Annotated in this window: 91 protein-coding genes, 1 pseudogene and 1 riboswitch (1 of these 93 only partly in view); of the genes and pseudogenes, 31 read left to right on the top strand and 61 right to left on the bottom strand. The window is 41.3% G+C overall.

Translation table 11 applies throughout. The annotated features are described in order from the left end of the window. The 3 genes in view from BAA9072_RS08200 to BAA9072_RS08190 are tightly spaced (at most 17 nt apart) and all read left to right on the top strand, a layout consistent with a single transcriptional unit that may run on beyond the window. Positions 1-1,200: the 3' portion of a spore germination protein gene (locus BAA9072_RS08200; protein ID WP_201714192.1), read on the top strand. Its footprint begins 306 nt before the window's first position; the window shows 1,200 of its 1,506 coding nt (coding positions 307-1,506); its start codon lies beyond the left edge, outside the window; the stop codon is at positions 1,198-1,200. A gap of 17 nt (positions 1,201-1,217) precedes the next feature. After that, positions 1,218-2,306 carry a GerAB/ArcD/ProY family transporter gene (locus BAA9072_RS08195; RefSeq protein ID WP_201714191.1) on the top strand — a complete coding sequence of 363 codons (1,089 nt, stop codon included), beginning with the start codon at positions 1,218-1,220 and terminating at the stop codon, positions 2,304-2,306. Next, positions 2,303-3,409, top strand: a complete 1,107-nt coding sequence (locus BAA9072_RS08190; protein ID WP_201714190.1) for a Ger(x)C family spore germination protein — start codon at positions 2,303-2,305, stop codon at positions 3,407-3,409. The genes BAA9072_RS08195 and BAA9072_RS08190 overlap by 4 nt, the downstream gene beginning before the upstream one ends. 40 nt (positions 3,410-3,449) lie before the next feature. Here the strand turns inward: BAA9072_RS08190 and BAA9072_RS08185 are convergent, their stop codons facing one another. Then, positions 3,450-4,490 (bottom strand): oxidoreductase, encoded by a 1,041-nt coding sequence (locus BAA9072_RS08185; RefSeq protein WP_201714189.1) that lies wholly within the window; start codon positions 4,488-4,490, stop codon positions 3,450-3,452. Between the two features lie 121 nt (positions 4,491-4,611). Here BAA9072_RS08185 and BAA9072_RS08180 point away from each other — a divergent pair, with 121 nt between their 5' ends. Next, positions 4,612-4,929, top strand: coding sequence for a thioredoxin family protein (locus BAA9072_RS08180; RefSeq protein ID WP_408015221.1), 318 nt, complete (start codon positions 4,612-4,614; stop codon positions 4,927-4,929). A 53-nt stretch (positions 4,930-4,982) separates the two neighbouring features. Here the strand turns inward: BAA9072_RS08180 and BAA9072_RS08175 are convergent, their stop codons facing one another. After that, positions 4,983-6,383 carry an esterase/lipase family protein gene (locus BAA9072_RS08175; RefSeq protein ID WP_201714187.1) on the bottom strand — a complete coding sequence of 467 codons (1,401 nt, stop codon included), beginning with the start codon at positions 6,381-6,383 and terminating at the stop codon, positions 4,983-4,985. Positions 6,384-6,553: 170 nt separating this feature from the next. On the opposite strand from BAA9072_RS08175, the gene BAA9072_RS08170 reads away from it, so the two are divergent. Beyond that, a complete protein-coding gene (locus BAA9072_RS08170) occupies positions 6,554-6,694 on the top strand; it encodes a hypothetical protein (protein WP_201714186.1) in 141 nt (46 codons plus the stop codon). Between the two features lie 37 nt (positions 6,695-6,731). After that, on the top strand, positions 6,732-6,911 hold the full coding sequence (locus tag BAA9072_RS08165; protein WP_201714185.1) for an H-type small acid-soluble spore protein: 180 nt from the start codon (positions 6,732-6,734) through the stop codon (positions 6,909-6,911). Positions 6,912-6,961: 50 nt separating this feature from the next. Here BAA9072_RS08165 and BAA9072_RS08160 read toward each other — a convergent pair whose 3' ends face one another. From BAA9072_RS08160 to BAA9072_RS08150, 3 genes are all read right to left on the bottom strand, one after another. Continuing rightward, a complete protein-coding gene (locus BAA9072_RS08160) occupies positions 6,962-8,341 on the bottom strand; it encodes an alkaline phosphatase (RefSeq protein ID WP_201714184.1) in 1,380 nt (459 codons plus the stop codon). A 137-nt stretch (positions 8,342-8,478) separates the two neighbouring features. Then, positions 8,479-9,336: a dimethylarginine dimethylaminohydrolase family protein gene (locus BAA9072_RS08155; protein WP_201714183.1), complete on the bottom strand. Its 858-nt coding sequence runs from the start codon at positions 9,334-9,336 to the stop codon at positions 8,479-8,481. A 328-nt stretch (positions 9,337-9,664) separates the two neighbouring features. After that, positions 9,665-11,101: a DEAD/DEAH box helicase gene (locus BAA9072_RS08150; protein ID WP_201714320.1), complete on the bottom strand. Its 1,437-nt coding sequence runs from the start codon at positions 11,099-11,101 to the stop codon at positions 9,665-9,667. A gap of 91 nt (positions 11,102-11,192) precedes the next feature. On the opposite strand from BAA9072_RS08150, the gene BAA9072_RS08145 reads away from it, so the two are divergent. The 3 genes from BAA9072_RS08145 (at position 11,193) to BAA9072_RS08135 (ending at position 12,996) form a co-directional block, all read left to right on the top strand. After that, positions 11,193-11,648, top strand: a complete 456-nt coding sequence (locus BAA9072_RS08145; RefSeq protein WP_201714182.1) for a hypothetical protein — start codon at positions 11,193-11,195, stop codon at positions 11,646-11,648. A gap of 237 nt (positions 11,649-11,885) precedes the next feature. Beyond that, positions 11,886-12,425, top strand: a complete 540-nt coding sequence (locus BAA9072_RS08140) for a flavodoxin family protein (protein ID WP_201714181.1) — start codon at positions 11,886-11,888, stop codon at positions 12,423-12,425. Between the two features lie 283 nt (positions 12,426-12,708). Continuing rightward, positions 12,709-12,996 (top strand): hypothetical protein, encoded by a 288-nt coding sequence (locus BAA9072_RS08135; protein ID WP_201714180.1) that lies wholly within the window; start codon positions 12,709-12,711, stop codon positions 12,994-12,996. A 239-nt stretch (positions 12,997-13,235) separates the two neighbouring features. Here the strand turns inward: BAA9072_RS08135 and BAA9072_RS08130 are convergent, their stop codons facing one another. Beyond that, positions 13,236-13,664, bottom strand: a complete 429-nt coding sequence (locus BAA9072_RS08130) for a MarR family winged helix-turn-helix transcriptional regulator (RefSeq protein ID WP_201714179.1) — start codon at positions 13,662-13,664, stop codon at positions 13,236-13,238. Positions 13,665-13,836: 172 nt separating this feature from the next. On the opposite strand from BAA9072_RS08130, the gene BAA9072_RS08125 reads away from it, so the two are divergent. The 3 genes from BAA9072_RS08125 to BAA9072_RS08115 all read left to right on the top strand — a co-directional run bounded on the left by BAA9072_RS08125 (position 13,837) and on the right by BAA9072_RS08115 (position 16,211). Then, positions 13,837-14,259: an organic hydroperoxide resistance protein gene (locus tag BAA9072_RS08125; protein ID WP_201714178.1), complete on the top strand. Its 423-nt coding sequence runs from the start codon at positions 13,837-13,839 to the stop codon at positions 14,257-14,259. 134 nt (positions 14,260-14,393) lie between these two features. After that, positions 14,394-14,804, top strand: coding sequence for a VOC family protein (locus tag BAA9072_RS08120; RefSeq protein WP_201714177.1), 411 nt, complete (start codon positions 14,394-14,396; stop codon positions 14,802-14,804). Between the two features lie 213 nt (positions 14,805-15,017). Further along, positions 15,018-16,211, top strand: a complete 1,194-nt coding sequence (locus BAA9072_RS08115) for an NAD(P)/FAD-dependent oxidoreductase (RefSeq protein WP_201714176.1) — start codon at positions 15,018-15,020, stop codon at positions 16,209-16,211. Between the two features lie 13 nt (positions 16,212-16,224). Here BAA9072_RS08115 and BAA9072_RS08110 read toward each other — a convergent pair whose 3' ends face one another. The 4 genes from BAA9072_RS08110 to BAA9072_RS08095 all read right to left on the bottom strand — a co-directional run bounded on the left by BAA9072_RS08110 (position 16,225) and on the right by BAA9072_RS08095 (position 19,742). Next, the gene (locus BAA9072_RS08110) at positions 16,225-16,863 is read right to left on the bottom strand and encodes a Crp/Fnr family transcriptional regulator (RefSeq protein ID WP_201714175.1); all 639 of its coding nucleotides are present in this window, start codon (positions 16,861-16,863) and stop codon (positions 16,225-16,227) included. After that, positions 16,860-17,879 (bottom strand): peptide-methionine (R)-S-oxide reductase MsrB, encoded by a 1,020-nt coding sequence (msrB, locus tag BAA9072_RS08105; RefSeq protein ID WP_230980805.1) that lies wholly within the window; start codon positions 17,877-17,879, stop codon positions 16,860-16,862. The genes BAA9072_RS08110 and msrB overlap by 4 nt, the downstream gene beginning before the upstream one ends. A gap of 119 nt (positions 17,880-17,998) precedes the next feature. Further along, positions 17,999-19,051 (bottom strand): HAMP domain-containing sensor histidine kinase, encoded by a 1,053-nt coding sequence (locus BAA9072_RS08100; protein ID WP_201714173.1) that lies wholly within the window; start codon positions 19,049-19,051, stop codon positions 17,999-18,001. Beyond that, on the bottom strand, positions 19,041-19,742 hold the full coding sequence (locus tag BAA9072_RS08095; RefSeq protein ID WP_201714172.1) for a response regulator transcription factor: 702 nt from the start codon (positions 19,740-19,742) through the stop codon (positions 19,041-19,043). The genes BAA9072_RS08100 and BAA9072_RS08095 overlap by 11 nt, the downstream gene beginning before the upstream one ends. A 344-nt stretch (positions 19,743-20,086) precedes the next feature. Between BAA9072_RS08095 and BAA9072_RS08090 the strand changes: the two genes are divergently transcribed. The 3 genes from BAA9072_RS08090 to BAA9072_RS08080 all read left to right on the top strand — a co-directional run bounded on the left by BAA9072_RS08090 (position 20,087) and on the right by BAA9072_RS08080 (position 22,223). Then, complete coding sequence (locus BAA9072_RS08090; RefSeq protein ID WP_201714171.1) at positions 20,087-21,169, top strand: MBL fold metallo-hydrolase; 1,083 nt, start codon at positions 20,087-20,089, stop codon at positions 21,167-21,169. Between the two features lie 59 nt (positions 21,170-21,228). Beyond that, complete coding sequence (locus BAA9072_RS08085; RefSeq protein ID WP_201714170.1) at positions 21,229-21,771, top strand: DUF6944 family repetitive protein; 543 nt, start codon at positions 21,229-21,231, stop codon at positions 21,769-21,771. 182 nt (positions 21,772-21,953) lie between these two features. Further along, on the top strand, positions 21,954-22,223 hold the full coding sequence (locus tag BAA9072_RS08080; RefSeq protein ID WP_408015220.1) for a spore coat protein: 270 nt from the start codon (positions 21,954-21,956) through the stop codon (positions 22,221-22,223). A 94-nt stretch (positions 22,224-22,317) separates the two neighbouring features. Here BAA9072_RS08080 and BAA9072_RS08075 read toward each other — a convergent pair whose 3' ends face one another. Further along, positions 22,318-23,166, bottom strand: a complete 849-nt coding sequence (locus BAA9072_RS08075; RefSeq protein WP_201714169.1) for a VOC family protein — start codon at positions 23,164-23,166, stop codon at positions 22,318-22,320. Between the two features lie 186 nt (positions 23,167-23,352). Here BAA9072_RS08075 and BAA9072_RS08070 point away from each other — a divergent pair, with 186 nt between their 5' ends. After that, positions 23,353-23,667: a winged helix-turn-helix transcriptional regulator gene (locus BAA9072_RS08070; RefSeq protein WP_201714168.1), complete on the top strand. Its 315-nt coding sequence runs from the start codon at positions 23,353-23,355 to the stop codon at positions 23,665-23,667. Positions 23,668-23,675: 8 nt separating this feature from the next. Here BAA9072_RS08070 and BAA9072_RS08065 read toward each other — a convergent pair whose 3' ends face one another. Then, positions 23,676-24,671 carry a nuclease-related domain-containing protein gene (locus BAA9072_RS08065; protein ID WP_201714167.1) on the bottom strand — a complete coding sequence of 332 codons (996 nt, stop codon included), beginning with the start codon at positions 24,669-24,671 and terminating at the stop codon, positions 23,676-23,678. Positions 24,672-24,931: 260 nt separating this feature from the next. Here BAA9072_RS08065 and BAA9072_RS08060 point away from each other — a divergent pair, with 260 nt between their 5' ends. Continuing rightward, complete coding sequence (locus BAA9072_RS08060) at positions 24,932-26,140, top strand: MFS transporter (RefSeq protein ID WP_201714166.1); 1,209 nt, start codon at positions 24,932-24,934, stop codon at positions 26,138-26,140. 97 nt (positions 26,141-26,237) lie between these two features. Here the strand turns inward: BAA9072_RS08060 and BAA9072_RS08055 are convergent, their stop codons facing one another. Continuing rightward, positions 26,238-26,393 (bottom strand): DUF1540 domain-containing protein, encoded by a 156-nt coding sequence (locus tag BAA9072_RS08055; protein WP_201714165.1) that lies wholly within the window; start codon positions 26,391-26,393, stop codon positions 26,238-26,240. 132 nt (positions 26,394-26,525) lie between these two features. Here BAA9072_RS08055 and BAA9072_RS08050 point away from each other — a divergent pair, with 132 nt between their 5' ends. Continuing rightward, the gene (locus BAA9072_RS08050; protein WP_201714164.1) at positions 26,526-26,801 is read left to right on the top strand and encodes a hypothetical protein; all 276 of its coding nucleotides are present in this window, start codon (positions 26,526-26,528) and stop codon (positions 26,799-26,801) included. Between the two features lie 41 nt (positions 26,802-26,842). On the opposite strand, the gene BAA9072_RS08045 is transcribed toward BAA9072_RS08050, so the two are convergent. From BAA9072_RS08045 to BAA9072_RS08035, 3 genes and pseudogenes are all read right to left on the bottom strand, one after another. Then, positions 26,843-27,604 carry a hypothetical protein gene (locus BAA9072_RS08045; RefSeq protein WP_201714163.1) on the bottom strand — a complete coding sequence of 254 codons (762 nt, stop codon included), beginning with the start codon at positions 27,602-27,604 and terminating at the stop codon, positions 26,843-26,845. 17 nt (positions 27,605-27,621) lie between these two features. Continuing rightward, positions 27,622-28,071, bottom strand: a pseudogene (locus tag BAA9072_RS08040) (flavodoxin). Positions 28,072-28,253: 182 nt separating this feature from the next. After that, positions 28,254-29,414, bottom strand: a complete 1,161-nt coding sequence (locus BAA9072_RS08035; protein ID WP_201714318.1) for an MFS transporter — start codon at positions 29,412-29,414, stop codon at positions 28,254-28,256. Positions 29,415-29,627: 213 nt separating this feature from the next. Here BAA9072_RS08035 and BAA9072_RS08030 point away from each other — a divergent pair, with 213 nt between their 5' ends. Beyond that, entirely contained in the window at positions 29,628-30,062 is a 435-nt protein-coding gene (locus tag BAA9072_RS08030) for a MarR family winged helix-turn-helix transcriptional regulator (protein ID WP_230980796.1), read from the top strand. A 10-nt stretch (positions 30,063-30,072) separates the two neighbouring features. Then, entirely contained in the window at positions 30,073-30,828 is a 756-nt protein-coding gene (locus BAA9072_RS08025; protein WP_201714162.1) for a sugar phosphate isomerase/epimerase family protein, read from the top strand. A 74-nt stretch (positions 30,829-30,902) separates the two neighbouring features. Here BAA9072_RS08025 and BAA9072_RS08020 read toward each other — a convergent pair whose 3' ends face one another. Then, positions 30,903-31,793, bottom strand: a complete 891-nt coding sequence (locus BAA9072_RS08020) for a TIGR01777 family oxidoreductase (protein ID WP_201714161.1) — start codon at positions 31,791-31,793, stop codon at positions 30,903-30,905. A gap of 344 nt (positions 31,794-32,137) precedes the next feature. Between BAA9072_RS08020 and BAA9072_RS08015 the strand changes: the two genes are divergently transcribed. Beyond that, positions 32,138-33,781, top strand: a complete 1,644-nt coding sequence (locus tag BAA9072_RS08015; protein WP_201714160.1) for a M4 family metallopeptidase — start codon at positions 32,138-32,140, stop codon at positions 33,779-33,781. 246 nt (positions 33,782-34,027) lie between these two features. Here BAA9072_RS08015 and BAA9072_RS08010 read toward each other — a convergent pair whose 3' ends face one another. From BAA9072_RS08010 to BAA9072_RS07975, 8 genes are all read right to left on the bottom strand, one after another. After that, positions 34,028-35,254 (bottom strand): aspartate kinase, encoded by a 1,227-nt coding sequence (locus BAA9072_RS08010; RefSeq protein WP_201714159.1) that lies wholly within the window; start codon positions 35,252-35,254, stop codon positions 34,028-34,030. A 109-nt stretch (positions 35,255-35,363) separates the two neighbouring features. Then, complete coding sequence (locus BAA9072_RS08005) at positions 35,364-37,172, bottom strand: IucA/IucC family protein (protein WP_201714158.1); 1,809 nt, start codon at positions 37,170-37,172, stop codon at positions 35,364-35,366. Between the two features lie 38 nt (positions 37,173-37,210). Further along, complete coding sequence (locus BAA9072_RS08000) at positions 37,211-38,560, bottom strand: lysine N(6)-hydroxylase/L-ornithine N(5)-oxygenase family protein (RefSeq protein ID WP_201714157.1); 1,350 nt, start codon at positions 38,558-38,560, stop codon at positions 37,211-37,213. Further along, positions 38,532-39,086: a GNAT family N-acetyltransferase gene (locus tag BAA9072_RS07995; protein ID WP_201714316.1), complete on the bottom strand. Its 555-nt coding sequence runs from the start codon at positions 39,084-39,086 to the stop codon at positions 38,532-38,534. Before BAA9072_RS07995 ends, BAA9072_RS08000 begins: the two co-directional genes overlap by 29 nt. Positions 39,087-39,108: 22 nt before the next feature. Next, positions 39,109-40,902, bottom strand: a complete 1,794-nt coding sequence (locus BAA9072_RS07990) for an IucA/IucC family protein (protein WP_201714156.1) — start codon at positions 40,900-40,902, stop codon at positions 39,109-39,111. Next, positions 40,889-42,427, bottom strand: coding sequence for a pyridoxal phosphate-dependent decarboxylase family protein (locus BAA9072_RS07985; protein WP_201714155.1), 1,539 nt, complete (start codon positions 42,425-42,427; stop codon positions 40,889-40,891). The genes BAA9072_RS07990 and BAA9072_RS07985 overlap by 14 nt, the downstream gene beginning before the upstream one ends. Positions 42,428-42,431: 4 nt before the next feature. After that, the gene (locus tag BAA9072_RS07980) at positions 42,432-43,781 is read right to left on the bottom strand and encodes an aspartate aminotransferase family protein (protein ID WP_201714315.1); all 1,350 of its coding nucleotides are present in this window, start codon (positions 43,779-43,781) and stop codon (positions 42,432-42,434) included. Positions 43,782-44,334: 553 nt separating this feature from the next. Continuing rightward, positions 44,335-45,306 (bottom strand): arginine deiminase family protein, encoded by a 972-nt coding sequence (locus BAA9072_RS07975; protein ID WP_330999276.1) that lies wholly within the window; start codon positions 45,304-45,306, stop codon positions 44,335-44,337. A 99-nt stretch (positions 45,307-45,405) separates the two neighbouring features. On the opposite strand from BAA9072_RS07975, the gene BAA9072_RS07970 reads away from it, so the two are divergent. Continuing rightward, a complete protein-coding gene (locus BAA9072_RS07970; RefSeq protein ID WP_201714154.1) occupies positions 45,406-46,716 on the top strand; it encodes an amino acid permease in 1,311 nt (436 codons plus the stop codon). A gap of 4 nt (positions 46,717-46,720) precedes the next feature. Here the strand turns inward: BAA9072_RS07970 and BAA9072_RS07965 are convergent, their stop codons facing one another. Both BAA9072_RS07965 and BAA9072_RS07960 read right to left on the bottom strand, forming a co-directional pair. Continuing rightward, positions 46,721-47,467, bottom strand: coding sequence for a YqcI/YcgG family protein (locus BAA9072_RS07965; RefSeq protein WP_201714153.1), 747 nt, complete (start codon positions 47,465-47,467; stop codon positions 46,721-46,723). Between the two features lie 64 nt (positions 47,468-47,531). Further along, entirely contained in the window at positions 47,532-48,161 is a 630-nt protein-coding gene (locus BAA9072_RS07960; RefSeq protein ID WP_201714152.1) for a LysE family transporter, read from the bottom strand. 144 nt (positions 48,162-48,305) lie between these two features. On the opposite strand from BAA9072_RS07960, the gene BAA9072_RS07955 reads away from it, so the two are divergent. Together BAA9072_RS07955 and BAA9072_RS07950 are read left to right on the top strand one after the other, a co-directional pair. Then, complete coding sequence (locus BAA9072_RS07955) at positions 48,306-48,944, top strand: spore coat protein (protein WP_201714151.1); 639 nt, start codon at positions 48,306-48,308, stop codon at positions 48,942-48,944. A 119-nt stretch (positions 48,945-49,063) separates the two neighbouring features. Next, positions 49,064-49,558, top strand: coding sequence for a L,D-transpeptidase family protein (locus tag BAA9072_RS07950; protein WP_201714150.1), 495 nt, complete (start codon positions 49,064-49,066; stop codon positions 49,556-49,558). A gap of 37 nt (positions 49,559-49,595) precedes the next feature. Here BAA9072_RS07950 and BAA9072_RS07945 read toward each other — a convergent pair whose 3' ends face one another. Together BAA9072_RS07945 and BAA9072_RS07940 are read right to left on the bottom strand one after the other, a co-directional pair. After that, a complete protein-coding gene (locus BAA9072_RS07945; RefSeq protein WP_201714149.1) occupies positions 49,596-50,792 on the bottom strand; it encodes an aspartate kinase in 1,197 nt (398 codons plus the stop codon). Between the two features lie 46 nt (positions 50,793-50,838). Next, a complete protein-coding gene (locus BAA9072_RS07940) occupies positions 50,839-52,089 on the bottom strand; it encodes a homoserine dehydrogenase (RefSeq protein WP_230980795.1) in 1,251 nt (416 codons plus the stop codon). A 144-nt stretch (positions 52,090-52,233) separates the two neighbouring features. Continuing rightward, positions 52,234-52,344: riboswitch (SAM riboswitch) on the bottom strand. A 258-nt stretch (positions 52,345-52,602) separates the two neighbouring features. On the opposite strand from BAA9072_RS07940, the gene BAA9072_RS07935 reads away from it, so the two are divergent. Then, positions 52,603-53,988 carry a DUF2254 domain-containing protein gene (locus tag BAA9072_RS07935; RefSeq protein ID WP_201714148.1) on the top strand — a complete coding sequence of 462 codons (1,386 nt, stop codon included), beginning with the start codon at positions 52,603-52,605 and terminating at the stop codon, positions 53,986-53,988. Positions 53,989-54,062: 74 nt separating this feature from the next. Here BAA9072_RS07935 and BAA9072_RS07930 read toward each other — a convergent pair whose 3' ends face one another. From BAA9072_RS07930 to BAA9072_RS24585, 8 genes are all read right to left on the bottom strand, one after another. Then, entirely contained in the window at positions 54,063-54,323 is a 261-nt protein-coding gene (locus tag BAA9072_RS07930; protein WP_201714147.1) for a hypothetical protein, read from the bottom strand. 26 nt (positions 54,324-54,349) lie between these two features. Beyond that, the gene (locus BAA9072_RS07925) at positions 54,350-55,579 is read right to left on the bottom strand and encodes a helix-turn-helix transcriptional regulator (protein WP_201714146.1); all 1,230 of its coding nucleotides are present in this window, start codon (positions 55,577-55,579) and stop codon (positions 54,350-54,352) included. A 444-nt stretch (positions 55,580-56,023) separates the two neighbouring features. Continuing rightward, a complete protein-coding gene (locus BAA9072_RS07920; protein WP_230980794.1) occupies positions 56,024-56,419 on the bottom strand; it encodes a protease inhibitor I9 family protein in 396 nt (131 codons plus the stop codon). Positions 56,420-56,636: 217 nt separating this feature from the next. Next, positions 56,637-57,347: a hypothetical protein gene (locus tag BAA9072_RS07915; RefSeq protein ID WP_201714145.1), complete on the bottom strand. Its 711-nt coding sequence runs from the start codon at positions 57,345-57,347 to the stop codon at positions 56,637-56,639. A gap of 19 nt (positions 57,348-57,366) precedes the next feature. Beyond that, the gene (locus BAA9072_RS07910) at positions 57,367-57,909 is read right to left on the bottom strand and encodes a signal peptidase I (RefSeq protein WP_201714144.1); all 543 of its coding nucleotides are present in this window, start codon (positions 57,907-57,909) and stop codon (positions 57,367-57,369) included. Positions 57,910-58,399: 490 nt separating this feature from the next. Next, on the bottom strand, positions 58,400-59,107 hold the full coding sequence (gene sleB, locus BAA9072_RS07905; protein WP_201714143.1) for a spore cortex-lytic enzyme: 708 nt from the start codon (positions 59,105-59,107) through the stop codon (positions 58,400-58,402). A 127-nt stretch (positions 59,108-59,234) separates the two neighbouring features. Continuing rightward, positions 59,235-60,473, bottom strand: coding sequence for a helix-turn-helix domain-containing protein (locus tag BAA9072_RS07900; protein ID WP_201714142.1), 1,239 nt, complete (start codon positions 60,471-60,473; stop codon positions 59,235-59,237). A 133-nt stretch (positions 60,474-60,606) separates the two neighbouring features. Beyond that, on the bottom strand, positions 60,607-64,707 hold the full coding sequence (locus tag BAA9072_RS24585; protein WP_201714141.1) for a S8 family serine peptidase: 4,101 nt from the start codon (positions 64,705-64,707) through the stop codon (positions 60,607-60,609). A gap of 701 nt (positions 64,708-65,408) precedes the next feature. On the opposite strand from BAA9072_RS24585, the gene BAA9072_RS07890 reads away from it, so the two are divergent. Then, positions 65,409-69,473 (top strand): S8 family serine peptidase, encoded by a 4,065-nt coding sequence (locus tag BAA9072_RS07890; RefSeq protein ID WP_230980803.1) that lies wholly within the window; start codon positions 65,409-65,411, stop codon positions 69,471-69,473. 236 nt (positions 69,474-69,709) lie between these two features. On the opposite strand, the gene BAA9072_RS07885 is transcribed toward BAA9072_RS07890, so the two are convergent. Further along, entirely contained in the window at positions 69,710-73,135 is a 3,426-nt protein-coding gene (locus BAA9072_RS07885; RefSeq protein ID WP_201714139.1) for a S8 family serine peptidase, read from the bottom strand. 90 nt (positions 73,136-73,225) lie between these two features. On the opposite strand from BAA9072_RS07885, the gene BAA9072_RS07880 reads away from it, so the two are divergent. Next, positions 73,226-73,468, top strand: coding sequence for a hypothetical protein (locus BAA9072_RS07880; RefSeq protein WP_201714138.1), 243 nt, complete (start codon positions 73,226-73,228; stop codon positions 73,466-73,468). 167 nt (positions 73,469-73,635) lie between these two features. Here the strand turns inward: BAA9072_RS07880 and BAA9072_RS07875 are convergent, their stop codons facing one another. From BAA9072_RS07875 to BAA9072_RS07860, 4 genes are all read right to left on the bottom strand, one after another. Next, positions 73,636-74,730 (bottom strand): Ger(x)C family spore germination protein, encoded by a 1,095-nt coding sequence (locus BAA9072_RS07875; protein ID WP_201714137.1) that lies wholly within the window; start codon positions 74,728-74,730, stop codon positions 73,636-73,638. Then, complete coding sequence (locus tag BAA9072_RS07870; RefSeq protein WP_201714136.1) at positions 74,727-75,821, bottom strand: GerAB/ArcD/ProY family transporter; 1,095 nt, start codon at positions 75,819-75,821, stop codon at positions 74,727-74,729. The genes BAA9072_RS07875 and BAA9072_RS07870 overlap by 4 nt, the downstream gene beginning before the upstream one ends. A gap of 31 nt (positions 75,822-75,852) precedes the next feature. Next, entirely contained in the window at positions 75,853-77,259 is a 1,407-nt protein-coding gene (locus BAA9072_RS07865; RefSeq protein ID WP_201714135.1) for a spore germination protein, read from the bottom strand. 165 nt (positions 77,260-77,424) lie between these two features. Then, positions 77,425-78,669, bottom strand: a complete 1,245-nt coding sequence (locus BAA9072_RS07860) for a helix-turn-helix domain-containing protein (protein WP_230980802.1) — start codon at positions 78,667-78,669, stop codon at positions 77,425-77,427. A gap of 233 nt (positions 78,670-78,902) precedes the next feature. Between BAA9072_RS07860 and BAA9072_RS07855 the strand changes: the two genes are divergently transcribed. Continuing rightward, positions 78,903-80,129 carry a helix-turn-helix domain-containing protein gene (locus BAA9072_RS07855; RefSeq protein ID WP_201714133.1) on the top strand — a complete coding sequence of 409 codons (1,227 nt, stop codon included), beginning with the start codon at positions 78,903-78,905 and terminating at the stop codon, positions 80,127-80,129. A 54-nt stretch (positions 80,130-80,183) separates the two neighbouring features. Here BAA9072_RS07855 and BAA9072_RS07850 read toward each other — a convergent pair whose 3' ends face one another. The 7 genes from BAA9072_RS07850 to aspA all read right to left on the bottom strand — a co-directional run bounded on the left by BAA9072_RS07850 (position 80,184) and on the right by aspA (position 99,405). Further along, positions 80,184-84,359 (bottom strand): S8 family serine peptidase, encoded by a 4,176-nt coding sequence (locus BAA9072_RS07850; RefSeq protein WP_201714132.1) that lies wholly within the window; start codon positions 84,357-84,359, stop codon positions 80,184-80,186. Positions 84,360-85,087: 728 nt separating this feature from the next. After that, positions 85,088-85,312 (bottom strand): hypothetical protein, encoded by a 225-nt coding sequence (locus tag BAA9072_RS07845; RefSeq protein ID WP_201714131.1) that lies wholly within the window; start codon positions 85,310-85,312, stop codon positions 85,088-85,090. A gap of 187 nt (positions 85,313-85,499) precedes the next feature. Next, positions 85,500-89,648, bottom strand: coding sequence for a S8 family serine peptidase (locus tag BAA9072_RS24580; protein ID WP_201714130.1), 4,149 nt, complete (start codon positions 89,646-89,648; stop codon positions 85,500-85,502). A gap of 158 nt (positions 89,649-89,806) precedes the next feature. Continuing rightward, positions 89,807-91,114, bottom strand: coding sequence for a helix-turn-helix domain-containing protein (locus BAA9072_RS07835; RefSeq protein WP_201714129.1), 1,308 nt, complete (start codon positions 91,112-91,114; stop codon positions 89,807-89,809). Between the two features lie 370 nt (positions 91,115-91,484). Next, positions 91,485-95,654: a S8 family serine peptidase gene (locus BAA9072_RS24450; protein WP_201714128.1), complete on the bottom strand. Its 4,170-nt coding sequence runs from the start codon at positions 95,652-95,654 to the stop codon at positions 91,485-91,487. A 338-nt stretch (positions 95,655-95,992) separates the two neighbouring features. Next, positions 95,993-97,252 carry a helix-turn-helix transcriptional regulator gene (locus BAA9072_RS07825; protein WP_201714127.1) on the bottom strand — a complete coding sequence of 420 codons (1,260 nt, stop codon included), beginning with the start codon at positions 97,250-97,252 and terminating at the stop codon, positions 95,993-95,995. Between the two features lie 722 nt (positions 97,253-97,974). Then, positions 97,975-99,405 carry an aspartate ammonia-lyase gene (aspA, locus tag BAA9072_RS07820; RefSeq protein ID WP_201714126.1) on the bottom strand — a complete coding sequence of 477 codons (1,431 nt, stop codon included), beginning with the start codon at positions 99,403-99,405 and terminating at the stop codon, positions 97,975-97,977. A gap of 334 nt (positions 99,406-99,739) precedes the next feature. Between aspA and BAA9072_RS07815 the strand changes: the two genes are divergently transcribed. Further along, positions 99,740-100,162: a VOC family protein gene (locus tag BAA9072_RS07815; protein ID WP_201714125.1), complete on the top strand. Its 423-nt coding sequence runs from the start codon at positions 99,740-99,742 to the stop codon at positions 100,160-100,162. Between the two features lie 85 nt (positions 100,163-100,247). Here the strand turns inward: BAA9072_RS07815 and BAA9072_RS07810 are convergent, their stop codons facing one another. From BAA9072_RS07810 to BAA9072_RS07765, 10 genes are all read right to left on the bottom strand, one after another. Further along, a complete protein-coding gene (locus BAA9072_RS07810) occupies positions 100,248-101,213 on the bottom strand; it encodes an alpha/beta hydrolase (protein WP_201714124.1) in 966 nt (321 codons plus the stop codon). Further along, entirely contained in the window at positions 101,210-101,842 is a 633-nt protein-coding gene (locus BAA9072_RS07805; protein WP_201714123.1) for a GNAT family N-acetyltransferase, read from the bottom strand. Before BAA9072_RS07805 ends, BAA9072_RS07810 begins: the two co-directional genes overlap by 4 nt. Positions 101,843-102,028: 186 nt before the next feature. After that, positions 102,029-102,325 (bottom strand): cytochrome aa3 quinol oxidase subunit IV, encoded by a 297-nt coding sequence (qoxD, locus tag BAA9072_RS07800; RefSeq protein ID WP_201714122.1) that lies wholly within the window; start codon positions 102,323-102,325, stop codon positions 102,029-102,031. After that, complete coding sequence (qoxC, locus tag BAA9072_RS07795) at positions 102,325-102,936, bottom strand: cytochrome aa3 quinol oxidase subunit III (RefSeq protein ID WP_201714121.1); 612 nt, start codon at positions 102,934-102,936, stop codon at positions 102,325-102,327. Before qoxC ends, qoxD begins: the two co-directional genes overlap by 1 nt. A 2-nt stretch (positions 102,937-102,938) precedes the next feature. Then, complete coding sequence (qoxB, locus tag BAA9072_RS07790) at positions 102,939-104,900, bottom strand: cytochrome aa3 quinol oxidase subunit I (protein ID WP_201714120.1); 1,962 nt, start codon at positions 104,898-104,900, stop codon at positions 102,939-102,941. Between the two features lie 16 nt (positions 104,901-104,916). Next, a complete protein-coding gene (qoxA, locus tag BAA9072_RS07785) occupies positions 104,917-105,957 on the bottom strand; it encodes a cytochrome aa3 quinol oxidase subunit II (protein WP_201714119.1) in 1,041 nt (346 codons plus the stop codon). A 501-nt stretch (positions 105,958-106,458) separates the two neighbouring features. Continuing rightward, on the bottom strand, positions 106,459-108,915 hold the full coding sequence (locus tag BAA9072_RS07780) for a heavy metal translocating P-type ATPase (RefSeq protein ID WP_201714118.1): 2,457 nt from the start codon (positions 108,913-108,915) through the stop codon (positions 106,459-106,461). 18 nt (positions 108,916-108,933) lie between these two features. After that, on the bottom strand, positions 108,934-109,149 hold the full coding sequence (locus BAA9072_RS07775; RefSeq protein WP_201714117.1) for a heavy-metal-associated domain-containing protein: 216 nt from the start codon (positions 109,147-109,149) through the stop codon (positions 108,934-108,936). Between the two features lie 16 nt (positions 109,150-109,165). Continuing rightward, positions 109,166-109,627 (bottom strand): CopY/TcrY family copper transport repressor, encoded by a 462-nt coding sequence (locus BAA9072_RS07770; RefSeq protein WP_201714116.1) that lies wholly within the window; start codon positions 109,625-109,627, stop codon positions 109,166-109,168. A 238-nt stretch (positions 109,628-109,865) separates the two neighbouring features. Continuing rightward, the gene (locus BAA9072_RS07765) at positions 109,866-110,462 is read right to left on the bottom strand and encodes a YdhK family protein (RefSeq protein WP_201714115.1); all 597 of its coding nucleotides are present in this window, start codon (positions 110,460-110,462) and stop codon (positions 109,866-109,868) included. A 216-nt stretch (positions 110,463-110,678) separates the two neighbouring features. Between BAA9072_RS07765 and BAA9072_RS07760 the strand changes: the two genes are divergently transcribed. Both BAA9072_RS07760 and BAA9072_RS07755 read left to right on the top strand, forming a co-directional pair. After that, positions 110,679-112,040 (top strand): sensor histidine kinase, encoded by a 1,362-nt coding sequence (locus BAA9072_RS07760; protein ID WP_201714114.1) that lies wholly within the window; start codon positions 110,679-110,681, stop codon positions 112,038-112,040. Positions 112,041-112,058: 18 nt separating this feature from the next. Then, positions 112,059-112,745 (top strand): response regulator transcription factor, encoded by a 687-nt coding sequence (locus BAA9072_RS07755; RefSeq protein ID WP_201714113.1) that lies wholly within the window; start codon positions 112,059-112,061, stop codon positions 112,743-112,745. 52 nt (positions 112,746-112,797) lie between these two features. Here the strand turns inward: BAA9072_RS07755 and BAA9072_RS07750 are convergent, their stop codons facing one another. Together BAA9072_RS07750 and BAA9072_RS07745 are read right to left on the bottom strand one after the other, a co-directional pair. Continuing rightward, positions 112,798-113,124 carry a four-helix bundle copper-binding protein gene (locus tag BAA9072_RS07750; protein WP_201714112.1) on the bottom strand — a complete coding sequence of 109 codons (327 nt, stop codon included), beginning with the start codon at positions 113,122-113,124 and terminating at the stop codon, positions 112,798-112,800. A gap of 219 nt (positions 113,125-113,343) precedes the next feature. Beyond that, a complete protein-coding gene (locus BAA9072_RS07745) occupies positions 113,344-114,525 on the bottom strand; it encodes a permease (RefSeq protein ID WP_201714111.1) in 1,182 nt (393 codons plus the stop codon). Positions 114,526-115,343: the final 818 nt, after the last annotated feature.

Here is a 115,343-nt window from a genome sequence, read left to right as displayed (position 1 = left end):
TATAACGGATATACCTTATTGACAATGGACGCGACCAATCGGAAATTCGCCTTCATCGCTACTAAGAATGAAATGGGGAGGAAAGTTTCTCAACCGGAAGTAGAGTTCAGCGTTGTGGGACCAAAAGAGGCATTTGTAGAATCAATCAGTGATAACCTTAACCTGCTTCGAAAACGCCTGCCGATAAAAGAATTGCTAGTGGAAGAATTCAACATAGGAAAACTCACGCACACCCGGGTGGCTTTACTCTATATTGATGGATTGGCTGATGAGGCCAATGTGAATACAGTCCGCCAGAGATTACGAGATCTGGATTTCGATCAAATCATGGACAGTTCGTTCATTGAACAACTAATCGCCGATAATAGTAAATCCCCTTTCCCACAATTATTGGATTCCGAACGGCCTGATCGGGTCGCTTCCGTCTTGGTGGAAGGGAAAGTCGCGCTCTTAGTGGATGGATCTCCTCATGCATTAATAGGACCAACCACTCTCGTAGAATTTTTTAATGCATATGAGGATTATTTCTTGAATTTCTCAATATCCTCATTTCTGCGTCTCGTTCGTGTATTCGCCGTGGGATTTTCCATCTTAATTACACCTATCTATGTAGCTGCATTAACTTATCATTATGAGCTCATACCGAAAGATTTAATGGCCACGCTTATTACGTCCAGACAAGAGATTCCCCTGCCTCCTATACTCGAGGCATTATTTCTTGAGTTAACGATTGAACTGCTCCGGGAAGCAGGGGCACGCCTGCCGACCAAGGTCGGTCAAACGATCGGTATCGTTGGCGGGATCGTAATCGGAACGGCATCCGTTGAAGCTGGAATCACAAGTAACGTCCTGCTTATATTGGTGGCGCTTGCTGCTCTGGCTTCCTTTACCACACCTGTCTATCGCATGGGTAATACGATCCGTCTACTACGGTTTCCATTTATTTTGTTTGCTCAACTATGGGGATTATTAGGAATCGTATACTGTTTCTGTTTACTTATGGGGCATCTGTTGCAATTGACTTCTTTAGGCAGGCCATTTTTAGAGCCTCTTTTCCCCCCAAGGTTAAAGGACCTGAAAGATGCTCTCATTCGATTCCCATTTAATAAACAAGCAGGCCGTCCGGAATTTTTACGAACAAAGAAGCCGTTCAGATTCCGTCCGTCTGAAGGCAAGAAGAAGCTTGATATCGACGAATAACGGTTGGAGGTGATCAGATGCAAACTATCCCGGAAAGAAGAAAAATATCTCCGTTTCTTGTATTCTTTCTCATTCACTCTATTCAAGTGGGAGCTGGGGTACTTGGTTTTCAGCGGGTCATTTCAATGAATGCCGGATACGATGGGTGGATCTCTGTGATTCTTGCAGGTATTTTCACTCATATTATCATGTTCATGATGTATCAGATTTTAAATAAAGTAGATGGAGACCTTGTATCTGCTCACACCCTGGCATTCGGGAAGTGGATCGGAAAGATCTTCAATCTTTTCTTCGTCATCTATTTCAGTCTGCTTGTGATCACAATTATCCGGACGTATATCGAAGTAATACAGGTTTGGATGTATCCAAGATTAAGCACATTCTTCTTTTCCTTGTTCTTCCTCATACTTGTTTATTATATTGTAAACGGGGGAGTACGGACGATTACCGGTACAGCCTTCTTTGGTATCGTCCTTCCAAGTTATCTCGTATTAACGTTTGCCTTTACCTTTAAATATGCAGACTTACGCAACATCTTACCTGTCTTTGATCATTCGGTGAAGGATCTATTGATTTCTACAAAGAATATGTCCCTGACGTATTTGGGCTATGAATCCATATTAATTCTTTATCCCTTTGTAAAAGACGCAAGGAAATCCCAAAAGTATGCCCACTGGGCTCTTTTCACCACCACCACTCTATACACGGTGTTAGCTATTACTTCATTCGCATTTTTCAGTCAGAAGCAGCTGGAAAAGACTGTATGGGCCACCCTTTCCATGTGGAAGATCGTTGAAATGCCATTCGTGGAGCGATTTGAGTATATCGGGATTGCCAATTGGTGTTTGATCATTCTTCCAAATGTCTGTATTGCCATTTGGTGTGCAAGTCGGATTTTAAAGCGGATGACTCCTTTAAAGCACAGGCATACATTATTGATCATCTGCATCCTTTGCTTATGCACCCTCACATTTTTCACAGATCGTGAACAAGTGAATTTCCTGAATAATATGTCAGGGCAAATTGGATTTTACATTAATTACTTTTATGTACCTGCCCTTCTTTTACTTGTGACTATCATGAAGAAAGTGAGGCATAAACAATGAACCTGCGATACTTGATCATAACTCTTCTCATGTGTTCCTTATTTCTCTCAGGATGTGTCGAGAAGGAAATACTTGACGATCTATATATCGAAACAGGGAAAGCCTACGACTATGTAGGGGAGAATAGAATCAAGGGCACTGCCCTTTTCCCCATCTATGTTGCGGATAAATCGATTCAAAATGGGACCCTTTCTGCGGAAGCATCCTCTACCAGGGAAGTATTAGAGAAACTTGAAAGAAGGTCCCAGCAGCCCCTTGTACGTGGGAGCCTTGATGTCGTGCTTATCGGAGAGAAGTTGGCAAAGAAGGGAGTCATTGATATCGGTGACTCTCTGCAAAGGGATGCCAGTGTCGGTGCCCGGCTCTATTTGACCGTGACGGAAGGGGAAGCCGGGGAGCTGCTGAAAGGAAATTATGGGATAAGAGGAAATGGGACATACCTCTCCAATCTGATAGAGCATAATATCGACCGGCGGGAATTACCCAAAACCAACCTTCATATGTTCATATATGATTATTTTCAGGAAGGCCAGACACCTTATCTTCCGGTATTGAAACAGCTTTCCAATGAAAGTGTTGCAATTACAGGGGTCGCCCTATTTGATAATGATAAGATGATTAAGAAAATCCCTGCCAAAGATATGTTTTTCTTCAAGCTGCTTGTGGACAGGTTTGCCGAAGGAAGTCATGTCATCAAAATGGGGAATGAAAAGAACAGCGGACATGTAGAAAAGTCCGTCGAGGCTTCGGTGACAAGTCTTATTTCCAAGAACAAAATCATCGTCAAGCATCATTCCGACCCAGTGGAAGTGACGATACGAGTGAATTTAAAAGGGATCATCCGAGAGTATACCGGGAAGAAATTGACTCCTGATAAAGTGATTAAAGTGGAAAAACAGATGAAAAGTGATATTGAAGAAAATTGTATGAAAATGCTGAAAGAATTTCAGGAATTAGGGATCGATCCTGTGGGCATTGGACAAATTCAAAAGCATGGTATACGCGGATTTGATTTCAAGGAATGGGAAGACAGTATTTATCCTCGAGTGAAATTTCATGTTGATGCAAAGGTTCAAGTTTTGGAAGCAGGTACGGTGGAATAACTATGGGAAAGGCTCCCCGCAGGGCAGGGAGCCATATTCTTTATTTCAGCGTTATGACCCGTCCACTTTCTGCACTTTCTTTACATGCTTCAATTAATGTTATCACGTGCAAGGCATCACGTGGATCAACCGGGAGAGGCTTATTTTCTCTTAGAGCCCCATACACACCAAGGTAAAATTGAGTGTAATCCCCTTTCTCAGATGGAATGATTTCAGATGTGATATCATCACCAGAGATGGTCGTAAGGGTACCCCAGTTTTCTTCGTCTTCCATTCCCCATTCTTCAGAAAGAGGATTTCTACCTGCCTTTAAATCCTCCTCCTGACGGTCCATTCCATGTTTCACGTAGCTGCCTTTGAGTCCGTGTACCTGATAGCGGGGCCCGGGATCCAGTACGATGGAGCGTGAATACAACTGCACTCTTAATACGTCATATCCAAGAGTGATGTGGAAATAATCCTCCGCTTTTTCGGGATTTCGTTGCGGAAAGACGTCTGCCTGCACCCATTCTGGTGTCCCGAACAGGGTCAGGGCTTGATCCAACAAGTGAGAACCGAGATCAAACAGCACCCCTGCTCCCTCCATCTTGTTTTCCTTCCACCTGTCTTTGATGGCAGGACGGAAGCGGTCAAAATGGGCTGCATATGTATAAATCTGCCCAAGGGTCTCTTCTTTTAGCAATTGCTGGATTGTTAAGAAGTCGGCATCCCAGCGTCGATTATGGAAAACAGAGAGATGCAGTCCCCTTTCTTTCGCTAGAGCCAACAGCTCCTTCCCTTCACTGCTACTCGTTACAAATGGCTTCTCTACAATAACATGCTTATCGGCTAATAATGATTGTTTAATCATACTATAGTGGAGGTGATTGGGTGTTGTGATCACCACTAACTCGATATCTTCCTGAAGCAAGTCATCAAGAGATGACACGACGGTCGTCCCTTCAACGTCTTTCAACACTTTTTCTTTATTGGAAGACAGAACCGCTTCAATGTGAAATTCCTTTAAGTGAGATAGAAAAGGACGATGAAAGCTTTGTCCTGAAAAACCGTATCCTGCTAAACCAACTTTAATGGGCTGCATAATGTCACCTTTTTCTTTGAAAATGTACTCTCATATTATCATGTACAAGATCACACGAAAAATGATTCGTTTTACAACCATGCAGGGTTTTGTATAAAATAAGTGGAAAAGGGAGGTTAGCATCATGCAATCAATCAAAAACAAAGAAACCTTTGACGATCTTATCTCATCAACAGAGCCAGTCATCGTAAAATTCCATGCAGACTGGTGTCCGGACTGCCGGCGTATGGACATGTTCATTGATGAAATCATGGAAGAATTCAACCAATATAAATGGTACGACATCAATAAGGATGAGCTCCCGGAAATCGCTGAAAAATATGACGTCATGGGCATACCAAGCCTGCTGGTCTACAAAAACGGCGAAAAAATCGCTCATCTGCACAGCGCCAACGCCAAATCACCAGAACAAGTGACAGAGTTCCTAAACACATTATAATCCAAAGGTCCGTCCCTCTGAATACAGAGGGACGGACCTTTGAACTTCTTCTATTAATAAATATTACCCTTTCCATCTACATACAGTGTTTGAACCACCGTTCGTTGGAAGTCGTTTCCCTGCACCGTCTTCCCTTCCAGGTCAGTGGTGATGTTGTGAATTCCTTCTTCAAAGTCGGCCAGCGGCAGAGATGACAGATCTTCGGTCGTTATGAGGGTTGAAGGCTTTTTCCCAATCTTCACCGGGATATGGTAGATCGTATTTGTCTTCTTCATGGAAGGGTCACTCCCATCCAAAGTGCTCTCGACATAACCCCCATCACTCATTCCTTTTTTATGAAATAGAACGCTTAACATATAATGTTCTCTTTGACTCGATATGGCCTTCACTTCCCAGCGTCCTGAAATTGGATGTGTAAGAAGGATGGTGTGATGATAGGCACCAGGGAAAAAGCCTGTAGCATCTTCCGTCATGTTCCATTGCTTATATACTTGACCGTCTGGAGCCACAAGCTCATAAACCGTAACGTTCTGGTCACTGATCCAGTCGACCGTGATACTCTCAACCCCTTCCTCAACGGAAAAACTCTCACCTTTAATTCCTTCAAAGTCTCCTCCCCTATGAAGAACCGACATTGCCCCATCCAAAGCCATTTCGTTCACCTTTGCATACGGAACATCCGTCACCACTTCTGTGAAAAGATTCTTCAAATAAGGAAAAACCTCGCTGCCCTTTTTTATCGTTGTATGATTCCAGTCTTCGATCGCTGCTTCTCTGGCATAAGGCAGCCGAGAGCTTTTCACCAGCACAGCCCCGTCACTTTGGCCGAACCGGCTTAAATACAAGCCTCCCCAAAACAATTCAGAGTGGGCACCTCCCCAGCCAGTACCGCCCAAGGTAAAGAAGGGGATCTTTTCCGCCAGATCATCTCCGTCTGTTTCTGCCCGGAAACCTTTCATATACCCCGTCTGCAATGAAAAGACGGCCTGTGTCTTACTTTTCAACGCATCCGTTAGCCACCCTGCCCATTTACTGAAGGCAAGGTCTGCAAGCTCTGATCCATGATGGGGAGTCGAGAGTGTGATGACCCTTTTAACATAGTCAGAAGCACCGTAATGAATCAGCGCAGATTGGGTATCGATCCCCCCTTTACTATGACTTACAACCACAATCTTCTCATTAAAGTATTCGTGCATCTCACGGAGCTTCTCAGCTAATATCTCACCATTTCTCTTCATATCTTCGTCTGGATGCAAGTCGATGAACACCGATTGATAACCGGCTCCACGCATGATTTGCAGCATATCATTCTCCTGGATCCACGTATCTGAAGATGTATTGATTCCATGAACAAATAATATAGGAAAGCCACCAGTATTCGATACCTCTTCATCTATGAACCATCTGCCGGGTAGTCCAATACCTTTCTGATTTACTGCCATTTTTTTATCCATCAACCTTCCCCCCTTTTAAGAAACATTCCTATCTTCATTATCCTTTAGGAGAGAAAAAAATTCATCCTTGTTGTTACATACAGGAAGAAAGACATATTCCTTAAAAGCTGCATAGTATTACCTTCCTAATCAAAAACTAAAAGGGATTTTACTGAAATGGAGGATTTCGAATGACAAAGAAAAACAACAAAGGCAGCGAAAACCAAAATTCACCTAAACGTGGTACGACAGAATTTGCAACGGAAATCACAAGCGGAGACAATAGTAAGGGAAATAAGCATAATAAAGACCAGAATAATAAAACGAACTAACATAAGTCCTGCCAGTAGGCTCTAGGAGGAAATATTCATGGATCAAAATCGAGTCAAACAAATACTATCTTCTTCTGCCGACATCGAAGTCAAATATCGAGATGCGTCCGTCTGGATCGACTCTGTCAATGAAGACGGGAAAGCGGCCGTTGTGCACCTTCGTGGACCACTGGAAGAACGGTCCGAAGTCAGTATTTCTGATTTAGAAGAAGTATAACGAAAGAAAAGACCCTGCCGAGTTCAAGGCAGGGTCTAAATTATAAAACATTATTTTTGATCTTTGATCTTCCCTTTATTCTTCAATAATTCAAAAATCATTTTTGCTTGATCCGTGTTATCGATCAGCCCGGCAAATTTCTCTTTCTGAGGACCGAAAGCGTAAACTGGAACTTCGTCACCTGTATGACCACCAGTTGTCCAGCCAGTACCTGAACGTTTGTCAAAAATCTTCTCGATGGCATTATCGATCTCTGTTATATCTCCTTTTTCGGCTGCGGTTTTGACAGAAGCGATTTCTTTATTTGATAAGTCAAGATCGATATTGTTCCCTAACGTTTCTTCAACTGAAGCACCTTTCACGATTTGCTCTGCCATAAAATCAGGAGTGTGCTTTGCCGCTTGGATTGGTGTTGGATCCCACTTGTACTCACCATCAGAACCAATTGAGATACCGCCGGTTGAATGGTCTGCCGTCACAATCACAAGGGTTTCTCCATTTGTTTTCGCAAACTCTCTTACTTTCTCAAAAGCTTGTTCAAAATCTTTCATTTCACTCATGGCACCGACAACATCATTATCATGTCCAGCCCAATCAATTTGGCTTCCCTCCACCATCAGGAAGAAACCATCTTTATCACGCTTCAAACGATCAAGTGCTGCTGTCGTCATATCCGCGAGGCTTGGTTGTTTCTCATCGCGATCAATCATCTTGTCCATTCCGACTTCAGAGAATAAGCCCAGAACTCGTTCATTGTCATCTTTTTTTAGTTCTTCAGCAGATTTTACATAACTGTATCCATCTTTTTGGAACTGTTGAGCAAGATTTCTGTCTTCACGCTCAAAGAAATCGGTTCCACCTCCAAGCATGACGTCAATTTTATGTTTCCCATTAATCATTTCATCATAATAGTCATCTGCAATTGCATCTTCACTTTTACGTTGTTCTTCATGTGCTCCGTAAGAAGCAGGGGTAGCATGTGTAATTTCAGATGTTGCCACTATTCCTGTAGACATACCGTTTTCTTTCGCCTGCTCCAATACCGTTTTCACATCTGATTTATCGTTGTCTACTGCAATTGCATTATTATATGTTTTCACTCCACCGCTCATCGCGGTTGCTGCAGCAGCTGAATCTGTTACGTTCTCTTTTTCATCTTCTGGATATGTAGTCTGTAATCCGACAAGGTAAGGATCAAACGCGGTTTTTTCCATTTCTACCGTATCCGGATTGTCATTCATATAACGAAGACCCGTTGTATATGGGACGCCCATTCCATCCCCAATCATAAAAATGACGTTCTTGGCTTTTCCATTTTTTGATTCTTTGGCTTTCGCTTCTGTGTTGTCCTGATTCATTCCTATCACACTTCCAAGAGCTAATGTGGAAACGACTGCAAACGGAAGAATCTTCTTCATTGATTTTTTCATTTTCCCTACCTCCTATTATTCTTGATACATGTAGAAGACTAAAGGGATAATATGAAGAAACATTTTCAAAACGAAGACAAGAGTGTAAAACTTATGTAAAATTGAAAAAAACAGGTATAAAGTCACCTGTTTTTTCCTTACTCCCTAATTAGGGGAAGTGTACAGCAACGGAATGAACCGCCTGATTTAATAATTTCCGATAAATCCAGTTCAATCACCTCAAAACCCTTCGCTTTCATCCGCTTATTTAAGGATGTGTGTTGGATGAGACTGATGATCTTTTCATCTCCAATCGCCAATACATTGGGTCCCATTTGAAACTGTTCCTTATCCGTCACTGTTATGATATTGTAATGACTCTTAATGGTCTTAAGATCCTCTTTTGAAAATGCCGGAGGATACACAATCGCCCACTCACTTGAAATGATGGTGAATACGCAATCCAAGTGAAGGATGTCTTCTCTCAATGGTAATTCATGAACGGTATACGGTGTGAGCTGATTTCGTAACGATTGAATCGCCAGCTGATTCGTTCGTCCACTCACCCCAATCCAAATATCATCCCCATCGACCAGGACATCCCCACCTTCAATTGAATGAAGAAACTCGCTATATGGTACACCATTCTCATCCAGCCATTTTTTCAGTGTCTCCACCTCACCACGCCTGACATCAGTATTCATCGATGAAACAAAAAACTGATCATGAATCGTGAAACCAATGTCTCTCGTGAACACTTGTTCATTGAATTCAAGAGATGGTTGAAGGTGAATGACCTCTGCACCATTTTTCTCTAACGTGTCTACAAATTTTTCATGTTGCAAAACAGCTTTATCGATATTGATATTGTCGTCTAAAAAGTGCTTTTGAGTCTCATTTATGATTTCATTAATTTGCATATTTTCAGGTGAAACGACAACAACCTTCTTTAACTTTCCATACTCATTGGAACAATAAGTTTTAGAATTTGGAACCATCGGGGAATTTAAACTCATCTTTACGCCCTCCAATTGTCTACTCTATAAAAACTGCTTTTCCCTGTTATTATGAAGATAAAACGTCCTTTTTATAAGTTATGCTATAGAGGTCCTAACAGAGACGATGAGCCGCCTGAATCGATGAAATAATGGCGTTTAACCACTCAACTCTTCCGGATCATTGGTTTGAGGTACATCCAATACTCCTAAAAAACAATAAAAATTCAAACGATTTCGAGTGATCGTTCGGATTTCTCTTTGACTAATACACTTTTGTCTTTAGTCTCTTTTTCATTTCTCCAAAAGGAAAGAAGCATGATGACCTAATTGTCACCATGCTTCCTGGTTAGCGCCCTCTTCTGTTGGAAGTAGACCTGTTCCCACTATTGCGGCGATTGCCTTGGTTACTTCTTCCGGCAGTCTTTGATTGTCTTCCCCGGGGGGTGCGGGATGATTCATCGCTTCGCCGGGATGGAGAGTCCTCGTTCCGAGCCTTACCGGAGCGGGAAGAACCGCTGGTGTCACCAGTTCGTGACCGGCTTCCTCTAGGGGACCTTGCTTTTCTCTCTTTATTAGCCTGAATATTCTTTTCGCGTCGATCCTTCGCACTTTCATTGGATCCTTTGGAGCTATTAGGAATTTCTTTAGCAGAAACCACCTTTACCATTCGACGGGGTAACGAACGGTCGATGCCTTTTTCAATCGTTTCCAGGTCTTGCTTATCCTTCAGTGCAACAAAGGTGATGGCAAGCCCGTCTTGCCCTGCACGGCCCGTACGCCCAATTCTATGAATGTAGCTTTCCACATCTTGAGGGATATCATAGTTAAACACATGGGTGACGCCTTCAACGTCGAGACCCCGGGCTGCCACATCCGTAGCGATAAGAAGTTGGAGCTTCGCATCCCTGAATTTCTTCATCACGTTTTCACGTTTTGCCTGAGACAAGTCACCGTGGAGCTCATCTACTAAAAAGCCTCTCGCTTTTAGGTCTCCAAGCAGCTTGCTGACCCTTCTCTTCGTCCGGCAGAAAATGATCCCCAGGAACGGTTGGACATCGTGGATCGTCTGACTGAGGGCATCCAGTTTCAGACGATCCGTCGTTTCCACGATTTCCTGATGGATTTCCTGTACAATTTTTTCTTTTTCACGGATTTGCACATTATGAGGATTATTCATATAGCGCTTCCCGATCTTGCGGATATCCTTAGACATCGTTGCTGAAAACAGGGCGGTCTGACGGGTGAAAGGTGTCTCACGGATGATCGATTCCACTTCATCAAAAAATCCGATATGCAGCATCTGATCCGCTTCATCTAATACGAGAAATGATACATTCGAAAAGTCGACCGTTTCACGTCGCACATGATCGAGGATACGACCCGGTGTTCCGATCACGATATGAATGGCTTTATTCTTCAAACGTTTAATCTGTTTCTCCACATCCTGACCACCGTACACGGCTAATACATGTATGTCATCTTCCGTAGAAGAAAGTATTTGATTTAATTCAGCGGTCACTTGAATCGCAAGCTCCCTCGTCGGAGTCACGATAAGAGACTGGATCTCATCTTTTCCAGGATCTATCTTGGCAAGCATGGGCAGAAGAAACGCCATCGTTTTCCCCGTCCCGGTTTGGGCTTGTCCAATCACGTCTTCACCATTTAATAATACAGGGATGGTTTCACTCTGAATCGGCGTTGGCTCTATGATGGATTGTTCTTTTAATGCATGGACGTACTTAGGTTGAATTCCTAAGGAAGTAAAATCATTCAATGGGGTCACCTCTTTGATACTCATTATACCTTTAATCCTCTTTAGAAAATAGGGCACTGTGTTATAATGGGAAAATCGTAAAATGAAATGAGGGATCACATTGCTGACTTTTGAAGATAAATTAGCCATCATAGAGGAGTTTCCTGAGCTTTCACGAAAGGATGTTTCGTTGAACAGGGTGAACTTCCACTTTGAGGACAGTCTCTATGAGAAGACTACTGTCGTGTATCACCTGCATCCGAACGGGAACGGCTTTGTTTACACCGGCAGCCTTCCTGAATATGAACCAAATCAAAAAGGACTCGTAAATATCCGTGATTTTTCAGGTACTGACCTGCGCCAGATCATTCGTGTATCCATCAATCATTTGGCAACGGAAGTAGAAATCGTGCCACCGGTCGAACAGTTATGGAAAGATGCTGAAGGGCATACACTCACGTTAATGGAAGAGGATGACCGTTGGAATATTTATGCCGGCGATAACTTGGAGGACAGTTTTGGCGGATATGATGAAGCAGCGTTGTATCTGCGTGAGGAAGGGTTCCGCAGACGGTAATAAGAGTAGTGATCCCCCAAAAAAGGACTAAACCGCTGGCGATTACCCCTTCCTTAGGGATTCATAAGTTCAAGTCATCATTGGTAACTTTGCTCCTTCAATCAATGATATACTCATAGTCGTTCCAACACTTATGAGAGGATCTGCTTCCCATCATAGCAGTGAAGTGGTTCGGTCCTTTACACTCTTCATACGGAATCCTTTTAAAAAAATGAATTCATAAAGGAGTGTTGATAAATGAAAGTATTAGCCCTTTTAGGAAGTACACGAAAAAACGGCAACTCAGAATACCTTGCGAAAAAAATCGTCGAAGGGACCGACCATACCATCGCCTCCCTTGCCGATATGCATATTGAACCGATTGAAGACTTACGCCACTCTGAAGGCGGCTTTCTGCCCGTTGAGGATGACTACGAACAACTTGTCCGATTGATGGAAGAGCATGACGTATTATTATTTGCTACACCCCTATACTGGTATGGTATGAGCGGCCCGATGAAGAACTTCTTCGATCGCTGGAGTCAATATTTACGCGATGAACGCTTTAATCTAAAAGAAGAGCTTACAAAGAAAAAAGCGTATGTTGTGATTACCGGAGGAAGCTCAGCTAAAATTAAAGGACTTCCTCTGATACAACAGTTCGATTACATTTTCCAATTCGTCAATATGGAATTCGCAGATTATATAATCGGTGCTGGCGTCAAGCCTGGTGAGATCGTCAACGACATTGCTGCACTCGAAAAGGCAGAACGCTGGAACGAACGATTTAAATCATGAAGCCGTGTTTTAACTAAAACGTCATTCTAAAAGGCAAGCCTCCTCCTGTCATCAAGATGTCCAACTCAAGCCTTAGGGGCTAGAGGTCAAAGACCTTTTTCTTTTTTACTTTCCCGCAGGAGTCTTCGTCTTGCATACCAATCAAAAATAATAAAAATCCGAACGATTTCGAATGATCGTTCGGATTTTCTTTTGACTAAACCTCTACTGTCTCGGCCTCTATTTTGTTAAATCTCACTCAATAAGGAAATAGTATGAACAGAACCTTTATTGGAGGCATTATATGGATTTCCCTACTATTCACACGAACTTTTGGGATGCTGTCATCGCTATTCCGATCATCATCCTGCTAACACAGCTTATTAAAATCCTCTTTAAACCTCGGGCTTATTTAGTGCCTAATATCGCCGTCATACTTGGATTATTCATATCTATTTTCATCAGTCACAGGGGTCAGATTGCCACGGGCATTTTCATGGGTTTTTTTTATGGATATGCGGCGATTGGAAATTTCGCCTCCTTGAAGACTTCGGTGCTGACTTTTCGAGGGGAGAAGCAGAATTCTCCATGAGGGAAGATACCTTTCATTGAACCAGTTGACGGAGGCTCAGCTTATTGCAGGATCCTGTTAGAAAAAGGGTGACGCTTGGCATTTTGTGAGGGGGATTAACTTCCTTACTGAAATAATCCGGTCAATATTCCCGAGAATTAAGCCGTTCTGGGAGAAAACCGACCAAAACGGCAAAACATCAGACGATATCTAAATTATCACCATATCTAATTCGAAATGGCAAAATAAATTGACTGTTATTATTGCTGCAGTCTATCAAGGATTGTTGTAAGGGTCTGATCCAACTTCGCTAACTCGTCACCGTCCATTTCCAGCCGCTCCAATAAACGGGTCGGGACACACTCTGCTTTTTCTTTCATATCTCTCCCCTTACCTGTAAGGCTGATGATAACACTTCTCTCATCCTCTGCTGATCGTGTGCGTTCCACTAGACCGTTCACTTCCATCCTTTTCAGCATGGGAGTCAGCGTACCGGAATCCAGGAATAACTTCCTCCCCAGTTCCTTTACTGAAACCGTTTCTATTTCCCATAACACCAAAAGGGCCAGGTATTGAGGATACGTGACACCAATTTCCTCCAGGAGGCTCCGGTAAACCTTTGTTATCTCCCGCTCAGCTGTGTAGATTTTAAAACAGATTTGGTTCTCTAATAATAATGGATCCATCATACATGTCTATTCCCTTCTTGAACATACTAATTGAGATTATCATACAAAAAAAATTATCAGTTATCAAATTAAATTGCGCAAAATTAAATAGTTGACAATAAAAATCAGAGGAGTTATATTTAGTTTTGTAATATTGAATTGCGCACAATTAAAATGAAGAGGAGTGACAGAAATGGAAGCATTATATACAGCAAAAGCAACGGCAACAGGTGGACGTGCAGGAAAGGTAACAAGCAGTGACGGAGTATTGGATGTGGGTCTCGCCATGCCGAAGTCACTTGGTGGAAATGGGGCTGAAGGATCAACAAACCCTGAACAACTATTTGCAGCAGGATATGCCGCTTGTTTCGACAGTGCTCTTAATTTAGTCGCCCGCCAGGAAAAGAAAAAAATCGAATCCAATGTAACGGCTGAAGTCTCAATTGGAAAGGATACAGACGGTGGATTCAAATTAGGCGTTGTCCTTTCAGTCGCCGTGAATGGTGTAGAACTGGATGAAGCCAAACAACTAGTGGAAAAAGCTCATGGCGTTTGCCCATATTCAAAAGCGACAAATGGAAATATCTCTGTAGAATTGCATACTGAATTATTTTAACGGATCGGGATAGGCACATATATGCCTATCCTTTTATTTGATGTAAAAAACGAACATTTGTTCTTGTTTTTATTCCAGCATTCGGTCTATAATAAAAGAGTACAAAAATTCATGAATATTGGAGTGGGGAAAAGATGAAACATCAGGCTACACCTTATTTTAGTTTTGATGGCCAAGCGAGAAATGCATTAGAGTACTACAAAGAGGTATTCGAAGGGGAAGTGCTGGGAGTACAGACATTTGGCGAAGCAGATTTTCCGAGTCCACCTGAAATTGCAGACCACATCATGCATGCTCAATTTAAAAAAAGAGAGCTCTTCTTTATGATGTCGGACAGCTTTCCGGGTCAAGCACCGACTGCGGGAAATCAAGTTTCACTTGTACTTGAACTGGAGAGTGAAGAGGACATCAATATGTATTATGAACGCTTGTCTGAAAAAGGAACGGTTATAATGGAGCTTCAGGACACATTTTGGGGAGCTATCTACGCGAAGGTGAAAGATCCTTACGGGATCAATTGGGATTTAAATTTCACAAAACCATAACCTCTTTACGGCTACTGTATTTGTCCTTAGTTCAGTAGCCCTCTTTCACCTCTTGTGAGCTACTTTCTTATTACATTTAACCTAATACGGATACGGTTTCTCATCTCCTTATTTCCAAAAACAGAACTATCCCCTTTGAAAATTTATGTTTTATTCCTCCCCCTCTAAGGGAATGGAATATGAACAAAAACATTTCTCATTGGGGGCACCAGAATGGAATTACATAACGGGCAATTGTTTTGGCCCACGACATTAAGTAATAAAAAAGAGGATTTCAGAAAAAAATATGATGTAGCCATTATCGGTGGTGGTATGTCCGGAGCTTTATGTGCCTATTCACTCGTCCAGGCAGGATTGAAAGTAGCCATCATTGAGAAACGGACTGTAGCTGCAGGCAGTTCATCCGCCAATACAGGACTGCTTCAGTTTTCTAATGACGTCATGCTTCATAACATGATGCAGCAGATTGGAAAAGAGAAAGCTGTGCGTTTTTATACATTATGTTTAAAGGCAATAGAGAATCTGGAACAAATCGCGAAGAATCTGCCGTGCTCTCCAGAATTCATTCGCAGAAAAAGCATTTATTATGCGAGCACATCACGCCATGTCCCCAAATTAAAACTAGAGTATAAAACTTTGCAAGAGCATGGTTTCCCTGTGGAATATTGGTCTCGAAAAGAGATGAAGACACGTTTGCCTTTTTCCAAGCCCGGTGCCTTAATCACCCATGGAGATGCAGAGGTGAATCCATACAAATTCGTGAATGGGATATTTGACTATTTAAAGGATGGAGGGCAAACAACGATCTTTGAGAATCTCGAAGCAACAAACATACAAGAACATTCTAAAGGTGTAAACATCCATACACCAGAAGGGATCATCCAAACAACGCACTTGATTCATGCAACAGGCTATGAAACACCTCCCTTGAGTAAGAAAATCCGGTCGGATATTAATCGTTCTTATGCCATCGCCACTGAGCCAATCGAAGACCTATCACAATGGGATGATAGAGCTCTCATTTGGGAGACAAATAGACCTTATTTATATATGCGCACCACGGTTGATAATCGCATCATAGCCGGTGGATTGGACGAAGATCCTCCTGAAGCACCTCAAAGTAAGAAAAAAATTGAGAAACGCGGAAAACGGATTGAAGAAAAAGTTCAGAAACTGTTTCCCGACTTGAAGATTAAGATGGACTACGCATGGGGAGCAAGCTTTGGGGAGTCTCTTGACAACCTTCCTTATATCGGAAAACACCCAGAGAAGGAAAAAGTTTATTATCTGCTTGGTTACGGAGGAAATGGTACAGTATATAGCATGCTCGGATCCCATATCTTGCGTGACCTCATCCTCAAGCGTCCCAACCCGGATGCAGATATTGTCAAATTAGATAGAGAATGAAAGGGACAAACCTTCAGAGAAGGTCCGTCCCTTTCACCAAATGATAATGCTTATTGATTTTTTGGATACGGCCTTCTGTGATCAGTTCTTTTGTGAGGCTGGTGACGGTCTCCCTGGTCGAGCCTATGAAGCTTGCGATGTCCTGGTGAGTAAGGTGTACATTGATTTTGATGAGTTTTCCCTGCCCCTCTCCAAAACGTTTCATAAGATAGGACATGAGACAAAGAATTCTTTCTTTGACAGGGGCATACATGATACGTTCGAGGAACAGATTCCTCTGTTTCATTTGCTGGTTGAGGGATGAAAATAATTCAGTCACGACCGGGTGATGAACGGCCTTCAAGCTATCCACTTGTTTATGAGAGAGTACGTGGACCACTGTCGTTTCAATTGTTTCTGCATACACGCCTTTATCATCTAAACTAAAAAGTGGAATATTACTGAAAAAATCCCCCTCTCTGAGAACGGTAAGGGTGGTTTTACGTCCATCCTCACTGTTCTTATAGAGTTTTATTTTTCCCGATTGAATCATATATAAATTCTTACTCAATGAAAAAGGCTGGAAGACAACTTCTCTTTTGGGGTAGTTCACGATTCTCCCTGAAAGCTCTTCCAAAACAGAAGCCGGCCGCCATAAAGATGCTGATTTCATGACGCACCCTCCTCATTCATTTTAAACTGTGACACAAATTCACCATAACCCTCATCCTCCAGTTCATCCTTCGGCACAAAACGAAGGGCAGAAGAATTCAGGCAATATCTTAATCCTGTTGGCTTAGGGCCATCATTAAACACATGACCCAAATGGGAGTCTGCGTGTTTACTTCTGACCTCTTTCCGTACCATGAATAGTGTCCTGTCCTCTACTTCCACAATATTATCTTCCACGAGGGGCTTCGTGAAACTTGGCCAGCCTGTTCCACTTTTGTATTTATCCGTCGAACTGAACAGTGGTTCTCCTGAGACTACATCCACATAGATACCTTCTTCCTTGTTATCCCAATATTCATTCTTGAACGCTTCCTCAGTGGCACCTTCCCGGGTGACATTGTATTGAATATCCGACAGCTTTTCTTTTAATTCCTCATCCGAAAATGAAGGATAAAGAGAATTGGTGTTGAGTTTAATATGGCGTTCATCTCCCCACGCCTCATTCAGAAAATCGTCCCTGCCTGAATTACTTCGATAGAACTTGTAGCTTAATTTATTTTTCTTATAGTAATCCTGGTGATACTCTTCAGCTTTGTAAAAAGTTTTGGACGGTTGGATCTCTGTCACAAGACTTTCATCAAAGCGCCCTGAGTCTGCCAATTCCTGCTTTGATTCCTGAGCGGTCTTCCTTTGTTCCTCATTGTGATAGAAAATTCCGCTCACATACTGAGGTCCTCGATCGACAAATTGTCCACCCGCATCAGTCGGATCAATTTGTCTCCAGAAAATCATTAATAGTTGTTCATACGTAATCACAGCAGGATCATATTCAATTTGAACAGCTTCCATGTGTCCCGTCTGTTTGGAGGATACTTCGTCATAGGTCGGATTTTTTTCTTCCCCGCCTGTGTATCCTGAAATAACCGAGTATACGCCATCCAGTTTTTCAAAGGGGGGTTCCATGCACCAGAAGCATCCCCCCGCAAAGGTAGCAAGTGCATGATCATCATCAATCATATCCGTTTTCACTGGTTCACTCCCCAAAGATTTCTGGGTCACGCTTGCATACAGTTTCGGTCCGAAAAATGCACCAAGGCCGACTACGAGTATCAACCCGATTCCAATCATTATCTTTTTCATCGTCTCTCCTCCCCGCTCTTTTCTAAAGGTAATTGAAACCAAAAAGTGCTGCCCGATTGTCCATCGCTTTCAACACCTATTGATCCACCGTGGATTTCTATGATTTCCTTACTGATGGAGAGTCCGAGGCCGGACCCTCCTCCCGCTTTATTACGGGACTTCTCTACCCGGTAAAATCGCTCAAATATGGAATCCTGTTCTTCAATCGGTATCCCCTTGCCTTGATCTGTCACCGAAAATTCCACCTGCTCTTCTTTTTTTACAGCCCGTATGTCCAAAGAAGTATGATCAGGCGAAAACGAAAGAGCATTTTGGATAAAGTTCGTCATGACCCTTTTGATGTGAAGAGGCATTAATGGAACCAGAGGCAAGCTGTCATCGTACTCGACCTTCACGTGTATTTCTTTCTCCTGTATCCTGGGCTCGAATTGCCCGAGCGTATCAATCAGTAGCTGGTCGATTGGAGTGGGATGCGGATTCCATGACAGCTTTCTGTTTTCCAGTTGGGAAAACTCTAACACTTCTTCGATCAACAGACTTAATTTTCCAGTTTCAGATAATATGGTTTCGAAGTATCGTTTCCGGTCTTTCGGATCTTCGATGATGTCATCATTCAAAGCCGAGACAAAGGAGTGGATGGATGACAGTGGTGTCCTTAGATCATGTGATACATTGGCAATCAGCTCACTCTTGAACTTTTCTGATTCCTTTAATTCTCCAAACATCTCTTCTATCCTTGAAGACATATGATTAAAGTTTGCAGCGAGCTCTTTGATTTCCAGAGGTCCCGCTTCCGTCACCTTCACATCAAAGTCACCACTCGCCATTTTCCCTGCTTCCTTGCTCATTTGCTTAACGGATTTTAATAAGGGGCTGGTAATCGTCAAATGAATACCAAAAGATAAAAGCCCCGCCCCCAATGTTATAAGGGAGAGAAGAATGATGATATCAGGTGAAATAAACATTTTGACATATGAAATAGAAAGGAAGACCAATATTACTACCAAGGAAATCGTGTTAGCTAAAATAAGGAGGCTCCTAATCTTCATCCTGCTGTCCCCCTTCAAACTTATACCCTATTCCCCACACTGTTTTAATCCAATGGGGGTTGGATGGATCCACTTCAATTTTCTCCCTTAATCTGCGAATATGGACATTGATTGTATTTGCATCACCTAGGAACTCATATCCCCAAAGTGTTTCGATCAGTTGTGATTTCGAGAACACTTGAGAAGGATGCTGTGCCAGTAAGGACAACAGTTCAAACTCTTTTACCGTCATTTCGACTTCGTTACCTCCCGCGACCACTTTCCTTTTTGTACGATCAACGAGCAATCCCTTCCACTTGAGAACCTCTTCTTTCCTATCTGATGCAGAATTGGTTCTTCTTAACACATTTTTGACCCGAAGCAATAGCTCACGTGGACTAAATGGCTTCGTGATATAATCGTCCGCTCCTAAGGTAAGTCCATATATACGGTCCTTCTCTTGTCCGAGTGCCGTCAGCATGATAATGGGAGTGTCATGGTCTTCCCTTATCATCTCGGCTACCTGCCACCCATCCATTTCAGGCATCATGATGTCGAGAATCACAATGTCCGGATGGAACGCCTTATATCGCTGAAGGGCTTGTTTACCGTTATAGGCAATACTCACTTCAAACCCTTCACGAACAAGATAGCGTGAACATACATCCACAATATTTTCCTCATCATCTACTAACAGCACCTTATTTGCCATTGTGAACCCTCCTCTACTCTTAGAACCTAATGTTCCCATCCACTCTTTTATTTTCATTGTATCGTTAGTCCTATCGTCTGGCGAAGATGAATCGGTTTCCTTCATAGTATTCTCTTCATTCTCTTTCCTAGTTGTTTCTACAAAAGAGCCAGGCTCTTATACAACGGGAACCCGAGTCCCACTGCCACCCGCTCTTTTTCCCGATTAACAGTAGTATAAAAAACAAACCTTATAGAATCTTAACGTAATTCTTAACTAATTCTTAAATGTGGTTCGTGCTTCGTTTTGGACAGGTTCTTACGAATTTGAGATAGTTAAAGATATCTAACGAAAAGGAGAATCTCATGCTTATTACTCTTATATTGCTTTTTGCCATAGTTTTGACTGGGTTCCTGATCGTGAGGTTTTATCCGGCATTAGGGAAAAAGCCTTCATGTGAGCAAGTCGACTCATCTCCACAGTATTCTCAAGGAGCCTTTCAGAATTCGACCCCTACTTCCATGGATGCCAGCTTTTCTTCATCCGTTTCAATGATCCGAGACCTCATCAAGCGAAACGCCAATCGCAAGCCAGACAATGATATTCCCAGAGTAGCTTTTCCTTCCTTAAGTCATCCCCATCATCTCACCAATGTTACCTGGTTCGGACATTCTGCATCCATGCTTGAAATCGGTGGGAAGAGAATTCTCCTTGATCCCATGTTTGGACGGGCTCCTTCCCCCTTCCCGTGGATAGGTGGGAAACGGTATAGCAAAGAGCTTCCATTTCAACTCGATGGACTTCCTTCCATTGATGCTGTGATATTTTCTCATGATCATTATGATCATCTGGATTATGGGACAATTCGAAGACTGCGAAATAACGTAGAAAAATTCTTCGTCCCCCTTGGGGTGGGGAGTCATTTGCAGCGTTGGGGCATCCATCCCGATCACATTACAGAGCTTGATTGGTGGGATAAGGTGGAGTGGAATGAATTGATATTAGCCTGCACTCCTGCCAGGCATTTCTCCGGCAGGAGCCTGAATGATCGGAACGCTTCCTTATGGTGCTCATGGTGCATCATCGGGAAGTCTAGCAAAATCTTTTTTAGTGGGGACAGTGGGTACGGACCCCATTTTAAAGAAATTGGATCAGTTTATGGTCCTTTTGATCTGACGATGATGGAATGTGGTCAATATGATCCAAGATGGGCACCGATTCATATGCTTCCTGAAGAGACGGTCCAAGCCCATCTTGATGTGAAGGGTAAATGGCTCTTGCCCATCCATTGGGGGGCTTTTACGTTATCTTTCCACGAATGGACAGATCCGGTGGAACGCGTGACGAAAGCAGGGAATGAACGTAATGTTCCCGTTGCAACCCCTAGAATAGGTGAAACATTTTTTGTGAATGAAGATTCATTCCCCACATCGAAATGGTGGGTATGAACAAACAATCGCCTAGTTGTATACACTATCTAAGGAACTGTAAAGTAGGCGATTATACTATGAGCAATGAGCTGAAAGCCACATTCGGAGCCTGGATTGCGGCCATCGGGACCGTCCTTGCCGCAATCGGCAGTACCCCCATTAAGAGGATTCCTGAAGATACACTGGGATCATTCAATCTCATAGGAAATGAACTGCAGGCAACGGGGAATGCCCTGGAAGCTGATGCCATTGACGAATTCAACCTGACGAAAGCCGGGAATGAAATTCAAGCCATCGGAAACGTCACGGTCATTGCCGGCATTGTCATTGATTTTAATGACATAATCAAACAGGAGCTTAATATTAAAGGAAATCTCCTGCAGGCTTTGGGGGGAGCGGCTGCTCTCGCCGACTCTTTCGATGAAGAACACACATTGGAAGAACTGTATTCGATTTATGGAAACCTTCTTCAGGTTATTGGAAATTCCCTTCAAGCCATTTCAGGTATATTGGAATTAAATAAACAGGACAGTGGGAATATCAATGTAGTGGGCAGTTGGATTCAAGCGATTGGTTCGATTATTTCCGCCTTGGAACAATCAAGAGAATCCTCCACTTAATCGTTGCTTTACATACTATTTGTAAACATGCAGAGCAACTGTACAGACTGCACTACATGACAATTCCTCCTGCATTTTCAGCTGCGTACCTTTTCATAAAATCTCTCTTTCTAGTTATTCGCCCATACCATTTCACCCAATATCGAATACTCATAACCTAGATAGAGAGGAGGTTTTATGCTTTGAATGATTTTCAGACAGCAGGCAGCGAACAATTTATAAATTATGGTGATTTCCGTCGCCCGATCGGACGCGTTGGATTTGGGAGGCCGGGATTTGGATATGGCGGATTCGGGAGACGTCCATTTGGATTCGGCTTTAGCCCATTTGTAGGCGGCCTTGCCGGAGGTTTATTAGGTGCGGCTTTATTGAGTCCTGGTTACGGGTATGGGTATGGTTACGGATATCCGCCACCTTATTATGGTTATCCTTCTTATCCTTATTATTATTGACATTCAAAAGGAGACACCCTTCGATCAAGGGGGCGTACTCCTTTTGATTTACATTTTTAGGGACGGACCTCAACATGAGGTCCGTCCCTCTTCTTTACAGACTCAAATAGATTTGGTTTCCTGATGGATCATGGGTGAGGAATTTTCCGTTTTGTTTTTGGATAATTGCCCCTAAGGATTCAAGCCGCCGAATGGTGGTGCTTCGTTTTTCTTCGTTTGGAAAGTGAAGAGTAAACCAGTTGAGACCAGCACTGTTTACATTAGGTCTTGGTGCGCCGATTCCATTCCAAGTATTCAATCCAATATGATGATGGTATCCTCCTGTAGAAATGAAAAGCGCCTGATTTCCAAACCTGCTGACTGCATCGAAGCCAAGTCCTTTCACATAGAACTCTTCCGTGGAGTTCAAATCTGATACGTGCAAGTGAATGTGGCCCATCACCGTATCGGCAGGCAATTCATGCCATGATTCCCCATCCGCCTCCGCTACTATTCCCCGTGCATCGAGAGAATCAACAGCCATCTGGACTTGATCTCCATTCCATGTCCAGTCGGACAATGGACGGTCCCTATAAATCTCAATCCCATTACCGTCCGGATCTGATAAATAAAGAGCCTCACTGACGAGGTGATCAGCTGATCCGAGCTGAATATTCAGCTTAATGAAATGAGCCAGAATCTTCCCAAGTTCCTCCCTACTTGGGAGCAACAAGGCAAAGTGATACAGCCCGGTCGTTCGAGGCTCTTTAGGTAAAGGCTCCTCCAGCTCTTCCAGGGATAACAGGGGATGGATACCATCCGCTGTTAAAGTGGCCCGTTTCCCTGTACGCTCCATCACGTTAAATCCGATTACTTCCTGATAAAAGGATAGGGATCGCTGTAAATCTTGTACTTTTAGATTCACTTCTCCAACAAAGGTATTTGGTACCTTATGAAAGTTCATCGTCATTCCTCCGATTCTTTTCAACTCCCTTTGACATATAGGGAAATGATATTTATATCAGTTAGTTACTTTATGTAACTTATTTTAATTTAATAACTTTTATCCGTCAAGTAATTAAATTACCATATCACCCGTATTGTGGTATACTACTTATTAGATTTTTCACGAGTGAAAGGGGCATTGAGAATGAACCAATCTGACATTTGTCCAAGGTTTGAAAAAGCAATAGGCATCTTAAGCCAGCGGTGGACGGGACTCATCATTTATCAATTGCTCTCCGGTCCCCAACGGAACTGCACCATTAAAGACGCAATTGGCATAAGCGGCAGACTCCTTTCAGAGAGATTAAAGGATCTTGAACAAGAAGGAATCGTCAAACGGGATGTCTATCCCGAAACACCGGTGAGAATTGAATATTCCCTGACAAAGAAGGGGTATTCACTTGAGCCATTAATGAAAGATATAGAGAAATGGTCCCAGGAGTGGATTGAGAAGGAATAATAAACCCGTCATTTATTGGTGGGTTTATTGGAATGGTTTTTGTTAAAAGAGAGGATGTATGTTGTTCCTTTTTTGGTGCCTGTTGTAGGGAGGTTTAGGGATTGGAGGAGTCTTTTAGCAACGTAGGACGAATGAATCTCTAAGAAACTTCTTAGTTCAGCATTTTTAATTGTTGGGCCAATTAAAAGTTTATAATCTTTGAGGGTATGTATATGAGAGAAACGATCTTTATGGTCACACTTTGAGCAAATCCAAGTACCATGTTTCCTTGTTAAAGGACGAAAGTTGCAACATTCACATATCACTCCTTTCAAAATATCTCTTTCCGAAATATTATATCTCTCCTTTACAGATGGGTTGAATTCAGTATGTTGTTTTTTAAATGTACGTATCAATTTTTTTATATCTTTTTGAGAAGTCGATTCTTTAAGAATAGCTTCCTCAATTTCCACTATCTTGTTCAATAAAGAATGGCGATGGATGACGATTCTGTTTAAGGTTTTGTTTTCTGGGGAAGTCTTAATTATCATGCGGTCATTACTCATGACTACGTAAGTATAGATGGGGATATTGGGGAATCCATTCTTTATTAACCAGTCTTCAAGCTGTCCTTTCTGTCTTTTGACTTGTAGCGTCGGATCTGGTAAAGCAAGTTCTTTGCCGTTTTTTGTTTGTATTAATTGATTAAATATGGGGTCAAAAAAAGCAGTTCCAGAAAGATACTTCACTTCAATAATGAGGATGAATTTTGTTGTGATGAGAAGGGTGTCAATTTGAAAGAAGTTAGTTTTGTATGGAATTCTTAGATCGTTGAGAATAGAGTATTTCTTAGGGTCTAAAAAGCTTAATGTGAAATCTAACGCCTCCTCCCCTTTAAAACCTGCCATTCTTTTACCAAGTTCTTCGGAAATGACAGTTCGTTTAGAGTGTTGAGAGGATAGTCTTCGCAGTAAAGCTTGCAAAATGAGGATGATTCGGGGAATTGTTCGTTCCTTTTCGATCATTTGATCACTCCAATCTGTTTTGTACTATTCCTATTCTCTATAATCCAGTAAAAACCCTTCCTGAACTTGTCAGGAGATTTTTTATCGGCGAAATTCTGGATTTAACGGCGAAATTTTCATTTTAACGGCGAAATCTCAATTTTAACGGCGAAACACCTATTTCTCCTCCATCCACCCCAACCAAAAAACCATTCCCTTCCCACCCCCCACATAGTATATTTAGAGTAACGAAATAAATCGACTGCGAGGGACGGACCTATATGTGGAAAAATAAGAATGTGTGGATATTATTGATTGGGGAATTCATAGCCGGACTGGGATTATGGCTTGGGATTATTGGAAATCTGGAGTTTATGCAGGAGAAGGTGCCATCTGACTTTCTGAAATCGGTCATCCTTGCTTCCGGGCTACTCGCCGGGCTTGCTGTTGGCCCCTTAGCAGGAAGGATCACGGATCAGGCAAATAAAAAAACCGTGATGCTCATATCCGGCTTCACACGGTCCGTAAGTGTGGTTTTCATGCTTGTTGCTATATATACAGGATCAGTACTATGGATGGTCGTTTTTTTAGTCAGTATTCAAGTCTCTGCCGCTTTCTACTTTCCGGCTCTCCAGGCTGCGATACCGATGGTGGTGAAAGAGAAGGAACTGCTGCAGATGAATGGGGTCCATATGAACGTGGCCACCCTTTCAAGGATCCTCGGTACAGCATTGGCTGGTATTCTATTGGTCATCATCTCCTTATCAATGGTATATGTCCTTTCTCTGGCAGCGTATCTTGCCCTGTTCATCATGACCTGGTTCCTGACAATCGACGAAGAAGAAACGCCACATGCCAAACAGAAGGGAACCAAACCAAAAGGGGCAAGTTTCAACGAAGTCTTCCCTGTCATCAAGGGGCTTCCCATTGTATTTATGACCCTCGTGATGACTCTCATCCCACTATTATTTATAGGTGGATTCAACTTGATGGTCATTAACATCAGTGAGCTGCAAGACAGTTCGGTCATTAAAGGCTGGATCTATACGGCGGAAGGGATTGCCTTTATGTCAGGTGCCTTTACCGTAAAGAAAATCGGTGAGAAGGTGTCGCCATATACAATCTTATTCTTCTTCAGCTTTGTCATTGGAATCGCCCAAATGCTCCTTTATTTTGCCACAAGCCCTGTGATGTCGGTGCTTGCGTTTACAGTATTCGGTTTTGCCGTTGGTTGCTTCTTCCCGACAGCTGCCACTATCTTTCAAACTCGAATCCCGAAAGAATTCCACGGTCGCTTCTTTTCGTTTAGAAATATGCTTGACAGGTTGATTTTCCAAATCGTACTCCTCTTAACGGGATTGTTATTGGATCTGGTCGGGTTGCAGATCATGACCGTATTATTCGGAATTCTCTCCCTCGTACTGACCGGGCTTTTCTTCATGAGGTACAGGCAACTCCGAACCACTGCTTTATCTGAACAAGCAAGTTAGCACATAATTAATTGTGTGTTTTCTGTATAACATTGAGAACTATTATCAATACTAGATGAAAAGAAGACAACCACGGCTATGGTTGCCTTCTCTTCGATTACTTACCAGGATCGAATGTTTTACAATCTGTTTCTTCACTGTTATGGGCTTTGTCTCCTTTATGACTGACCACGAAAATCTGGTCTGCAGAGCACTTCTTGCCTTCACGGTTATATTTGCAGTTGCTTACTTCACATAATACGTCTTGTGCCATTTTCAAACACCTCCCTTATGTTCTTTAGAGTGTACTTTCCCACCCTGTTTCATTCGTGATTTGTCATCATATATCTGATGCCTTCACCATATAATCAAGAGACATGTTTGATCAGAAGGGAGAATCTGCAGAATGGAACAAAGACGTCTGTATCACGTTCAAAACCTCGCATTTGAAATCATGGATCAAATGAACTCTGATAACGAATGGAAGAGGACAGATCATTTAAAGCATGTGATTGATCATTTATCCCGTGCAATTGGGAGTCTGACAGATCCATCAGGGACTTTCTCTATTGATTATGTTGAAGAAAAAATCGCCACCGCTCATTATATATTGTTTAAAAACGAGAAAAAAGTTGCCCGGATAAATTTTGATAAACAATCCGCTTCCACCTTAATGGAATGAGAAGAGGACTTACCGAATTTCGGTAAGTCCTCTTCTAATGTCTAATGTTTTTTTTGAAAAAGAAACTCTATTTCATTATTGGCACAAACCTCAACAAATGGACAGCTTAAACATACTTCCCCGTTCGGCTTAGAATTTGATGACAGAGGGGCTGACAGCATATCTTTTAACTTTTCTATGTAATCCAACCCTTTCTTCATCTCAACCGGTGACGGAGAATGAGCGAATTCTTCCCCATTTAACAAGGAAACGATTCTTATCGTTGAAGGAAGGCTTCCAAAGGACCTTTCACAGAAAACCACTGTCAAATAATAATACAAGGTAATCATTTCGTGATTTGTATCGACAAGATACTTGGTGACGGAGAACGATTCTTGTTCCCATTCTGCCACTTCTATCGTGAGGGATAAGTGAGTTTCAAGCTCTTCAAAGTATTGTCGAAACTTTTCATTTATAAAAATAGGTGGTAATGTCCCGTAGTTCTGTGTCAGGTCCTGCATTAGGTAGTCCGTCACTTTCGCCACCACTAAATAATAATCAATCTTCGATTCAAAGACAGTTGTATTGATAGAGGCCAGATGATTCTCGATGATTTCCAGTGCGTGGATGGGAGTCCTCATTTTGACGGGGAGCATAAAGAAGTCCTTCACTACCTGGTTCACAATGAACTGCATGACCTTTTTCCATTCAACTTTGCTTGCTGCTTCCCGCTGGATGTAGTGATAGTAAAACTTGTGGGGACAATTAATGAATTCTTTTAGATGTATGTCTGATAATGTTTTAATCGAAAGCGAATAGTTCACGAGTCCCTCTCCTTTCCCTAGCTCTCTTGTTTATTGAGCAAGAGCTCACTAGCAAATGTACGTCCAAAATCTTTACACGACTCTACATCTTCCTCCTCTGGCGTTAATTCCACCTTCAATCCATCATGAATCAAACGGGCTCCTCTTTCTTGCAATTTCTCATTCATTAAATCCACCGCTGCCCCGTACTTAGGATAAAAGGAGTCACAAGATCCGAAGCTTGAGGCCATCTTAGACGTTAATTCCACGTCATCCATATCATCGTAAAAGTCCTCAAATTCATATGGAAGTTCTCCATCCCCCAGGTATACGCACCTAACAGGACACCAGCATATTCTTCAAGAACCTGGACATTTGAACAGTCATTTATATCAATTACATCGATTTCAGCTCCGGCTTCCTTTACCCCCTGTTTCGATAGCCGTCGCCATTTCTTCTGTATTTCCACTCATGTTTGCATAGATCATCACAATTTTTTCAGTCATGATAAAACCTCCATGGTGCACCTAATTGATAATAATTATCATTATCACTGTAAGTAAACCATACAAACTTTCCTTCTATTTGTCAACAATTAATTGAAAATCATTCTCAATTAAACCGTAAAAAAGCATCCCTCTTATGAGAGATGCCTTCATACCTATTTTAGTTACAACTCCAATACGCCGGCATTTTGATGTTCAACATGCTTTACACGTTTGGTCACCAGATGATAAACCACAATCGTTACAAGGATCACTCCACTGCATATGAGATACAAAGCGGAAAATCCAAACTGGGAGGAAACGACCCCCAATACAAACGATCCGACCGCAATCCCAAGGTCATAAAAAATAAAAAACGTAGCTGTCGCATGTCCGGTTCTCCTTTTAGGTGCCACCTGAATGGACATGGTTTGAAAACTTGGAAGCAAAGCACCATAACCGAGTCCGATAAGCGTTCCTGCAACCAATAATAGAAGCACAGAGTGAGTGATACTCAAAAGAATCAGTCCAATGGCAAAAATAAGAAGGGATGGGTAGATGACTGTATTCGGTCCTGAGCGGTCAAATAATCGCCCCGTATAAGGGCGGGACAGCAGCATAGCAGCTGCGAAGACGACGAAGAATAAGCTGACCGACTCAAATAAGCCTACAGACTTTGCATAGACGGAAATAAATGACATGATTCCGGAGTAACCAAATGAAGTCAAGAAACCAACCAAGGCAATCGGGATGGCTTTCACCTCCATTAGATCCTTAAGGGCTAAGCGCCTGGACACACCCTCGTCCATCCCCTCGTCCTCTGTCACCTGAATACCGAATGAGCAAAGAAGTCCAAGTACGATGACCCATGCAAGCCCCATAAATAAAGACGTATACGGGATCCAGCGAATGAGAGCCAGGGAAAGAAACGGTCCTACGACAACTGCCAGGTTCATCGACATGGCGAAGTAACCAAGACCCTCTCCCTTCCTTTGGTGAGGGATCATATCTGCAGCAATCGCCACTAAGACTGTTGACCCGATACTGAACCAGATTCCATGAAAAAAGCGAAGCCCCATTAAAAGATAAAAATCATTTACCCAGAAGTAAATGAATGAGGAGATGCCAAAAAGCAGCACACTTATGATAAGCGTCTTTTTCTTGCCCAAGTGTTCAATGATCTTCCCTGAAAATGGCCGCACTATAATGGCCGATATTAAGAATACTGTCGTAGCAAGGCCTGCCTGCCCTTCTGTTCCATGAAGTTCATCGATCACATAGAGGGGCAGAACGGTTAACAATGAGTAAAAAACAAGAAAGATAAAAAAATTATTCAATAACGCCATAAAAAACGGTCGCGTCCAAATTGTTTGGTTCGTTGAATGATCCACTATAATTCTCCTTCGCCTAATTAATTGTTATACTAATTATATCTACAACATGTATATTTGTAAATATAGTTGTTGTGACAATTATTTTGAATTACTTTCGTCATAATTTCTCAAAAAAGAATGAATATCATGTATGATAAAAGAAAATGAATGAGTAGGTGAATAATAGTGACCATTTCCCGAGATGAAACCATCGGCTTGTACACGAGCCACACAGTGAAAAACATCATACGATTCCTCACTTTCCATCTGAAAGAATTCGATGTGACACCTGAGCAGTGGACCGTTCTGAAGAGACTCGCAGAGCAGGACGGGATCAGTCAAAAACAGCTTGCCATAAGATCCGATAAAGATCAGCCGACAGTGACCAGAATTTTGGATATATTAGAAAGGAAGGAACTTATTTATAAACAGAAGAACGCTGAGGATAGAAGATCCTTCCTCATCTTTATTACAGAGAAAGGAATGACAGCAAAAGCCGAGCTGTCCCCTTTTATAGAAAGATTATATGAAGACACGATTCTTAAAGGAATTTCAGAGGAGGAATTAGAAGTATATAAAAGCGTTCTTTCTCAAATCAACGCGAATATGATCAAAGGATAGGAGTGTGGGTATGAAACAAATTCCTGTCGCCCTCCAAATGTATACATTGCGAAATGAGGCGGAAAAGGATTTCACCGGTACACTTCAAAGAGTGGCTGAGTTGGGCTATGAAGGGGTGGAACTGGCCGGGTATGGAGGTTTTTCCCCAAAAGAGTTAAGAGAAGTACTCAATAATCTGAACCTTCAGGCGGTATCCAGTCATATTCCCCTGTCTGAGTTAAGAAGCAGTGGGGATGATGTGATTCATGATCAGCTCGAGCTTGGCAGCGACTACATCGTATGTCCATATTTGTCTCCTGAAGAACGGGCCGAGGAAGATTATATCCGATTGATCGATGACCTGAATTCGATCGGGGAGAAGTGTTTTAAAGAAGGGGTCACCCTCTGCTATCACCATCATGATTTTGAATTATCAAAGCGTCCCAATGGGAAAACGGATCTTGAAACAATTCTTTCTGAAACCAACCCCCTTTGGGTCAAAGCTGAGTTTGATATTTATTGGCTGACGTATGCAGGTGAAAATCCTGTGGAGTGGCTGAAACGTTACCAAGGTCGGACACCTCTTGTACATCTCAAGGATATGACGACAGATGGAAAACGATTTTTTGCTGAGTTAGGTTCGGGTGGTGTAGACCTTGACGCTGTCCTGGACTTTGGCATGCATCATGATGTGGACTGGTGGATTGTCGAACAGGACGAGTGCAGGATCCCTCCCATCGATAGTGTCCGGATGAGCCTTGAATACTTACGACATCATAAGAGTTGATGAAAAGGGGAGAGCCACATCCAGGGCTCTCCTCTTTTCAGCCCAATATATCACGATACTCATTCATTTCGTCATTACTTGGATAGGACCTGCCCGAATGCCTTTTCCAATGTGTCATATTGAAAGACGAACCCGGCTCGTTCCAATCGTTCAGGAATAACCCATCTGCTTTTCAGGACAAGTTCCGTTTCTGTTTGAATAAACAGGGCGCCTGCTTCAAGTATCCATTTCGGAGTCGGGAGACCTATCCTTTTATTCATCACGGTCCTTAACTGCGCCATGAATTCACGATTGGTGACCGGGTTTGGAGATGAACAATTGAACACTCCCCTTAGCTCTTTCTCCTCATTCAGAAATAGAATACTCCGGAACACGTCTTCAACATGAATCCAGCTGAATCTCTGATTCCCGGGTCCCTGCACTCCTCCGAGACCAAACTTGACCAGATTTTTGTACGGTGTCATTACTCCGCCATCAGGTCCTAAAACGATGGCAATTCTTAAAGCCGCTTGCCTGGTTTTCGGTAATGAAAAAGAGAAGAATGCTTTCTCCCATACTTTTGCTACTTCAACTGAAAATCCCGTACCAATTTCGCCTCCTTCCTCTGTCATAGGGCGATCCTCTGCATGACGATAGATCGTTGCTGTGCTGGAATTGATCCATAAGGCAGGTGGATTCTCACATTGTAAAAGGGCATTCCCCAATATGTTCGTTGTTTCTGTCCTGGAACGGAAAATATCCGCTTTATTTTTTTCATTGTAACGGCAGTCCACTGACTTCCCCGCAAGATTGATGAGCATATCCGCACATTCTAACGACTGAACAATCGTATTGGGGCAATCCCACGAAACATGGGGAGATTGTCTGGAAATGATGGTAACGTTATAGCCCCTCTCCTGAAATCGCTTTTGAAGATATCTGCCAATAAAACCTGTACCCCCAGCTATGACGATTTTCTTTTCCACAGTATCCACTCATTTCGGTGTATAAGTTTGTGAATTGCTTCACATTAATTATATCAAATCCTGTAATGAATTCAAACGAGAAATTTCCTGTTTCCCCCATGCACAAAAAATAGTGGAATATTCCTAGAAAAATATTTTTCCATGAACGGAATAGATAATGGCAGAAATTCCCGTATTATTTGTTATATATCGACATTGTAGAACACTAAATATTTAAAATTTACTGAAAATTACCATTTTTTACATTGTCAAATCTCCCATTTTTTACTAGACTTCTAATTAGCCGCCGGGGCCAAAAGAAATAGCTATTTCCAAAATCTATGATCAAAAGGGGAATTTGTAATATGTCGAAAAAAAAATTAGTTAGTTTAGCACTAGGAACTTCTCTTGTATTCAGCGCCTCCTTTACGGGTGCTTCCGCATTCGCTCAGTCTTCAGATTCTATTACTTCAAAAATGGACATTCATCAAAAGGTCATGAACATAGATAAAAAAGGACCTAGCTTCTTATCTGGAAAACTATCAAAAGGCATTGTAAAGAACGATAAAGATGTAAAAAAATTCTTGAAAGATAATAAGGAACTCTTCGCTGTCGATCCTCATTCGGAATTGACATTGCTAGAAAAAACGACAGACGATCTGGGAATGTCCCATTACAAATTCACACAGTCAGTGGACGGAGTCCCTGTTGATGGAGCGATCTTCATTGTTCATACAAATAAAAAGAATGAAGTGACGGCTACAACTGGTCAACTTTATAAAGATGCTTCTAAAAAGGTAACCAAGACAAAATCAAAAATCAATCAGAAATCAGCTACGGACCTTGCTTGGAAGCATATCGGTCTATCCAAAGCTGATACAGTGACTGGGACTCAAAACGAGTTTTCCATTGATGCGAAGAAAGACAGTCATGTTGAAAACACGACCGAGAAAAATGATCTTGTGATTCATGAAAAAGACGGAAAGTTCACTCTTGCTTATAAGGTACAGCTTCAATTCATCGAGCCTTATGGAGCAAACTGGCAGATCTTTGTTGATGCGAATGACGGATCCATTGTCGAAGCGTTTAATGCTGTAACCGATGCAGCAACGACAGGAAGCGGCTATGGAGTTTTAGATGACTATAAAACTCTTAATACTTATTCTTCAAACGGAACTTATTACTTATATGATGTGACGAAACCTATGAACGGTGTCATTGAAACCTTTACGGCTCAAAATGGTTCAAGCCTTCCAGGATACTATTCCACTGACAGCAATAACTCCTGGACTGCTTATTCCCAAGCAGCTGATGTAGATGCCCATGCATATGCCGGTAAAGTTTATGATTATTATAAGAATACACATAACCGCAACAGTTTCGACAATAACGGAGCTACCATCCGCTCTACCGTCCATTACGGATCCAATTATAACAACGCATTCTGGAATGGTTCTCAAATGGTTTATGGGGACGGGGACGGATCAACCTTCACTTCCCTATCAGGTGCACTCGATGTCGTTGCTCATGAGCTGACTCATGCCGTGACGGAACGTACTGCAGGATTACAGTATCAGTATCAATCCGGGGCTTTAAATGAATCATTCTCCGATGTATTCGGTTATTTCTTAGATCCGGGCGATTATTTAATGGGTGAAGATGTCTACACTCCGGGTATTTCAGGAGATGCTCTCCGCAGTATGTCGAACCCGACTAAATACGGGCAACCGGCTCATATGAATAACTATGTGAACACTTCTTCCGATAACGGAGGCGTTCATACAAACTCCGGTATTCCGAATAAAGCGGCTTACAATACGATCACAAGTATCGGTAAAGCCAAAGCAGAAAAAATCTACTACCGTGCACTGACTGTTTACTTAACACCAACAAGTAACTTCAGTTATGCCCGTGCGGCTCTTCTTCAATCCGCTGCTGATCTTTATGGCAACGGAAGTGCTACCTACAATTCCGTTAAAGCAGCATGGGATGCTGTCGGGGTGTATTAATTCCTAAGAAAGATTCATAACAAAGAGCCGTCCTGTATGGACGGCTCTTTGCTATACTGAGCACTGAATATGTCCATTCATTCTCAGGATAACCGTTAGAATGAATGCCTCCCTCATCAAAGAGGACTGTTTATGCAATAACCCATATAATAAATACCTTTTGTATTTATTATATGGGTTCTTTTCGCTGTTGAAAAATAGTATGAATTGGTTTTAGTGGTGGCTCCATTGATCTTTGACTGTGTTTTATACTGTAGCCTTCATCATGTTCTCATAATCCAATCCAAATCCAGTATGCAAGCATTCTACAGCGGTTTGAATATGACTTTTCTCAATAACTGCCGTTACGCTTATGGAAGATTCGCCTATCAGTTTCACTCTTACGGCATTTTCCAATAGCATTTTGCACATTCCTATCTTAATCTCTGGGTGGGCTTTCATATTTCGTCCGATTGCCGACACCTTTGACAAGTTGCTTCTTTGTTCGATGCGGGAGTATTTCCACCTGTCTCTTTCTTTCTCTAAAACGAATAATACCTCTTGCAGATCTTGTTCCTTGATTAATAAGGACAAGATGTTCCGACAACTTTGTGTATAGACATCTGCCTGAATATGGCGAGATGCCAGTTCACACATCATTCCTTCCCGGAACCCTTCAACATCTTCACAATCAAACATTTCTATTCTAGATATATCCTTTTCAAATGTGACTCCGATCACAGTACTTGATCCATTCTGTTTTGCCATTCCATGAATAAAGGTTCCCCTGACATTTTCAAAACTTGATTTTATATAAAGCGGGATTCCGAATTTCTTTGCATGTTTAACCGCTCTTGGATGAAGAACACCCGCTCCCATGACTGCTAAATTCTGCATATCGTCATACGAGAGGGAATTGATTTTAGATGCTTTCGGAACAAATCTGGGATCAGAGGTGTATACTCCATCGACATCCGTATAGATATCACATCGGTCTGCCTTTATTGCTGAAGCAAGAGCAGCTGCCGTGATATCGGAACCCCCTCTTCCCAAAGTAGAAATGTTCCCATCTTCTGTTACTCCTTGAAAACCGGCCACTACCACCACTTTCCCATGACCCAGTTCTTCCCTGATTCGCCTCGTTTCAATCGATTGAATATGGGCATTTCCAAGGACGGAATCCGTTTGAATGCCTGCCTGCCATCCAGTGAAAGAAATCGCCTCCGTCCCTTGCTGTTGAAGAGCCATGGAAAGGAGGGAAATCGTTACTTGTTCTCCTGTTGAAAGGAGCATATCCATCTCTCTCTTACTAGGTTTGGTGGTGATGTCACTCACTAATTTTACAAGAGTATCAGTCGTTTTGCCCATTGCAGATACGACAACGACGACGTCATGACCTTTTTTCTTTTCCTGGATGACCCTGTCTGCCATTCGTTTTATTTTCTCGGTGGAACCAACAGAGGTTCCACCAAATTTCTGAACAATTATACTCAAGTGATGATCCCTCTTTCTATCTTGGGAATTAAGTGTGTTATCCTCCACATCCTGGAGGGGAAATCAACTGCTATTCTCTCCTTTTAAAGTTTTGGGATAGCAATACACTTCACGAATAGAGCCTATTATATAAAGCCAACGCGTTTGTTACTTTACCGAATTCGGAAGCGTGGGGGCGGTCGTCGTCGTCAGAGTAACCGTAGTCCACCATGCGGTTCCGGTTCAGACAAAGTTTCGTGAGCTCCGGTTTAAAGAAGTCAAAGAGCTTGAAACGTTCTTCTAATTGCGGGAATCGATCCTGATAACTGAGTATCGAGTCGGCTAGAAGACCCCAGAACGTTTCTTCTTCCATCAATCCATTGTTTTTCAACAAATTACTCAAGTATCTCAAGTGACAGATAAAGAGTCCCGTGAAGATGAACTGCGTCAGCCCTTCAGGCGGTTCTGTCCGAAGGACCGCTTTAAATTCTGAAGACAGTCCTTGCAGCTCAGGGAAATCCTGGTCTGAAATATTGACGTCATCAACAAAGTCTTTAATCGCTAATCGCTGAGGCTTTGCCTCCTTCAACACGACAATCGTATTTTGTCCATGGGGAGAGAATACCGTACCGTATTGGTAAAGATAATGCAGAAGGGGCTCCATTATGACTTTGAAAAATTGTTTCATCCATTCTTCTGAGGTGAGGCCTGACTGCTCGATCAAACTCTCAACATATGGTTTATGGTTATGATCTTCATATAATAAGGCGGCCAGTGTAATCGCTTGCTCCCCGTCTTCTAAATACGTATAGATGCTTTCTCTCCATATGGTTCCAAGCATCTCCAAGTATTGATAAGGTGCCTGCTTTAATTGGGTATAGTAATGATGGTTTACATTCATACTGGCATTTTCCCCAGGGAGGATGACCCGGCATTCCTCTTTTAAAAATGGATCCTTTTCAGCCATTCCTTTAATGAACTCTGTCACCTTAGGAGCAATCACGGTTCGTTCAGATGGCAGCCCCCGGTAAACCAGCGTGTTCAAAATACTCATCGGAAGCTTCACATGATGCTTATCTTTGTTCGTTCGATTCACAAATGTGCGGATCGACTGCTGGGGAAGGTAGCGGTCTTCTCCCTCTCCTAAAGGAATGATGCGACCCATGGCGAGCTCCTCAGGGAAATTCTGAATCAGTGTGTTTTTCCATTGCCACTCGTGCACTGGCAGGTAATAATATTCTGATGATTCGCTTCCATTTTGTTTGACGATCTTGTCAAAGCGGATTCGGTCTTCTTCACTCAGTTCATCGGCAATCAACGTTTCATAATCCAATCCTTCCACAGATTGGAACGATGCAATGTCCTTATGTACGGCAATCCAGGAAAGCTGGACCTCCTTCTGTTGTTCAGGAGCAAAGGCAAGGTAATCGTCATATCCGAACCCGATTCTCCCTTTGTTATAAGTAATCCATGGATGACCTGTCATATATCCTTCAAGAGTGGCGTAGTCTTCATAAATCAGATCGTCCGATGTTTTCGTTTCTTTCTCGAGAAGATGGGCATCCGCTATTAACGTACTGTTCATTTCCTTCATTAAATGCCCAGCCGTTTCAGATGACATCCCGATGATCCCTTGAAGATCAACCAATAGCTCTATTGCACTATCCGCTTCCTTCCTTCCTCCATTTTCAACAATATATACAGTCGTCCATTTCACATCGAAACTATCAAACAGTCGTTTTTGCGCGATATAGTGATAGTGCTTAGAATCTGAGACCTGAAGGGTGTATTCGATATTCTCCCCTTCCTCTGAAAGGATTTCAGGCTGGATCATATCCTCATACATATACTCAGACAGCATTTTGCCTATCAATTTCTTGTTAACCTTTTTCCAATTATCACTCTTAAAAACACGTTGAATTTCTTCACTGAATAACATATTTTCCCTTCTTTCACTTAGTCTATGCCTTCTTTTCATCAGATAGGAACCGGAATGGTCTCAGCTTTCGTTCCAAAGGTCTGAAACACATTTTTGCTTTGAACCGGGTATACGTCTCTTCCTGTAATGGTATTAATGATGATCGCATTACGGTGTGCACCGAGTCCAAGATCAGGTGCCCCGACTCCATGAGTATGCATTTCACCATTCTGTACAAAGATTTCACCCGGACCTTCTACATAGGTTTCTAATCGATAATCTTCTTTCACTTTGTATCTGTCATACTCATCCCAGGCAATCCACTCTTTCATTTTCGAAAGGAATCCGGGGAATGCAGGCTTGTAGCCGGTGCCAAGTATGATGATATCTGCTTTATCTACGAAATGTTCATCCTTGATCCGGTGATAGCCATGCAGTTCAAACCCTGTTTCATTTTTTTCGATTCCGACGATCTCTGTCATGGCCTGTAAGCAGATGTCCGGCTCCTCGTTTCCTACGGATCTTTCATATAAATAATCATATATATCGGCGATCGTCTCTGAACTGATGCCTTTATAAAGAAGATCTTGTTCCTTTAGAAGCTGATCCTTCTTTTCCTGTGGAAGCTGATAAAAGAATCGGGTGTAATCGGGTGAAAAATACTCAAGGCCCAGTTTTGAATACTCCATTGGGAAGAATCCCTTTGAACGTGTATACCATTGTAGTGAAAATCCTTGATTCTCCTGTTCTTTGGCTACATCGAGAAACACTTCGGCTGCACTCTGGCCGGATCCGATCACGGCAACAGATTCAGCATTGGCACATGTCTCCTTATTGGATAAATAATCGGCACTGTGAAATACAGTTTTTCCAATCATTTCCTGAAATACCTCAGGTACAGAAGGAACAGAACCAATTCCAAGTACGAGATGTTTCGTAAACATAGTCTCAGTATGTTGAAGGGCATCGTTCCACACGGTGACTTCATATATGCTGTCCCCAGTTCCCAATTGGACAGGCACGATACTTTGGACATCCATCCCGAATCGGCACGTAGTGAGCTGCTCGCTCACCCACTGGCAGTAATGGTTATATTCTTTTCGAGGGATATGAAATTTTTCCAGAAAATAAAAGTGATATAAACGGTTATGAGCTTCCAGGTAACGAAGGAAACTGTAATCACTCCGTACATCCGCCATACTGACTAAATCAGCAAAGAACGGCACTTGTAAGGTCGTTCCGTCAATCAGCATGCCCGGATGCCAATTGAAGGCTTTCTTTTTCTCCAAAAATACACTTTTCACTTCAGATACCGAATCCAATAAGGCGGCTAGCCCCAGATTAAACGGTCCTAATCCGATACCGATGATGTCATACAAATCATTTGATGTGATCGTAGAGTCCTTCATTCTGCCACCTCTTTTCAAATTCGCTTCTCTCACAAAACATGAGCAGTCCGGTTTTGTCTGGGAGAGTAATCGATTTAACGGGTTTAAAACCGCATTTCTCAAAAACATGGATCATTTTGTCATTTCGAATATCCGGCTCTGCTACGACTTTAGTCGTCTTCTTTTCTTGGAACTGATACGAAACCATCGCTCGTAATAATGGCAGGGAAAGTCCTTTACCAAGATACTCTCTCTCTCCAATTAACAGATGTACTCCCTGATCGAAAGGTGCAGGAGTATACGTTTCTTCCACCACGTCGCCTTTTACCCAATAGGCCTCCCAGTAACTCATTGCCACACCGTCAAGATACCCTGCGTACAGGGTTTGATGTGAATCGGACAAAGATTTTTTCAAATGGTCTTGAAACTTTTCAATTGGAATATTCAAATTCCAGAATGGATGGACATGTTCCTCCATCATCCATTTATGAATTAGCTCCGTGTCCCGGCTAAAGTCTATCTTCTTAAATTGAATCGACTTCTGGATTTCTTTATCAAACACTTCGAAGTCATAGGACATGATGGATTTCCACCTCTTTGGCAAGGGGATTCTTCACCATCGTATAGACTGATTGAGCTTCCATCGGACCGACCAATTCATCCATGTCATAAAAACGGGTCAATAGATTCCCTTTACACGGAAGGACCGGTTGATATAATAAACTGCTCAGTAAATTGGAATCTTCCCCCCACTGCTGTTCATGGTTCTCCAGACGTTCTTTTACAATATTCATAAGTCTATCTTCTTCTATGAGACCATTTGCCCCGAAACCATTGATCAGTCCAAATAAATGGTTAAAGAAGAAGTAATAGCGCAAACGCTCCTCTGCCACTTCATCTGAACAAATGGTATCACTTTCTTGATTTAAATCCGGCAAGAGTTCTTTGAGTTTTTCCACTTTCGATTCACTATAGTAGTAACCTTGGTTATCTCTGTAGTAGAAGGTTTCAGGATAGCCGTTTTTTAGTTGGACCACCGAGTTCTGCTGATGGGCTTCCAGGGCAATGCCGTATGTGTGGAACAACCAGATCATCGGATCCAGCGTCAGGGATAAGTATCGATCGAACCAATCCAGGCTCACTTCTTCCAGACTTCTATTCTCTCTTTGCGCTATCCCTTTAATGATGGAATGTATTCTGGCTTTTCCTCCATAAGCGTGGTCCTGACATAAAGCTGCGATCAAGCTGGTTCCGCGACTGTTTTCATAGAAAGGATTTTCCCTGATGACAAGCTCAAACCCTGAAACTTCTTCATTCAGGTCCAAGTTTAAATAGGCAGGGTCCTTGATGACCTTAAATCGTGGGAACTCTTTGTTAAGGCTTTTTCCCACTTCCGTTTCTAGTAATCTCGAAACCTCTACTCCCCTTGCCAGTTCCTTCTTTTGGTTGATGCGAAGAGAGTTTGTGATTTTGACAGGTACGGAGAATTTATACATGTATCGCGATTCTTTGCTATAGACCGTTCGAAATGATGACGTTGCCGTGAAACATTTCCCTAGCGGACCGATATATTCCAGTCTTCCTTCTGCCATCAGCTCTTGTACGTTCACTTTCTCCAATACTGTTTTCACTTGAAGAGGATGTACAGGAAGCAAGACACGTCCATTCTCTTCCTGCACCTGCTGTAGCCAGTTCTGATCAACACCGGAGTCGGCTTTTAATTGATCGAAAATGATGGAAGATGCGGCTTGGGTTGTACTTGAATCCTGTTCTACCAATGATGGATCTGCACTAAAGTAGTGAAGCTGAAATTCTCCTTTGTATTCAGGGGAATATGTACGATCCTCTTGATCGGTCAAGCCCTGCTTACTTTTTGGAGTCGGATGAAGCAGATGACCGAATAGGAGAGATTGCTCTGCATCAATATAATCAAACTCTTCATCCATGAGGGCATCATTGTCATGTAGCCGACTTTCAACATAGCTTTTTATACTGCGACAGCTCAGAATCACTCTTAGTAGAAGTTCATCTTCTGACCCATGTTGATGTTTATCCAGTAAGAACTCTTTCACAACAAGGGTTGTAAGAGTAATGTAGTCGAGTGGTTTCAATTCGCTTTCCCCTACCCGGTAATAAAGCGGGAAGCTGAATAGATGACGATCCGTAAGAGACCAATATTTCACTGGTATAATCAATTCAATCTGCTGCAGGACCAAATGAGAGACGATGACTTTCTCATACTGCCCAAGTGACAGATCATTGTCGCAGCGGCTCTCGTCAGTGTAGTTCCCTGTTTCTCTTAAATAGCAATTCAGAAAGCTTTGCATCGTTGCATGTTCAGCCATTTCCTTATAGTTTCTCAATGTATAACCCTCCATTTACTAATTCAGTGCCGATTTCTTCAATCTCGTGTAGAAGGGAATGAATATCTTCCGGCTTTGTTCTTGGATTTAATAACGTCAATTTCAAGAAGGTTTGACCTTTTATCACTGTTTTCGCGATAACCCCTTTCCCCTTATAAAGCAGGGTTTGTTGAATCGTCCGGTTCAAATGATTGAGATCAAGATTCTTTTCGTCCATCCTTTTTGGCTGATAGCGAAAGATGACTGTGTTGATTTCCGGCTCAGGGTTTTGAATCACAATGTCCTGTAATTCTTTCATATAAGAAGCTGTGTACCTGGCGAGCTTTAACGTTTCATCAATCATGTCGCCAAAAAGACCGGTCCCTACTGTCTTTAACGACAGATACAGTTTTAACGCATCGAATCTTCTCGTTGTTTGCACCGACTTATTTACCAGGTTCAAGATGCCCTCTTCATCGTCTTTGACGGGATTCAAATAATCAGCGTGATAAGAAAGATATCGGAAATTGACCTCATCTCTCACAAGAAACGCTCCGCAACTGATGGGCTGGTAGAATAACTTATGGAAATCCACCGTAATAGAATCGGCATCTGCCAACCCTTTTATTTTGTCCGCATGAGAATGACTAAGCATCAACCCACCGCCGTATGCGGCATCGATATGAAACCATAACCCCTGTTGACGTGCTATTTCTGCCAGTTCCTCCATTGGGTCTATACTTCCAAAGTCTGTAGTCCCACAGGTTGCAACAAGGGCAAAAGGCAATAGGTTCTCCTGATCAAGCTTCTGTAGTGTTTCAATCACTTCCCGAATGCTCATTCGATGATATTCATCGGTCTTAACTGTCACAACCGCTTGTTCTCCTAAACCAAGTTGGGAAGCAGCTTTCTTCACAGTAAAATGGGCTTCTTCTGAACATAGAATTCTTAATCGGTTAAAGCCTACGGGTAAACCTTCCCGTTGTACGTTATGATTCCATTTCGAATGACAGAAGGCATCGCGTGCTAACAGGAGTCCCATATAGTTGGACTGGGTTCCACCACTAGTAAAGACTCCGCCTGATGATGCAGGGAGACTTATTTTTTCCGTCAACCACTTAATCATTTCCGCTTCCACGTAGGTGGCCGCTGTACTCTGATCCCAGGAGTCCATCGATTGATTTAGCGCTGCGATGATCAGTTCTGCCGCCACCCCTGGAAGAAGGGGTGGGCAATGTAAATGGGCCATACTCTTTCGATGGGAAATGTGAAGACTGTTTTTCAATATCGGTTCATCAATTTCATCAAGAACGTCTTCAAAGGGTTTCCCTTCAGGAGTAAACGTCATGATCGGTTTGATTTCTTCTTTTATTGCATCGGGCATTTTCCCGATAAAAGGAGTCCCTGTACCTTCATATAGCATTTGCAGTTTCCTGCTTACTCCATTTATCAGTTCATTAAATGCACGGACTCCTTCTTCCCCTTGATGTAGAAAGAAGGAGTCCATATTCTGGTTGGTTTCTCTTTCGATTGTATTTATTTTCATGATTTCACTCCGTAAGAGAGGCTGCTAAAGCATCTCTGAATATCGTCACCACCTCATCCACTTGCTCTTTTGTGATGATCAATGGCGGAAGGAAACGGACCACCGCCCCATGCCTTCCCCCTACCTCAAGGATTAAACCCCGTTTGAAGCATTCACGTTGGATCCCGCTTGCAACACCCGGATTAGCCGGCTGACTTCCGCTCGCTGAATGGGGTTTAGTGGGATCAATGATTTCCACACCTACCATCAGTCCTCTTCCTCTTACATCCCCTATCACAGGAAATTCTTGTTGAATCTCTTTTAATGAAAGAAGAAGTCTCTCTCCCATTTCCCCGGCATGGGCAACCAAGTGATTTTCCTTAATGAACTTTAATGTTGCAGTCCCTGCTGCCATGGCCATTTGATTTCCTCTGAAGGTGCCGATATGTGCCCCGGGTTCCCATGCATCCAGATCACGGTCGTATATCACGACGGATAAGGGAAGACTTCCACCGATTGCTTTTGAAAGGACAAACACATCGGGTACAATTCCTGCATGCTCAAAGGAAAATAGTTCTCCAGTGCGTCCGATCCCCGTCTGTACTTCATCGATGATGAGCGGGATTCCCCGCTCCTCAGTGATTCTTCTCATTTCCCGGATCCACTCGATCGCTGCAGGTATGGAACCGCCTTCTCCTTGAACCGTTTCAAAAATCATGGCAGCAGGCGGCAAGATTCCACTCTCCGGATCATCAAGGAGATTCTCGATGTATTGACTGCTGATGCGGTGACTTTCCTCTCCGCCTATCCCAAATGGGCAGCGATACGAATATGGGTAAGGTAAGAAGTGAGTATCAGGTATCAGTCCTTGCACGTTCTTTTTTGGACCCAGGTTTCCACTGATCGACATCGTTCCATGAGTAGCACCGTGGTATCCGCCTTGAAACGTAAGAATACTTTGTCTCCCCGTTGCCGTCTTCACTAATTTCAACGCTGCTTCTATCGCATCGCCGCCTGTCGGTCCACAAAATTGGATCTTCGCACGATCACGAAACCCTTCCGGGAGAGAAGAGAATAATTCATTTACAAATTCCTCTTTCACCGGTGTCGTAATATCTAACGTATGTAATGGTCGTTTATCACGGATCACTTGCTCCATGGCCTCAATGACCACCGGATGATTGTGTCCCAGCGCTAATGTTCCCGCTCCCGCTAAGCAATCCAAGTACTTGTTCCCTTCCATGTCCGTTACGTAAATACCCTCAGCTTCACTGATAGCGAGTGGAATTCTTCTCGGATAGGACCTCGCATTAGACTCCCGTCTCTCTTGTTGGTCCAATAGTTCTCTATTTGAAATTGCATTTTGTATCGTCATCATCAAATCTTCCTTTCATGATTGATTGGCTTTTGCTTCAACGTCATCTTAATTGATAATGATTATCAATGTCAATAGTAGTTGATAACTATTCTCAATTATTTTTAACCATTACTAGACAATTTGTATGAGTACCTACATTCAGATAGTCGTCCCCGTAACTTTGTAAAATGAAAGCTTTCAATTTTTGCATCTGTTAAAGCGAGTAGTGGTTGATTTTCGTTCCAGGTGTTCGCTTTCCGCGGGGCGTGAGTTGAGCCTCCTCGGGCTATGCCCTGCGGGGTCTCAACTTTCCCGCAACTCCCGCAGGAGTCGAGCACCTTCCACTCCAATCAACTTACTAAGCATGAATTTCTAATAATCAATAAGCACCAAAAAGGTGTCTTTGAGAAAATATCCATAAAATTTAAAATATGATTATATAGTCTCGTTTCTAAAACCAGGAAAATAGTGGTGAAAATTCATTTTAAATGAGAACTCACTTTACCCCTGATTGATTGCATTAAAAAACCGGAGAATTAGTCTCCGGTTTTTCTTTCCATTCCAATGATGGTCATCCTCTTTCAAATGGAAGTGTCATACACCTTATCCCTCCTCCACCTTTTTCAAGTTCATTCACATCGACTTCTATTAAGTTCTTCCCTTTTAATTTCGGATGATCCTTCACTATCTTTTTATTGGCTTTTGTGCTGACCAACAGGGTCTCCGGATCCAGGTTCAGAAAATTGATATCAGCCACAGTGTGTTTGATATCATCAGTCCAAAAAACATCAAACCCCTGATGGTTGATAAACTCCTCCATCATTACATACCGTCCTCTTTTTTCAGAGATGACTTGTACAGGGAAGAGTCTCATATAACTTTTGGCAATGAGGAGATCTGCTCCTGCTACATTGCAGTTCATGTCTAAATGCATGGTTTCCCCTGTTCGAGGCAGGTCAATGATACCGATTTCCGAAAAGCCTGCTTGAAAGATTCTCTGCTTCAGTTCTTCAACACTTTCTATGCTGGATCTCATTCCCGAATTAATGAAGACGGCATCCTTATTCAATACGAATACATCTCCATTTTCCAAAGCCTTCAATCCATTATTATCCTCAATCGAAAACGTCTTCTTATCGAACCAGCTTTGAAACAATTCATGACTATGAACATATTCCGGTGCTCTCATCGTAGTACCGGAATCACCCGGAATCACTTTATTCCCATATACACAGGCAAGATCTCTTACGAAAACACGGTTGATCAGCTGGTGATTCAACTCCCTCGCCTCGTCGGTAAGGTATTGGGAGTAATCAATCACCTTTACACCGGCGGTCTCCATTGCTCTAATCATTTCTTCGTGGTTCTCCTTCGCTTTTTCCTGATTAACCGGCTTCTCCCAACCTACGTAATCCGCCGTTCTTTGATCAGGAACATCCACTGAAGAAGGCGAACATACCATGACCGTCTTTAATTCGCCATGTTCATTCCAACAATTCGCATTGATCTTTATCATCAGACTGCCTCCTTGATCATCATCCACCTTACTTTCTCCTTTCCGTGGGAAATCATTCCGCGTTCACTCACATAATTCATGAAGTGGAACCGCACACTATGAAGGATAAAGGTCAGGTGAATTGGTATGAGCAAATGTACAAATCAGACAAATCTATCTTGGTGGCAGCTCTCTTTCATAGGTGTGGGATGCATCATTGGAACCGGGTATTTCCTCGGCTCTGCCATACCGATTCAAAAAGCAGGTTCATCGGTTCTCATTGCTTACCTGGTTGCTGGTATCGGAACATGGATGGTGTTTCAGGCACTGGCTAAACTAACGGCAAATCACCCGGAAAAAGGCTCATTCCGGACATATGCAAAACAAGCCTACGGATCCTGGGCAGGGTTCAGTAACGGATGGGTGTACTGGTCTGCAGAGATGTTGATCATGGGGAGCCAATTAACCGCTCTCGCCCTCTTCGCCCAATTTTGGTTTCCCCAAATCCCGCTTTGGATATTTACGGCCGGATTTGCCTGTCTGGGTTTAGTGATCATCCTGATGGGGGTCCAGAAAGTGGAGCAAATGGAGAATGTGTTTGGAGTGATGAAAGCGGCAGCCATCGTTATGTTCATCATTATTGCCGGAGCCGCCATGTTTGGGTGGCTTGGGGATGGGGCTTCGGAACGGGTTCTTCAAGCTCCTATAAGAGAAGTACTCCCACATGATGGGAAAGGCTTATGGCTCGCCCTTCTATTTGCCTTCTATGGGTTCGGGGGAATTGAAGTGATGGGGTTGATGGCGCAAGAACTGAAAGACCCGAAAGAAGCTCCTAAATCAGGGAACATCATGCTTATGATTTTGACAATTCTCTATATTCTTTCCTTTTATCTCGTTTTAAAGCTGGTATCGGTGAGCTGGATCAGTCCAAATGAAAGTCCATTTCTGACAGCTCTTAACCAATACAACATTCCCTGGGTACCACACGTATTTAATTCCATTTTGATCATTGCAGGTTTTTCTACCATGGTCGCTTCTTTATACGCCGTTACGACTATGCTTGTAGCACTGGCCGAAGAAGGAGATGCTCCCCGAATTTTCGCCAAAAAGGGGAAAAGGAAAGTCCCGCTGCCCGCTTTTGGATTGACCACATTGGTTGTTGTATTTTCCATCGCCATTGCCATGTTACTTCCGGATAAACTCTTTGAGTATGTAACAACCGCTGCAGGACTGATGCTTCTGTATACCTGGATTTTCATTCTGGCTTCCTTTCACAAGCTTATAAGCAAATCAGCCTTGGATTTGACTCAATCCATCATTGCCCTGCTTCTTATTCTGTTCGCAATCAGCGGTACTCTTCTCGATCAAGTGAGCCGTGTCGGGTTCTTTGTCAGTCTCATATTCATCCTGTTCATTGCAGGGGCTGCGTTCATAAAAGAAAAAAGAGTTAAAGTCTGATACTTTAACTCTTAATTTTGTTATGCATATGTGAAAAGGGGCATTTGTTCATGGAAGAATCATCGTCGCTGAGATAATACTGCTTCCACTCATAGTTATCTTCCTGTCCATACCATTTCAGGCTGGGATGGGGCTCAATTTCATCATACTCAACGAGCCGCTTCCGGATGACTTTTTTTAGTTTCTGACCAAATGCCGTCGAAGAATTGATTTCATCAAAAACCCATCTTGGCTGGAAAGCTAATAAAAAATAAGGAAAGTAACGGCTCTTTCGGACACTATGGGAAGGTGTCGCACAGAATGCAAAATATGGTTCACCATCAAAACAAAACTCCCATGTGTGATCGTGGGGATCCGTTGCGATATCATCCGGCCAAGACATATCATCCGACCTGTGTACACGATTTAACAAATTCCAGAATATTGTTTGATACGATTCCACGGAATGATCGTATCCTGTCATTTCGCCGGTATTAAAAAACACAACAAGAGATGCGTATTTCCCTGTCCCCCTTGAAATACACCCGTATTGTTTTAATAAAGAAACCAGTTTTTCCGATGCCGCATCCTTTCTGGGATCTTCTGCAAAGCCGAAACGCAATGTATCTTCCTGAAAGCCTTGTTTACCTGGTACGCATGGATACGGATGCTCTTCATCACACATCAATGCCGAGAATTGAGTAAAAGCTGTTTGCTGCCAGGGAGTAAGTTCTTCCAAATGTTGATCGATCCAACTTCTTGTATATAACATGAAAACGATTCCTCCTAAAGATTACACACCTATCCTATTAGGAGGACGCCCATTGGGTGTCTGTCTAGCCAAACAATAAACGGCAGGCTTCTATCCCGAAATAAATGCCAAATCCCATCAGAACCATACCGGAAACGATGGAAATAATACAGAGGATAAGGGGACTCAAAAGCTTCCTTGCACCCGTCGCAACACCGGCCATCGTCAAATCCCAAAGGGTGATGCCGAGAAATATCCCCATGCTATACAAAAAAAGCTGCCCCATTTCGTAAGAACTGGACGTTTGAGCGAGGATCGAACCATAAATCCCAAGCCAGAATAATATACTCAAAGGATTCGAGATTGCCATTAAGAAGCCCGTACGGAACGCTTTCCCTTTCGTTTCATCTGGACTTTGATGAGAGGATGAAACGGTAGACCCAGCCTTTTGAATGCTGTCAATCCCTGTATAGGTTAAAACAAAAAAACCAAAGATCCATAAAAATAATTTAATGACCGGCGTGTCGATGAATTGGGCAATCCCGAAATATATGAGGAGCATAAAGATCCCGTCCGCCGCCATCCCCCCAACTCCAACCAGCCACGCATGGAAGAATCCGAAGCGGATACCCTTGTCCAGCTGGGCAGCATTGATCGGCCCCATGGGTGCAGAAAGAGATAGGCCTAAAACGATATAACTAATAAATGTACTCATGATCGACCACCTTCGAAAGAACTTCTCCCTATTGTATTCGGACATGCCAAGAAGTATTAGGCCTATCCCCTTGAGTCATACATATTTTTATTTTAATGAGGTTACTCTAATCATCGAAACCATTATCTACGAGGAGGAATATGTATGCAAAACCAAGGTCAACCAAATATGATGCCACAATCCGGGGCTCAAATGCCACCGAATATGATGAATACTCAAAGTAAAGATCACGGTGGTCATGAGTTATTCGATGCCCATGAAATCATCGCAGGGATCATCAGCATGCTGGACCAATATCAAATGTACGATCAACACATTCAGGATCCGGAGTTAAAAGATATTGTAAAGCGTCAATCTGCATTTGTGACGACTATGTATAATACAATCGTTGGAAGTTTCTCCACCGGGCATGACCCAGTAGTCCCAACTCAGCAATACAAAATGAAACAAAACCATACGACCACTTACGGTATAAAACCTGGTGCACCCAAAAAACCGAATCAATCTGTTAATGAGCTTTCAGATAAAGGCTTGTCTGCCTATATGCTCGGCCAAACGAAATCTCTTTCCACACTTCTTGCCATGACGGCTCTCGAGATGACGAACCCCGTGTTGCGCAGGGTGGTTGCAGACAGTGTACCGAATTTCATTGAAATGAGTTATGAAGTTTTCCTTTATCAAAATAAACACGGTTATTATCAGGTTCCCCAGTTGAATGAACAGGATATGACCCTCATGCTGCAAAGTTATACGACTGTCCTGCAGCAGAACCTTCCACAATAATATCTGTAGCCGCGCCTGCACCTTCATTGATGCAGGCTTTTTTATATCGTAAGCTTTTCGAACCACTTTTCCCCTTGCACATAGAATGAAAAGAAAGTGTAATTGGGAGGTGTGGTTCATTGATTCACACAGTAAAGACAGGCGAGACCCTTGGCCAGATATCAAGGGATTACAGAACTCCTCTGCCTGCCATCATCAGCGCTAATCCCGGTATCGATCCGGATCAACTATACCCGGGACAAACGGTCAACATTCCGGGCATTCCCGATACTGCCGGAAATCCCTATCGAATTCAAGTGTCTGTTAACAACCGTACTCTCCAATTATTCAAAGATGGGGTCCAAGTAAAGCAATACCCCATTGCAGTGGGCAGGGTACTTTTCGAAACGCCTATCGGAGAATTCATCGTCATTAACAAAGCACCGAATCCAGGTGGACCCTTTGGAACGATGTGGATGAGTTTATCCAAAGAAAGCTATGGGATCCACGGCACCAATAACCCGAGTTCCATAGGAAAAGCCGTATCCAGAGGATGTATACGAATGAACAACCAAGATGTAGAAGAATTGGCGGGGATCATTCCAATCGGTACACCTGTCTTAATCAGTCCATAAACGAAAAAAAGCGTATAGGGCACTATACGCTTTCCTCTTACAGAATCGCTCGTTTAGATTCTACATAATCCAATCCAAAGTGCATATGAAGAATTCTCGCGGCCTTTAGAACGTCAGAGCGATCGACAATGGCGCTCAGGCCCACTGACGATTCCCACACTGACACCTTGCTGATATGATAATCATGAAAAACATTGGTTACCTTTTCTTTTACTTCTCCTGAAGAATGGATACTTCCAATCACACATACCTTCGATAAATCATCCCTTATTTCTACATGAGAGTATGCCTGATTATACTGGCTCACGATTTTTTTCACTGCTGGAGCATCGTGGTCTTTAATGATCAAGGTAAGCTCCTGTCGATGCTTAATTCTCTCTGTTTCAATATGGTGAGAATCAAGATCATAGAGGATCAAGGATTCCCCGCCATCACATCCATGAATTGTCAGGACGGAGATATCTTCCTGGAAGGCTACGCCTACTATGGCCTCATTCCTTTCAACCTTATCGCTTATAAGGGTCCCCCGCCCCTCCCTTAAACTTGAGCGGACGATTATGGGTACATTGTGTTCCCTGGCATGTTTAATCGCTCTTGGATGCAGGACATTGGCTCCCATCGTTGAAAATCTGAGCATATCATTATAAGATAATCCCTCGATTTTGGCAGCCCGTGGGACCATTCTCGGATCTGAGGTATACACCCCATCCACATCTGTATAAATGTCACATCGTTCCGCGTTCAGGGCTGAAGCCAGTGCAGCAGCCGAAGTATCTGACCCCCCTCTGCCTAAAGTAGTAAGTTCACCTTCATCGGTGACCCCTTGAAAGCCGGCCACAACGACGATACGTCCGTTGGATAACTCCTCTTTTACCCTTCCCGTATCAATGGAAGTGATCTTGGCATTTCCAAATACTGCATCGGTTTGGATCCCCGCCTGCCGACCTGTCAGGGACACTGCTTCCAATCCCTTATTCCTGAGAGCCATCGTGAGAAGGGAAATCGTGACCTGCTCTCCCGTTGCCAAGAGCATATCCATCTCTCTTTTACTAGGTACATCAGAAAGTTCTTCTGCCAGTTTCACAAGGGTATCCGTCGTATTGGCCATCGCCGACACGACCACCACAACATCATTTCCCTTTTCTTTTTCCTTCACGATATAACCTGCCACCCGTTTCATCCGATCTGTAGAACCTACAGAGGTTCCACCAAATTTCTGTACTATGATACTCAAGTGATCCCCTACTTTCTATCAGATCTATATGCTCCTGCTAATGCCGTCAGGAAACAGCAACGCCTTCTTTCACTTCATTTTCAAGAGGAATTTCGTTTAAAATCGATACAGCCTGAATATGTTCATGTGATTGAAGGAGGGATCTAAGGTCCTCTTTTCTTCCTTCAACAAACACATACAGGTCACCGCCAAGCTGAATACGGTCCTTTAACGTAAACAGCGTGAGCCAGCTTTGATATTCTTCATTTTCACGAATTCTCAATACCCATTGCCGGCGGCTATCTTCTTGTACATCCTCACGATTCACCGTGCTTTCAGGAGAAATCGTATATTTCCCTTGAATAAGCGATAGAAAGTCCTCCACCATGGCACTTCCCGTCGGACATTTACCTGCTCCGGGGCCGAGCAATGTGATTCGCCCCACAAGACTTCCTTTTAGTGAAATCGCATTTTCCACATTCTCCACCCCGTAAAATGGATGGGTATCGTGGACGAGGATCGGTTCTACTTCTCCCTTGATGTCATTGGATCCGTCACGTTCCAAAGAACCTACATGCTTAAATCGCAGCCGGAAGGACTCGGCTGCCTGCAGCCATTCTGAAGTAAGATGAGAAATCCCCTTCCTTCTGATATCCTTCCAGTCAGGCTGCCTTCCAAAGGCAGTCTGACTCAAAATCAGCAGCTTATAAAATGCATCATATCCTTCAATGTCGTTCGTCGGATCTGCTTCGGCATACCCCTTTTCTTGAGACTCCTGTAGAGCGGTTGCAAAGGAGAGTTCCCGCGTCCTCATTTGGGATAAAATGAAGTTGGATGTCCCATTTAATATACCTTGAATACTTTGAATTTCATTTACCTTCAGAAGCTGACGGATGGTTCCAATTACCGGAATCCCACCTGCTGTAGTGGCTTCGAAACCAACAGATACCCGATTTTTTGAAGCCTTCTCCAAAAGGTCGGGACCGTATTTCGCAAACATGGCTTTATTGGCCGTAATGATATGGATCCCCTTTTTGATCGCTTTCGATAAATACGTATAACTCGGTTCTTCGCCTACTATAGCTTCAAAAATCACATGAAGGTCGGGGATGTCGAGAATGTCCTTATATTCTGTCGTGACCCTAATAGACGGATCAATCTCCCTTTGTTTAGCCGGATCCTTGATGAGGATGGCCTTTATCTTCACCTCTTTACCGAGTACTTCCTTCAATCTGTCCTGATGAGTATCAATGGCTTCACAGACCCCTTGACCAACTGTTCCAAAGCCCAGAAGCGCTACATTTATCGTTGACATCATTCATCCTCCTTCTATCGGGTTTATACGTAAGGTTGATCATTCCTGCCTGAAGATCCACGGGGCGTATCGGGTAAGTGGTGGAAAGAAGAGGGTATAAAGAAAAGCCCTCTTCTTTAAGAAGAGGGCTAATTAGTCATGCTCCTCCCCTTATCTTCCAGATCCAAATGGAATCTGTAGGAATTGGCACCTTTACAGTCTGATCCTGTAGGTTGCCGGGCTTCATCGGGCCTATCCCTCCGCCGCTCTTGATAAGAGATATAACGTTTCATTTTTTACCTGCAATTTGAGTATGAATTGGATTATATAGGGGATTCATCCCTTCGTCAATACCATTTTTGTTATTTTTAAAAAATTCTTTCTAATAAAAATACTGAACCATTTCCGATAGGTTTACTTGAGAAAATTCTTTAAAAAACACTGCTTCTATCAATCTTTTTAATGGAGGACGTTTTAACCCTGATAGAGAGGGAAAACTAACTCATATCCATTTACTAGAAAGGAACCGTATCCATCATGTTGAAAAAGTTGCTTCCATTTTCCATACGAAAATATATGCTCATGTCAAAACGTCAGCGTATGCACGAAATCCGCCTGACCATCTGGTATATGCCTTTTTTGTACATATGTGTTTCTTTAATACTGGTAGCCATCACACTTTATTTTGATCTCTACCTTGAAATATCACAGTTTACTCCTGATTTAATAAGTATGGACGCCTCAGTCACCCGAATATTGGTGAGTACACTCATCGGCGGCGTTCTCACACTCAGCGCCTTCACGCTCAACTCCCTGCTCGTCGTATTGACGATGTTCAGTGGACAATTTTCACCAAGGATGCTGTTGGATTTCATCTCGGACAAACAAACGCAGCACGCCCTTGGGATTTTCAACGGCAGTTTTGTTTATGTCCTTCTCTTGTTCCTGTTTATCGGAAATTCTAAGAAAGAGATGTTTGTTGCTGCACCTGTCATGACAATTTTATTGGCGTTCCTTTCAGCCCTCACCTTTATTTTTTTCATTAACCACGCATCAACGTGGATGCAGGTTCATAATATCACGTACAACATGAAGCGGGTATCTGAAGTAATGATCAACCAAACACTTAGACAAGACTTGGAAACTCACCGAACAACAGAGCATGGCGACACGATGGATCAGTTTAAACATACTATCATTCATGTGAGTGCCAGAAACTCCGGGTACGTTCAACTAATCGACTTTCAAGGAATGATTCAACGGGCAAAGGCTGAGAATCTCGTCATCCAGATTCATTACAAAGTGGGGGACTACATTTTAGCCGGTAATGAAATTGTAAGCATTTGGGGACCTGACACAAAGGATATTGCAACAAATGATTACCTCGACTTCATTGAAATGGGGCATAAAGAAACAGAAATTCAAGACTTGCAGATGGGGATTCATAAGCTGGCCGAAGTGGCCATTAAATCACTCGGGAATGATGATCCTAAAACCGCCTCCAATACAATTGATCAGATGGCTGATCTAATGCTGACAATAGAGGATCATTTATCCTTCACGCCTTACTTAATCGATGAGGAAGGGAGGATCCGGGTCATCCTCCAATCTGAACCGTTTGATTATTATCTGTATCGCGGATTTGGCTACATTCGCCATTATGCAAAAGACAATCATCTTGTTATCACGGACATTGTGCGGGCACTCGCTCTTATTGCAGAATCCATTCAACCATCCAAACATAAAGATCTTTGGGACTTCGCCTGCAATACGATAGATCATATAGAAAGAGAAGTCATCTATGAATTGGATAAGACCTTCCTCCTGCAAGAAGTCCATAAGCTGGCACGGTTCACCAAAAAACTTGAGGAGTATAAGAAAATCGAAAGTAAATTCTATCCATCCGCCAATGAAAACACGTAAAACATACTAACATGAGTAGCACAAACCAAGGCCATGGTTTGTGCTACTCATGTTAGTATGTTTTTTTCTATAAATTATATCCAAGTTTCAACAATAGTGGAATCTTCTCCTTTTGCTTTCGGTACTAAGGAGAAACGTCCGGGAATTTCATTTCTGATCGTTTCTAATGATGGCCTCATTAAAATAGTATGGGTAGGTTGATTCAAATCGAATAGCCTAGCTACAAACATACCCTGATAATCTCTCGGACTGGAATAGATACAGATGATTGGCATTTTATAATCACTGAATGACACCTCATCAAATGAGGAAATCAGACGATCCGGGTTTTCCATCTAACCGCTCCTTTACTGGTTATTGATTAATTCAAAACACACTCTTTTCCCTTTACCTCTTTCCCATCCATTTGATTATGGGTGTAGAGCTTTTGAATGTAATAGTTGCACTGAGGGTATTGCCCTTCTTCCTTTAATAGAGGTATGATGACATGATCCATATATTGATAGTACGCTCCCTCTCCCTCTTTGACCCTGATTTCAAGTAGTGTAAAGAAAGCATTCAAAACCGAATTTCCCCTATCTCCCACCAATGTTTTTCCGATTTCTACTAAACTTGCATATTTTTCATTATTTGCAGAATCGTCTACATTCATGGAACAGTCAATATACCCAAATAGGCTTTTTACATACATTTCTTTATCGGCCTCATGCTTTAATAATCCATATGCTACTTGAAAAGCATCTCTTGCCTTTCTATCGTTCATTACGTCTCGATATAAATTTCCTAAGTTCAGAAGAAGAATGGCTTTTCTTCTATGATCATGCAGATTATCACAATGTTGGATCAACTCGTCATACTTTTCTACCAATGATACTAGATTCCATTCTTCTCTTCTGGCTTCCGCTGCCAACTGAATCGTAGCAGCGTCTATACACCTTGTAAAATTAAACGTTTCCTTGAAATAGTTCAGAGCCAGCTGACTATTAGTGAAGGACTTGTCATGCTGCCCCAGGTCGTGATAGGCAACTGACATATGGTAGTAAGATTCAGGGTTGGAATAAATATCACGATCTATTTTCTCCAGGGACACTATTGCTTTTTGGGGATTTCCTATCTCTAACTCATACATGCCTCTTATATGGTAGTATAACTGAAAGTCATAATCGAACATATGAAAGGACAGACGTTTGTTAGAAAACTGATTCAAATAAAATGCAGCTTTTTTCATATCACCTTTCATAATAAAGTATCTCGCTATCAAGAGCTTATAGGTGCCATTCAGAGTTTCTATCTTGATTAATGGATTTTGTTCAATCGTCTCTTTCAATAACTCGACCTTTCCATTTACCTGTTTGATCATGACATCGTGCCATAATTCCAAATCTAATCGACATTTTTTAAACGCCTTTAACTCTTTTTCAACGTTAATTCCTAACCGTTGATTGAACAACTCGATTTTATCTTTTGTAATCTGTAGATGTCCGCTTTCAATCTTACTGATATGGCCAGGTGTACAAATCCCATCACCTACCTGTTTCTGGGTCATCCCCTTAAAGATTCGATAATATTTAATAAATGTCCCAATGTGCATGATACAACCTCCAGGATGATGTAGATTAGTTGGTTCATTTCATCCAAACAACCGTTCCAACGCTTTATATTTTTTATATTGATATAAGTTCTACACCTATTATACTAATAATTGATCATGAGAAAATTGGGGTTTTCAAGGGTGTCCTAACCATTTGTTACAGAACTATTTACCTAGTTCCTTCATATCAAATCTATAACATTTCCACTCCACGAAGTACTTTTCAATCAAATATACATGTTATTTCTTAATTTAATTGAAATTTTTTCAATTAATTAGCAATATAAAGAAATCGGATGTAGTTCTTAATACTCAATCTATTTTCCCGATTTCTCTTACATTTTTATACTATCTTCCAAAAATGATTGAGCCTATGTAAAATGACTAAAAAAGCTAGCTTCCACACATCTCTTATACATGGAGGGGTGGAGGCTAGCTTTATATTTACATTTGATCTGAAGGCTGGATAGGGGGATCCAGTTGGACTTCCTCATTTGGATAGATCCTGGAAATAACAGAGGATCCCATAAATCTCTTGATTTCGGATGCAGGCAATTCCATGGAAACTCCATTAAAGGCTGTCTTATACCTATGTTTGATGCGATAATCCACTTTATTATCATCCAGAAAGGTATGAAGTTCTTGTTCGAAAGCCTGATGACTTTGTTCAACGTGTTCTTTGGCTTTGTCCAAGGTCATATCCATACCTTGAGCTTCAGCTTCTAAAACGGCTATTTTGGCAGGTTTTGTCTTAAATTCAACAATAACGGAAATAACCTTCTCACTTGAAAGATTAATCGATGGATCCACTTTGACTGGCGAATTCATTGTCTCTTTCACCGCCTCCTCCTTGTTTTGATAGGCATTCTCCCCTGTGTTCTCCTGACATCCTCCCATGTACATTATGAAGAGTAGACAAAGGACACTCCAGTAGCACTTCTTCATCACCTTTCAATCTCCTTTATTTAAGAGTAAAAAAAAGACAATCTATCAGGATTGTCTCCCATCGATTGTCTTTTCAAACGTTATTCACGAAGTATTTATTTTTAGGGATACCTTAGTTTTTTGCTCCATCATCCATCTGCTTGGCTGTTACATTCAAATTTGATGTATAGGAAACTCCTTGATATTCATTGCCAGCCTTTTCGTCCAGTTTAATTGCGAAAGAAAGATCAATATATTGGTCATCATTCAATTGCCAGAATTCATGCTTCTCTCCTTCTTTAGAACCATCCCCAAGTACCATCTTGGTTTTCCCGCTCATACCTTTAGCCGCAGGTTGAACTTCTTCCTCTACAAATCCAACAACCATTTCAACCCCTGGAGCGATCGCTTTGGACACAGATTTCACTTCATTGGTTGTCCCATTGAATAACTCATCTAAGTAGATTCTTGATTCTTCCAGGATGTCATCTGTCATTTCTTGTCCTTCAGAGAACTTATAAGCAATATAACCTACTTTATAAGCATCTAAAGGAACATCTGCACTTAAAGACTGGTTATAGGTAGCTTTAAGGTAAGCATCCATATCACCTGTGTTTTCAATCTTTAACCATTCACCGTACTTTAATTGGGAAGGTGCAAACCCAGTAGCTTCGACGATCTTTGTATCCATATCTTGACCATTGTTGATTTCAAGTGTACCGTTCGTAATCTCTCCTGCGGCATTCGTCTCGGATGTGAACCAAGAATATGTACCAAAGCTCCCTGACACAACGATTGCACCAACTAAAGCGCTTCCCAAAAAGGCATTCTTCAACTTAAACATGTCAATCCCCCATTGTTATTTATGATTTGGTAAACTCCTCTTCCTTCTTCTTCTGTTTGATTCTTTCATAAACCGTTAAACACACATACCCCGCTAATGGAACTATGATGAATAGTAAGAAACCCATCGGGCCCTTCGTATACTGAGAAAGGAAACCAAGGTTGGGAATGTGAAAAAGTTCCTTTCCTACGATTTCATTTGGAGTGGTGACATCTTCATCTTCCGTATTATTGTTATCACCTTGTGTATAGAAGTGCTTTTCTCCAGCTTCCTCAACAATCGAAGTGATTCTGTGAGTAATCAGGTTACCCTCCTGGTTGTAAAAGGAGATAATATCTCCCTCTTTAAGATCTTCTGCATCCATCTCTCGGGTGATGATCACGTCGCCAGCCTCAAAGGTGGGAACCATACTATTCGACAATACAGTCAGCGGCTTGTACCCAAATAAGGATAGCGGTTTACTGTTGCTCAGGCTTATGAAGATGGAAACGATGATCATCATGATGAGTAAAAAGATTGTGATTGATATTACTCTTTTTGCAATTGTTCCAATCTTCTCCATTTCTCACCCTCTATTCTCGTTGTATTATGTTTCATTTTGCCCGAAGTAAAGAAGTTTTCTTCTAATCAGAATTTCATTAAGATTCTGATTTCTAATTATATTATTACACAGCTCGCAGGCATGGGGTATTGGGGTTTCCAGGAGCAGAGACTCATTAGCGCATAGGTACTATTACTCAATTAATCAATAGCATTATACTTGAATCATTCTACATTCTCATAAGAAGTATCTTGATGCATGACAGAATGACCGGTCTATTATCACTATATCAACTACCCAAATTTTCCGGTTGGAAGCATTTTTTGTACCTATTCTGTTGATATAGTCCAATGAATAGAATTATGAACTTAATGAGAGTTTGATGATGCTGTTTTTAGAGGAGTTAGTAGAGGCTTGCTTTTTGAGATAAAAAAAACCAAGGTACACTTTTCCCGTACTCTTGGTCTAAAAACGATATTTTCCATTACAAATGTCCTTTTCAAATTTGATTCTATTTGCAAAATATATGTCTTCCGATTTGCTTAATTTGGGGACGACTCCAGATCCAGCTGCTTGTTGCCGTGTCAGGGTTGAAATAATAGATGGCTCCTTCACTGGGGTCCCAACCATTAATAGCATCCAGCACTGCTTTTTTCGCTGTTTCATTGGGTGTCAAATTAATTTGCCCATCAGCCACTGCAGTAAATGCCCCAGGCTCGTAGATCACTCCAGCTATGGTGTTGGGAAATGAGGTGCTCTGCACCCGGTTTATGATTACTGCAGCGACAGCCACTTGACCGGTGTAGGGCTCTCCTCTTGATTCTCCGTATACGGCATTAGCCATTAATTGTATTTCATTTTGTGAGTAGCCATTCGGAACATTTGTACTGCCTCCTGATGAACCTGACTTATTATAAACAGTGGCTTTGACCAGTTTTTCTTTAGTCTTGGGCCCAACCACACCATCTATGGGCATTCCGAATTCTTTCTGGAATATCCGTACCGCCCAATATGTATTATATCCAAATACACCATCTACTTCGCTTGTGTAGAATCCAATGTACTTTAACCTCGATTGTAATTCAATAACATCTTCTCCTGTTGCTCCTCTTTGAAGAATTTGAGTAGAAAATGCACTTACTTCTTCTTGTTGGCCACTCCCGATCAAGACTAAAAGAGAGATGGCGAAGATGTTTATCAGTATCTTGAATTTTGACATAAAGACCTCCATAGAAAGATATGTATTCCATAATGTCTACTTTAGAGGGTTATATTATGTATATACTTAAAGGATTACTCCTTATTAACCATGGGAAATTTAGCTTCAACTCCAAAGTAAATATCATTTAACCATTTTGAACCAATCTACTCGCATACTGGAGAGCTTTTTCTTGATTTCCCAGGTCTAAATAATACTGATACATGGTTTTTTCATATGTTTCTAATTGTTGATGTTTTCCTTTTTCCTCAAGCATAGGAATGATTTTTTCTTCAATAAATTGATAATATTGCTTTTTCTTATTCTCATGTAATAAATGAAGCATTTTGAAGAATAGATAGCTGCTTTGGTCGTGGATCTCCTTTGCGATTTGACTTCCTTTTTCTATTAACTTCTCGAGTTGCCCTTCGTTTTGGTTTCCTTCAATATGCAAACAGCAATAAACGTACCCAATCAGATTATTAAGATAAATAGGCGTGTGTTTATTTTTGTTCAATAATGATAATGTCTTCTCATAGTATTTTTTTGCATGATCATTGTCTCCTGCATAGGAGTGTTCATACGCCAAATTGCTTAATAATGCCGCCTTTTTAGAGGGTTCATTGAGAATATCACATTGTGCTATTAATCGATTATATCGATCAACGAGATCTTTAAAATTCCAAAGTTCGTTTCTTCCTTCGCTTATCAACTTGATCGTTTCTGCATCAATGACTTTTTTAAAATTATTTGTTTTCCTGAAATAATCCAGGGCAAGTTCACTATAGTAATAAGCCTTCACTTTAAAATGAAGGTTATGATAGGCAATGGCGATTTGATAGAAGAATTCATGATTTAAATATTCTTTTTCATTGATTTTAAGCAGGTGCTCCAGCGCTTGCCTGAAATCCCCTTTCAGTACTTCTGTCATTCCCAAAAGGTGATGAAGCAAGTGAATTTCATATGTGTTTAACTCTTTTCGATGTTTTTTCATTTTATCCAGAAGATTTTCTGCTTGGGTTATGTTTCCTTGCATAAGATAGTATCTTGATTGCAATAAGAAATACTTATTTTTTACAGATTGGATAAGAAATAGTGAATTCTCTTCTACCTCATTCTTCAATCTCTCAATTTCACTTTTTTGCTGTAGCACCATACTATCAAGCCATTGATCAAGCAAGCGTTCATATTGCTGAAGCGATTGCAATTCTTCTTCAAGGTCAATCCCCAGTTTCTTACTGAGCAAATGTGTGATTTCAGGGGAATATTGGGTGGTTCCACGTTCAATTTTGCTAATATGTGTAACTGAGCATATCCCTTTTCCCAGTTCTTCTTGTGTTAGCTTTTTTTTCTCTCTATAAAATTTTATAAGAATCCCTGAACCCATCGTTACCACTCCCACTGATTTTATTTATTATGATTCATTGAAATAATAGGGTATTTTTGCTAATTAAGAAGGGTAGTCCTTTAATGGACTACCCTTTGGTAAGATGAATACCAAGATGTTGTAAAAAAAACTGTTAAGGATTAATTTTCAATTCAGCTTTTATCGTGTCGATCGTTTTGCCATTCACTTCAGATTGAGGATCTGGTGTATCCAGAACAAAATCGTTTTCTGATAAGTAATACTTTTCAAGAAGTGTAAAGTCTTGTTCATCCGTCGTACCATCAAAGTTTATATCCGTATTTCGATAGTCTGTTCCCCAATGCTCTTGGAGTAGAAGTGCATCATGGATATCAATGGCATTATCTTTATTGATATCACCCGGCTTTGATACAGCTGTCCTATAAGAAATCCATTCTCCGATATCGATACCATTCTCGTTGCGGCCAACCTCAAGGGGGGTATATGTCGTATAGTGTCCCGGAATATCGATGACCATAGTATATTTCTTCTTTGTTATTGGGAGTTTATCGAAATAAATGACTCCATTTGGTTCTAATCTCGCTGGATAAATGGTCCCTTTCGTATCTTTTAATTGAACAGTTGCTCCCACAGTCGAGTAATCTCTACTGTGATCTATTCCACCTTTGTCAGTAAGCAGTCCTTCTGCACCTAAATATCCTGCATCCACTTTTGAAAACGCTGGATAAATAGGGTGAAGTCCGATCTTCGTTTGTATTCTGGGACCTTGATTCACCTGCATTGTAGAGTTACTGAACAGGGGAGAATAAACATTTATGAACTCATCTGCACTCGTATCTGCTACAACTTCAAATAACACTACATCTCCAGAGACTCCTTCGTCAGGAATAGTAATATCAATGATCGTCTTGGTAGTTCCCGGTGTAGTCGTAGTCTCTACTAATTTTGAACCTTCTGGCATATCAGCCCCTAATTGGAAATCAACAATATCATCAAAGTATTTATTTTGATAATAGAAGGTCATAGATAAATGCCGGGCTTTTTTTAAATTTTTTGCATAGAAGGTATACTTAATTTTGTCACCCATTTGATACGACTCTTTATCTGGTTGTGCATAGACAAATTGTGATCCTTCGTTCACATAATAAACAACCTTTGGAATTGCCGTATTTCCTGCATAATCAGCTCCCAGATATTGCATTTCTCTTATGGAGGTTGTTCCAACATTTAATTCTTTTGAAAACTTCCCATTTTCATCCACTTCAAGTTGAAAATTTGCTCCAGTTTGACCATACCATATGTTGCTATTTGCCGGAGTTAGGGACATACCTGCTTTTTGGGTTTCACTCATTTCAGGATCTACCAAGGTACCCGATAATGTTACTGTATCTTGGCCTTCTGGCAGTTCTACAATTGGAAGTTCTCCTGTCGGTAGTGCATTTGTCTCATCAAAGGTAATCTTCGGCGCGGCATTATCAAGGCTAATAGTCGACGTTTTAGCAAACTGTTTCCCATCTTTCGTCGTACCGATCATTTTGACTTCATATATGCCATCTTCTGCCCTTATTTTTGTATAGCTGATCGGTTTTTTCTCATCTCCAGTAAATGGAAAATAGTAACCTGCAAATCCATCATCAATGAAATAATCATAGTCAATTGCGGCTCCTGTTGCATTCACTCCAGTAATCCAGCCCAATTCTGCTTTCGTTTCAGGGTCAACCAATACCCAGTCCAGTCTTTCCATTGGCGAGTTTAATCTGAAATCAAGGTCGGTCGCCTTTCTGCTGTAAGGATTTTTCACACGGTTTGTCGAAATACTCGGTGTATAGACTTCAAAGTGGCCAATTCCTTCTTCCACTACCTTTGCTCCAAATGGAATACGGTAGATTTCTTCCGGATTTTTTTGACTCTTGAGCACAATATATCCTTCGTATGTCCCTTTTTGTGCTGATTTCGGAATCGTAAGGAATGCATTGAACCGTTCCTCTTTATTTTTCTTTACTTTAATCGAGTCGGGAACATTCAGCCTTACACCATTTTTCTCTGCATCCAGTGATCCTGATGCTTTCGCTCCGATATTATACTCAACGGAAATGTCATATTTATTGTTTTTATCACTATTATTTGTAATTGAGAGCTTCGTAGTTTTAGTGATGTGTTCATCCCCCATCGGTATGAAGCCGTAGCTTAGGGCACCAGTTTGTTCCGGGATGATGATTTCTTCTTCATTTTCAATATATGGCGTTTCATCCAGAACAGAAATCAATGTATCAGAGTGGATTGCCTGCATTGGATCTACTCTACCTGCACCCACTTCAAATACGCTATATTGATTTTTCAATGGATCGGCGGTATTCATTAACACAGATTTAATATCACTTGGAGTGTATTCGGGATGAGCCTGAAGTAACAGTGCCGCAATACCAGCCACTTGAGGTGAGGCCATTGATGTACCGGATAGTCGTTGGTAGGCATGGGAATAATCCGTAGTATCTTCTTTATTTTGAATATAAGCGGGAACGGTTGATAAAATATTGACTCCTGGTGCAGTCACCTCTGGCTTGATATCATATAACGTTCCTGACGGCCCCTTCGAACTAAAAGAAGCCAGTTCGTCTCCACTGATTTCTGCTTTCCCTACTTCACCAAGAGTGATCATAGGTGTACCTTCCTTAAATAGCTCTTTCACTTCTAATCCGGGATGAGTTGATAACGAAAAAACAGGGATATTGTCGTTACTTTCACCTAGATAATGAGGAATATGGCCTTCGTCTGGATTATTATTATAAATCACAACGCCTACAGCACCATTTTGTTTTGCATAGTTCATTTTTTCAATGAGAGCATATGTACCCCTGGCAACAAAGGCTACTTTCCCATTGACATCTACTCCGTTGTAATCAGCTGGTCCGCCTTCTCCCACTTCGACCATTTCAAAGCTTTGTCCTTGGAGCTTACTAAACTCATCCGTCCATTTGTTGGTCATTAATTGAAGGTTCCCGTCCAGCTCCTTGCCTGCTGCTGAGAACGTACCACCATACGATGTGACAAATGATGGAGCAGAACTTGCGCCCACTGTCAAAGCAAGTGCGGCAGCTCCAGGTGAACCTAATGTACTATTCCCAAGCTCCCCTGAGTTCCCTGCAGCCACGACTGCTGTTACACCACTTAAAACAGCATTATCCACCGCTAGGCTTGAAGCATCTAATGGATTGTTCGTTTGTGCTCCAAGTGATAGATTAATGACATCCATCCCGTCTGCGACAGCACGGTCGATTCCGGCAATAATGGCGCTGTTCGATCCACTTCCATAAGGTCCAAGGACACGATAGACGTTCAATTCTGCATCGGGAGCCACACCTATGACGTTATAATCAGAATCATTCTCAGCTTGGCCAACAATTGTCCCTGATACATGGGTTCCATGCTCTGTGTAGTATGTGCTGCCCTGGTTGACTTCCGGATATCCAGCAGCTGCTTCCCAGTCCTCATACGTTGTTTCCATGGGATCGTTATCATTATCAACAAAGTCATACCCGCCTTTATAGGCATCTCTTAAATCCGGGTGATGATAATCAATGCCTGTGTCAATAACTCCAACTTTTACACCTTTACCTGTAAACCCTTCTCTATGTAACTTGTCGATATTCATGAAGGGAATACTATCCACTTTGGTTGTTGAGCCTTCTTCCTCCGTTGTTTCAGGTGGTGGAGTCAGCTTAACTTCTAATTCACTGTATACTGCTTTTACAACGTCTGAGTCTAATAGATTTTCAACCTTATTGGCTGGTAAAGTGATCGCCACTCCATTGAACACATTCTTATAGGAGTGCTTAAGTTTGTAGTTGCCTTTTCCGGATTTTGTCTTTTTTACGACCTTCTCATCTAAGTCTTTTTTGAATTTTTCATGGGACTCTTCCACCTTTTTCTTTGCCTTTTCAAGGGAAACTTCTTCACCCATGAGGGACTTTTGAATTTGCTCTGTCTTTGCAGGTAGCTGTTCAAATTCGACAATAACGGTTACATCTTTTTCACTTTTCAAATCAATATTCCTCGATAATTGAAGTCCTCTCAACGATCGGTTGACCTCTAATTTATCAAGTGCTTCACGCTGTTCTTTCGAAAGATCCGCAAGTACGTTCATGGCATTAGATCCTGATTCTGCGTGTACAACTGGGTCAAAGCTAATTGGTCCCGTTGCTCCTAACAGAAGTCCCATGCTTAGAGCAACCATAGGAATTTTTCTTTTTTTCATCTTTTATCCCCCCTTGTCTAGATTACTTCTAATTATATTGTCGAATCTTCATGGTGTCATTTGGGGGAATTTAGTCTATTTTTCAAGTGAGAGTATTCCTTGTTTTACTATATAGTGAGCAGATTATTACCTAACATTAAATATTTTAAAGAGTATACTTCATTTATTTTTACGTTAATTAAACCTTTTTTACCGGTATCTTATAATTTGGCTCTTTTCTCAGATGTTTTAAGTAAAGAACTTGCCAAAGCTCCGCTAACTTGTGTGTATAGTGGATGGTGAGGAGACTGCCCGAGTAGGCTCCACTCACACCCCGCTGAAAGCGAGCACCAAAAGCGGCCCCCCCCCCTGAACTTTCTTTTAAAAGCAACAAAGTATGCGAAAACAGCTTTAATTATGAAGACGATTCACATAGAAATTCCATTAACCTATTACTCTCTTTATATTGGGTAATATACATTTACATTTGGGAAAAACCAGTCGATCAAATGAACTACACCATTTTTAAAATTTTCAGCTAAAACATAAAAATATACAAAATAATAAATCGAATTACCCAGAATCAAGTCACATTCGTTGCTCATCGTTCTCTAAATTTCCCCAATACATCCCCCATTATATTTATGAGATGATTTTTTTAATAGTAAGAAAATTCAATCGACTTACTAAATACCTATCAAGGAGGAGTATATTATTTGGACATGAACAAGTTAGGAAAAAAAACAGCCACAGTTGGACTGTCATTGGGAATGATATTCAGCACAATATCCTTTTCCCCTGAAAGAACATTGGGGGAGACAGTAGAAAGAACGCCCGTTTCTCATACGGAAATGCTCAGTAAACTGACTGATATCCAAAGAAAGGCATTAAAGAACTTAGAAATAAACGACAAAACAGGGCTGCAGTTTTCCTCTGCTGTGAACCTTGATACCGATGAAGAGATCTCCATTATTGTGGAGTTGCATCAGAAGCCGGTCAAAGCAGCTCAACTTCAGGCAAGCTCAGAAGGAAAGAAACTGACAAAAACAGACGCTAAAAACGCCATTGACCAAGAGCAAAAGAAGTTTAAGGAAGAACTTGGGGAACTATTCACAAAGGAAAAGACCAAAGAAAAGTTATACAACATTAACTATCATTATACTGAGGCGTTTAATGGAGTTGCGGTCACCTTACCAGCGAATAAAGTAAAATCATTATTACAAACTCAAACTGTAAAGACGATTTGGGGGAATGAAACATTTAGAATTGATCCACCTTCTTCAACTGAAGTAGCAAGTCTCGGTATTTCTACTAGAATGGCAGACAGCAATCCATACCTGGGTATTGATCGATTGCATGAAGAAGGATTGACCGGTAAAGGACTTAAAATTGGTGTCATAGATACTGGAATAGATTATCATCACCCTGATTTAAGAGATGCCTACAAAGGTGGATATGACTTTGTAGATAATGATGAAGATCCAATGGAAACAACCTACCAGGACTGGAAAAACGCTAAAATCAAACCGGAATTTTCAATGGGGCATTCTTATTATACTGAACACGGTACCCATGTATCCGGAATCATTGCCGGTCAAGGGACAAATGATAGTGTCTATGCCACGAAAGGCGTAGCTCCTGGCGCAGACATTTATGGGTATAGAGTGCTGGGGCCATATGGCAGCGGGACCACAGAAAATGTGCTAAAAGGAATCGATCAAGCAGTAGAGGATGGCATGGACATCATTAACCTATCCTTAGGTGCTTCCATCAATGATCCCTATTTTCCGACCAGTGTCGCGGTTAACAATGCCGTCCTTAGTGGAGTAACTACAGTTGTAGCTGCAGGAAACACAGGTGATGAAGCCTATACTCTTGGATCACCAGGATCTTCTGCACTGGCATTAACGGTTGGTGCAAGTGATACTTCACTTGATATCATGACATACGAAGGGCATCTTTCATCGCAGTCCGTTACCCTACAGTTATTGGGAAAACACTATAGTGATAAGATAGAAGATTTTGAAGATCAGGCACTGCCAATCGTAGAAGTGGGATTAGGAAGGTCTGATGATTATTCCGGGAAAGATGTTCATGACAAAATCGCTCTTGTAAGTCGCGGGGAAATTACATTGAATGACAAGATCAAATATGCAAAGCTAAACGGGGCTAAAGCGATCATGATCTACAACAATAACGAAGATGAAGGGCATATCCCTTACTTCCTGGGTGAAAATAAGGATTTCATCCCAACATTCAGTTTAACAAAAAGCGACGGAGAAGCATTACTTGATAACCTGTCAAATTCTGACGACTTCATGTTTAATAAAATCGGCACCGTTCAAACAGAGGGTGATCATTTAGCCGATTTCAGTTCTAGAGGACCCTCTAAATTTAATTATGATATCAAACCTGAAGTGACAGCTCCTGGAGTAGGGGTTCAATCCACTGTTCCATCTTACATGATAAATCCTGAGGATGTAGACAACTATGAATATGCGTATGAGCGATTATCTGGGACATCCATGGCTGCTCCTCAAGTAGCCGGGATTGCTGCCCTCCTATTAGAATCCAATCCGGATCTACAGCCAGAAGACATAAAAACAATCCTGATGAATACGGCTGATCCGTTAAACGGGGATTATAGCGTCTTTGAAGTGGGTGCAGGAAGAGTCGACCCATATGAAGCGATTCATTCATCCATGCAATTCCAGGTAGTCGATGAAACAACCAACATTGCAAATGGAGAAGAAGTCATCATTGATGAGAAAACAGGCTCCATCAGCTTTGGCCTCCAATACAACGATGGGAAACATATTCGTGACCAGCGCACCATACAAGTTAGCAATCAAGGAAAGGAAAAGAAAACCTTCAAAGGAAAGGTTGTATTTACAAGTCATTCCCTGGATGCAAACAAAAACGGTGTTCAGGTTGTATTTGATAAGAAGATCTCGGTTAAACCCGGAAAGTCCAAAAAAACCAATGCCTTTGTCATAATTCCCAAAACAGCAGATCAAGGGTTTTACGAAGGATACATCACCTATGAAAATGAAAACGATTCAGATGAAATCTATCAAATTCCGTTTTCGATCCGTGTTGCTGGAGAAGGATTTGATTTCTTAGTATTTGATAAACAAGTATTAACCACCAATCCAGGAAGCTATTTTGGATTTTTCCCTGTTGCTGCCTTTGGTTTCCAGTTAAATTCCAACGTGGAGCAAGTGGATGTTGTGTTGGCTGATGGAAAAACAGGTGAAGATATTGGATATGTCGGAAATTTCGATGGAAGTGACTTACAAATCGGTGTCCCATATGGAATGTACGGATATGGTGGGAATTATTATCCGTTTACAGGAGATGAGGATTATCCCGTCCACCTAAAGGAAATGTTCGCCAAACAAGGACACTATAAATTGAAATTTATTGCAACGAATGAAAACGGCAGAACCTTTACAGAAACAGAAGATATTTTTGTCGATAATACAAAACCAGAATTTAAAACGAATATTGATGATAAGCTTGTTTATGAATTCTCAGAAGGTCAAGAATCCTATCCAATAAACGGAACTTTAATTGACAAAGAAGTAAAGGATATTCAAGCGGCTGGTATTGATGTTCGCCAATCAGATAATTTCATTTATGAATATTTGTACATGAACGCTCCGGATTACCGAATTTTCCCAGATGAAAAAGGTGCGTTTGAAATGGACATCCCTCTTGTCCGACCGACAAATAATATAGCTGGGTTGGATGCCCTGGACGCTGCGACGAATAAAACCGTAAAGAAGACGTATCATTTTGTTCCAGAAGGTACTTCTTACATGACAGGAACCTACGATAAGAAGTCAGCTAAACCTGGAGACACTGTTACATTTACGATGACGGCCAACAATGTAAAGCAATTAAAAGAAGCAAAGTTCACTTTGTACTATACTGATTCGATGGAAATTCTCGATATTAAAGAAAATGATGCGTTAGCCGGTTACGATGTAGACGTACAAACTGACGTGTCTAACGGTTCAGTTTCTAATGCAAAGGTAAACCTTACCCTTAACGGAGATCAAGAGATTACAGGAAAACTTCCACTGTTGGATGTTACCTTTAAAGTGACCGATAAGAATTGGACTGACTTTGCAGGGTTCAACTTTACCAGTAATCGATACATTGACACGAATGGGGACACTATCCAAGCACAAGGATATATTGAAGGTTTGAAGCTAATCAAACAAACGGGTATCATCAGTGGGGGATTTGTCGGCCAAGGTTTCTTAAACCCTGACACTTCCGTTGATTTTTCCAGAGACTATTCGAAAGTCGGTGCTTCCGTTGCGTTGATTAGTCCAGACGGAAAAGAATACACAACTAACATCACTAAAAGAGCAGGCTTCGGTTTCGATAACATACCGGTGGATCCTGAACCATATACACTAAAAGTGAATATCCCTGGTCACTTCCCATATTTAAAAGAAATCATGGTGAATAAAGAGGAAGATGGAGAAATGACCGGGACATTGACATCCATCACTGCGTTTACGTATGCAGGTGACGTGAATCAAGACGATGTCATTGATATATTTGATGCGCTATACCTGAAAGAAAAATGGCAGACGGATGATCGTTCTGCGGACATCAATTTAGATGGCATTGTCGATCAGAAGGATTGGAGTTATGTAGAAACGAATTATCTGACGAGAAACCATACTTTGAATGAATTAAAGGATGCTGTTAAAAGTCATCAAGGTATGACACTGGAGAAAGTGAAAAAGGAATTAGGGATTACAAACTAATGTAAGAAATGTTGTACCGCTGCCCGATTCCGTGCAAGCGTTCCTGTGGGGTCTCACCTATTCCGATTTTCCCGCTGGAGTCTCCATCTTGCACTCCAATCAACATCAGAACCTGCTTAATACATGGATTAAGCTTTAGCACCAAAAATTCAAAATCCGAACGAGTTAGATTTTTATCAAATCACTCGTTCGGATTTTTCTTTATCTGAAACCCTTTTGTCCCAGCCTCTTCTTAATTAATGTTTAACTGTTATTTTCTTCGGCTCGGACGTTAACGATAATCCCGTTTCATCTGTACCCGTCACGGTCACAAAATAGTCCCCGTCTGGGTATTCAGAACCAGGATACCATTTCAATCCATAGATTGAATGTTCGTTTTCTATATCTGCATACTCTATTACATCGCCTTTTGCATCCGCGATTTCAAAATGCCAATCCAATCGTTTGTAACCGAAGACCAGTATGGATGCAGGTTTGTCTTCATTGATGTTAGATCCAGATACACTGAAAAAATTGATAAATGGATCTGCATGCAGCAGGTCTTCATTACCTGAATATCCAACGCCTACATTACGGAAATGATCCATTGCTGATACCATCACAATTTCAGGCTTTTCTTCGGAAATATACTGTTTGGAACCAGCAGCCACACTCTTACGTTTGCCATTAACCCAAATGAAGCTGCCGATATAACCGCTTCCTTCTTCTATGACGTCCCATGAAATTTTATACTTTCCATCTGGTTGATCAGTTATTTTTATATTTTCAACTTCAGGTGAGACGGAATCAAGACTAAAAGGAATTTTCGTTTGTTGAGGCTCTGCTCCTTCATAATTCAACGTACTTTCATACACATAATAATAGTTTCCATCAGGAAGAAGATTTCCTTCCTCATCTTTACCGCTCCATACGATTCCATCAAATTTGTAATAGTAATCCCGATAGCTCATGATATTCTTTCTAAAGGTATAAGGACTTCCATCTTCCGTATACTCACTAAAATCAGTTATGTTCGAAACTGTATTTCCCTCTTCATCTTGGACACTCAGGGACATTTCTTTTAAATTACGAAATGCAGTGAATGAAGGATGTATCCCCGAAGCAATTGATCTGAACGAATAACCAACCGCGTTTTGATCAAATGTACCTGTCTGTTGATCATAACCCAATGGTAGTTCAAACATGTCATTCCATAAAACTGTATAAGGTAAATAAGCATCTCCATTCACTGGACTCTCGTCGATGTTGTTGAGTGAATCCCAATCACCATAGAAACCCATGAAAGGCATCGTTAAAGTCGTTAAATCTTTAACAGAGCTGCCTTTAGGTACGAAGCGAACGAATCCTTCCACAAATCGCCCATCACTTAACTCTTCTGGTAGTGTCACAGAGATATTCACTTCATCATCTCGACGAGGCTTGTACTGGAATTTGCTTTTATCCGTTACTTGTTTCCCGTTGATTTTCACAACGGCATCTTTTATAGGAACAGAGTTCAACGTCAGATATTCTCTATCTACTCCGCCATATGTTCTCTCTTCTGTTTCATCCATTAACACATCTACTACAATTTCATACTGATGATTCGCTTTTTCTAGATTTTCAGCTATTGGCTCTACATCTAGTGTGAAACCAAACGTGCGATTTACTTCTTTCAATGCTACTGATGAGGACTTCTCTAATGGGGCTCCTGTATGTTGGAGCAAATAAGGTGTTTTGATCGCTTGTTCAATTTTCATCAAGCCTGAACCTTGGCGTCTAGGCGAATAAGGTGTATTCTCATGATCCGGGTTTGTTAAAATTTTTGATGTATTCATCAAAGCATTCTTCGCTTTTAAAACAGTTTCTTCATTTTTAGGTAATTGAAGCTCATCATAGTACTTTTGAAGAAGTAAAGCTCCACCGGCTGCTACGTGTGGAGCGGCCATTGATGTTCCACTCATTGTTTCATACTGGTTGTTAAGAACGGTTGAACTAATTTTCCCACCTGGCGCCGTAATTTCCGGTTTGAAGCTTAAATCGGTCGGTGAGCCGTAGGAAGAAAAATGCGACATTGGTTCGGTTTCAGGATTTTGCACCCAAAGTCCTTCATCTGACAATTGAGCGGTCACCTTCTCTCCACTTTTCAACCTTTCCACCAATTGGATAGAAGTATCTTGGTCAGTTGTTACGGCTGGAATGGAGTTAGCAGAAAATATTAGTGTAGAATATGGTGTAAAGTCACTTGGTGGTATAACCATTAGGGCTACAGCACCCTTTTTCTTTAAATCGTGTTGAAGGGTTGAATAAGTGGAATATCTTGCTGGTTTGGCAATAACCATTTTCCCTTCCAGGTCCAAACCTTCTAGATGTTTCCCAAATCCTTCACCAGCGTAAATGAGCTCATACTCCTTATCAGTATCTAACGTACCAATGAATTTTTTCGCATATGGCGATATCTGGTATCCTAACAAGCTTCCATCACTTAGACGAAGAGTATCGACTTTCATCTGATCGTTCTCTGATGAAGCAACCTGCAATGCCTCTGGTGCAATCCCTGGATCACCTACAAGTCCGATATCAGGATTTTTCGCCAATGGTAATTGAGAACGTTCAAGTATGTTCTGCTTCGTACTATAGGAAGCATTTCCTGCAGCAGCTACGACCAGCACTCCTTGTTCAGTAGCATATTGGATCGCTCGTTGGACTGGGTCATTCGGATCCACCACTCCTGCATCGGATCCCAAGCTTAAATTGATGACATCCGCTCCGAACTCTACGGCATGATAAATACCTGCGACAATATCGTCATCATACGCACCGCCGCTAGCATCGGAGAACACTTTTTCAGCTAATAGCTGTACATCCGGGGCTACTCCGATCGCCTTTTTCTGGGATTCTTCATAAGCTCCGACAATCCCAGCAACGTGTGTACCATGGGAGCTGCTAGTCGGTATAACATTGGTATCTTTATCTGCCCAGTCGTAACCTGTCGGTACTTTGTCCGTATACCAAATATCGTTTACTTCTGTTTCATCCAGTTTCGATTGAATATTCTCTTTATTATACTTTGCGTTCTTCTTCCCTTTTGCAGAAAGTTTCAGAGCCTCATGCTTATAATCAATTCCTGAATCAACAATCGCAACGAGCATTCCGTCTCCACTGTAATTGTATTTTGACCATACATTCATCGCTTCCACTAGTTCATTGCTCTTTACATCCATGTGTTCGTACGTTTTCGCGATACGGATATCCTTTACGCCCTCTGCCTCTTTGATTTTATGAGCTTCTCTCATCGTCGTTTCCATACTGAATCCATAAAACCCTGTTGAATACGTATGTATGACATTAGAGGAACTATCTCTTTTTTTCATAAACGTATTTTTCACTTGTTCTACCTGTTTTGCAGGGTTCGATTTTGCCTTTTCATTTACATCGACTTCAATGATCAATCGAACTTTTTCCTTTGGATCAACCGAAGTCCCTTCCTGTCCGTATAATGGATGGTTTCCCTTATCTTCAGGGGAGTCAGCCATAGGCAGTTCAAATGTATGTGATTTAGGAATAGCTGATTGTCCTCCTTTAGACAATTGGAATTTCGCTCCAGCAGGTGTAACAAAGCTACTTAAAAGTAAGACGAACATAAATACAATCGATAGTGTTCTTATCAAAGATCTCTTCATCTTCTCACCCTTTTCATCATAATAAATTCATACCATTCCAGTAGCTTCATAGAATATTCTTCTATGATTTTTTAAATCAGGAATCTGCTTATGAGAACTCCCATTTCCACCCTCCTATCCAAGACTTTTGCAGACATCCTTTATACTCATTTCTTTAAAGGAGACACATTTCCTATTGGGGGAATGAAAGAGGAAAATAGTAGATTAACAGCTCTTATTTACCCGGAATCCCTTGTAACTTCTGGAAATCCAAGGGTAAAAATAACTAGAAATACAGGTATGTGTGGGGGTAATTCATTATCAATAGGTGTTTTGGGGTTGAGCATACATTAAAATCAGGTCATATGATACTTCGAATTTCCGGATTCACCCTGTAAAAAAACGCACAAAAAAGACAGGCTGCCCGCAAAGGAACCTGTCTTTTTATGACTATGGATCATCTTTATTCATCACCTTTTTATGGACAAAAAATTAAACCTTTCTTCCGGGCAATAGGTATTTCACTGCATATTGTTAGTTCCCATGATTTTAACGTTTACCTTAGGCTTTATTTCTACTTGTTGATACTCCCGCTTCCATTTTTCAGGGTCCCATGATTCATGGTAGTTTACAGATACCTCTTTGGCGATTCCTAAGGCGTCACTGTTGGCTTTGATTAACAGATCGGTAAGTTCCTTAGCTTGTTTCGTGATTTTCTTTGAAGCTAGCTGATTTAGATGTTTGATACTATCTGAAGGATTTTCTTCATAATAGCTTAGAATCCTTCCCTCTAAATCAGCGGTAATCGTACATGTCACTTTTCCATTTTGTTTTTTAACATCCATTTTTGTCTTAGCACTTTCGATCGCCAGGGTTATTGGCTGGCTAAATTCTTCTGTATCTATGCTAAGCTTTGCTCTTTTCCCCATCTCATTCCGTAATAGGAGAAGCAGCGAGGTTTGAGTGGTTGTAAGGGTATCACCAGTGAACCTATCACCGTTGAATAATGCTGACCCCGCCAGCAGCAGATTGTCTTGGTCATCTTTTTTTATATAGGGAAGAATTACGTCTTTTGTTTTGTCGGATATATCATTCCAGACCGTAAAAATTGTTTCTTCAGGAATATACGTTCCCTTTGTGCCACCGATCAGAAGGTTGTCGACTTCAAATACTATAGGACTATCACTATGCTTCAATGACAAGATTTCATTCCCCTTTCCTTCACTTATAACAATCCGCGAGGAAATATATCCATTGGTTGACCTAAGAATAGGCTCTATCAATGAATTGATGCCTTTTTTCTGCGCCAAATCTCCCCCAATAATCATGATGAATGCTTTTCCCACATCCATATTACCTGATACTTTATTTTGAAGGTCCGTTTCAAGCTGGGAAACGGATTCCTTCTCAGAAACATAAACTTCATCACTTACTTCGAATTTCCCTCCACCAGCACCTCGAATATCAATGGCCCTGACTGTACCCAGAATATGATCTGACTCTTCTGCCGTGTCAAAACTTATCCCATTTACAATTCTGTTGTCTTTTAGTTGGTTTTGATCCCAACACCCTGTCAGAAGGAATATAGCAAAGAATAAAACCGGCATTTTCTTCATTGGGAAACCTCCTTCCCCCTCTTCTTTAATAGGTAAGAAAACAATAGCAACATGCATGGGATTGCAAATACAACGGTATAACTCAAGTATTCTACATAGCTGGAATAGAGCTGCTGAGATTCGGGATCCTTTTTTACTATGGTAAACAGGATGAAAACCCATGTACTATTCATCAAAACAAGTTTAGAGGATTTGCCTTTGAAAAAACAAAGGCTTTTACTGCCCAAGTATAAATAAATGACGATCGATGCTGCCAGGGGAACAATCCATATTGATACAAATAGTAAATCAAGACGGTCTACCATTTGAAAATGAAGCGGCCTCAAAAAGTAGATCACCGGATATTTAATATGTTGCAGGGACGGTTCGCTAAAAACCATGATGCAAAGGATCACAAAATAGGTAGTTAATCCCGTTACAAAAATATTGGCCCATGTGATCGTTCTTAGGAATTTCGTTCCCTTCTTAGAGGCAAGGGGATATAAAAACAAGATCACTTCAAATCCTAAAATAGCTAACAAGCAATCTTTACTCCCTCTGATCACATCCTTTACACCGCTTTTTCCCAAGGGAAGAATATGATGCAGGTCCACAGGCAAAAGAAAGGAAAAGAAAGAGAGTCCCATTAATATAAGGAAAAGAATCGATATGATTCCAAAGAATCTGGCGATAATACGAATATCACCGATAGCTAAATACGTACAGGTAAGCATCATCAGCATCCCGATTACCCAATAAGGGGTGGTCACCAACAGATGTTCCTTTATGATGGAGGTGAATTGCAGTAAAACAAACGAAGCAGTCACCATAAAATAAACGTAAGTGATTATATTGACCAAGCTTCCTACATGTTTTCCCAGTAAAAAAGTGGTGATCTCTGAGTAGATTAAGTCAGGAAACCGTCTCAATAACAGCCAGATAATCAACAGAAACAACTGGAGAAATACTCCTGCCACAAGCACTGACAACCAGCCGTCTCCTTTACTTGTGTTTTGTAGAATATTGGGCAATCGGAGAATTCCAAATCCGACCTGAGTTTGAATCATAAGAAAGAATATTTGCCAGCTCGTTAAAGATCCTGTCTGTGACATTGACGGAATCACACTCTCCTTTCAGGATTACCTACGTTTGTTTTGATGTGTTATTTTTCTTTTTCGTTTTGATTAGTGAATCCTTCAGCCCTTTAAAATGGAGGGGGGCTACAGGTGCTAAATAAGGTTTTCCAAATGACTCCAATCTGCAAAGGTGGATTAATAATGTTCCAAGAGCGAGGACAATTCCTAAAAATCCAAATAAAGTAGCAGCGATCATAATAGGAAAAGCTACGATTCTTGCCCCCGTGCCCATTTGGTTAACTGGGGCTACAAAAGAGGCGATTGCCGTGAGTGCAATGACTACGATCATCGTATTGGAAATAAACCCCGCTTCTACTACTGCCGACCCGATGACCAAACCACCTACAATTCCGATTGTTTGTGCGATCGGTGAGGGGAGACGAATTGCCGCTTCCTTCAAAAGTTCCAGCACAAGCTGCATCGCAATCGCCTCAAAAAAAGGAGGCAGGGGGATGTATTCAATTTGAACCCTGATAGCATAAAGAATTCCAAGTGGGAGAACCTCTGAATGAAAAGAAACGACCGCGATATAGATGGCGGGTAAACATATTGCCACCAGAAAACTGAATATACGGATGAGGCGAAAGAATGAGCCGATCAGCCACCTGCTATTATAATCATCCGGTGATTGATAAAAACTGAAAAATGTAATCGGAGAAACCAACACATGTGGACTTCCATCCACAATGACAACTGATTTTCCTTCTAATAAGTAGGATGCCGCCCGATCAGGTCTTTCGGTTGACAACATTTGTGGAAAAAGAGTGTAACTGTTGTCCTCAATCAATTCCTCGAGCTCCCCTGCCGATTGGAGTTCCTGAACATCTACCGCTTCTACCCTTTCAATTAACACATCTAATGGTCCATGATCCACTAATTCATCAATATACAGGATCGATACTTTCGTATTTGTAAGAGAGCCCAGTGTAGTGTTTTTTATACAGAGCGTGGGGTTTTTCACTCTTCGTCTGACTAAGAAGATGTTCTTATTGATGTCCTCAGTAAACCCATCATGGGCGCCTTTAATAATATGTTCGTTTTCAGGTTCCTGAATGGCTCTTTCATCAGCGGCTGCTACGGGCATCAGGAGAACAGAATTTTCCCCTTCTGCAAACAAGGCGCAGCTTCCCTCCAGCAAGCTATTCACCGTGCCTTCCAAGTCAATCCTTCGACTATATTCGGCGTTTTTTATAACGGATTCAAGTACAGCTTCATCTTTACAATCCAAGATTGGCTCAATGATATTTTTTTCTATTATTTTTTTATCCACTAGCGTGTCTAGATAAATCAGCTTACAGTCGACATTCAGAAAGGAGATTTCTCTAATTTTCAAATCTTCGGTTTCACGAAAGGAATTCTTGACTGCTTCAATATTTTCGTCGAGGATATTGGATAATTTATAGGTAAGTTTCACAATTTTTCACCTGCAGCTATCATTAATGGTTTCTATTATGCTTACCTATAATGGAATTTTTATGTTTTTTTGACCAGGAACTCACTTTGTATAAACATTCAAAAAACTCCCCAATTTTGGGGAGTTAATAGTATTTTCAATATAAAATTTTAAAGATGTCCGATATCATGTACTTAATATTTTATAGTATTTCTCATCATGTTGTGGTGTGGCGTAGGCTCTGAATAACCAAAATGCCACCAGACATTTTTTCAACCTTTCAATATTTCCAATTTTCATTGATGAGTCTGCCACTTCCAATAGTTCATTCAGACCTTCATCATATTTACTGTTTTTACATTGAAATAAAGCATGGGCGTAGCGAAAGTCTAAATACCTTTTTTCTTTTAACCACGGTTCCTTACTGACGGACATATCCCGGATGACGTGTTTGAACCTGTCAATTAATTTTTTGGCGTCCTCTAATCGATTTAATTGAATGTACGTTTCGAAAATCCTGGGTAAGCCGGCATATATATCGTCCCTGTTTTCCAACCAAGAGAGATACTCATCCACATATTCCAATTGTCCAAAATCCAAGAGTGCAACATAACGGTTTCCAACAGCCATTTCCGCGTAAAAATGATTTACTTGTGCATATTTCTTTATAATTCCCAGCACTTCTTCAAGACTTCCGCCCAATCTTGAAAGAGCAAAACCCTTGTACATGAGCGCCCGGCCATAATACTCACCTACATCCTCCATTTTTTCCAGTTTTTCTGCATAATTCAGAACCTGTCCCCATTCCTCACGCCGATAGTAGTCTGCCATGATCCACATGCAGGCTTCCTGTCTTATCTCAGTCGGCATGTAGGCTAATTGGTCTAACACATAAGATAGTGCATGCTGTCCTTTGTCTGTTCCTCTTACAATATAAAACCTCCTGAAGTAGCTTATTGCAACTTGTTCTGAAAAACGATCCAAATCGCTTTCAATCACCACTTCGTAGAGAGGAAGAGCCTTCTCCCCCTTTCCTTCCCGAAAGACCCTTTCAGCAACGGAAAAGATATAAAATAAATTTTTTTTTCTAATCGTTTTTGATTTTTCCTCCAACATTACATTTACTAGGTCTTTGGAATGCTTCTTGTACCCCTCTGCTACACACTTATACAAGAACTTTATACTCCTGCGTTTGTCCGCCCGGTTTCCTTCATTTAAGCACTCCTCAATATAGTAGGGATAGAACGTCCCTTCAGAGAGTCCTAATGCGTGCGTAAGGGCATCCAAATATTGCAATGAAAGAGGCTGTTTATGATTGAGAATACGGCTGATCTCACTGACATGAATACCAGATTCCCTGGAAAGTTCTGTTTTATTCCAATTTTTCATTTGCATATACTTTTGAATTTCTTGATAGAGAGCAGCATTCATTTGATTCACCTGTTCCTTTTCATTAAACGAATTGAGCTGTTGCCATGAACAAACTCTCTGAATTGTTGTAAATTTGATAGAATTTTTCAAAAATATTATCCCATCAAATTTAATTATAATCAAAGGAAAATGATAGAAAATGGGCAAGAAGAGATACGTAACAGGCTTTGTTGATACCTTGAATGGAAGGTATTTATTCATTACTATTCTTTCAATTATGGAGTGGATTTGGCATGGATAAAGGAAAAATCATTAAATTTTACCGTCAGAAAGCCAAACTAACACAAGAACAGCTTGGAAACGGGATTTGTTCAAATACACATGTTAGTAAAATCGAACAGGGGAAAACGGACTATTCTTCAGAAATCACCGCTTTGTTTTCTAAACGGCTCGGGATTAATATTGAAGAGGAGTTAACGCGGTACCAAAGTATCAAGAGGCTCCTTCACTGTTGGCATGATGCGATGATCAGAGAACGCGATGAAGAAATCGAATCGATAAAAAATAAATTGGAGGAAGAACCATTATTAACAATCAGTGACTATCAAGTTCTTTATGAACTCCTGAATGCAAGATACCATCTACAGCACCATGAACTAAAGCAAGCTGATCAAATCATAAAAACGGTTAAAAAAAATCATAAACAATTGCCTCCGTACGAAAGAAATTTACTCAAGCACTTATCCGGTATGTATTACCTGTCCAAAAAAGATGTAGTACAAGCACTCTCTGCCTTAGGAACAATTAACATTGAAGAGTATAATAATGAAGAGTACTTCTTAACCTTAGCGACCTCCTACCTTGCCTCAGGTTCAAAGGTAATGGCTTATTACTATGCAGAAAAATCATTACGATTTTTTATCAATAGTAATAATCTGCTTAAGATGATCGATTCCGAAATAATTATGTTGATGACGCGTGAGTGTGACGGGTACAGCGATTTTCAACAGAAAGTCGAACAATATGATGCGTTAATTCAAACATGCGATTTATGTCATGCTTTTGACAAGAAAGCACGGGTGCTTCATAACTTAGCTTATGAATACTATAATCGAAGCGAATATGAATCAGCAAAAAGACTATACCAACAATCCATGAGCCTGAAAGAAAAAAACTCCACATGTTATTTAACCTCTCTTGAAGGTTTCATCCGGAGCAGCCATTACGGTCATTTATTAACAAGTAATGAACTAGAAAAGCTTGTATACGAAGGGATTTCCATTGCAAGGGACCTCCATGAATATTTATATACTATCAGTTTTAAACTTCTCCATCTTCTACTAAGTAACCAACATACTAACTATTATCACTACCTCATCACTAACGCCTTACCCTACATGAAGAAACGTGGTTATGTATCGTTGGTCCAACAATATGAAAAGGAACTTTTTCATTATTACATAGAAACAGAAGAAACCCATAAGGCTCTTGAGCTTGCGACAAAAGTTTTTTCTGATTAATTAATAATGGAAAATAAATGCCAGGGATGCACCCCTGGCATTTATTTGTGTTCACTAATTTAGTGTCTCAAGACCAATAGAACGGAATAATTTTTCTAACGTAACCTTGCCATGTTTTTCTTTTGGTTTTTTATTCTCTTTGGCATCAGGTCCTTTTTCCAAGAAATTTTTCTCGATGAAGCGAAGATCCGTTTCATCTACTTTTCCGTCTTGGTTTATGTCTCCCTTGTTAACCCCTACATTTTCTTTTCCGTATGAGAAAACGGAGATGATCGCGTCTTGGATATCAACCATCTTGTCACGATTCACATCACCAGCCTGAGCTTTGTCCATATCAACGTACTCTCGTACACCGGCTAGTTCTCCATCGAACTCTTTTACTAGTTTCGTCGATAACTTGCTCGAGAGATGACCTGGTACCTCCACATAGATATCATACTCCTTATCTGATAACGGAAGGTTATCGATTGTAAAGCGTCCATTATCAAAAATTTCAGATGCTTCATAGGTTTCACCATCCGCCGCTTTTGCATATACTTTCGCACCAAGCTTAGAATAGTCGATTGAATGATCCAATTGTCCATTTTCTTTATAGAAAGCTTCAGGCTCAATCATTCCACTCACTTCAGAATGTCCAGCTAGAATCCTAAATGACTTGTCTTTTAATACTCGGATAATGGAAGGATCAGAATCTGATGTTTTCTTATACTTAAAAGAACGCGTTTCAAATGTCATGTCCTGCGGGGCGTAGGATTCGTCACCAATGACTTTGAACGTGACATCTAAGAATGGCAGATCTTGATCGAGTTTCAACTCATTTTGGTCAATCGAAGCCCCTACTTTGACTTTCATTCCAGAGTAATCTTCAGTGACTGTTGGTTCAGATAAGTTAACTGATGCCCCTTTTTGCTCAGCGTATTGCTTAAATTCCTCATTGACTTTGACATTTTCAAATTCAAACAAACTTTTATAAAAAGGAATGCTGAATTCCCCGGAGGCTAGCTGCTGAACATTGTTCAAATTCAATGTCATCGTAATTTCGTCACCCAGACGGAGCTTATCTTTATCATAATTTGGAACCACATATTCTGTTCCTTCTTTTATGAACATGTAGTTCTTAATGCCTCCTGGATATTCTTCGGATGCTGTAGCATTATTAAAGGCAAAAACGTTGGTATCTAAATAGGTCATGCTGTCAATTCTTTCCTTCATAGCAGGGAGTCTAAAGTTTCCTTCACTATCCAGGTTAAGAAATAAATGCTCATAGAAGCTATATTCCCACCAAAGTACACCATGGATTGATTGATCAATATTGATACCTTTTTCTTTGAGCTTGTCGACGTCATCATCGTATACATTTCCATGTACCCATATTGCTTGGCCATCATATCCATCTTCTGTCGTATACATTGAATCATTTACTTCATACAGACCAGGTTCCATGGATAATTCTACTTTTGGAGGCGTATTGTCAATCATAACAATGTCGTCCTTACTATATGCTTTACCCTGCTCATCATACCCGATCATTTCAAACGTATAAATACCCTGCGGCAATTTCACCTTTTCCTCAGAAACTGGCTGGGAAGGATCATTGGTGAATGGGTATACCAGTCCAGTAAACATTTTATCTCCCCAATAATCAATACCAGTCAATAAATGGCTTGCATCAATGGTTCCCATAAATCCAATTGCTTCTCCAGATTTTCCATCTCTCACCAACATATCAATCGTCTTTAATGGGCTTGATAAATTGATGATTGCATTGGTATATGGCGTCGTATACGGATGAATATTGACGGGATCATTCGTAATCATCGGTCTTGTCAATTCCATCTTCTCAAATCCTTTATCTGTTACACGGATGGCAAAAGGGATTTGGTAGTTCTCTTCTTCATTTTTCGAATTGACAAGGTGAATGTATCCTTCATAACGTCCTAATTCCGCAACTTCTGAAACACGAATAACCGGCTCAATTTCTGCAGATTTTCCTGCTTCTACAGAAATCGTATCGGGCATCGTTACTTCTACCCCATTTTTGCCGGCATCTTGAATCTGTCCCTTAGCCGGTAGAAATTCAACATTTGTGATAAATTCCTTCGTATCTTTTTCATTTAAATTTTGTATTACAACTTTTCTGCTGTCTTCAATATGTCCTTCTTCCTCTTTAAAGTGAGTGCCAAAAGCAATGGAACCTGTTTCTTCATCGATTTCGACAAGGCTGCCATCTTGTTCATGCATCGTTTTGTCCAGAACCTTCACCAATGTATCCGCATGGGCTGCCTCATGAACATCAATCCGGCCAGCGCCAACTTCATTAACAGAATAGTCACCATTCATTTCATCAGCAGTATTCATCAACGCTTCCTTCACTTCAAAAGGTGTGTATTCGGGATGAGCTTGCATGATGAGTGCTGCAGCACCTGCTACATGAGGAGAAGCCATTGATGTTCCACTTAGAAGGCCATATGCAGCATCATAACTTTCTCCCTCTTCGGGATGATTGATAAACTCAGGAAAAGTTGAGGATATCGCCACACCTGGTCCTACGACATCTGGTTTAATGTCATCATTCCCGTGAGCTGGCCCTCTCGAACTGAATTCCGCTAAGTGATCTCCCCCTGTCTTGACGCTTCCTAACGACTCAAAGGTAATTTCTGCTTGTGATTTCAGTTGTTCCCCTTCAGCCTTTGATAGGCGGAAAGCAGGTATATAATTAGTCCCTTTGCCTATAAAAGCTTCTATTTCACCATCCACATTGTTATAAATTATCGCCGCTTTAGCACCTGCATCTTTTGCGTTTTGCACTTTTTCATCGAAAGTAATGAGTCCGCGTTCTATGAACGCTACCTTACCAGCTACATCAACATCTTTAAAATCGCTTTGTGTCCCGATCCCCACTTCCACAATTGGAAGGGTCATATTCTGGAGGTCTTCCAAGTTATCTGTGAAATTTTGTGCTAACAGCTTCATATCCTTAATTTCTTGATCTCCCGAATTGGCAGTAATGGTCGGGATCGTTACTGACACATCGCTGGCACCAACTGTTATTCCTAATGCAGACGATCCTGGAGATCCCAGTGTTTTTTCATTAGGGCCTGTGTTACCTGCCGCAACGACCGTAACCACACCAGAGAGCATGGCATTGTTAACCGCTATAGACGACGGATTAAGAGGGTCATTAATATTCGACCCTAGAGACAGGTTGATAACATCCATACCATCTGTTACCGACTTGTCAATCCCTGCCATTACAGCAGCGGTCGATCCACTTCCATATGGACCCAACACTCTGTACACATAAAGATCGACATCAGGGGCTACCCCCTTTACGGCCGCTGGAGAATTGTTTTCCTTGGATGCCGCGATGGACCCGGAAACGTGTGTTCCATGGTATGTATAATAACTGGAACCATTGAATTCAGGCTTCCCGGAATCCTTCCACTCTTGATAAGTCGCCTCCATCGGATCTGAATCATTATCGACAAAATCGTATCCGCCTTTATAAGAGTCTTTTAAATCCGGATGGTTATAGTCAATACCTGTATCAATAACCCCTACTTTAATCCCTTCACCTGTAATATTCTCTTGATGAAGCTTGTCCGCACCAATTTGTGAAAGACTGTCATCTGCATGGGATGGAGTCCCTGAATTCATTTCTTTTGCCTCTTGTGGGAGATCAAGCTTAACTTCATTATCCTTCCATACTCGTTTCACGACTCCTGTACTGAGCAGTTCTTGAACTGCCCTTGCCGGCAACGTCATCGCTACCCCATTGAATGCTGCGTGGAATTCTTTCGTTATCTTGCCATCTTCCATTTTTTCATCATCTGGCCTGTTTAATTTTTTGACCTTTTTCCACTCTTTTTTAAACGTATCATGCTCGCTTTCTGCTTTTTCTTTTGCAGAAGATAAAGACATTTTTTTCCCTTTGACAGCTTGCTTTGCAACTTCTACTTTTGCAGGAGCCTGATTAAATTCGACGATTACGTCAACCATTTCAGAGCTGTTTTGGTTTATCTCGGGTGATATGGTGAAACCAGGCGAGATTTCCAGCTCTTTCAATGCCTTCCTTTGCTGATCCGTTAAGTTCATCAACATCTGCTCTACATTTTTCTGTTTATTCTGAAAATTTTGCTCAGCAATTGCTCCTGATGGCAAACCTGCAGAAACTAGCAAACTAGCAATTAACGTGCCCTTAAATATGGGTTTAAGCCTTTCTGTCTTCATACTATTCCCCCTGATTGTCTTTAATGTTTAACACTACTAATTAACGGGTGACAAAAGAGACATACAACCAACTAGTAAATAGATCTATTCAAAGTAATGGGTACCCTAGTTAAAATTTTATATAACCATCCATATCGGGACAATGGGGGGAATTGTTTGATAATATCCGTTTTTTTACAATTGAACCTGACTTGACTATAGGGAAAATGAACCACTTCTAATTCTTGATCAATAGGATTAGATTGGTTTTGACGTTTGTGTCAATAACTGTCTCCCTGCCATATTGAGTAGGGAACATGGAAAGAATACTATATATTAGTCTATTATCCTATGAACCTGATACTATCAATACATTACAATGGCAATAGGCTTCAGGGCCTGAAAATTCAAAATAAAATTCCCCCAAAAGGAACTATCATGTAGGCTAAGCGGGGTGTGACGAGACTTGAGCATACGAAAAAAACTTGGAATAATAGGATATTCCAAGTTGCGTTTATTCCTGATATCAGTATCAGCCAACTAAAACCTAATTTACTATTCGTCCGTTCTAATGCAAGAGCTATTATCCCCCACGTTTCTTTCTGGATTAGCGAGAAGTAAGAAACCGACTCCAAAGATGGGTAATAGGGCTGAGGATATTATGAATGCAAGATTTGCACTAAGAATTTCCTGCCGGTTGAACAAAGTTCCCCAAGAATATTTAAAAAGAAACCACGGAAGGAAGATTGTTAATAAAGCGGCTGATTGTTCTGGCAAGGTGGAAAACCATTAATATCTTGAATCATATAATAATCATACTGTTTTAGGGCGAATTGCGTTTGATACAAATATTCAATAACAAGAACCTTGGATCCCGAAACACCGCACAGGACCCCTGATGTTCCCTGCCCATTTGATAAAGAAATTCCTACAGGCTGACCCGTTAAATATCTGATTTTTTGTTGCCAAGGCATAATCATCACTCCTTTATGTTAATCCTATTACGTTGGGAATGATTAGTGCCTGTTTCGCCTTATCTTCATGATGAATTTATTGAAAGCTGTGATTGGTTACCTCATGTTTGATCAGTTGTCCATTATACCTACCGGAAGCTTTTCTCCATAAAAAAAAGCAACGACCATTGGCCGTTGCTCTCTATCCTTACTGAATATTTAATTCCTCCAACACACTTTCCAATGTTTGTCCATTTTGTGTTTTCAGAGGTTCTGGAGAGTTATCCATCCAAGGATTTTGCATCATGTAATTATTGATGACAAATTGCATATCCTTTCCGTCTACTACTCCATCAAAGTTAATATCTGCTTCGCGTTTGTCTGTGTCCCAGTTTGATTGAATGGAAAGCGCGTCTTTCACATCAATCACATTATCTTGGTTCACATCTCCAGCAGGTGCAGGTTCAGGAAAGATTGCTTTCCCATAAGGTTTCACTTCACCATTTTCTATCAACCCGACTGTAAATGTTTTCTTCACCTTGAAATGTCCCGGCGTCTCCACCTCGAAAGTGAATGGTTTGTCCGTTAGTGGTAATTTAGCTGAGAAGAAAGCAGTAGTCGTATAGTTTTCTATTCCAAAACCGTTTGGATATTCTTTTCCTGCTTCATCTGTCACTTTTACTTTTGTGCCTGCTTTTACATAATCAAATTGTGTTAATGGCTCCTCTGGTACCCAAGGATTCTTAAATGCTTCAGGAAATACATGCGATTTCAAAACCGAGTACGTCCGCTCTACATGGTAAGGGATACTAATACCAGTGACGGATTTCATCGTATCATCTATGTTGGTATATGATACATCGAATTGATTGAAAGTTGTATCCAACGCGTTAGAATCCTCGTTTACTTTGTATGTGATGTCTACCATTGGAACCTTTCCTGATACCCCTGTTTGTCCAGCATCACCTGTTACAGTTGCGGTAATGGTCGTTTTCACCATCGTCTTTCCGTCGATGGTTACATCCGAATTTACTGTTTGAATATCCAGTTTTCCATTCAATGTTGCGTGGGGGTTAATGCTTGTTACATCTACGTTCGATGGATTCACAAAGGAATACACCGCTTGCTTCATGTTTGTCATATTGTTCATCGAAAGAGTAACGGTCACCGAATCCCCCGCAGTTACCTTCTTTTCGTCTGGAATAGCTGTTCCATACTGAGTCCCTTGTTTCACATAATATACCTGTTTATAACTAGAATAGTTCCTGACTGTTGCCATATTTTCTGCATACATTTTCACTGGCAGCACTGAAACACCCGGGATCAGTGAAAGTTCTGTCGTAAAATTTCCGTCAGCGTCTAATGGAACTTCGGTGCTGTATCTACCAAACTCGTAAACAAACTTATTATTAGCTTGAGACACATCCATACCGCCGGCTTTCATTTCTTCTACACCTGGATCGTAAACAGAACCGTTTAATGGTAACGTTGTTTGATCCGGACTATATTCTACTACACCAGAGTCTACGTTGAGATCGAGGGCTGGCTGGGTAACGCTATAGTAAACCGGGGCATCTGAGGTAAAGGTTTTCCCTTGATCATTTGTCCCTACCATTCTGATATTGTATAGTCCCGGATCGGTTTGTTCCTTATCATACGCGATTGGCTGATCCGGATTTCCTGTTAACGGATGGTAATAACCTTCGTTCAGCACACCTCTTAGATAGTATTCAATATTTTCATCGGCACCCATTCCGTCAAATGAACCAAGAAAACCGATTTCTTTGTTCGTTTTTGGATCGACAAGGAAGAGATCCATTGAACGCATATGAGATTTCAATTGGAAATTAAGGCCGACTGACCATCGGATGCCATTATAACCAGCCTCGACAGCGGTCGTAAAAGCAGGCGGATTTACCTCAATATGATCAATGCCTTCTTCTGCAGTATGAATGCCAAATGGAACACGATACGTTTCATCCGGATTTTCTTTATTTGTATACACCACATAGCCTTCATAGTTTCCTATATCAGCCGTTTTCGGAACTAACATGGTAACCGCAGTTTTCTTTTTCTTACCTGCCTTCACTTTCAGCGTGTCCTTTGTCTCCACGGTGACACCGTTGGCCTTCGCATCGTTTGCCACACGGGAATAATCGTTATCAAACCTTTTTCCAAGAGTTTGGAATTCGACCTTCACGTCGAACGTTTTCGCTTCTTCGCTGCTGTTGTACAGTGTGACCGAACGTGTCTCTCTTATATGCTTTCCATTGACAGTCTTAGCACCAAAGCTAAGGGCACCTGTCGTCTCTTTAATCGTTTGGATTCCCTCATCTGAAAGAGTCGACGCTCCTCCATCACTCGTTTTTGTCTCGTCACTTACTTGAATATTTGCTTGTGCATGAATCGCTTTATACGGATCCACACGACCTGCGCCAACTTCAAATACGCTGTAATCTCCATTTAATGGAGCTGCCGTATTCATGAGCCTTGTTTTGATCTCGGCAGGCGTCATGTCAGGGTCAGTTTGTTTTAATAGTGCCGCTACCCCTGCAACATTTGGCGATGCCATGGATGTACCGGATAAACGTTCATAAGCATTTTTGTAGTTCCCGATTTGGTCTTCTCCATGCACATAGGATGGTACCGTAGATAAGACTGACACCCCGGGTGCAGTTACTTCAGGCTTTATATCATATAAGACACGGGATGGGCCTCGAGAGCTGAAGTCAGCTAGAACGTCCCCTCCGGTCACCACTGGATCACCTAACTCATCAAAGGAGAACGTTGCACTCCCAGAAGCCAGCGCTTCCTTCATTTCTGCTCCTTTTTCATCGCTTATAGAGAATACAGGAAGAGAGTCAAAACCTTCTCCCAAATACACATCTTCCAGCGGATAGGCATTGTATAATAGAAGAGCTTTCGCCCCTTCTTTTTTCGCATTTTTTATCATAGAGCGAAGATCAATATATCCACGTGTGTCAAGAATCACTTTCCCTTTCACATCTTTGTCAGAATAAGAACCGTTTTCTCCATCTACAACCTGTAAATTTTGTCCTTTTAGTTCTTCTATATTATCGTCAAATCCTCTGGCAATTAGCTTTAAATCCGCTGATACATTTTCATCTGCATGGAGCGTACCTGTAAATGTCGGAATCGTGACAGAAGTATCGTTTGCCCCGACAGTAAGCGCAAGTGGAGAGGTACCAGGTGAACCAAGTGTATACATTCCATTTCCTGAGTTTCCTGCTGACACTACTGCCGTTACACCTGCAAGGACAGCATTGTTAACGGCAATACTTGTCACATAAAGCGGGTCGTTGTAATTTGCACCAAGGGACATGTTAATAACATCCATATCGTCTTCCACTGCTTGATCAATCCCGGCTAAAATCGCCCCCGTACTGCCTGTGCCTTGAGGCCCTAATACACGGTACGCATAAATATCAGCATCCGGCGCTACACCGGTTACTGCATAGTCTGATTCGTTCTTACCTTGTCCGGCAATGATTCCCGCTACATGCGTTCCATGCTCCGTGAAATACGGTGTTCCTGTTGCCGGCTTTCCTGCTTTCACCCAATCATCAAAGGTTGTTTCCATTGGATCATTATCGTTATCCACAAAGTCATATCCGCCTTTATAGGCGTCTTGTAGGTCAGGGTGATCATAGTCGATTCCAGTATCTAAAATCCCTACCTTCACACCTTCTCCGGTAAAGCCTTCATGATGGAGTTTTTCAATACCTGGAAAAGTGGTATTCGTATGCGTTACTTCCTTCTGCTTCGATTCTTCTTCTGTGACAGGCGGCTCGATGTGAACTTCCTTATCACTCCAGACAGCCTTCACCGCCTCAGAATCAAGCAGTGCTTTTGCTTTATTGGCTGGGATCGTCATTGCCACCCCATTAAAGGCATGCTTGTAGGCCTGCTTGATTTTGAAAGGGGATTTCTTTTGTTTCAAATCATTCTTGAAAATCGTTTGAAGATCTTTCTGGAAGGTTTCATGTGCTGCGTCTACTTTTTCTTTTGCTTTCGTCTTAGACAGTTTTTTCCCTTCTAACTCCGCTTCCAGCACCGCTGTCTTTTCCGGCTTATCCTGAAATTCTACAATGACAGAAATAGTATCGTTACTCTTTTGATCTACCTCTGGAGAGAGCTGCAGTCCTCCCTGGTCATTCGTTTGTAATTGTTTAATCGCTTGACGCTGTTCTGGAGTAAGCTTTGACAGTACTTGATCAATGTTTGAAGATGGCTTTGCATGAACGTGGTGAGTTAGTGAAGCTGGTGCAATACTGCTGCCTACTAGACCAGCACTGAGTGCCAACAAAGTGACATTTTTAGTCATTCTCTTTTTCATCCGCCTTTTCCCTTCTTTCTTCATTTGTTATATTCATACTATTTAAATTTGATAGAATATAACTTTTGCAAAATTTCATCAAATTCAGTTTTTTTGTTAAGAGAGTTTCAGTTTGTCATTTTTCTAAATCACCTATTCTTACTTAATTACTAGGAATATTAAGTAGAAATAGAATGGTTACGTCGCTGTGTATAACTATATTCATTTATTTCTTCGTGTTCATTTATACCTAAGAGTTGTATGTATTTGTTTCTTTGGTCATCTGTCGCATGGTGCCTGTATCTCCAATAAATGAGAAGACATTTTTTAAATCTCTCTATATTACCTATTTGGTTTGCTGTATTCGCCACATTTAATAGTTCATCCAATCCTTCCGGCAATAAAAGGGTTTCACACTGGTACAGAGCATAGGCATATCGAAAATCTAAATTCACCTTCTGTTTTAGCCACAGTTCTCCACCAATTGGCATGTCATCAAGGATATGTTGATACCAATCCAAGAGCCGTTTCGCATCTTCTATACGTTTCAATTGAACATATGCCTCTAGCACTTTTGGTAAACCAACATATAGATCATCTCTATCTTCTAACCAGGTAAGATACTCATCTGCATACTCCAAGTGGCCAAAATCTAAATAAGCAGCAAACCGGTTCCCAGCAGCTATTTCAGCGAAATATTCGTTTTCCTGAGCGTATCGGGCAATAAGAGCCAATACTTCTTCAAGTGAACCACCCAGGCGTACCAATGCAAAACTTTTATACATAAGGGCTCTTGCATAATACTCACCCTCCTTGTTCATGCTTTCCAATCTCTCCGCGTAATAGAGAACTTCTTTCCATTGCTCACGTCGATAGTAATAAGCTGTAATCCATAAATACGCTTCCATTCTAACTTCTCTCGGTAAACACATCAGGTGCTCTAACACATGCGTTAGGGCTATTTGTGCATTCTCAGTCATTCTCACGATATAAAACCGCCTAAAATAACTAGTTGCCAGTTGTTCTGAAAAATCATTCGGTTCTTTTTCAACAATCAACTCATATAGAGGTAATGCTTTCTCTTCTTTGTTGGTATTAAACAGCTTTTCCGCGACGGAAAAAATGTAGGTCAAATAGGTTGAACGGACCGTATCTGACGATTCTGCCCCCATGGCAAGCAACAGAGCACGTTTCTGCTCCTCGTAACCAAGCGTTATACACTTATACAGGAACTGGATACTTCTGCGTTTATCCAATAGTTGGTGCTCATTAAAGCATTCCTCTACATAAAACGGATAAAGAGAACCTTCCACTTGCCCGAGAGCAGCTGTAATGGCATCCAGATGTTTTAGTGAAAGTGGTTGCTTGTGATTAAAAATCCGACTGATGTCACTCATATGAATCCCCGATCGTTGTGCTAAGTCTATCTTTCTCCACCCCACCTTTTCCATCGAGTGCTGAATCTTCTGAAACAACGTTGCATTCATTTTTCTCACCTGCTATTCGCATTCTGATTCTTTCTTATTTTGTGCACGCTATACGACGATAAAACTTCATTCTTCACTATCCAGATCGTTTCCATTTCATTCTATTATGATTTGATATGATTTTATTTCTGAGGAATTTCATCAAATTGATTGGTCACTTATTTAAAAAAACTCCATTCTTCAGGACTGGCTGTTGTTCTGAAGAGAAAACGTGAAATATCAAATCGAGAGGATAAGGTCATACCCTCACCGGAAACAACTGCTCTTACATAAGTTGAGGATAATTTGTTGGAGAAGTCTAGTGGACTGCCGGAGGGGATTACTTAACACAAAAAGGAGATGCCCTATAAGGCACCTCCTTCATTTCTTGTTATTCTTCTAATTCAAGTCCAATTGAACGGAATAATTTTTCCAAAGTCACCTTACCATGCTTTTCTTTTGGCTTTTTATTCTTTTTGGCATCTGGACTTTTTTCTAAGAAGTTTTTCTCGATGAATCGAAGATCTGTTTCATCGACCTTTCCGTCTTGGTTAATGTCTCCTTTATTGACGCCGATACCTTCTTTTCCATAAGAGAATACGGAAATAATGGCATCTTCAATATCAATCATACTATTTCCATCAACATCACCAGCAAGGTTTATCTTGTAACCTGTTGATATAAACTTCCCATAATGATTTCCTTTTAATGAATATCCGGATATAAAACTTGTGCTTGTTTTTAAGTGTCCTGGAACGTCCACTATTACATTGTACGTCCTACCATCCGCAGGTACACCTGAAATGGAATATTTCCCACGCGAATCAATCGTTCCTTCGTACTTTTCACCATCCGGAGATAAAGCATATACTTCCGCTCCGATTTCTAAAGCGACTCCATATGGTAAAGTTGTTGAGCCTGGTTTAAGGAAGGCTTCCGGCTTCAAATACCCTTCTATTTCTGAATGTTCAGAAATGAAATCAAAGTAAGATGTACTATAGTATGGTAGAGACACCGGCTGGGAACCCCCCGCTTTTGTGTAGTTAGAAGTTGTTACATTCAATTTGTCATTTCCATAGAACCACCTATCCTTAATGACCTTAAATGTAACCTCCAAGAACGGCATATCTTCATTCAGCCCGGTAAATTCATCCCCATTTATCTCTGCCCCCACCTTTACAGTAGAGTAAAAACTGCCTTCTTTCACTTCGGCTACTTGAAGGGAGGCTTCAAGACCATTTTCTTTTGCATATTTCTTCACTGCCTCATTCAACTTAACTGATTCAAACGAATATTGTTCCCCTTTGAATTCGACAGTGTACTCTCCAGAAACCAGATTCTTTACGTTATTCAGGCTCAGTGTCATCGTAACCGTATCGCCTAATTTTACTTCTTTCTTGTTGTAATCGGAAGTCAGGTATTCAGTACCTTCTTGCAGGAAAATATATCGTTGGTAATTCACATTCGCTGCAATGTCAGTTGCTGCCAAACTTAACCTCAATGGTCCGTCAGCGATATCAGAAGGTTCAATACCAAATTCAGTATCCCCTTCTGAATCTGCAGGAGGGAAACAGCAATTAAAGTATTCTCGTGTGCCTGTTGCGATCAAGAATTTGTTCGAAGATTGATCATAGTCCATACCTTTTGATTGTAAGTCTTCCACTGTTTCATCCTGCACATTTCCGTGAAGCCAGAATGCTGTCTTTCCAAACTCTTCTGTGTACATATCTTCATTGATTTCATACACACCAGGAGCTTTATCAAATGTCACTTGCGGTTTTGTATTGTCAATGATGACAGGAGTGTCGATCGAATACATTTTTCCTTCTTCATCATACCCTATGAACTCTAATTCATAGTCCCCTTCAGGCAAATCAACGGATTGTTCTGATATCGGATTTTGTTTGTCATTTGTAAATGGATAAACGACTCCAGCGAAAACAGCAGGAATGTAATATCGGTAGTCAGGCTTTACATTCGCTTGTTGAAGGGAAGCAATGAATCCAATAGCTTCACCTGATTGTCCATCTTTCACCACAATGTCTATCCTCGTCAGCGGGTTTTTCATTTGAAATGCTGCTGTGATGAACGGGTTATAGTACTGCCACTTTGGTGTATTATTTGCTAGTGTTGGCCTGTCTGTTTCAAGATAGTCGAACCCTTTTCCCGTGACTCGAATAGCAAACGGAACCTGGTACGTTTCACTCGCGTCACTTGCATTCGTCAAATGAATATACCCTTCATAACGGCCTTCTTCTGCGTTTTCCGGAACCGTGATCGTTGGTGAAATTTCTTTCGAATTCCCACTCGGGACCACTACACTGGTCGGAACGTCTAAAACAATACCGTTTTTAGCTGAATCCTTGATGCCGGTACGTTCACCATGGTATTCGACTTCTACTTTGAAGGACTTTTCTACTCCACCATTGTTCTCTAGGATCATCTTGCTGTCAGCTTTAATTCCATTATCATTTTTGTAGTGACTTCCGAAAGAGATGGAAGCCGTCTCATCATCAACCTCTACTTCTTCACCATTCTCATTTAGATTTTTGGTTGTATCCATCACTTTGATGGATACATCGGCATGTACCGCATCATAGGCATCAACTCGTCCAGCTCCTTGTTCGAATACGGATACGTCACCATTCAAGTCTTCTGCTGTATTCATTAATGCTTCTTTTACATCAAAAGGAGAATACTCAGGGTGTTCTGAAAGAATTAGTGCTGCTACACCCGCTACATGAGGCGTTGCCATTGATGTTCCCTGAAGGCGGGCATATGCTGCAGAGTAGTCTTTCCCTTCTTCCGGACTATTGATATATTCTGGAATGGTTGAGAAAATCGCTACCCCAGGTGCCACAACATCCGGTTTAATATCATAGCTTCCAGCCACAGGTCCCCTTGAGCTGAAGCTAGCCAGGTTATCCCCCTCGGTTTGAACAGTTGCTAAATCCCCAAACGTAATGAATGCGTTATCTCCTAACTCTTTCAATCGCTCTCCATCCGCTTTTGTCATACGTAAGGTCGGGATATATTCTGACCCTTCTCCCAGATAAGCCTGAATCTCTCCGTCTATATTATTGTAGATGATGACAGCTTCTGCCCCTGCTTCTTTCGCATGTTTCATTTTCTCCACAAAGGCAATTTCACCACGTTGAATCAAGGCGATTTTACCCGTTAAATCTTTCCCTTCGAAATCAGCAGCATACCCAAGCCCAGCAAAAACCACTGATTTGGACTGATTTTGAAGAGCTGTCAAATCATCTGAAAAATTCTTCCCTAGTAATAAAACATTCTCAAATGTTTCACCATTGACACTCATGGATTGGAAGGTAGGGATATCCATGTCAAAATCACTTGCCCCAACCGTAATGCCGAGGGCCGCTGCACCTGGAGCTCCAAGTGTTCCTTCTTCCGGCCCACTGTTTCCTGAAGCCACTACGGCTACCACTCCAGAGAGCATCGCGTTGTTAACTGCAACCGAAGTCGGATATAGCGGATCGTTTGTTGAAGCACCCAAAGATAAGTTCATGACGTCCATGTCATCGATGACAGCCTGCTCAATCCCTGATAGTACACTTGTGGCTGTTCCCGAACCGTACGGACCAAGAACTCGATAGCCATATAAATCGACATTAGGGGCTACCCCTTTTACCGCATAGTCGACTGTATTCTTCTGTTCGCCGCCAATCGTTCCGGAGACATGAGTACCATGTTCCGTATAGTAGACTGTTCCAGAAGTAGGATTGACCTCAGGTTTACCTGAATTCTGCCAATCTTCATAGGTTGTTTCCATAGGGTCATTATCGTTATCAATGAAATCATAACCACCCTTATAGGCATCCTGCAAATCAGGGTGTTTATAGTCAATTCCTGTATCAAGGACTCCGACCTTAATACCTTCACCCGTTATTTCTTCATCATGGAGCTTGTCTACATTGATTTGAGGGATACTATCCATCATTTTGGATTCGGAAGCATCTCCTTCGACTTCCGGAAAATCTAGCTGAACGACTTCATCTTTCCATACACGTTTCACAACTCCAGAGTCCAGTAAACTCTTAATCTCATTTCCTGGGATGGACATCGCTACACCATTAATGGCTGAACGGTATTCTTTTGTGATTTTCGCTTCCTGTAAATGAGGGCTGGCACTTTTTTTATTTTTCATAGAATTGAATTTTTGTTTGAATTCACTGTGAGATTTCTCTACCTTTTCAGCCGCTGCTTTAGTAGTAGTACGGACTCCCTTAGCCACCTGCTTCATGACTTCAACTTTTGCCGGTGCCTGTTTGAATTCAACGATTACATCAACGAGCCCTTCATTTTCGGTATTGATATTCGGAGCGATTTCAAAATTCGGTTTCGCTTCGATCTGTTTGAGAGCACTTCTTTGCTCATCCGATAAATTCATCATCGTTTTTTCTACATCTTTTATCTGTGTGAACTTAGACGTACTAGGCGCACTTTCTGCCATAACGTTAAATGGAATTCCTGATGTGCCTAGTAGACTTGTAGCCAGTGCAACCGTCAAGATTTTGGCTGAACGCTTCTTATTCATACTCTTCCCCCTATAATATTCATCCGTAATGCAGATTTGTTTACACCCTTAATACTAATCTTCTTTTACAATTCTGTTAATTGGGAAAATTCTATACACATTCAGACATACCTCTCCCATTCCTGCCCGTTTTTTGGCATCATTCGACCTGTCAATACGTAAGGATAGATTGAAAGTTGGGAAAGTTTCTATTAAAGAAGTAATTATACCTATATATATAATCCCATATCATTTAATAGGTGTATTTTACTATCAAAGAAGTGTATATAATCCCTATTAAAATTCATAAATAATCAAAAAACAAGCAACTATTAACAGTTGCTTGTTAAACATTTTATTCAAATTTGCCCATCATGGTTAAAGAGCAATTTTTTTAATAGTTCATTGGATAAAAGAAGATATTGATTGGCAGAAGTTAAATCACCCTTTTGCTTGAAAAATCCCGCTAATCGCTCTGAATATGTTACTGCCTTATAAAGATCATGTTGTTTCATAGCAGGCAAACCACGGTCAGTCAAGTAATAAATGAGCCGTTTTTCATCTTTTATCGCCTCTAAATACAGCACCATTAACTCAACATATTCACTGGATTGCTGATCTTTAAAGTCCTTTAGAACATCCTGCATGATGTTTACTGCCTGCTCATTCTCGTTCAAATCCAGCAGTACTTGAACTACTTCAACCAATGTTCCATAATAACCGATTGTGTGCTTTTTTTTAAATTTCAGCGACTGGGTGAAATATTCTAACGACTCTTGAAGCCTTCCTTTTTTTCTATTTAACAAACCGAAATTATGAAGAGCGGTAATTTTCGTGTCGTAATCCTTTAACATCTCTGCATCGTTTAAGGCTGTATGCAGCATGTCTTCTGCCCGTTCCAGATCGTTTATGTATATTAAATTGGCGGATAGTCCTATTTTCACATGAAGGATCCGTAATATATTCCCTGTATTCTGAAAGATCCGCAATGCCTTATGGGAGTAATGGAGAGACAACGTAAAATGCTTTAATAGTCCATGATTGGCCGCTTTATAATAGTAGTAATCTGTCACTTTTTCACTGTAAAGATCAGCTCTATCCTCTATTTTGTCAAAGGTGGAAATCGCCTGTCTATATTGCCTTTTTTGTCCAAAATAAATTCCCTGAAAGAATTGCCACAGGTATTTTTCAAACGAAGAAAATTTGCTCATATTCTTTTTTAATCCATGAGATACCTGTTCATACTTGGTCGTGTTATTTGTGAATAATAGATATCGAAGCATGTAAAGTTCATATAAGTAAACCATTTCTGTACATTGAATATAGTCTCTATGCTTTTCTAACTCATGATACAGTCTTTCGGCATGATCTCGATGAAGTCTTTCTATCGCTTCATAGAATTGTGCCAACTGACGTTTTAAATCTTGGGTTATTTTCGTTTCCTCTTCGATTGAGACACCGAGTCGTTTACAAAGTAATTCTAATGTTTCCAGGTTCCCCTCTTTAGAACTATTCTCAATCTTACTTAAATGAGTGGTGGAACATATCCCTCTGCAAAGTTGCTCTTGGGTTTTATTTTGTTTTTTTCGATGGTAGTAGATAATCCTGCCGATAGACATGGTTTCATTTCCCCCTTGTATATATCTATCATTATACATAGGACAGAGGTATCTTATAAGCTATTAACTATAGATATTTAATCTTATAAATATGAATAAAAAAGGAAAAATATAAATAAATATCCTACTTTACCTTTTCAAGGGAATAGAGGCTGACTCATATCTACAATCTAATGAGCCAGTCATTTCCTTTATTTATTCACTTCTCAATTCAGCTTTTATATCTTCTAGGTCTGACCTTGATATTTATCCTTTGACTTTGGATCATCTTTCACCCCTGGATCAGTTTCAAGGAAGTTGATTTCTACTAATTCAATGGCCTTTTCATTTATATTTTCGTAAAGTTTAGATCCACTTCTTATTTACGTTCCCCAGTTTTCTTTTAGTTCAAGGGTGTCGGCCTACTAAACCTGCATCCACAAGCTTTAGGCTAGTACCTTCTAATTCTGCAAGATTATCATCATATCTTTTATACCTAGGTTAATAGAATACCATCTCCCATTTACTACATGACAAATACTCCAAAATAACGATAAAAAGTGGAATTCATATGGGAAAACTACGAACTTAGACATTTTTGTAGAGTAAAAGGAGGCCGAATAGTAAAGTGGTTTTTAGATTTATCGTTAAGTAAAAAAAGCTTCCAGAGAATTTTTACGCTCTCTGCAAGCTTTTATTTATTTTGGTTCCCCTAATTATTCGAATTGGTGAATATTGTTCCTTCATTCACGTTCAAAAAGCACACGCCCTGCTATTCCAGGATTCGTCATTTCATAAGGATTCAAGATCAAATCAAGCTCTTCCTCAGTCAAAACATCATATTCCAGGCAAAGCTCTCTTACGGATTTCCCTTTTAGAATGGCTTCCCTGGCAATACGTGACACGACCTCATATCCTAAGTGAGGATTCACAGCTGTAATGATCCCCACACTATTTTCCACATACTCTTTCATACGTGTCTCATTCGCTTCGATCCCAACAAGGCAATTATCTGTAAAGCTTCTGAACGCATTGTTCATGATGCTGATGGATTGAAGGAGATTGAATACAAGTACTGGTTCCATCACGTTCAGTTCAAGCTGGCCGGCTTCCGATGCCAAGGAGATGGTCTGATCATTGCCCATCACCTGAAAGGCTACCTGATTGATCAGTTCCGGCATGACCGGATTCACTTTACCAGGCATGATGGAAGAACCAGGCTGCCTGGATGGCAGTGAAATTTCACCCAGACCGGCGCGTGGGCCTGAAGCCATCATACGCAGATCATTGGCGATCTTGGACATATTAACCATACATACCTTCAATGCAGCCGAAACTTCAGTGTAGGCATCGGTATTTTGCGTAGCATCGACAAGGTGCTCAGCTCCGGTTAATGGCAAACCACTGATATCAGCCAGATGTTTCACGACACTCTTGATATAAACAGGATCCGCGTTCAATCCAGTTCCTACTGCAGTAGCCCCCATGTTTACTTCATAGAGATGTTCACGTGTTCGTCCGATCCGTTTTATATCGCGCTCTACCACCCTGCTATACGCTTCAAATTCCTGGCCAAGGCGAATCGGAACAGCATCCTGCAGATGAGTACGCCCCATTTTAATAACGTGATCAAATTCCTGGGCTTTCTTCTTAAAGGCGTTCAGCATATGTTCCATCGTAGCAAGAAGTTTCTCCAATAATTTAAGCGTGGAAATATGGATGACCGTCGGGAATACGTCATTGGTTGACTGTGACATATTCACGTGACTGTTCGGGCTAATCTTTCCGTATTCTCCTTTTCCATGGGACATGAGCTCCAGGGCACGATTAGCAATGACTTCATTGGCGTTCATGTTGATGGAAGTCCCTGCTCCTCCCTGGATGGGATCAACGATGAAGAATTCATGAAGCTTCCCTTCAAGGATTTCATCAGATGCCTGTACAATGGCTTGACCGATCCCGTCATAAAGACGCGTGGTTTCCATGTTCGCCAGCGCTGCTGCCTTCTTTACGACGGCTAAGGCATCAATCATCTCTTTATGAATTTTATAGCCGGTAACCGGGAAGTTTTCCACTGCCCGTAACGTTTGTATTCCATAGTACACATCTTCAGGTACTTCTTTTTCTCCAAGGAAATCTTTTTCTATTCTAAATCCAGTCATGACGTTTATCATTATTCTACTCCCCGTTTTCGATTTACAGTTGCTCAATTGATGATTCTATCAATTACTTGGTCAGTAGGCAACGATTTTGAGAGAAACACCAATAATTTCATTTTCTTCATTTTTTCATATGATTCAAATGCCCGAAGGATAAACTTCCCTCAATAAGAAAAAGGGGAGTAAAATGCAGAAGGATATCCATACAATCAACCCCCACTCTCGGTTTAGAGGGATGAGGTTCTTTAAGATTATTATTTTTTGATTTTTCTAATTTCTATTGCTAAAACTGTATATAAAAATGATACAATACAATAGAATGCCCATATCAAATTTAGGAGTGATGTACATGTCGGTCAATGTTTACCTGAACTTTAATGGCAATTGCCGGGAAGCAGTTGAGTATTATGCAGAAGTATTCGGAACGGAAGCACCACAGTTCATGACATTTGCAGAGGCACCACCCCATCCTGATTACCCTCTACCTGAAGAAGCAAAAAATCTAGTCCTACATACAAGACTTTCCATCGATGGCAGTAACGTCATGTTTTCAGATGTTTTTCCAAATATGCCTTTTGTAGAAGGTAACAATATCACCCTGGCCCTCGTAAGCGAGGATGCGGAGGAATTGACATCCCGCTTCCATAAGTTAAAAGAAGGCGGGAAGGTTGACATGGAGCTTCAAGAAACCTTCTGGAGCAAATTATATGGTCAGGTAACCGATAAATTTGGTATTCAGTGGCAGTTTAATTACGAAGCTAAAGAAGAATAAATTTCAGAAGTGGAGTAAAAGGTTATAGAAACATTTTTCTATAACCTTTTTTAACATTTCAGTATGTCGTTTATATGCATTAATTCTATTTCTCAGTGTGCAGCAAGTCCTTAAGCTTTCCGGTCATCTCCTTTAATGCACGCCGGGCTTCTTCAACACTGCCTATCATATTAACGAAACTATGGACCATATCCTCATAATGCAGATGTTCAACGGTAATCCCGGCTTTTTTCAGCCGTGCCACATATGCTATGCCTTCCTCCCTAAGTGGATCAAATTCAGCCGTAATAAGGAATGTATCCGGCAATTTTTCACAGGTTGACAGTCTTAAAGGAGAAACATATACTTCTGAACCTTCATAAGGATCATTCAAATAATGCCCCCAAAACCATCTCATTTTTTCATTTGTAAGGTTATATTGGTGATTTTCCCTATAAGAGAGTGTGTCGAAGTTATAGTCCAACACAGGTGTAATAAGAAATTGCAGGGACAGTTGATAATCTTCACTTCCGCTGAAATAGATGGAAGCCGCTGCTGCCAAGTTCCCGCCTGAGCTCTCACCGCCAACGGCTACCCTTGTCTCGTCACCCTTTAATCGAAACATGTTCCTGAAGGACCATGTTATAGCTTCAATCACATCGTGAAAAGCTGCAGGGTATTTATATTCAGGGGCCAGTCGGTAGCCAATCGATACGACAGTGATGGAGGCATGTCTTGCGAAATACCTGCAAAGGTTGTCTGAACTATCCAAATCTCCAAAGACCCATCCTCCACCGTGGGCATAAATGAGAACAGGAAATGGACCCTGTCCACTTGGTGAATAGATTCGAACCGGAATGGAATGCCCCTCTTCTGAAGGAATAAATGTATCTTCAACTTCTATTCCCTCAACAGGTATCGGGATAAAGAATTCTCTGGCTATCGTATAGTACTCTCTGGATTGCACCGGGGTCAGGATATCCAATGGGGGGTGGTTAAGTTCTTTCATTTTCTTACTAATTGTATGTAATAGTTCGCCTATTTGATGGTTTAAAGACGTTTTCACTTTCATCTGACAGGTTCTTCCCTATGAGTATTCATGGATTTCAACCATTCCACCCGTACATCAGACAATATTCTATCCATGACTGGTCCTCTTTCACCCATGATCAAGGAGGCATTTTTATTGTGCAGATTAATTTCACTAACTACCTCCCCTCCTAATTTCTTCAAGATTGGAATCACGATTCTATTACGAATATCAGGTTCTCCAACAATTCTGCCCGTATCCTTATATTGGTCAAACAGAAAGGTAATCATCGACCTGATGATAGAAAGCCCATCTTCTCTATTCAAGTAAGCTTTGGGCCCAATGAGCAAGTGCATCCCTAAATCGCCATTTTGATATTCGTAAAATTCCCTGATTGGATCATTTTCAATGGAATATGCGATTAAATAACACACTTGTTCTCCGTTCATCGTTCCGATATATATATCTTTATGCTCTGTTGCAATAGACTTCCGTAACCATTGCTTAAACTCCGGCAACGGCAGGTTCAATTTCCAGAATGGGGCAATATGTGGTTGATGCATCCACCCATACAAAGTGGCCAAATCCCTGTCAAAATCAACGGGGCGGAATAAAAAATTATCTGCTTTGTTCTCTTTTAAGATAAAAAATTCTGTTTCATTGACTTTCATCTTGAACTAACCTCCTGGACTATAATGATAATGATAATGATTATCATTATCATATGTACTGATATTATATGAATATGGAACTGCGCTTGTCAATCAACCTTTTGTCCTATCCAGGTCCTTTAATAGAGTATAGAAAAAAGGCTGTTGAATATGAATTCAACAGCCCGTGCAACTATTACTCTTTCCTTAATGCATATTGCTCAATACCCAGACAGATCCTGCCACGATGACAATCGCGATGAATGCGGCTGACATCATCTTACCTACCTGCCATCTGCCTTCACCTTCCGTTACGTGCATGAACATGAAGAGCTGAATGGCTGCCTGTATGAAGGCCAGGACGAATACGATGGCTATGATCAGTTCATATGCCATATTCGTATAAAGTCCAAACCAGACGGCTAAGAACGTCAACGCAATCGATAAGATAAATCCAATGATCTGAGTCCAAGGAAGTCCACTATGATTCGTGTTATGTGACATTATCCCACCATCCCTAATAAGTACACGCTTGTGAACACGAAGATCCAGACAAAGTCCAGAAAGTGCCAATACAAGCTGGATACAAATAGTTTTTTAGCGGTATCAGGATTCAATCCCCGGTTCTTCACTTGGAACATGACGAGAAGAATCCACAGAATACCCACTGATACGTGGAGACCATGCGTTCCAGTCAGTAAATAGAAGGATGACCAGAATGCGTTCGTACCCATGGCAGCTCCTTCATGGACCAGATGAATGAATTCGGTGATTTCCATGTAAAGGAATCCCAATCCGAATAATAATGTGATGATCAGCCAAACCATCATGGATTTGACATTTCTTTTTCGTAATTCATTTATTGATAGACCAGACGTGAAACTACTGATTAATAAGAGTAGCGTCATGATGATCGTATTCTTCATATCAAACACTTCACTTGGAAGCGGGCCACCCATCGTTCCGGCTTTCAGAGCGAAAAACGTTGCGAAAATAGTGGCAAACAAAGCGATTTCCGCGCCCAGGAAAACCCAGAATCCGAAAATGTTCAGTTTACCGATATCGGATTGATATTCAAGCGGCGTGTTTGGATCTATATTCGTACTATGTGCCATGCTCACGCCTCCCTCTTATACGGATTTTCAGTCTTTTCTATTTCTTCCACACTTACATAATAACCTTCATCCTGTTTGTGTGACATCATTGAACGGAATGCCATGCATCCGAAGATACCGATTAATGCCATGATGGCCATCCAGAACAGTTCGAACACTAAACCAAATCCTGCGACGAAAAACAATGCAGACATGATGAATGGTGTCCCGGCATTACTTGGCATATGAATCGGTTGATATTCGAAGTTATCAGGAACCATCTTTCTTCCTTCTTGCTTCATATCATAAAATGCATCATGACTCTTTACTTCAGGAACATGTGCAAAGTTGTAATGAGGCGGGATCGCTGAACTTGTCGCCCATTCAAGGGTACGTCCATCCCATGCGTCACCTGTTGTTTCTCTCTTCGCAAAACGGAAGCTGTAGTAAATACCATACACAAGAATCATGAACCCGACTCCCATTCCGAAAGCTCCAACAGAAGAGATCACATTCAATGACGTCCAGCCGTCTTCAGGTCCGTACGTGTACACACGTCTCGGCATACCCGCAAATCCTAATACGAACTGCGGCAAGAAACAAAGATTGAAACCAATGGAGAAGAACCAGAAAGCCCATCGTCCGATCCGTTCATTCATTTTATGACCAAACATCTTCGGATACCAGTATGCAAGTCCTGCGAAGCAGGCAAATACAACACCGGCGATCAGTGTGTAGTGGAAGTGAGCTACCAGGAAGTAGTTATTGTGATATTGGAAGTCGGCCGCAGCCATTCCAAGCATAACCCCTGTCACCCCACCGATCAGGAATGTCGGGATAAACGCAACAGACCATAACATCGGGACAGTAAATTCGATTTTACCTTTAAATAAGGTACCTAACCAGTTGAATATCTTTATCCCTGTCGGAATGGCAATCGCCATCGTTGAAATAGAGAACACACTGTTCACTGCTGCGCTGCCACCCATTGTAAAGAAGTGATGGACCCACACAACAAAGCTTAACCCTGAGATTGCTACAAGTGAGATAATCATAGATTTATAGCCGAACAATGTTTTTCTTGCGAATGTAGCAATGATCTCTGAGAAAATACCGAAAGCCGGCAATATGACAATATATACTTCCGGGTGTCCCCATAGCCAGAAAAGGTTTGACCATAGCATCGGGTTACCGCCATCCGTAAGGGTGAAGAAGTGGGAACCGAATATACGGTCAAATGTCATCAGGGCTAACGTAACAGTCAAAATCGGGAATGCAAATACGATGATGAAAGCCGTGATCAACGTTGTCCATGTGAACATGGGCATACGAAGAAGCGTCATGCCAGGTGCACGCATCTTAATGATGGTGACGACAAAGTTAATCCCTGTGAGTAGTGTACCAATCCCCGATATCTGTAAGCCCAGGAGGTAATAGTTTATACCCGGCCCAGGGCTGCCTTCAATCGCAAGTGGTGCGTAGTTCGTCCAACCTGCATTCGGTGAACCGCCGAATACGAATGAAATATTGAAAAGGATTGCTCCGAACATGAATGACCAGAAACTCAGGTTATTCAAATACGGGAATGCTACGTCCCGTGCACCGATTTGCAAAGGAACGACCACGTTCATCAATCCAAGTAAGAATGGCATCGCCATGAAAAGGATCATGATCGTACCATGAGTTGTAAAGATTTCATTGTAATGCTCAGATGTTAAAAATTCATTATTCGGCACTGTCAATTGTGCCCTCATCAAGAGCGCATCAACTCCTCCGCGGAAGAGCATGACAAGTGCTGCCAGGATATACATAATCCCGATTTTTTTATGATCAACGCTTGTGATCCAGTCGTTCCACAACCATTTCCACTTTTTAAAGTAAGTGAGGACTGCAACGATTCCGATTACAGTGAAAACGATCGAAATGTTGGCTCCTAGAATCAACGGATCGTTGAGGATTAGATTATCCTTAATAAAATCAAACATTTAAAGTCCTCCTCTCTTAGTGCTCATGACTGCCATTATCTTCATGGTCATCATGGTCTTTTTCTTTCTTCTTATCATCATGGTCCATGTCGTCATGATCTTCCATGTCACCATGGCCTTCCATGTCCATATGTCCGTGAACACTCATAGCATCTTTCTCTGCTCCACCAACCGTGGTATCCAGGCCATATTTCTGACGGATTGCCATGGCATACTCTGAATTCTTCCCATGATCGACGAATGCTAGGTGAGTAGATGAGAATGTCATCTTATCAACCGTTTCAGGAAGCATCAGTTTTTCATAGGTTTCTTCTGTCAGCTTCGGTTCGTTCGATTGAGCATCTTTAACCCAATCTTCATATTTATCTTCTTTTAACGCGACGAAATCAAACTTTTGATGAGTCATTCCTTCACCAGTGAAGTTTGAGTTTCTTCCATCATACGTACCTGGCTCATCCGCCTGCAGATATAAGTCATTGACCATACCAGGCATTCCATAGATCTGTCCGCCGATTTGCGGTACCCAGAATGAAGCCATAGAATCCGCTGCTGTTACTTTGAAAAGAATCGGATGATCCTCAGGAACATTGACATAGTTTACTGTCTCGATTCCTTCTTCAGGATAGCTGAAAATCCATTTCCAATCGACAGCCGTCGCGTGGATCACGATCGGATCCTTATGGGCGGTAGCTTCAGGTGCGTCCCTTAATTCATAAAGGGCTTTTGTATTGGGGATGGATAATGCAATGACGATCAGGACAGGAATCAGTGTCCAAATGACCTCTAGGAAAGTACTCCCGTGCATATTCGGCTTATAATCACTATTCTTTTTACTGCTGCGATACTTAAATAATATGATTGTAAAGAAACCAAGTACGACAAACATAATGGCAAGCATATAATAGATTGACAGCATAATCAGATCTTTTTGGACGGCTCCAACCGGACCTTTTGGATCCAGGATGATTAGTTCGCTATCAGTACTGAATATAATGATGAAAAATAACGAAATTAGACTTATTAAGACAATTAAATACGGTTTGAATTTATTTAACAAAAGAAATCACCTTCCTTTATGTAGAATTTACTCTCGTAGACCTATACTATCAAATTCTCTAAATGGGTACCTTTAATAACTGCACTTTTAAACGGATTTTCGAAATTTAGACGCATTTTATTCACAGAACGGTAACAATGTTGGAAAGAATTGCTGAATGGACAAAAAAATAACTCCCAACGTTATCTGAAAATAACATTGAGAGCGTTTTATAGGTTGATTATTGAGAAAATTTTAATCTATTTTTGATTTCAAAGACTTTATTGCTTTCAAAGGAAAGTGCTGGTTGATTACAGAGAGAGGGGCGATATTTAGCCGAGCCTCGACTTTTCGTACCTTCCCGCTATTCGGCTGTACTTTTCAATACTCCCTTCGAAACATCCCTTTTTATAATTAATGACACAACCAAAATTATCTGAGTATAAGAATATTCCGGTGTGTGATTAAGTAGGTATCTATTACACGAACATGCATATGATCACTTAAAAAAGCCTGTTCCCACTAATTTCTTAATGGTTTGAAGCCTTTCAGTCGGAGGGCGTTCAGAAGCACGGACACGGAGCTGAAACTCATGGCTGCTCCAGCAATCATTGGGTTTAGTAAAGGTCCGCCAAACAGATATAGAATCCCCATTGCGATGGGAATGCCGAGGACATTATAGCCGAATGCCCAGAAAAGGTTTTGCTTGATATTGCGGATGGTGGCTTTACTTAGTTCGACGGCTGTCGGTACGTCCATGAGGTCACTTCTCATCAGGACGATATCTGCCGACTCCATTGCAACATCTGTACCGGATCCGATAGCAATCCCGATATCGGCTTGAGCAAGTGCAGGAGCGTCATTGATTCCGTCTCCGACCATCGCTACTTTTCTGCCTTCTTCCTGTAGTTTTTTGACTTCATTTGCTTTATCTTCCGGCAATACTTCACTCAGCACACGGTCGATACCGACTTCTCTTGCGATCGCTTCGGCTGTCCGCTTGTTGTCTCCCGTGATCATCGCCACTTCAAGTCCCATTCTGTGAAGCGTTTCAATGGCTTTAAGACTTGTTTCTTTCACCGTATCGGCGACGGCAATGATTCCGGCAATTTTTTCTTCAATCGCGATATACATCGGCGTTTTCCCCTCGGCGGCAAACTGGTCTGAGACTTCTGCCAATTCACCTACTTCGACGTCATTATCATCCATAAATTTGCGGTTACCGAGCAGAAGATCGTCTCCTTCGATCGTCACTTCAATCCCGTGTCCCGTAATGGCATCAAAGAAGTCCGTCTTGCGAAGTGTTAGTCCTCTCTTTTCTGCCTCCCTGACAATTGCTTCCCCCAGGGGATGCTCAGATCCTTTTTCAGCAGATGCGGCAAGAGTCAGGAGCTCGTCTTCTGACATACTTTCAGACGTTACAATATTCGTCACTACAGGTTTTCCTTCTGTGATGGTACCCGTTTTATCGAACACGATGGTGTCTATTTTATGAGTCGTTTCAAGGGCGCCGCCACTTTTAATCAGAACGCCGTTTTCAGCACCCTTTCCGGTTCCGACCATGATCGCAGTAGGTGTCGCGAGTCCCAGGGCACATGGGCAGGCAATAACGAGAATTGAAATGGCAATCGTAAAGGCGAAGAGGCCTGACTCTCCTGAAACATACCAGGCAAGACCGGATAGAATGGCAAGAACGATGACAATCGGAACAAAATACCCTGAAATGATATCGGCCATTTTGGCAATCGGTGCCTTTGAGCCTTGAGCATCTTCAACGAGCTTGATGATTTGCGATAATGCCGTGTCCTTCCCGACTTTCGTGGCTTCGTATCGGATGGTGCCGTTTTTATTGATGCTTGCCCCGATGATGTTTGATCCAGGTGACTTCTCAACAGGGATACTCTCCCCGGTCAGCATCGCTTCATCGACGGATGTTTTCCCTTCTGTCACCACTCCATCCACCGGAATCTTCTCACCGGGTTTCACGATGATGATATTTCCGACTTCCACTTCATCGACTGAGATATCGACTTCTACTCCATCTCTTACTATAGTGGCTGTTTTAGGTGCAAGCCCCATCAGCTTCTTGATCGCTTCCGACGTTTTCCCTTTCGAAAGCGCCTCGAAATACTTCCCTAATGTTATGAGGGTGAGGATGACGGCTGCCGATTCGAAATAGAGACTCTGTGCATAGCCCTCACTGCCAATAATAATCATGACGGTAGCAAAAAGACTGTAAAAGAACGCTGCCCCGGTCCCCAATGCCACCAGTGAATCCATGTTAGGATGGCGTTTGGCAAGCGTCTTAAATCCCACGGTGAAAAATGGTTTACCCATGACCATAACAGGAAGTGTAAGAACCAATTGCAATAATGCAAATCCAGACGGGTTCATCATCGGATCAATGGCTTCGGGGAGCGGCATGCCGAACATATGGCCCATGGAAATGAGGAGCAAAGGCACCGTGAAAACGGCGGAAATCCAGAAGCGTTTCCACATGGTCTTGATATGCTGCTCTTTCTTATCCCTGTCTTCGTCCACTGAATCTTCAGAGTCTGTGTTTTCACGTGCTGCATAACCGGCATCTGCAACCGCATTTGTTATATCAGAAACTGATGCGACGGCGGAATCGTACTCAATGACCATTTTCTCTGTCGCCATGTTGACCGTCGATTCCTTGACACCATCCAGTTTCCTTGTGGCCTTTTCTACCGATTGCACACATGAGGCACACGTCATGCCTGTCACACTGAAGGTTTTTTTCTCCATTTCTATGACCGCTTTATAACCAGCCTCATCCACGGCTTTCTTGATCTCTTCAATCGTGAGTTCATTTTCATCAAAAGTAATAGTCAATTTCTCTGTTGCAAGGTTTACACTCGCCTGTTGAACACCAGCCAATTTCTTCGTTGCTTTCTCAACAGCCTGTGAACATGAGGCACATGTCATCCCTTCGATATTTAATGTTTTCTCAGTCATTGTGCCGACCACCTTTTACTATTTGGTTGGTTCTGTTTGATATCCAGCATTAGAGACTGCTCTGCTTAAACTTTCTGGGGATTGCTTTGATTCATCATACTTCACCTTCGCCGCTCCATTTTCGAGATCAACCTTTGCTTGCTGCACACCATCAAGTCCATTCAGAACCGTTTCTAATTTTTTTACACAATTTCCACATGTCATACCCGATACTTTTAATAATGTTTTTTCCATTATATAAACACTCCTTTTAATGCTGGCAGTTCATGCCATGAATTTTTTTGCACGTACACTGTCCAGGTACGCAATTGCATGCGATATGGTCGACAGCATCCTTTTTCTTCGTGTGTAAAGCTTGTTGGAGCAGGGCGATATCATCATGACTCAGCGTTGCTTCTTCAATCAAATCGGCGATTGTCTTTCCGACTGCCCGGCTGCAAATATGAGTGAATAGCCCTGACTTCAGTGTTTTAAGACTGTCTTCCTCACTGACTCCTGCCCTGTAAATGAAACGGTTGCCGATCTTCTCGGTTGTCAGCATCCCTTTTTTGACCAGGCGCCCAATAAAAGTTTTCGTCGTTGCCGGCTTCCACTCTTTTTTTTCATAGAGAACAGCGCTAATTTCCTTACTGGTCACTTCTTTAAGCGTCCAGACGACTCTCATGACTTCCCATTCAGAATCCGTGATTTCCGGTTTTTCTTCTTTGGGCAAGGTTCTCACCTCTTTCGTTTACAACTGTAATCGTTTGATGTTTATAGTTTACAACTGTAATCGTTTTTCGTCAACTGTTTGAACTGGAATTTTTATGAATGTGCTGTTGTCCTGTGAATTTTATTCTTTACCACTAGCGGTTTTCTATCAATTTCTTTATCTTTTTAAATAACTTAGCCTGATGACGTGGGTCAAAAAAGAGATGACCTCAAAAACACAGGTCATCTCTTTTTCCTTATTATTCTACTGGAGATAACTCGCTCTCTGTGACCCATTTATGATTCTTTACTTCTTTTCCTCCTGATGTTGGCGTGTAGTCGACCATATAGACAATCGTTTCTTCAGCGGAATCAATCGTAGCTCGAGCCCCTTTCATCCCTTTCATATGATCGGCATTCAGAATAACCTCGTCTCCCGATTTATAAGGTTCATCACCAACGTCTTTTAGCTCTTCGTGAACGACCCATTTATGGTCTTCCACTTTCTCTCCACCAGTGGTTGGTTCATAGGTAACCGTATAGACAACCGTTTCATAAGCACCCGAAATGGTTGATTCCGCTTCCTTCATCCCTTCCATATGGTCAGCTTTCAGGACAGCTTGACTTCCTACTTCATATTTGGGGCTTGATGCTTCTTTCAAGCCTTCTGGTACTTTTCCTGAACCCGAGTGATTCATGTCACCATGTTTCATATCAGCTTTTTCCTCTGTCATCTCATTCTCATGCTCGTTATCACCATCTTTTTTCTTCTCTTCTTGATTATTTGAACAAGCGCTCAACATGAGAAAAAGAGCTGTAACAATAAATAGGAGCGATTTTCTTCTAGCCTTATTCATGATAATACCTCCCTTTCTAGTACTATTCTTTAAATTTTATCCGTTAAAAATGCAAATAGTATGGAGAAAGTATGTCGAAGTGTGGTATTTTCGTGACAACTGCTGCGGGATCGAGTCTTGTAGATGATGCAAAATCATCTACACGGTCCTTTTGCATACTTTTTTCATATTTTCACGTTATATTCAAGAGAGAAAGGCTAAAACGAGGTTTTTATTATGAATAAAATATCAACTAAATTAGCTGTCTGCTTTACGATAGCCGTATTCATCATGGAAGGATTATTAATGCTTTATCTCCATGATAATATTATCGATTCCCGGATACAGGAAGAGTTTCAGTCCATTCTATCCCGGGGGAACAGTCACCGTGATGTACTGGAGGATCGTTATTCCAATACCACCTTGCATCATATTGCCCTCATGGAATCCAAAACGGAAACGGAAGTCGTGATTACTGATAAAAACCATCAGGTCACTATCAGCTCAAAGAAATTAACCAGTGGAATGAGGGAGCTAATACATCACAGTCCCACATCCTTGCCTCGTGAAGGGAGGGTGATTGAAGCGAATTGGAAAGATGTGAATTATTTAGCTACCGTCACACCTTTCCAAAAGGACGAACACAAAGGCTATGTGTATATGTTTAAAAGCGCTTCACCATTACGAAACTTAATTCGTAACTTAAACGGCCATTTTCTACTGGCCGGAATCATGAGTCTCATCATACTTGCTTGTATTCATTTTCTACTCTCCAAAATATTGACTCGTCCACTGATCAAAATGAAGCAGGCTACAGAAGAATTGAGTAATGGTAACTTCGAGGTGAAGCTTCCAACACTGGGGAAAGACGAGCTTGGGGATCTCTCCGCTTCCATTCAAACGTTAGCCAATGATTTAGAAACTCTTCAAAATGACCGTACTGAATTTCTGGCTAATATTTCACATGAACTCAGGACACCCCTGACATATGTTCAAGGCTATACGAATGTCGCTCTTCGGGATAACATTTCCGAGACTGAAAGAAAAGAATATTTACAAATTATCCAGGAAGAATCCAAAACCATTGTAAAATTAATCGAAAATCTATTTGAATTAGCTAAGATTGATGAAAACAACTTTTCTATTCATATGGAAAAGATACACTCAACCCCATTTTTCCTAAAAATCGTAAACAAGATCACTCCCGCTTTTAAAAGCCAGGGAGTCCATTTGGTCCTGTCTGCCAAGAAAGAATTTTCATTCCACGGAGATCCTATCCGACTGGAACAAATCATTATGAATCTTTTAGATAACTCACTGAAATATTCGAATGCTAATTCAACGACATCTGTCATAATTGAACAGACTGAGTCAGAAAAATTGGTCCTTATAATTAAAGATCAAGGGATGGGCATTCCTCCTGATGAGCTTCCACATGTATTTAATCGATTGTATAGAATAGAGAAATCACGTTCAAGAGAACTTGGAGGGTCCGGTCTCGGGTTATCCATTGTGAAAGAATTGGTGGAAGCCCACGGTGGCCATATATCAATCGAGAGTGAGCCGGGTAAAGGGACGTCTATCCGTATCATACTTTGATGCTTGGAGGGTTGACTGGTGAACACGATCTTATTAATAGATGATGAAACGAGGATGTTAAATCTGCTGGAGTTGTATCTTACTCCTCACGGATATCAATGTACCAAGAAGAATAGTGGCTATGATGCCATACAATATATGAAACAACATCCCGTTGATTTGGTCATTTTAGACATTATGATGCCTGAACTGAATGGTTGGCAGACATGTGAAAAAATCAGGGTGTTTTCTCATGTTCCCATCGTCATGTTAACAGCAAGGGGAGAAAAAGATGATATCGTGAAGGGATTAAACGTTGGGGCAGATGACTATATTTCTAAACCGTTTGACGAAGGAGAACTTGTGGCACGGGTAAATGCCCTTTTCAGAAGAAAAACACAATATAATCATGTAGAAGACGATCAACAACTGATCAGGGGAAATTTCACATTAGATGGATATACTTATACGTTAAAATTTGAAGAGGATATCCTTTCTCTTACGTTAAAAGAATATAAGATTCTGCATTCGTTAATGAAGAATACAGAACGGGTTTACACCCGGGAACAACTTCTTCTTATGGTGTGGGACATTAATTCCAAAACCGATATCAGAACCGTTGATTCCCATATCAGAAACCTGAGGGAAAAACTTAAAAGAGCTGGATTCCCCATCGAAGACCACTTAAAAACAATATGGGGTATCGGGTACCAGTGGAAAATATAAATGAAGTAGGGAAAAGAGGGAGACAATTGATTTGTCTTCCCTCTTTTTTTGTTCAAGCAATTTTTTTACACTCTTCTGCGCAATTGAAACAGGAGTCGGCACATTTCTGGCAATGATCATGATCATGTTTCCTACATTCTTCTCCACATGTTTCACAAATCCTCGCACACACTTGAGCCAGTTCAGCTGCAAATGGTGTGCCTCTTACTAGGGATTGCTCTAAGTATGCACAAATGTCGGCACATTCACGATCTAAGCGGATACACTCTTTCATCATGTTGACATCCTCTTCCTTTAGGCAAGCATCGTAACAGTGATTGCAGGCTTCCATACACTCATGCAGTGCTTTGATGGCAGATTGGTACTTTTCATGTGACATCTTACATTCCTCCCTGGTATTGGATAGTTGCTACACATTTACTATAACCAGATAAGATACCATTAAACGGATAAAACATTTTTTTGTTCGTCGGAACCAGTTTATTTATTTTTGCAAAGAATCTGCAAAAATCCAGGGTATCTATGAGAGGTTAGGAGCCTTTAAAAATGGAATAAAGTGTGCCCCGTCCTAACGGAGCACACTTAGAATTCGCATATTCTAACTAATAAAAAGAATCGTCCCCACTATCAGATAAAGCAGGCATAAATAAGTCACAATGGTCTTGAACTTCGAATCTCCCTCCATCATCATCATGTGGGAGTGGGCATCCGACTCCTTAAATAATTTGTTTAAATAAATGGATACACCGGCTACCACGACAAACACGATATTCAGCCAGAATGTATAATCAATCTTAAATGGATCTTCATTCATGACCTGCTTCGCCTCTTCAGGGAGAAATCCCATCGCTGTAAAGCTATAGTGCATTCCCAATGCTGTTAAAATAATCGATACATAAAATACTCCGGCAATATATAAGGCCGTTTTAAGTCCATAATATTTTTTATGAACCGCTATAATGGGCGGAACGACTAAATCAGAATAAATAAACGCCATGATTCCTGCGAAGGCCACTCCACTTGAGGCAAGTATGGTGGATATAGGAATATTCCCCATGGAACCAATAAAGGTCAGCATGGCAACCAATGGCCCGATAAGTGCGTTCTCCAACACTTTTAAGAATGAATCAGGATGATCGGCCAAAAAGAAGCTCTTCCAAGTGTCCTCAGATACAAAGGTCGCCATCATCCCGGCAATGGTGAATCCAATCGTGATTTCCTTCCATACCATCTTCCAGTTCATGACGAATTCATGACCAACCTGCAGCCAGCCTTCTCTGGACCTGATTTTTTCTTTCCAGTCGAATTCCTCGCTTTCTTCATCCTCATCTTCCACATGCTCTCTGGCTTCTTCCACCAATTTTTTTGGGAAAGTGAGTTTCACTAATAGCCATGTAATGAGAATGAGTGCAATTCCTCCAATCATTTCAGCCACAACAAACTGCCATCCCAGGAAGATGTAAATAAGAATCCCTAACTCAATTACCAGATTTGTAGAGGCAAATAAAAAGGCGAGGGTCGTGATGAAATGAGCACCCTTCTTAAATAGATTCCTCCCGGCAGCCAGAGCCGCAAAGGAACAAGATGAACTAATCGCACCAAACAACGAAGATAACCCCACTGATTTCAAGCTGGCATTTCCCATATACTTCACCATCTTATCCTTTTGGACAAATGCCTGGATCATGGAACTGATCAAATAACCTAAAACAAATGCCCAGCCGGATTTCCAGAAATACCCCAGGGAGGTCTTCGCTGATTCCCCGATTAAATCTAACAAAATATCATCTCCTTTTCTTAAGTAGGTTTTTATACATTACCCTTTAAATGTGCAAATAAATTGCAATAAGGAATTAAATATTTGAAAAATAATGTATTTTAGTTACGAATGATATAAATTCAGGTATAGATACTAAGGAAGTAGATGAATTTTTGAAGAGGGATTTTTTAAATTGTAATAACTATTTGTTTTGTTTATTCATTTTAAAAACCAATAATATCCAAAAGCCCAGGTCAAAAAACATAGCCGTAGTTTAAACTAAGAGTTTTGCAAGATATTAAAAGGAATTTATTGTTCAAAAAATATTGATTATCGATGATCATTTATCATTTATTGAGAATGATTTAACTAGAATACTTTGAGGAAAATTCCGGTAGAACAAGAAGTCCGAAAGTGATAGTGGTTTTGTATCACCTGATATCACTTATGAAATTCCTGAAACAGTTGATGAAAGAGCGCAATTAAGCGAGGAAAAGCTTAATTGGTGATTATGAGTTTAAAAACTGTTTAATAAGAGTACACTCCAAACGGAAGAATAGTATCTCTTACGTTACAAACCAAATAAAAAACCACCAAATATGTATTTGGTGGAGACGGTGGGACGTGCACTTCCATGCTTTCGACATGGCACTGACTATATCTTGAACCTTGTAGTTTCAGGTCCTTTGGCGTATTATGCGAAATATAAATTTATCTGCTCTCAGATAGGATTCCGCATCCTAGTACTACCGATCTTCGGCAGCCTATAAGTCGATACACGGCTGTTGGATTGCTCCACATACCGCTCGGCATTGCCCTATCACACAATGTGTGACTTA

Source organism: Rossellomorea arthrocnemi, assembly GCF_904424705.1.
In the GTDB taxonomy this organism is placed as follows: domain Bacteria; phylum Bacillota; class Bacilli; order Bacillales; family Bacillaceae_B; genus Rossellomorea; species Rossellomorea arthrocnemi.
This window is presented reverse-complemented; position numbering and strand designations above follow the sequence as displayed.

Coding starts and splice junctions, on each gene's coding strand:
- BAA9072_RS07765 (WP_201714115.1), bottom strand. CDS start 110,462: ATGAATAAGGCTAGAAGAAAATCGCTCCTATTTATTGTTACAGCTCTT.
- BAA9072_RS07850 (WP_201714132.1), bottom strand. CDS start 84,359: ATGAAGACAGAAAGGCTTAAACCCATATTTAAGGGCACGTTAATTGCT.
- BAA9072_RS08115 (WP_201714176.1), top strand. CDS start 15,018: ATGGAATTACATAACGGGCAATTGTTTTGGCCCACGACATTAAGTAAT.
- BAA9072_RS07885 (WP_201714139.1), bottom strand. CDS start 73,135: ATGAAGAGATCTTTGATAAGAACACTATCGATTGTATTTATGTTCGTC.
- BAA9072_RS08160 (WP_201714184.1), bottom strand. CDS start 8,341: ATGAAAAAATCAATGAAGAAGATTCTTCCGTTTGCAGTCGTTTCCACA.
- BAA9072_RS08060 (WP_201714166.1), top strand. CDS start 24,932: ATGTGGAAAAATAAGAATGTGTGGATATTATTGATTGGGGAATTCATA.
- BAA9072_RS07760 (WP_201714114.1), top strand. CDS start 110,679: ATGAATAAAATATCAACTAAATTAGCTGTCTGCTTTACGATAGCCGTA.
- BAA9072_RS07935 (WP_201714148.1), top strand. CDS start 52,603: ATGTTGAAAAAGTTGCTTCCATTTTCCATACGAAAATATATGCTCATG.
- BAA9072_RS07960 (WP_201714152.1), bottom strand. CDS start 48,161: ATGAGTACATTTATTAGTTATATCGTTTTAGGCCTATCTCTTTCTGCA.
- BAA9072_RS08120 (WP_201714177.1), top strand. CDS start 14,394: ATGAAACATCAGGCTACACCTTATTTTAGTTTTGATGGCCAAGCGAGA.
- BAA9072_RS08085 (WP_201714170.1), top strand. CDS start 21,229: ATGAGCAATGAGCTGAAAGCCACATTCGGAGCCTGGATTGCGGCCATC.
- BAA9072_RS07750 (WP_201714112.1), bottom strand. CDS start 113,124: ATGTCACATGAAAAGTACCAATCTGCCATCAAAGCACTGCATGAGTGT.
- qoxD (WP_201714122.1), bottom strand. CDS start 102,325: ATGTCACATAACACGAATCATAGTGGACTTCCTTGGACTCAGATCATT.
- BAA9072_RS08185 (WP_201714189.1), bottom strand. CDS start 4,490: ATGCAGCCCATTAAAGTTGGTTTAGCAGGATACGGTTTTTCAGGACAA.
- BAA9072_RS07965 (WP_201714153.1), bottom strand. CDS start 47,467: ATGTTATATACAAGAAGTTGGATCGATCAACATTTGGAAGAACTTACT.
- BAA9072_RS08050 (WP_201714164.1), top strand. CDS start 26,526: ATGGAACAAAGACGTCTGTATCACGTTCAAAACCTCGCATTTGAAATC.
- BAA9072_RS08070 (WP_201714168.1), top strand. CDS start 23,353: ATGAACCAATCTGACATTTGTCCAAGGTTTGAAAAAGCAATAGGCATC.
- BAA9072_RS08140 (WP_201714181.1), top strand. CDS start 11,886: ATGAAAGTATTAGCCCTTTTAGGAAGTACACGAAAAAACGGCAACTCA.
- BAA9072_RS07985 (WP_201714155.1), bottom strand. CDS start 42,427: ATGAAAATAAATACAATCGAAAGAGAAACCAACCAGAATATGGACTCC.
- sleB (WP_201714143.1), bottom strand. CDS start 59,107: ATGTCAAAATTCAAGATACTGATAAACATCTTCGCCATCTCTCTTTTA.
- BAA9072_RS07875 (WP_201714137.1), bottom strand. CDS start 74,730: ATGAAGAAAATGCCGGTTTTATTCTTTGCTATATTCCTTCTGACAGGG.
- BAA9072_RS07845 (WP_201714131.1), bottom strand. CDS start 85,312: ATGCCTTGGCAACAAAAAATCAGATATTTAACGGGTCAGCCTGTAGGA.
- BAA9072_RS24580 (WP_201714130.1), bottom strand. CDS start 89,648: ATGAAAAAGAGAATGACTAAAAATGTCACTTTGTTGGCACTCAGTGCT.
- BAA9072_RS07825 (WP_201714127.1), bottom strand. CDS start 97,252: ATGTCTATCGGCAGGATTATCTACTACCATCGAAAAAAACAAAATAAA.
- BAA9072_RS08190 (WP_201714190.1), top strand. CDS start 2,303: ATGAACCTGCGATACTTGATCATAACTCTTCTCATGTGTTCCTTATTT.
- BAA9072_RS07915 (WP_201714145.1), bottom strand. CDS start 57,347: ATGTTTAAGTTGAAGAATGCCTTTTTGGGAAGCGCTTTAGTTGGTGCA.
- BAA9072_RS08025 (WP_201714162.1), top strand. CDS start 30,073: ATGAAACAAATTCCTGTCGCCCTCCAAATGTATACATTGCGAAATGAG.
- BAA9072_RS07805 (WP_201714123.1), bottom strand. CDS start 101,842: ATGAAAGTCAATGAAACAGAATTTTTTATCTTAAAAGAGAACAAAGCA.
- BAA9072_RS24585 (WP_201714141.1), bottom strand. CDS start 64,707: ATGAAAAAAAGAAAAATTCCTATGGTTGCTCTAAGCATGGGACTTCTG.
- BAA9072_RS08155 (WP_201714183.1), bottom strand. CDS start 9,336: ATGAGTTTAAATTCCCCGATGGTTCCAAATTCTAAAACTTATTGTTCC.
- BAA9072_RS07855 (WP_201714133.1), top strand. CDS start 78,903: ATGGATAAAGGAAAAATCATTAAATTTTACCGTCAGAAAGCCAAACTA.
- BAA9072_RS08135 (WP_201714180.1), top strand. CDS start 12,709: ATGGATTTCCCTACTATTCACACGAACTTTTGGGATGCTGTCATCGCT.
- BAA9072_RS07980 (WP_201714315.1), bottom strand. CDS start 43,781: ATGACGATACAAAATGCAATTTCAAATAGAGAACTATTGGACCAACAA.
- BAA9072_RS08055 (WP_201714165.1), bottom strand. CDS start 26,393: ATGGCACAAGACGTATTATGTGAAGTAAGCAACTGCAAATATAACCGT.
- BAA9072_RS07815 (WP_201714125.1), top strand. CDS start 99,740: ATGTCGGTCAATGTTTACCTGAACTTTAATGGCAATTGCCGGGAAGCA.
- BAA9072_RS07900 (WP_201714142.1), bottom strand. CDS start 60,473: ATGGGTTCAGGGATTCTTATAAAATTTTATAGAGAGAAAAAAAAGCTA.
- BAA9072_RS07930 (WP_201714147.1), bottom strand. CDS start 54,323: ATGGAAAACCCGGATCGTCTGATTTCCTCATTTGATGAGGTGTCATTC.
- BAA9072_RS07860 (WP_230980802.1), bottom strand. CDS start 78,669: ATGAATGCTGCTCTCTATCAAGAAATTCAAAAGTATATGCAAATGAAA.
- BAA9072_RS07880 (WP_201714138.1), top strand. CDS start 73,226: ATGAGAACTCCCATTTCCACCCTCCTATCCAAGACTTTTGCAGACATC.
- BAA9072_RS08095 (WP_201714172.1), bottom strand. CDS start 19,742: ATGGCAAATAAGGTGCTGTTAGTAGATGATGAGGAAAATATTGTGGAT.
- aspA (WP_201714126.1), bottom strand. CDS start 99,405: ATGATAAACGTCATGACTGGATTTAGAATAGAAAAAGATTTCCTTGGA.
- BAA9072_RS07910 (WP_201714144.1), bottom strand. CDS start 57,909: ATGGAGAAGATTGGAACAATTGCAAAAAGAGTAATATCAATCACAATC.
- BAA9072_RS08130 (WP_201714179.1), bottom strand. CDS start 13,664: ATGATGGATCCATTATTATTAGAGAACCAAATCTGTTTTAAAATCTAC.
- BAA9072_RS08125 (WP_201714178.1), top strand. CDS start 13,837: ATGGAAGCATTATATACAGCAAAAGCAACGGCAACAGGTGGACGTGCA.
- BAA9072_RS08170 (WP_201714186.1), top strand. CDS start 6,554: ATGACAAAGAAAAACAACAAAGGCAGCGAAAACCAAAATTCACCTAAA.
- qoxC (WP_201714121.1), bottom strand. CDS start 102,936: ATGGCACATAGTACGAATATAGATCCAAACACGCCGCTTGAATATCAA.
- BAA9072_RS08195 (WP_201714191.1), top strand. CDS start 1,218: ATGCAAACTATCCCGGAAAGAAGAAAAATATCTCCGTTTCTTGTATTC.
- BAA9072_RS08075 (WP_201714169.1), bottom strand. CDS start 23,166: ATGAACTTTCATAAGGTACCAAATACCTTTGTTGGAGAAGTGAATCTA.
- BAA9072_RS08000 (WP_201714157.1), bottom strand. CDS start 38,560: ATGAAGGACTCTACGATCACATCAAATGATTTGTATGACATCATCGGT.
- BAA9072_RS07780 (WP_201714118.1), bottom strand. CDS start 108,915: ATGACTGAGAAAACATTAAATATCGAAGGGATGACATGTGCCTCATGT.
- BAA9072_RS08110 (WP_201714175.1), bottom strand. CDS start 16,863: ATGAAATCAGCATCTTTATGGCGGCCGGCTTCTGTTTTGGAAGAGCTT.
- BAA9072_RS07970 (WP_201714154.1), top strand. CDS start 45,406: ATGAGCAAATGTACAAATCAGACAAATCTATCTTGGTGGCAGCTCTCT.
- BAA9072_RS07835 (WP_201714129.1), bottom strand. CDS start 91,114: ATGAATGCAACGTTGTTTCAGAAGATTCAGCACTCGATGGAAAAGGTG.
- BAA9072_RS07810 (WP_201714124.1), bottom strand. CDS start 101,213: ATGAAAGTGAAAACGTCTTTAAACCATCAAATAGGCGAACTATTACAT.
- BAA9072_RS07870 (WP_201714136.1), bottom strand. CDS start 75,821: ATGTCACAGACAGGATCTTTAACGAGCTGGCAAATATTCTTTCTTATG.
- BAA9072_RS08100 (WP_201714173.1), bottom strand. CDS start 19,051: ATGAAGATTAGGAGCCTCCTTATTTTAGCTAACACGATTTCCTTGGTA.
- qoxB (WP_201714120.1), bottom strand. CDS start 104,900: ATGTTTGATTTTATTAAGGATAATCTAATCCTCAACGATCCGTTGATT.
- BAA9072_RS08015 (WP_201714160.1), top strand. CDS start 32,138: ATGTCGAAAAAAAAATTAGTTAGTTTAGCACTAGGAACTTCTCTTGTA.
- BAA9072_RS08175 (WP_201714187.1), bottom strand. CDS start 6,383: ATGGATAAAAAAATGGCAGTAAATCAGAAAGGTATTGGACTACCCGGC.
- BAA9072_RS07775 (WP_201714117.1), bottom strand. CDS start 109,149: ATGGAAAAAACATTATTAAAAGTATCGGGTATGACATGTGGAAATTGT.
- BAA9072_RS08090 (WP_201714171.1), top strand. CDS start 20,087: ATGCTTATTACTCTTATATTGCTTTTTGCCATAGTTTTGACTGGGTTC.
- BAA9072_RS07890 (WP_230980803.1), top strand. CDS start 65,409: ATGAACAAGTTAGGAAAAAAAACAGCCACAGTTGGACTGTCATTGGGA.
- BAA9072_RS24450 (WP_201714128.1), bottom strand. CDS start 95,654: ATGAATAAGAAGCGTTCAGCCAAAATCTTGACGGTTGCACTGGCTACA.
- BAA9072_RS07940 (WP_230980795.1), bottom strand. CDS start 52,089: ATGATGTCAACGATAAATGTAGCGCTTCTGGGCTTTGGAACAGTTGGT.
- BAA9072_RS08165 (WP_201714185.1), top strand. CDS start 6,732: ATGGATCAAAATCGAGTCAAACAAATACTATCTTCTTCTGCCGACATC.
- BAA9072_RS08005 (WP_201714158.1), bottom strand. CDS start 37,172: ATGTTATTCAGTGAAGAAATTCAACGTGTTTTTAAGAGTGATAATTGG.
- BAA9072_RS08065 (WP_201714167.1), bottom strand. CDS start 24,671: ATGATCGAAAAGGAACGAACAATTCCCCGAATCATCCTCATTTTGCAA.
- BAA9072_RS08035 (WP_201714318.1), bottom strand. CDS start 29,414: ATGGCGTTATTGAATAATTTTTTTATCTTTCTTGTTTTTTACTCATTG.
- BAA9072_RS07925 (WP_201714146.1), bottom strand. CDS start 55,579: ATGCACATTGGGACATTTATTAAATATTATCGAATCTTTAAGGGGATG.
- BAA9072_RS07955 (WP_201714151.1), top strand. CDS start 48,306: ATGCAAAACCAAGGTCAACCAAATATGATGCCACAATCCGGGGCTCAA.
- msrB (WP_230980805.1), bottom strand. CDS start 17,879: ATGATTGATGATGATCATGCACTTGCTACCTTTGCGGGGGGATGCTTC.